Here is a 115343-nt window from a genome sequence, read left to right as displayed (position 1 = left end):
TTAACCCAAGGAAAAAGACACTGCATCACACGCATAAAAAATGCCCCGTATCGATTGATACGGGGCATTTCCATTTGTAGATCAAGCCCGCTTGTGGCGGGTCATGAAGCGGCTTAAGCCAGCGCTTCTTCGCGCTTGCCCAGCAGACGGTCGCAAACCACGGCAACCACCAGGGTCATGACCGAGGGCACCAGCCACGCCAGGCCCTGCTCGCTCAGCGGCAGGTGAGCCAGTTGAGCCGGCATCCAGTCGGCCAGACCGGCGCCCTTGAGAGCGTCGATCATGCCGAAAATGAACGACACCAGCATCACCGGACCGACGATGCGACCCTGCTCATGCCAGAAGTCCTTGCAGAAGCTCAGGGCCACCAGGGCGATGCACGGCGGGTAGATGGCGGTCAGTACCGGAATCGAGAACGCAATCAGCTTGGTGAGGCCCAGGTTGGACACCAGCAGGGAGAACGCGGCCAGGATGATCACCAGCGTCTTGTAGGACAGTGGCAGCACACGGCTGAAGTATTCGGCACAGGCGCAGGTCAGACCGACCGCAGTCACCAGGCAGGCCAGGGAGATCAGCACCGCGAGGAAACCGCTACCGAGCGAACCGAAGGTGTGCTGCACGTAGGCGTGCAATACCGCCGCGCCGTTGGTGGCACCGGCGGCCACTTCATGGCTGCCCGAGCCGAGACGGAACAGGCTGACGTAAACCAGCGCCAGACCTACACCAGCAATCAGCCCGGCGATGATCGCGTAACGGGTGATCAACACCGGCGATTCCACGCCACGGGAGCGGATCGCATTGACGATGACAATGCCGAATACCAGCGCACCCAGGGTATCCATGGTCAGGTAACCATTGATGAAGCCCTGGGAGAACGGTGCCGCCACATATTCAGGGGTAGCCACGCCAATGTTACCGGCCGGCAACGCGAACGCTGCTATACCGAGAACGGCCAGGGCGATGATCTTCAGCGGTGCGAGGAATCGTCCTACGGTGTCCAGCAGACGGCCCGGATAGAGCGAGATGAAGAACACCAGCAGGAAGTACACCGAGCTATAGAGAAACAGCGCCAGCGGGCTCTCGCCGGTCAGCGGCGCCAGACCTACTTCGAACGACACGGTCGCGGTGCGCGGTGTCGCGAACAACGGGCCGACAGCGAGGTAGCACGCGGCTGCCAGCAGGCCACCCGCGATTTTACCGATCGGGCTGCTCAAGGCATCCATTGCACCGCCGACCTTGGCCAAGGCGACCACGGTGATCACCGGCAGACCGACTGCGGTGATCAGAAAACCCAGCGCCGCCATCCAGACATTAGGCCCGGACTGCAAACCGACGATAGGCGGGAAGATGATGTTGCCAGCCCCGACGAACAGGGCAAATGTCATGAAGCCCAGTGCCAGGATGTCCTGGCCTTTCAACACTTTCATTAAGGAAATACCACACTACTGAATCGGAATTTAGAGAGGGATTTCCCTTATGGGTGAGGGAAATGCTGTCGATCCGTATAGGACTGACCCGTTTAGCGCGCCGCAGCCTTGTGGGCCGCAAACGCAAAATGGCGGCTAGCCTACCGAATTTGCCCGCCAAACGCACTATTACGGGGCGAACTATCCGATACGCGACATTTCAGTGTCGTGTTTACATATCTAATTTTCACAACCTCCCTCGCTACAAAAAGCGCTGCGAATATCTCAAACCCCGGAAATGACAAAGGCCACCCGAAGGTGGCCTTTGTTTGGTGGAGCGTCAGTTAAGCGCGAGGCTTACTTGACGGCCCAACCGGTCAGCTCGGCCAGGGCCTTGCCGATGTCTGCCAGCGAACGCACGGTTTTAACGCCTGCGTCTTGCAGAGCAGCGAATTTCTCGTCTGCAGTGCCTTTGCCGCCAGAGATGATTGCGCCAGCATGGCCCATGCGCTTGCCCGGAGGAGCAGTCACACCAGCGATGTAGGAAACAACCGGCTTGGTCACGTGTGCCTTGATGTAGGCAGCCGCTTCTTCTTCAGCCGAACCGCCGATCTCGCCGATCATCACGATCGCTTCGGTCTTCGGGTCTTCCTGGAACAGCTTCAGGATGTCGATGAAGTTCGAACCCGGGATCGGGTCACCACCGATGCCGACGCAAGTCGACTGACCGAAACCGGCGTCAGTAGTCTGCTTCACAGCTTCGTAGGTCAGGGTGCCGGAACGGGAAACGATACCGACCTTGCCTGGCAAGTGAATGTGACCTGGCATGATGCCGATCTTGCATTCGCCTGGAGTGATCACGCCTGGGCAGTTAGGACCGATCAGGACTACGCCCAGCTCGTCGCACTTGACCTTGGCATCCAGCATGTCCAGGGTAGGAATGCCTTCAGTGATGCAAACGATCAGCTTGATGCCGCCGAAGGCTGCTTCCAGGATGGAGTCCTTGCAGAAAGGAGCTGGAACGTAGATCACGCTGGCGGTGGCGCCAGTAGCAGCTACAGCGTCTTTCACGGTGTTGAACACTGGCAGGCCCAGGTGCTCGGTGCCGCCTTTGCCTGGAGTTACGCCGCCAACCATCTTGGTGCCGTACTCGATGGCTTGCTGGGTGTGGAAACTACCTTGCGAACCGGTAATACCCTGGCAGATAACTTTGGTGTCTTTATTGATCAGGACGCTCATTATTTGCCCTCCGCAGCTTTGACAACTTGTTGAGCAGCGTCGGTCAGGCTGGTAGCAGCGATGATGTTCAAACCGCTTTCTGCCAGTACTTTAGCGCCCAGCTCAGCGTTGTTGCCTTCAAGGCGAACAACAACCGGGATTTTCACGCCGACTTCTTTCACAGCGCCGATGATGCCTTCGGCAATCATGTCGCAACGAACGATGCCGCCGAAGATGTTGACCAGTACTGCAGCGACGTTAGTGTCGGACAGGATGATCTTGAACGCTTCGGTTACGCGTTCTTTGGTAGCACCGCCGCCCACGTCGAGGAAGTTGGCTGGTTTGCCGCCATGCAGGTTGACGATGTCCATGGTACCCATGGCCAGGCCAGCACCGTTGACCATGCAACCGATGTTGCCTTCCAGTGCTACGTAGTTCAGTTCGAACTTGGCAGCGTGCGCTTCGCGCGGATCGTCTTGCGACGGATCGTGGAAAGTCTTCAGCTTAGGCTGACGGTACATGGCGTTGGCGTCGATGTTGATCTTGGCATCGAGGCAGTGCAGATCGCCGTCAGCCTTGATCACCAGCGGGTTCACTTCCAGCAGAGCCAGGTCGTGATCCTTGAACAGCTTGGCCAGACCTACGAAGATCTTGGCGAACTGAGCAACTTGCTTGCCTTCCAGACCCAGCTGGAATGCCAGCTCGCGACCCTGGAATGGCTGAGCGCCAACCAGTGGATCGATAGTGGCTTTCAGAATTTTTTCTGGAGTGTCGTGAGCAATTTTCTCGATGTCCACGCCACCTTCGGTGGAAGCCATGAACACGATGCGACGGCTCGAACGGTCAACGACAGCGCCCAGGTACAGCTCTTTAGCGATATCAGTGCACGATTCAACCAGGATTTTGGTGACTGGCTGACCATTGGCGTCAGTCTGGTAAGTCACCAGACGCTTGCCCAGCCACTGCTGTGCGAATGCTTTAGCGTCTTCTTTGCTGCGAACCAGCTTTACGCCGCCCGCTTTACCGCGACCACCGGCGTGAACCTGGGCTTTGACAACCCATTCGCTGCCGCCGATTTTGTCGCAAGCTTCTGCTGCTGCTTCCGGGGTGTCTACCGCGTAACCGGTGGATACTGGCAGGCCGTACTCAGCGAACAGCTGCTTACCCTGATACTCGTGAAGATTCATGCTTATTACCGTCTTCGTTAGGTACTGCGCATTCGGTGCTGCACTCATTCAAGTGCCGCACCACCTGTGACTGCTGCTTGCGTAACCTTTCCGGGTACCCGGTGCAGCTACGCAAGACTGCGTCCAGCGGACATTCCGCGGTGAGTCTTGCTCGCAAGGCTCACGACGGGCCGTACCGCCGTGGTTTCTTATTATCCGCTTAGCGTTTCTTGCGGTTGGCGATGTGGATGGCGCCGCCATTCACTGCCAACGCTGCTTCGTGCAAGGCTTCAGACAGGGTCGGATGGGAGAAAACCATCATGCCCAGGTCTTCAGCGCTGGTGCCGAATTCCATGCCGATCGCGCCCTGCTGAACCAGTTCTGCGGCGCTCGGGCCAATCACGTGGACGCCCAATACGCGGTCAGTCTTGGCATCAGCGATGACCTTGACGAAACCACCGGTATCGTTGGCGGCCATGGCACGGCCAGAGGCTGCGAACGGGAAGGTGCCGACGTTAACTTCTACGCCTTCAGCTTTCAAGGCCTGCTCGGTTTTACCGACCCACGCGATTTCCGGGTGAGTATAAATAACCGAAGGGATCAGGTCATAGTTCATCTGGGCTTTATGGCCCTTGATGCGCTCGACAACCATGATGCCCTCTTCCGAGGCTTTGTGAGCCAGCATCATGCCGCGAACCACGTCACCGATGGCGTAAACGCCCGGTACGGTGGTGGCGCAGTGATCGTCAACGTGCACGAAACCGCGCTCGTCCAGGGTCACGCCGCAATCGGCAGCCAGCAGATCAGTGGTCACCGGACGGCGACCAACGGCTACGATCAGCTTGTCGAAAGTGATGTTCTGTTCGCCGTTGGCATCGGTGTAGTTCACAACGACTTCGTCGCCGTTCACTTTGGAACCGGTCACGCGAGCGCCCAGCTTGATGTCCAGACCCTGTTTGGTCAGGGTTTTCAGCGCTTCCTTGGAAACAGCGGTGTCCGCTGCCATCAGGAAGGTATCCAGTGCTTCGAGAACGGTGACTTCAGCGCCCAGACGGGACCATACCGAACCCAGTTCCAGACCGATAACACCAGCGCCGATTACACCCAGGCGTTTTGGTACGGATTGGAATTCCAGAGCGCCAGTCGAATCGACGATCACATTCTGGTCGACCGGAGCCGGTGGAATGTCGATCGGACGCGAGCCCGGAGCCAGGATGACGTTTTCGGCTTCGATGACTTCAACCGAACCGTCAGGCTTGGTGACTTCGACTTTCTTGCCAGCCAGCAGTTTGCCGTGGCCCTGGATCGAAGTGACGCCGTTAGCCTTGAACAGCGTTGCAACGCCGGAGGTCAGGCCTTTGACGATGTTGGCTTTACGGCCGACCATTGCTGGCACGTCCATGGTCACGCCAGCGTGGTTGATACCGTGGATCGCGAAGCCGTCTTGCGCTTCGTGAAACTTCCAGGAGCTGTCCAGCAGCGCCTTGGATGGAATGCAGCCGACGTTCAGGCAAGTACCGCCGAGGGCCAGTTTGCCTTCCTTGTCGGTGTATTTCTCGATGCAGGCAGTGGTGAGGCCCAGTTGCGCTGCTTTAATGGCAGCCACGTAGCCGCCAGGACCCGCGCCAATCACTACCACGTCGAATTTCTGAGTCATGTGTCATTCCTTCTCGAATCAAACCGGACGGCCCCTTTTGAGGACCGTCGTGGGACGAAGCTGGTCATTACAGAAGGGCCGTCCATCATTGAACGGCCCGTGCAACGAAATCAGATATCCAGCAGCAAACGAGCCGGGTCTTCCAGCAGGTTCTTGATGGTCACCAGGAAGGTCACAGCTTCTTTGCCATCGATCAGACGGTGATCGTAGGACAGCGCCAGGTACATCATCGGACGGATAACGACTTGACCGTTGATCGCCATAGGGCGCTGGATGATGTTGTGCATACCCAGAATCGCAGCCTGCGGCGGGTTGACGATCGGAGTCGACATCATCGAACCGAAAGTACCGCCGTTGGTGATGGTGAACGTGCCGCCGGTCATTTCTTCCATCGACAGTTTGCCGTCACGGGCTTTCTTGCCGAAGGTAGCGATGCCGCCTTCGATTTCAGCCAGGCTCATCAGTTCGGCGTTACGCAGAACCGGTACAACCAGACCGCGGTCGCTGGAAACAGCCACACCAACGTCGGCGTAGCCGTGGTAAACGATGTCGGCACCGTCGATCGACGCGTTGACAGCCGGGAAGCGTTTCAGCGCTTCGGTAGCCGCTTTCACGAAGAACGACATGAAGCCCAGGCGTACGCCGTTGTGGGACTTCTCGAACAGGTCCTTGTACTTCGAACGCAGGGCCATGACTTCGGTCATGTCGACTTCGTTGAAAGTGGTCAGCATGGCCATGTTCGATTGAGCTTCAACCAGACGCTCGGCAACCTTGGCACGCAGACGGGTCATCGGAACGCGTTTTTCTACGCGGTCGCCAGCAGCGAATACCGGAGCCGAAGCAGCCGGTGCAGCAGCCTTGGCAGGTGCAGCAGCCGGAGCGGCTTTCTTGGCGGCAACAGCTGCTACCACGTCTTCCTTGGTCACACGACCGCCTTTGCCAGTACCGGCAACGGAAGCGATGTTGATGCCGTTTTCTTCAGCCAGCTTGCGAGCAGCCGGTGCAGCAACAGGATCGTCTTCGCCCGCTTCGGCAGGAGCAGCGGCAGCAGCGGCAGGTGCAGCAGCGGCTGGAGCGGCGGCAGCACCGCCCTCACCGATGGAGCCCAGAACTTCGTCGGACAGAACGGTGTCGCCTTCGTTCTTGACGATCGCGCCCAGCACGCCATCAGCAGTGGCCAGAACTTCCAGTACGACTTTGTCGGTTTCGATGTCGACGATCAGTTCGTCACGCTTGACGGCGTCGCCCGGTTTTTTGTGCCAGGTGGCAACGGTGCCATCGGCAACCGATTCCGGGAAAGTGGGGGCTTTGATTTCGATAGCCATTATCTGTGGGTCCTTAAATTCGGTTTCAGGTGCGCGAAGGCGTTAAACAGTGAAAGCATCTTGCAGCAGTTGTTCCTGCTGCTCGGCGTGCATCGAAGCGTAACCGCAAGCAGGTGCGGCAGACGCCTCACGACCAGCGTATTCCAGGACCAGGCCTTGTTTATGGTTGGTCAGGCTGCGACGCATGTGATGCTGGCTGCTGTACCAGGCGCCCTGGTTCATCGGCTCTTCCTGGCACCAAACCACGTTTTCGAGGTTGGTGTAAGGGGCGAGCGCCTCCATCAGGTCGTCCTCAGGGAACGGATACAGCTGCTCGATACGCACGATGGCGATGTCTTCACGACCTTCGGCACGGCGTTTTTCCAGCAGGTCATAGTAGACCTTGCCGCTGCACAGGATCATGCGAGTGACCTTTTTCGGGTCAAGCGCATCGATTTCCGGGATCACGGTCTGGAACGAACCTTCGGCCAGATCTTCCAGGGTCGAGATGGCCAGCTTGTGACGCAGCAACGACTTCGGAGTCAGGACTACCAATGGTTTGCGCAGCGGGCGAATCACCTGACGACGCAGCAAGTGGTAGATCTGGGCCGGCGTAGTCGGCACGGCTACCTGAATGTTGTGCTCGGCGCACAGCTGCAGGTAACGCTCCAGACGAGCCGAGGAGTGCTCCGGACCCTGACCTTCATAACCGTGCGGCAACAGCATGGTCAGACCGCAGAGACGGCCCCACTTGTGCTCGCCACTGGTGATGAACTGGTCGATAACCACCTGGGCACCGTTGGCGAAGTCGCCGAACTGGGCTTCCCAGATAACCAGAGCGTTTGGCTCGGTGGTCGAATAACCGTATTCGAACGCCAGAACCGCTTCTTCGGACAGGAACGAATCGTACAGGTCGAAACGTGGCTGACCCTTGTACAGGTTTTGCAGCGGGATATAGGTACCCGCGTCTTTCTGGTTGTGCAAGACAGCGTGACGGTGCGAGAACGTACCGCGACCGATGTCCTGACCCGTCATGCGAATCGGGTGACCTTCGAACGCCAGGGTCGCGTACGCCATGGTTTCGGCGTAACCCCAGTTGATCGGCAGGCCGCCGGCTTGCATCTTCTGACGGTCTTCGTAGATTTTCGAGACCTGGCGCTGAACCACGAAGCCTTCCGGAATCTCCAGCAGCTTGGCGGACAGTTCCTGCAAGGTTTTCAGATCGAAGCGAGTATCGTGACGCGCGGTCCAGGCGTGGCCCAGATACGGACGCCAGTCCACGAACAACTCTTTGTTCGGCTCTTTGACCAGGCTTTTTACTACGTGCAGACCGTTGTCCAGCGCGTTGCGGTATTCGTCGACTTTCGCCTGAACACGCTCAGCGTCCAGCACCCCACTCTGGGTCAGACGATCGGCATACAGCTCACGGGTGGTGCGCTGCTTGGTGATCTGCTGATACATCAGAGGCTGGGTACCGCTTGGCTCGTCAGCCTCGTTGTGGCCGCGACGACGGTAGCAGACCAGATCGATCACCACGTCACGCTTGAACTGCATGCGGTAGTCGATGGCCAACTGGGTCACGAACAACACGGCTTCCGGATCATCACCATTCACATGGAGGATCGGCGCCTGGATCATCTTCGCAACGTCGGTCGCGTACTCGGTGGAGCGCGAGTCCAGCGGGTTGCTGATGGTGAAGCCGACCTGGTTGTTGATCACGATGTGCACGGTGCCGCCGGTCTTGAAACCGCGGGTCTGCGACATCTGGAAGGTTTCCATGACCACGCCTTGACCGGCGAATGCCGCGTCACCGTGGATGGAGATCGGCAGAACCTTTTCACCGGTAGGATCGTTACGACGATCCTGACGGGCACGGACCGAACCTTCGACCACTGGAGAAACGATTTCCAGGTGAGACGGGTTGAAAGCCATGGCCAGGTGAACTTCACCGCCGGTGGTCATGACGTTGGACGAGAAGCCCTGGTGATATTTAACGTCACCGGAACCCAGCTCGACCTTCTTCTTGCCTTCGAACTCGTCGAACAACTCGCGCGGGTTCTTGCCAAAGGTGTTGACCAGCACGTTCAGACGACCACGGTGGGCCATGCCGATGACGATTTCCTTGGTGCCGTAGGAGCCGGAACGCTGGATCAGTTCATCGAGCATCGGAATCAGGCTCTCGCCGCCTTCCAGACCGAAACGCTTGGTACCCGGATACTTGGTCCCAAGGTATTTTTCAAGACCTTCGCCGGCAGTGACGCGCTCGAGCAGGTGACTCTTGATGTCGGCGGAGTACGTCGGACGGCCGCGCACGCTTTCCAGACGCTGCTGGAACCACTGGCGCTGCTCGGAATCGGTGATGTGCGTAAATTCAGCGCCGATGGTGCGGCAATATGTCTGCTGCAACGCTTCGTGAATTTCGCGTAGGCTCGCCTCCTCTTTGCCGATGAACAGGTCGCCGGCACGGAAGGTCGTATCAAGATCGGCATTGGTCAAGCCGTAATGATTGATTGACAGGTCTGCAGGTGCAGGACGCTGCCACAGCCCCAGCGGGTCAAGCTGGGCTGCCTGGTGGCCACGCATACGGTAGGCCTGGATCAATCGCAGCACTTCAACTTGCTTCTTCTCGTGCTCACTGCTCACGCTGCCGGCGGAAACCGGTTGGGCGCGGCGCTGGTTCTTTGCCAGCAAGACGAAATGATCGCGAATTGTGGAGTGCGAAACATCGGTGGCAGTGTTGCCATCAGCAGGCAACTTCTGGAAGTAGGTGCGCCACTCTTCTGGCACAGCGTTAGGGTCGTGCAGGTAGAGCTCGTAGAGCTCTTCCACATAGGCAGCGTTACTACCGGAAAGGTAGGCGCTGTTCCACATGCGCTGCATCACGCTTTCTTGCATGCTTGGTCACCCTCGGTTAGGGGAACACCACCGGCGTCGACACCGAGCAAACTTGCAGAAGTCCGAATGCAGCGACTAAAACAAGCCACTTAGGATCACGCTGATAGTCCGGGTACCAGCCCGGATGCCCCTGCTTGTCTCATTTCTTCAAAATAAGAGCCGCAGCCTTATGGGCTGCTGCTCAGGTTAAAACTACGGCGCCGGTTGAAGCCTGCGCCGTAGCATCTACGGGTACAGCGGTTCTACGGGTACAGCAGCTGAATCACACGCCGCTTTGCAGCAGCATGTTACGGATGTGACCGATGGCCTTAGTCGGGTTCAGGCCTTTCGGACAAACGTTGACGCAGTTCATGATGCCCCGGCAGCGGAATACGCTGAACGGGTCATCCAGCGAAGCCAGACGCTCGGACGTCTTGGTGTCGCGGCTGTCTGCCAGGAAGCGGTACGCTTGCAGCAGGGCAGCCGGGCCCAGGAACTTGTCCGGGTTCCACCAGAAGGACGGGCACGAAGTCGAGCAGCAAGCGCACAGGATGCACTCGTACAGACCGTCGAGTTTTTCACGCTCTTCAGGGGACTGCAGACGCTCGATGGCCGGAGCCGGCGTGTCGTTCTGCAGGTATGGCTTAACCTTTTCGTATTGCTTGTAGAAGATGCTCATATCGACGACCAAGTCACGGATAACCGGCAAACCTGGCAGAGGACGAACGATCAGCTTGTTACCTTTTACGACGGCAGACAGCGGCGTGATGCACGCCAGACCGTTTTTGCCGTTGATGTTCATGCCGTCGGAACCGCAAACACCTTCACGGCAAGAGCGACGATAGGAGAAACCCTCGTCCTGCTCTTTGATCAGGGCCAGCACGTCCAGCACCATCAGGTCTTTACCACCGGTATCAACCTGGAATTCCTGCATGAACGGCGCAGCGTCCTGATCAGGGTTGTAACGATAAACACTGACTTGCAACATGGCGGCCACCCTTAATAAGTCCGAATCTTAGGTTCAAAAGTCGGAACAGTCTTCGGCGAGAAGTTCACTGCACGCTTGGCAACGCGCTTCTCACCCGGGAAGTACAGGGTGTGGCACAGCCAGTTTTCGTCGTCACGATCTTCAAAGTCTTCACGGGCGTGAGCACCGCGGGACTCTTTACGTACTTCTGCAGCAATGGCGGTAGCTTCGGCCACTTCCAGCAGGTTCTGCAGCTCCAGCGCTTCGATACGCGCGGTGTTGAACGCCTGGCTCTTGTCGTTGATCTTGACGTTGGCGATACGGCCACGCAGATCAGCCAGTTGAGCAATACCCTTCTGCATGTATTCGCCAGTACGGAATACACCGAAGTAGTTCTGCATGCAGCTTTGCAGCTCGCGACGCAGGGTTGCCACGTCTTCACCATCGGTACGCTCGTTCAGAGCGGACAGACGCGACAGGGCCGCATTGATGTCGGCGTCGGTGGCGTCGTCGTATTCGATACCGTCGGTCAGCGCTTTTTCCAGGTGCAGACCGGCCGCACGACCGAAAACCACCAGGTCGAGCAACGAGTTGCCGCCCAGACGGTTGGCACCGTGAACCGATACGCAAGCCACTTCACCAACCGCGAACAGGCCAGGAATGATGGTGTCTTTGCCTTCGGCGTCCTGAGTGATCGCCTGGCCATGAATGTTGGTGGCAACGCCGCCCATCATATAGTGGCAAGTCGGAACAACCGGAACCGGAGCGACGACCGGGTCAACGTGCGCGAAAGTCTTGGACAGTTCGCAGATGCCTGGCAGACGGCTGTGCAGCACTTCCTCGCCCAGGTGGTCGAGCTTGAGCATTACGTGGTCGCCATTCGGACCGCAACCGTTGCCGGCGATGATTTCCTTAACCATCGAACGGGCAACCACGTCACGACCGGCAAGGTCTTTGGCGTTCGGAGCATAACGCTCCATGAAACGCTCGCCGTGCTTGTTGATCAGGTAACCACCTTCACCACGGCAACCTTCGGTTACCAGTACACCGGCGCCGGCGATGCCGGTCGGGTGGAACTGCCACATTTCGATGTCTTGTACCGGTACGCCGGCACGCAGCGCCATGCCAACGCCGTCACCGGTGTTGATCAGGGCGTTGGTGGTCGAAGCGTAGATACGACCTGCACCGCCGGTGGCCAGTACGGTGGCCTTGGCACGGATGTAGGTGGTTTCACCGGTTTCGATGCAGATCGCGATCACACCGACGAACTCGCCTTGACCGTTCTTTACCAGATCGACAGCGTAGTATTCGTTCAGGAACGTGGTGCCGGCTTTCAGGTTGCCCTGATAAAGGGTGTGCAGCAGCGCGTGACCGGTACGGTCGGACGCCGCGCAGGTACGTGCAGCCTGGCCGCCCTTGCCGTAGTCCTTGGACTGACCGCCGAACGGACGCTGGTAGATGCGACCGGTTTCGGTACGGGAGAACGGCAGGCCCATGTGGTCCAGTTCAAAAACTGCGGCCGGACCTTCCTGACACATGTATTCGATAGCGTCCTGGTCACCGATGTAGTCGGAACCCTTGACGGTATCGTACATGTGCCAGCGCCAGTCATCGTTCGGATCCGCAGATGCAATGGCGCAAGTGATGCCGCCCTGGGCCGATACGGTGTGCGAACGAGTCGGGAAAACCTTGGTGATCACGGCAGTCTTGTGACCGCCTTGTGCCAGTTGCAGCGCTGCGCGCATGCCGGCACCGCCGCCACCAATAATGATGGCGTCGAAAGAAATCGTTGGAATGTTAGCCATGGATCAGATACCCCAGAGAATCTGCACACCCCAGACGAAGTAAGCGAACATCGCAACGCCGCATACCGCCTGGAAAAGGAAACGTACTGCAGTCGCGGACTTGCCCAGCGCCATCGGCGTCAGGTAGTCGGTCGCGATGGTCCACATGCCGACCCAGGCGTGAGCGCCCAGGGCCACAAGGGCCAGCAGACTGAAGATACGCATCCCGTTGTGGGCGAACAGGCCATGCCATTGGGCGTAGCCAATGCCAGGATTCGCAGCGAGGTATCCGATCAGGAAAATGAAATAAGCCGCGAGAACAACCGCAGACACACGTTGCGCCATCCAGTCATAGAGGCCCGAACGCGAAAGGTTCGTAACGCTGGTTACCATATCCAAACTCCTGCCAGAACGATCAACACCACGGAAACGGCGATGATAATTTTCGAGCCCAGGCGGCCGCCTTCCAGCGTCTCACCGATGCCCATGTCCATGATCAAGTGGCGCACACCGGCTACCAGGTGATACAGAAGAGCGGACAGGAGGCCCCATGCTACGAACTTGGCCAGCGGGCTGGTCAAGCATGCCTTCACCTCGGCAAAACCTTCCTCGGAACCCAGAGACTTGCCCAATGCATAAAGCATGAAGCCAAGGCCCAGGAAGAGGATGATGCCGGAAACACGGTGAAGAAACGACGTAACGCCGGTGATGGGGAGTTTGATGGTCCTTAGGTCTAGGTTTACAGGTCGTTGGCTTTTCACGGCTTTTTTTTCACACTGAAGAGCCCCTAACAATCAGGGCAAAGTTGTTGGGGAGTGCACTGGTCAGGTAACCACCACCCAGGGATGCGACCCCCAATAAAGCAGGCCCAAAAGCCCCTGGCGGTCGGTGGCCGAGTATAGACAGTTAGGCTACTAATGACAACGCGTTCACCTTCCCCTAATAGCGGATTGCACAAGTGACATAAAAGGCGTAAACGGCAGACAATTTCGAGAAAAAAGTGCGGTTAAAGCCTTCTGGAGCAAGACTTTAGGCAAATTGACATTCGAATTTATCTCACTATAGTGGTGCGGGCCCTGCGTGGGGGGTCTGTCTGATGATTTCAAGCATAAATAGGAGGCCACATGGCTGACAAAAAAGCGCAGTTGATCATCGAGGGCGCAGCCCCCGTCGAGCTGCCCATTTTAACCGGCACCGTTGGTCCCGATGTTATCGACGTTCGGGGCCTGACGGCCACGGGCCGTTTCACCTTTGACCCTGGTTTCATGTCGACCGCCTCTTGCGAGTCGAAGATCACCTACATCGACGGCGACAACGGTATTCTGCTGCACCGCGGCTACCCGATCGAACAGCTGGCTGAAAAGTCGGACTATCTGGAAACCTGCTACCTGCTGCTCAACGGCGAACTGCCGACCGCAGAACAGAAGGCCCAGTTCGTCGGCACCGTGAAGAACCACACCATGGTCCACGAGCAGTTGAAGACCTTCTTCAACGGCTTCCGTCGCGACGCCCACCCGATGGCCGTCATGTGCGGTGTAGTTGGCGCCCTCTCGGCGTTCTACCACGACTCCCTCGACATCAATAACCCGCAGCATCGCGAAATTTCCGCGATCCGCCTGGTTGCCAAGATGCCGACCCTGGCTGCAATGGTTTACAAGTACTCCATGGGCCAACCCATGATGTACCCGCGCAACGACCTGTCGTACGCGGAAAACTTCCTGCACATGATGTTCAACACCCCGTGCGAGATCAAACCGATCAGCCCGGTACTCGCCAAGGCCATGGACCGGATCTTCATCCTCCATGCCGACCACGAACAGAACGCATCGACCTCCACCGTACGTCTGGCAGGTTCCTCGGGTGCCAACCCGTTCGCCTGTATCGCCGCCGGTATCGCTGCACTGTGGGGCCCTGCCCACGGCGGTGCGAACGAAGCCGTGTTGACCATGCTCGATGAAATTGGCGATGTCTCGAACATCGACAAGTACATCGCCAAGGCCAAAGATAAGAACGATCCGTTCAAACTGATGGGCTTCGGTCACCGGGTTTACAAAAACCGCGACCCACGCGCTACCGTCATGAAGCAGACCTGCGACGAAGTATTGAAGGAACTGGGCATCACCAACGATCCGCAACTCGAACTGGCCATGCGCCTGGAAGAGATCGCCCTGACCGACCCGTACTTCATCGAACGCTCGCTGTACCCGAACGTCGACTTCTACTCGGGGATCATCCTCAAGGCGATCGGCATTCCAACCAGTATGTTCACCGTGATCTTCGCCCTGGCGCGGACTGTCGGCTGGATCTCCCACTGGAAAGAAATGCTCTCCAGCCCGTACAAGATCGGCCGTCCGCGCCAGCTGTACACCGGCTACGAGTCGCGTGACATCACCCCGCTTGAAGACCGCAAATAAGACCTGTCTTGCGATAACGTCTTAAGCTGTACCGGGAACGGCCTCTATGTAGATAGAGGCCGTTTTTGTTTGTGCTCTTTGGTTGTGTATATATCCGTTTCTTCGGTAACGGCGGCTCGGCCTCCGGGAAACGTGCAGACAGATCAAAAGCCAAAGCAACGGCAAGATCAAAAGATCGCAGCTTTCGGCAGTTCCTACGGGAGGAATATATCCCCACGTCCGATCAGGCCGGCCGGTCGGCCGCCTCGCTTTGGCTTTTGCATATAGCCTTCGCGGGCAAGCCTCGCCCCTACAAAGGGCGATAACCGCCCATAAAAGCCCAATAAAAATGCCCCGATCTCTCGACCGGGGCATTCGTGTCAGCGCAGCTTATATATAAGAAGCCTTAGTGCGAAACCGCCCCACTCGCCCCCAACCCCGTCTGCGAACGGACAAACTGCGGGAAGAACAGCGCCCGCTCATTGTCAGCCGCAGCAGATTTGTCAGTGATCGAGAAGAACCAGATCCCGATAAAGGCAATGATCATCGAGAACAGCGCCGGGTATTCATACGGGAAGATCGCCTTCTCGTGACCCATGATCTGCACCCAGATGGTTGGCCCCAGCACCATCAAGCCAACCGCACTGACCAGCCCCAACCAACCGCCGATCATCGCACCGCGAGTCGTCAGTTTCTTCCAGTACATGGAAAGCAGCAGCACCGGGAAGTTGCAGCTCGCCGCAATGGAGAACGCCAGGCCCACCATGAACGCGATGTTCTGCTTCTCGAACAGAATGCCCAGGCCGATCGCCAGCACCGCCAGGGCGATGGTGGTGATTTTCGAGACGCGGATTTCGTCCTTCTCGTTGGCCTTGCCCTTCTTGATCACGCTGGCATACAGGTCATGGGACACTGCCGAGGCACCGGCCAGGGTCAGGCCGGCCACCACCGCCAGAATGGTCGCGAACGCCACCGCCGAGATGAAGCCCAGGAACACACTGCCACCCACCGCGTTGGCCAAATGCACCGCCGCCATGTTGTTGCCGCCCAACAGCGCGCCTGCCGCATCTTTAAAGGCCGGGTTGGTGCTGACCAGCAGGATCGCGCCGAAGCCGATGATAAAGGTCAGGATGTAGAAGTAACCAATGAAGCCGGTCGCATACAGCACGCTTTTACGCGCTTCTTTCGCGTCACTCACGGTGAAGAAGCGCATCAGGATGTGCGGCAGGCCAGCGGTACCGAACATCAGTGCCAGGCCGAGGGAGAACGCCGAGATCGGGTCTTTCACCAGGCCGCCCGGGCTCATGATTGCTTCACCTTTAGCGTGAACCTTGATCGCCTCGGAGAACAGCGTGTTGAAGTCGAAGTTGACGTGTTTCATCACCATCAGCGCCATGAACGAGGCACCGGACAGCAACAGCACTGCCTTGATGATCTGCACCCAAGTGGTCGCCAGCATGCCGCCGAACAGCACGTACAGGCACATCAGGATACCGACCAGGATCACCGCAACGTGGTAGTCCAGGCCGAACAGCAGCTGAATCAGCTTGCCGGCACCGACCATTTGCGCGATCAGGTAGAACGCCACCACCACCAGCGAACCGCACGCCGACAGCGAGCGGATCTGGGTTTGCCCCAGGCGATAGGACGCCACGTCGGCAAAGGTGTACTTGCCCAGGTTACGCAGGCGTTCGGCGATCAGGAACAGAATGATCGGCCAGCCCACCAGGAAGCCGATCGAGTAGATCAGGCCGTCGTAGCCGGAGGTGAACACCAGGGCGGAGATACCCAGGAAGGACGCCGCGGACATGTAGTCACCGGCAATCGCCAGACCGTTCTGGAAACCGGTGATCTTGCCACCCGCCGCATAGTAGTCGGCGGCCGATTTGTTGCGCTTGGACGCCCAATAGGTGATGCACAAGGTTGCCCCGACGAACACCACGAACATCATGATCGCGGATACGTTGAGCGGTTGTTTCTGCACTGCACCTGTCAGGGCCTCAGCCGCCCAGGCGCCCGGTGCAAAGGCTGCGATGCTCAAGAGAGCGATTAGACGCCGGATCATTGCTGAGCCTCCTTGAGAATCGCATTGTTCAAGTCGTCGAATTCGCCGTTGGCGCGTCGTACGTAGATGCCAGTCAGGACAAAGGCCGAAACAATCAGCCCGACACCGATCGGAATGCCCCAGGTAATCGAAGACTCGGGGCTGATTTTTGCGCCCAGAATATGCGGCCCGTAAGCAATCAAAAGGATGAATCCTGAGTACAGCCCAAGCATGATCGCTGAAAGAATCCAGGCGAATCGTTCTCTCTTGCTAACCAGCTCCTTGAAGCGCGGGCTGTTTTGAATCGAGAGGTAAATGCTGTCGTTCATTGTTTTTATCCTCGCAGCACAGATTTTAGTTGGAACGTTATCCACTCTATGCGGCTGCCGGAGAGGTTCCAGACGACCTTAGTATTAGAACGACATGACGGTTTCTCCCCCGCCGAATTCCCACAGAAAGCAAAAAGCCCCTTGGCATTTAAGCCAAGGGGCCTTGAGAGGTGCTGACCAGACGCTTCAGCTCAAATCATTTGGTCCATTCGGCAACGCGATCCGGGTGTTTAGCCACCCAGTCTTTCGCTGCGGCTTCAGGCTTGGCACCGTCCTGAATCGCCAACATGACCTGGCCGATTTCGTCTTTCGACGCCCACTGGAAGTTCTTCAGGAACTTCGCGACTTCAGGCGCTTTGGTTGCCAGTTCTTTACTGCCGATGCTGTTCACGGTTTCAGCTGCGCCGTAAACGCCTTTCGGGTCTTCCAGGAAGCGCAGTTTCCACTTGGCGAACATCCAGTGCGGCACCCAACCGGTGACGGCAATGGATTCGTTTTTCTTCTCGGCACGGGTCAGCTCGGCAATCATGCCGGCGCCGGAACTGGCCTTGAGGGTGTAATTGTCCAGACCGTAATCCTTGATGGCCTGATCGGTCTTGAGCATCACGCCTGAACCGGCGTCGATGCCGACGATACGGCCCTTGAAGCTCTCGTCGGTTTTCAGGTCCGCAATCGACTTGGCCTTGACGTACTCCGGCACGATCAGACCGATTTTCGCATCCTTGAAGTTCGGGCCGTAGTCGACGACCTGATCCTTGTTCTTCGCCCAGTATTCGCCGTGAGTCACAGGCAGCCACGCCGACAGCATGGCGTCGAGTTTGCCGGTGGCCACACCTTGCCACATGATCCCGGTGGCAACCGCTTGCAGTTTCACGTCATAACCGAGTTTCTGTTTGATCACTTCAGCAGCCACGTTGGTCGTGGCGACGCTGTCCGACCAGCCGTCCACATAACCGATCGTTACTGCCTTGCCTTCAGCGCTGGCTACGGTAGAACTGATTGCCAGCACCAAAGCGGCACCTGCGCCCAAGAGTCGTCGCATCTTCATCGTTACTTCCCCGAAAGTGCTGCACTCGACGGATGCCGAGTCGCTCAACGTATTTTTATGGTGCACAGCGCCCCCATCACGCCGACCGCAAACTCGCTCGATTATCAGTGGAGTACTGACGTGTCGATCATCAACCTGACGCCAACAGTGACCTGCTCTGCCAGCGACCTCAAGGCATCGAGAAACGACATCAGAAGGCCATTAATCGCGACCGCTAAAAATGCATAGGCCATCCCGCCTGAACTTTGCATGTCAAAACCAAGCAGCCCACCAAGCGTAGGCCAAATGCAGGTAACATGCCCGGCTTTGCTCCCAGACGGCCTGAACATGCCCGCGACATCACGCTTTCCTTTTTTGGCTTATCTTTTCGCTTGCCTGCTGGGGCTGTTTGCCCTCGGCGGCTTCTGGTACGGCCTCGGCAAACCGGTGATCCTGCCGGACGTGGTCAGCGCAACGCACAAGCTGCAATGCGCCTCCTACACCCCGTTCGACAAGGACCAATCGCCATTCGACGTGCCGTTCAAACTGCGCCCCGAGCGCATGGACGCCGACCTCGCGCTGCTGGCGACCCGTTTCGAATGCATCCGCACCTATTCCATGACCGGCCTCCAGGATCTGCCCGACCTGGCGCGCAAGCACGGCTTGAAGCTGATGATCGGCGCCTGGGTCAACAGCAACCCGGTGGACACCGCCAAGGAAGTCGACTTGCTGATCGCCTCGGCCAATGCCAACCCGGATGTGGTGACCTCGGTCATCGTCGGCAACGAAGCCCTGCTGCGCAAGGAAGTCACCGGCGCGCAACTGGCAACGCTGATCAATAAAGTCAAAAGCCGGATCAAGCAACCAGTGACCTACGCCGACGTCTGGGAGTTCTGGCTCAAACACCCGGAAGTCGCCCCGGCAGTGGATTTCCTGACCATCCATTTATTGCCGTACTGGGAAGACGATCCGTCGAACATCGATGCTGCGCTGCAACATGTGGCAGAAGTGCGCCAGGTGTTCGGCAACAAGTTCGCGCCCAAGGACGTGATGATTGGCGAAACCGGCTGGCCGAGCGAAGGTCGTCAGCGCGAAACGGCGCTGCCGAGCCGGGTCAATGAAGCCAAGTTCATCCGCAGCTTTGTGATCATGGCCGAGCAGCAAGGCTGGCATTACAACCTGATCGAGGCGTTCGACCAGCCCTGGAAACGCGCCAGCGAAGGTGCGGTGGGCGGTTATTGGGGACTGTTCGATGCCGATCGCCAGGACAAGGGCGTGCTCGCCGGGCCGGTCTCGAACGTGCCGTACTGGTCGCAATGGCTGGCGGTGGGTGGCTTGATCTTCATCGGCACGCTGATCCTCGGCGGTCGGGTTCGCAGCACCCGCGCAGCGTTGGTGCTGCCACTGCTCGGTGCCCTTGCGGCCTGTTCGATTGGCGCCTGGGGCGACCTGGCTCGCGTCACCACCCGCTTTGCCAGTGAATGGTTGTGGGTAGCGTTGCTGACGGGGTTGAACCTGTTGGTGCTGGCCCATGCCGCGCTGACCTTGAGCGCCCGCACCGGTTGGCGTGGACGCGCCTTCAATGCACTCGAACGTCGAGCCGGCTGGTGGCTGGCAGCGACAGGTTTTGCCGCGGCGGTGATGATGCTGGAACTGGTGTTTGACCCGCGTTATCGCAGCTTCCCGAGTGTCGCCTTCATCCTGCCGGCGCTGGTGTACCTGTGCCGGCCGGTGAGCGTGCCTCGTCGGGAAATCGCCGTGCTGACCTTCATCATCGGCGCCGGCATTGCGCCGCAGCTGTTTCGTGAAGGTCTGCAGAATCAGCAGGCTTGGGGCTGGGCGCTGGTGAGTGTGTTGATGGTCGCGGCGTTGTGGCGCAGCTTGCGGGTTCGCAAAGGGTAATCAACACAGCAAGATCAAAAGATCGCAGCCTGCGGCAGCTCCTACAGGGAAACGCATATCCCCGTGTAGGAGCTGCCGCAGGCTGCGATCTTTTTTATGCCCGAACCAGACGCAAAGCAGCAATCACCACCGCAAACACCGCCAACGTGGTGGTGTACAACGCCAGCGCCGGAAACCCGAGCACCAGCGCCAGTACCGCCAGCCACCACCCTGCCCGCCCCGGCAGCACAAAACCGGTCACGGCTGCCGCCACTGCCGCCCAGCCCAACACCTTGAAATGAATCATCAAACCCAGGTTCGAGCGCACCAGGCATTCCCAGCGACTGGCCTCGTCAACGCAGATGCCGACCCATTGAGCATCCTCCATGAAGCCATAACGCGCGCCATAACTGGCGGCCAGCCACAATGGCAGAAGAACGAGCAGCAGAATCACGGGCAGACGGCGGGACATGAAGCACTCCAATAAACGAAATCGGCCGCCAGCTTAATCCCCCGCCCGTGGTAAGCAAATAACATCAATTAACTGTTCATGAAATAACGGCAAAGTGTATCGTCCCGCTACCGTTGCTCCGAAATCAGGCCTGTTTGCGGCCGATGCATGGCACTTTGGCCCAAATCCGATGGTCATAGCCTGCGAACTTCATTTGGCACCTTCCTCTAAGGGATCTAGTCATGCTCCGTTCCTTGCGCTTCGTCGCCCTGTTTGGCGGCTTGCTTTTAAGTGCGTCCGTACTGGCGGCCGATATTGACGCCGCCAGTTATGGCTACCCCCTGACCAACCCGTTCGAGGCGACCATCGCCACGACACCGCCCGACTTGCGCCCGGAATTGCCGCTGGATGAAGACATCAATCAGTCGGACCGCAGTGTCACGATGCGCCCGGAGCGTGAGTTCAATCTGCCGGACAACTTCTGGCCGGTGAAAAAACTCACCTATCGCATCGCCACGCAGGATCATGCCGCACCGTTGATCTTCCTGATCTCCGGCACCGGTGCACGCTATGACAGCACCCTCAACGAATACCTGAAAAAGCTCTATTACAAGGCCGGCTATCACGTGGTGCAGCTGTCGTCGCCCACCAGCTTCGACTTCATGAGCGCCGCCTCGCGCTTCGCCACCCCGGGCGTAACCAAGGAAGATGCCGAAGACATGTACCGGGTGATGCAGGCCGTGCGGGCGCAAAACCCGAAGCTGCCGGTCACCGATTATTTCCTGACCGGTTATAGCCTCGGCGCCCTGGATGCGGCTTTTGTTGCACACCTGGATGAAACCCGTCGCAGCTTCAACTTCAAAAAAGTCTTGCTGCTCAACCCGCCGGTCAACCTTTACACCTCGGTCACCAACCTGGACAAGCTGGTACAGACCGAGGTCAAGGGCATCAACAACACCACCACTTTCTATGAGCTGGTACTGGGGAAACTGACCCGCTACTTCCAGCAAAAGGGCTACATCGACCTCAACGACGCCCTGCTCTACGACTTCCAGCAGTCCAAGCAACACCTGAGCAACGAGCAGATGGCGATGCTGATCGGCACTTCGTTCCGTTTCTCGGCGGCGGACATCGCCTTTACCTCGGACCTGATCAACCGTCGCGGCCTGATCACGCCACCGAAATTCCCGATCACCGAAGGCACAACCCTCACGCCGTTCCTTAAGCGCGCGCTGCAGTGCGACTTCGACTGCTACATCACCGAGCAGGTCATCCCGATGTGGCGCGCCCGCACCGATGGTGGCAGCCTGCTGCAACTGATCGATCAGGTCAGCCTGTATGCACTGAAGGACTACCTGCACGACAGCCCGAAAATCGCCGTCATGCACAACGCCGACGACGTGATCCTCGGCCCTGGCGACCTGGGCTTTCTGCGCCGCACCTTTGGCGACCGTTTGACTGTTTATCCATTGGGCGGCCATTGCGGCAACCTCAACTATCGCGTCAACAGCGACGCCATGCTGGAGTTTTTCCGTGGCTAAATACTTCCTGCTGATCGCAGCGTTACTCTGTGCAGGCGTCGCCAATGCCGACAACAGCAAAGCCAACGCCCCAGTGGTGATCGATAAAGACGGCTTCAAGGAACCGCTGAGCAAACTCAAATTCAACCCGGGGCTGGACCAGCGCGAGTTCGAACGCTCATCGCTCAACGCACTGAACGTCTATGACCCGCTGGAAGAGTGGAACCGCCGCGTCTACCACTTCAACTACCGGTTCGACGAATGGGTGTTCCTGCCCGTGGTCAACGGCTATCGCTACGTCACCCCAAGTTTCCTGCGCACCGGCGTCAGCAACTTCTTCAACAACCTCGGTGATGTGCCGAACCTTTTGAACAGCCTGCTGCAATTCAAGGGGCAGCGCTCGCTGGACACCACCGCTCGCCTGCTGCTCAACACCACCATCGGTGTCGCCGGCCTGTGGGATCCGGCCACCGCCATGGGCCTGCCGCGCCGCAATGAAGACTTCGGCCAGACCCTGGGCTTCTACGGCGTACCGGGCGGCGCCTACCTGGTGCTGCCAATCCTCGGCCCGTCGAACCTGCGTGACACCGCAGGCCTGGCGGTCGACTACACCGGCGAATCGGCGATCAATTTCCTGAACGTGTCCGAAGTCAGTTCCAACCACCCGGAAATCTGGGTACTGCGCGGCATCGACAAGCGCTATCAGAACGGCTTCCGCTACGGGCAGATGAACACACCGTTCGAGTATGAAAAAGTGCGTTACGTGTATACCGAGGCGCGCAAGCTGCAGATCGCCGAGTAACTTCGTCGACAACAAAAAAAGGCCATTCGATTTGCGTCGAATGGCCTTTTTCATGCGCGGCGTATCAAACACCACCAATCACTGTAGGAGCGAGGCTTGCCCGCGAAGAACGATAACGCGGTCATTCAGTTCAACCGACGCGCTCCATTCGCGGGCAAGCCTCGCTCCTACGGGACTGACCAGGTTTCAGGCTTTCACTGTCTTCCAAACCCTGCTGACAGCCATTACCCCAATCAGCACCGCCGCCCCTGCCACAATCCCGGCCACTGCATTGAGCAACGTCGGCACGATAAACCCGGCCCCACCAGACGCTGCGGTGACACTTTCGATCCAGTGATGCACCACCGGCACGCCATGGGTCAGAATCCCGCCGCCGACCAGAAACATCGCCGCCGTGCCGATCACCGACAGACTTTTCATCATGTACGGCGCCGCGCGCAGAATCCCGTCGCCGATGCTTTTAGCCATCTGGCCCGGCTTCTGGGTCAGCCACAGGCCAAGGTCGTCGAGCTTGACGATGCCGGCCACCAGGCCATAGACGCCGATAGTCATGACGATGGCGATGCCCGAGAGCACGATCACTTGCTGGGTCAGTGAAGCGTCAGCCACCGTGCCTAACGTGATGGCGATGATTTCCGCTGACAAAATGAAATCGGTACGAATCGCCCCTTTGATCTTGTCCTTCTCGAACGCCACCAGATCGACTGCCGGGTTGGCCACGGCCTCGACCAGCTCTGCGTGTTCAGCCTGATCTTCGGCTTTGCTGTGCAGGAATTTGTGGGCGAGTTTTTCGAAGCCTTCGAAGCACAGGTAAGCGCCACCGACCATCAGCAACGGTGTGACCAGCCACGGAATGAACGCACTGATGGCCAACGCCGACGGCACCAGGATCAGCTTGTTGAGAAACGAGCCCTTGGCGACTGCCCATACCACCGGGATTTCCCGTTCCGCACGCACGCCGGAAACCTGCTGGGCGTTGAGCGCCAGATCGTCGCCCAGTACACCGGCGGTCTTCTTCGCGGCCATTTTGGTCATCAACGCTACATCGTCCAGTACGGTGGCGATGTCGTCGATCAGCACCAGCAAACTGCTTCCTGCCATGAATCGGGTTTCCTTCTTGAATGAATGGTGCGCAGCATAACGCGACCCGAGGCCACACGGGGCATTCTTGAGCGCCGCGCGAGGCCGGTGCTACCATGCGCAACCGCCAGAACAGGCAAGGAACCCCTTGGTTTATGAGCACTATCCGCGAGCGCAACAAAGAACTGATCCTGCGTGCCGCCAGTGAAGAATTTGCCGACAAGGGCTTCGCTGCGACCAAAACCAGTGACATCGCGGCCAAGGCCGGGCTGCCCAAGCCTAACGTCTACTACTACTTCAAATCCAAGGAAAACCTCTACCGCGAGGTCCTGGAAAGCATCATCGAGCCTATCCTGCAAGCCTCGACGCCGTTCAACGCCGACGGCGTGCCCAGCGAAGTGCTCAGTGGCTACATCCGCTCGAAAATCCGCATCTCCCGCGACCTGCCCTTCGCTTCCAAGGTGTTTGCCAGCGAAATCATGCACGGCGCCCCGCATTTGAGCCCCGACCTGGTCGAGCAGCTCAACGGCCAGGCCAGGCACAACATCGACTGCATCCAGACCTGGATCGACCGCGGCCAGATCGCCCCGATCGACCCCAACCACCTGATGTTCAGCATCTGGGCCGCGACCCAGACCTACGCCGATTTCGACTGGCAGATTTCTGCAGTGACCGGCAAGGCCAAGCTGGATGAGGCCGACTATGAAGCGGCGGCGCAGACAATTATCCGGTTGGTGCTCAAGGGATGTGAGCCGGACTGATAGCGGCCCAGGATCAATGCCGACTCGGCAGTCCATGAAAACTGCCGGTCGGGATTGCATGTTTGCGCCCTCTAAACCTTCGGCAGCGGATTCAACGCCACGGCTGCCCTGGGTTTTCTGAAGAAGATCCAGTAGACAATCGTGAGGATCAGCAGGAAAGGCACACCGAATACCAAGGTCATTTTGAAGGCATCGGTGAAGTAGGTGGTGATCATCACCGCGCCCATCAGCAGCAGCCCCAACAGCGTGGTGTACGGGAACAGGCGCATGCGAAAGGACAGTTTCCGTTCACCGTTGCGCTCGTGGTAGCGACGGAAACAGTAGTGGGTCAGGAAGATCATGAACCAGGTGAAGATCGCGCCGAACATCGAGATCGCCATCATCAAGGTGAAGGAGCTTTCCGGGTACAGCACATTGAGCAACGTTGCCAGGGCAATGCCGGAACTCGACAGCAACAAGGCATTCAGCGGGATTCCGGTCTTGCTCAACACCCCCATGGACTTGGGTGCATAACCGCCGCGGGACAGGCTGAACATCATGCGGGTGGTGATGTAGAGCTGACTGTTCATCGCCGACAACGCCGCAATCAGGATCACGAAATTCATCACGCCGGTTGCGCCGGGAATGCCGATGGTCTGCATGACGGTGACGAACGGGCTCTGCGCTTGACCGGCCTGGACCCACGGCACAATCGCCAGCATCAGGGCCAGGGTCAGCAGGTAGAACACCACCAGCCGCACGATGGTCGCACGAAAAGCCTTCTTCACCGCCCGCTCCGGGTCCTGCGCCTCGCCGGCGGCCACTGCGATCATTTCCACGCTCAGATAGCTGAAGATCGAGACGATCACCGCAATCCACATGCCTTGCAGACCATTGGGAAAGAAGCCGCCGTGGGCGGTGTAATTGTGCACGCCGTAATCCGCGTTGCCGGAACCGAACACCACATACACCGCGAGGATGATGAAGCCGACAATCGCACCGATCTTGATGGTCGAGAACCAGTACTCGAAGGTGCCGAAGGTTTTCACGCTGATGGCGTTGAGCACGATCAGCATGCTCGAGAACGAAACAATCCAGATCCATTCCGGTACGTTGGCGAACCAGTACTTCATGTACATCGCCACCGCCGTCACTTCCGTGCCCACTGCCAGCACAATCGCCGCCCAATAGGCATAGCGCACCAGGAACCCGGCCAATGGGCTGACATAGAATTCGGCATAGGCGCCGAACGAGCCGGAGGTCGAATGGGCCACCGTCATTTCCGCCAGACAGCCCATCAACAGCAGGGTGATGATCGCGCCAATCGCATAGCTGAGCAGCACGCTCGGCCCGGCATAACCAATGGCGTAGGCACTGCCCATGAACAGCCCGGTGCCAATCGCACCGCCAATGGCGATCATGCTCATCTGACCCGAGGTGAGCTGGCGCCTGAGGCCCTGCTCACGCTTGGAGATGTTTTCAAAACCGGCGTTATCGGTCATTTTTCTTTCCTCTGAATATTGTCTTTCTTGAAGAGAGCAAATCGTTTGGGTTGCCGGTGGGGATCATCCACGGATCAGAAAATATTCAGCGGATACTCGACGATCACCCGGACTTCGTTGTTGTCGGTGGTGTCCGCCCGGGCCACCTGGGCGGTGGAACGCACACTGGCCTGACGCACACGTATCGACAGGTCCTTGGCCTTGCCCTCCTGCACCACGTAGCGCGCTTCAAGGTCGCGTTCCCAGCGCTTGCCGTCACTGCCGTAACGTCCATAGGCACCATTGGGGCCGCCGTCGTAGTGGCTGTCGTCGATATGGTCACCGCTCACATAGCGCGACATGAAGCTCAGGCCCGGCACGCCAAAGGGCGCCATGTCCAGGTCATAACGCAGCTGCCAGGAACGCTCATTGGGCGCGTTGAAGTCGAGGATCTGTACCGAGTTGGCAAGGAATACCGAGGTGCCCGGCTGCTGATCGAAGCCGAGATAATCGAACGGTTCATCGCCATCGACCCGTTGGTAGGCCAGGGTCAAGCGGTGCGCGCCCACCTTGTACGCGGCGGCCAGCGACCAGGTAGTGTTGTCGATCTTGCCGGCCAGGCGTTGGCCATAGTCGTTGGTGCGATAGAGGTTGAAATCCAGGTTCAGCGACTGGTTTCCGCTCAGGGCATAGCTGTAGTTGGCGTTGGCGTAGTGCTGCCGCCAGATATCAGCGAACTGCGAACCGTACAGGCTGACGCTCAATTGATCGCTCAGGGCATAACTGCCGCCCAGATAATCGACGCTACGGGTTTCCACCCCGGCATACAGCGCCTTGAGGGCGCCATCGTCGTTGGTCGACGCACTGTCATTGCCCGAGGTGAAGTGCCCGGCATCGAGTTGCAGTCCTTTCAACTCGTTGCTGGTCAGCTGGAAACCATTGGCGTAGGTGGTGAACAGGCGCGCCGAGCCGGTGCCGAACACCGGGTTGAGCGGTGTCAGATTGCCGTATTTGAGTTCGGTCTTCGAGATCCGCGCCTTGAGCGCGCCACCCGCTTCGGAATACTCATCCTCGGCGCGTCCATCGGAACCGACCGGCAACAAACCGGTGCCGGTACGCCCCCTGCCGCTGTCGAGCTTGAGACCCAACTGCGCGTAGGCGTCGACTCCGAAACCCACTGTGCCCTGGGTATAGCCGGAACGATAATCGAGCATAAGTCCGTGGGCCCACTCCTCCCGATAGTTCTGGCCGCCCGGGTTGTTGAGGTTGTTGCGGTAGAAATAGAAATTGCGATGGGTCAGGGTCAGGCTGCTGTCTTCAACGAATCCATTGTCGGGTGCGGCATGGGCCACTTGGCCGAGACAGCTGGTAATGGCGAGCGGCAAGGCGGGCCAAAGGGACAATTTCATTCTGCGTGTTCCTTATTATTGTGTTTTCACAGAAGTGCTTATCGGAGGCGACCGAAGCCCTGCTGCCGGGAAATTCGCGGCAGCAGGACAAAGGCTCGGGGGGTATCAGGTGACGCTGTGGCGGATCTGGAATTGTTCTTGCGACCAGGTTTTCTGATCAAGTATTTCGCCGAGGATCTGCACCGCATCCCAGACCTCGGTGAAGCGGGTGTACAGCGGGGTGAAGCCGAACCGCATGATCCGCGGCTCGCGGTAGTCGCCGATCACGCCACGGGCGATCAAGGCCTGGATCACCGCATAACCTTGGGGATGTTCGAAACTGACATGGCTGCCACGCTTGGCGTGTTCGCGTGGAGTGACCAGGGTCAGCTCGTGAGCGGCGCAGCGCTGCTCGACCAACTGGATGAACAGGTCCGTCAGCGCCAGGGACTTGCTGCGCAGGCTGGCCATGTCGGTCTGGGCGAAGACATCCAGACCACACTCGATCATCGCCAATGAAGTGATGGGCTGGGTGCCGCACAAATAGCGGGCGATTCCGCTGCTCGGCTGGTAATGCGACTCCATGGCGAACTGCCGCGAATGACCGAACCAGCCGGACAGCGGTTGCGCCACCAGATCGCACAACTCAGGGGAAACCCAGACGAAAGCTTGCGAGCCCGGACCGCCATTGAGGTACTTGTAGGTGCAACCGATGGCGTAGTCGGCGCGCGCCTGATGCAGGTCGACCGGCACCGCCCCGGCGGAATGCGCCAGGTCCCAGATGGCCAGCGCGCCGCATTCATGGGTCAGCGCGGTCAGGGCCTGCATGTCGTGCATGTAGCCGGTCTTGTAGTTGACGTGGGTGAGCATGACCACCGCGGTGTCCTGGTCAATCGCTTGCGCCAGCTCTTGCGGGCTGTCGACCAGACGCAGGCTGTAGCCCTGCTGCAGCATGTCCGCCAGACCTTCGGCGATATACAGGTCAGTCGGAAAGTTGCTGGTCTCGCTGACGATCACCCGCCGCGTCGGTGCCCGCGTGGCCTGCACGCGCAGGGCGGCGCTGAGTACCTTGAACAGGTTGATCGAGGTGGTGTCGGTCACCACCACTTCGCCGTCACCGGCGCCAATCAGCCCCGACAGTCGATTGCCCAGACGCTCAGGCAAATCGCGCCAGCCAGCGCTGTTCCAACTGCGGATCAGGCCATTGCCCCATTCATCGGCGATCACTGCCTGAGCACGCGCCAGCGCTGCGACCGGGCGCGCGCCGAGGGAGTTGCCGTCGAGATAGATCACCCCTTCGGGGAGCGCAAACTGCTGACGCAGAGGGGCCAGAGCGTCCTGCGCATCAAGCGTCAGACAATCGTTTCTTGTAGTCATTGGGTGTCCTGCTTTTTGAAAGAAGTGCCGTCCGGGCAGATCGCAATAGTCGGGTGTGGGTGTCGTGTTTCAGGCGTTATTTGCGCCTTCACGATGAGGAAATAATGAACGAAGCTTTAGAGAATTTTCGTGCAAAGTAAGCAGCCATCTAGTATTTATCTCGTAGAAAATTCGAATCCAACGCCAAATATCGAGGATTTATTCTAGCCATGACTCTCGACCCGACAGACCTGCGGATCCTGCATCTCTTGCAACGAGATGGCCGTATCAGCAACCACGAAATGGCAGAGAAGGTCGCACTGTCGCCGTCGGCCTGTTTGCGCCGTTTACGCTTGCTGGAAAGTGAAGGAATCATCACTGGCTATCGCGCGATGCTGAACGCAGAGAAGCTGGGAGTCGAACTGGAAGCCATCGTCCATGTGTCATTGCGACAGGACGTCGAGGACTGGCACGAGACCTTCATCAAGAAGGTCCAGTTGTGGCCGGAAGTGGTCACCGCCTACGTGATTACCGGGGCGAGCAACTATGTGCTGCGGGTCCAGGCGCGCAACGTCAAACACTTCTCCGACTTCATCGTCAACCAACTGAACCGCACGGCGGGGGTGACTGATATCCGCTCGGAAATCGTGTTGCAGAAAATCAAGGAGCGGGAGACGTTGCTTGATTTGGTGGTGCGTAAGTGAGCGCCAGTTAATGGATATCGATGATCAGGTGATCAATTGTGGCGAGGGAGCTTGCTCCCGCTGGAGCGCGAAGCGGTCCTGAAATTCGCAACCGAGGTTTGTCAGAGATCCCCCATCCGCAGGCTTTAGGGCTGCTTCGCAGCCCAGCGGGAGCAAGCTCCCTCGCCACAAATAGAGCTTCATCAGGCTGCTGTCGCAGATCTGATTCAATTCTGGACACCGGGATATTCAGCCCCCGCGCATGCGCCGGGCTTCGTTACGCTGCAAGGTCGTGCTGGGGGACTCGTCGAACAACTTGCGGTATTCGGCGGAAAAACGTCCCAAATGCGTAAAGCCCCAGCCCATGGCAATCGCAGAAATATTGCGCGCCGAGCCGTGTTCGAGGATTTCCTGGCGCACAGCGTTCAACCGGTACTTTTTCAGGTAGACCATCGGCGACAGGGCGAAGTACTTCTTGAACGCCTCGCACAGCTTGAAACGCGAGACCCCGGCCGCGACCTCGATATCCTCCAGGTGCAAGGCTTCGCGAGCATTGTCGTGAATGTATTGCTTGGCCCTGATCAGGTAGTGCGGCAGTTTCACGCCGAGCACGTTGCGCAATTCTTCGGAGTAGTTGTTCGGCTGGGCGAGGATCAAGCCTTTGATCAATGAGCTTTCGATGTCCCGAGTGAAGACCACCTGTTCGTACAGTTCATTGCTGCGTTCCAGCTCCGCGATGAAATAACGCGCCATGCGCCACCACGAGGCCGACGCGCCGTCCACCGCATCCATCACCGGCTCGAAACGCAGCGGCGTATCCAACGGTCGCTGCAGCATGCCCTCCAGCGACTCGCTCATGGCGACGCGGGTGATCACCACCTGAACTTTGCGGCAGTCGCCGGAGATCGCCAGCATCTGGTTCTCGTTCGGGGAAATGATCACCCCTTGATCGCGGTTGGATTTCGACACGCTGCCATTCTTGCTCAGCTCCTGCTCGCCCACCAAAGGCAAACTCAGGCTGTAACTGCTGAAGTGCTCGGCGTCTTCGATATCGATGGTGACATCGGTGCCGTACGAGAGCGTGCCCAGGGTCGTGGCCATCGACTTGAACACATTGGCGCTGTGATGAAAGCGGATCCGCTCGGGCGTCGAAGTCTGGAGGCGGTGCGGCCCGCAGATACCAGACATCCAGCTCCTTGCACCCTCGAGGTCATAGTGATCGATACGAATGTCGCGAAACTGCGGATCAGCGTTGCTACTCATCACGGCGCACCCACGGCAAAGGCTATTGAACTATCGGCAAGGCCCGATCCTTGGCCATACGCATCCGGTAAAAACCGAAGATGATCAACACCCACACCGGTATGGCGAAGACTGAAGCGCGTATCCCTGGAATCATCAGCATGACGCAGACGATCATGGCCATGAAGGCCAGGCACAGGTAATTACTGTAAGGGAACCAGAACGCCTTGAAGCCCGGCACGATACCTCGCTGGCCCATGATTTTGCGAAATTTCAGGTGCGTCAGGCTGATCATCGCCCAGTTGATCATCAGCGATGCGACCACCAGTGCAAAGAGCAACTCAAGCGCTTGATGCGGGGCGAGGTAGTTAACCAGCACGGACAGCATGGTGATCAACGCAGATACGCCCAGCGCCAGTAGAGGCACGCCCTGCTTGTTCAGTTTCATCAGCGCCTTGGGTGCGTCGCCCTGTTCGGCCAGGCCATAGAGCATGCGGCTGTTGCAGTAGACGCCACTGTTATAGACAGAGAGCGCTGCGGTGAGCACCACGAAATTGAGGATGTGCGCTGCGGTGTCGCTGCCGATCAAGGAGAAGATCTGCACGAACGGGCTGCCGCTATAGGCATCGCCCGAAGCGCCCAGTGTCTGTAGCAGTTGATCCCACGGATACAGCGACAACAACACGGTGAGTGCGCCGACGTAGAAGATCAGCACGCGATAAACCACCTGGTTGATCGCCTTGGGAATCACCTTACCCGGCTCGCTGGCTTCAGCGGCGGTGATGCCGACCAGTTCCAGGCCGCCGAAGGAGAACATGATGAACGCCATGGACATCAGCAACCCAGTGGTGCCGTTGGGAAAGAAGCCGCCGTGACTCCACAGATTGCTGACCGAGGCCTGCGGGCCGCCCGTTCCGCTGAACAACATGTAGCAGCCCAGGACGATCATGCCAATGATCGCGACGACCTTGATGATTGCGAACCAGAACTCCATTTCGCCGAAGACTTTGACGTTCATCATATTGATCAAATTGACCAGGACGAAGAACACTGCCGCGCTGACCCAGGAGGGGACTTCCGGCCACCAGAACTGCACGTACTTGCCGACAGCCGTCAACTCGGCCATGCCCACCAGCACATACAGCACCCAGTAGTTCCAGCCGGACAGAAAGCCGGCATAGCCGCCCCAGTACTTGTGGGCAAAATGACTGAAGGAGCCGGCCACCGGTTCCTCGACAATCATCTCGCCCAGCTGGCGCATGATCAGAAAGGCGATGAAGCCGGCAATCGCATAGCCGAGGATCATCGACGGCCCGGCCGATTTGAGTACTCCGGCAGAGCCGAGAAACAACCCGGTCCCTATCGCTCCGCCCAATGCGATCAGCTGAATATGACGATTTTTCAGCCCTCGCTTGAGCTCGCCTTGCCTCAAGATTTCATCCGCCATCTGGTTACCTTTTAATTGTTATGGTCAGGCATGGTTTGAATGCGTCAATTTACTCAATTGCCGCTCGGTTTAAGCGTTCAAACATCATTCTCGGTAAATTAAAGAGTTGAGCGCACTCGCCACAACTCCGGGAACAACACGGTATCGAGCATCTTGCGCAGATAACCGACACCTTCTGTGCCACCGGTCCCTGGTTGAAAGCCGATGATCCGCTCGACCGTGGTCACATGCCGGAAGCGCCATTGACGGAACGAGTCCTCAAGGTCGATGAGTTTCTCCGCCAGCTGATAGAGATCCCAATAACGCGAAGGGTCAGTGTAGACCTCGCGCCAGGCGGCTTCGACCGACGCGTCATGCGCCGTCGGACTGCTCGGATCGCGCTCGAAACGCTGTGGGTCGATGGTCAAGCCTGCGCTGGCCATCAAGCGAATCGCCTCGTCATACAGCGACGGTGTGGCGATCGCCTTTTCAAGCGCCTGCAACAGTTCCGGCCGATGCGCGTGGGGGCGCAACAGGGTCGCGCTTTTGTTGCCCAGAATGAATTCGATCTCGCGGTACTGGAACGACTGAAAGCCCGATGACTGCCCCAGAAACGGCCGTATCGCGTGGTACTCGGTGGGTGTCATGGTGGCCAGCACCGTCCAGGCATGCACCAGTTGATCAAAAATCCGCGAGACCCGCGCCAGCATCTTGAACGCGGGCGGCAACTCTCCCTGTCGAATGTGTTCACGAGCGGCTTTGAGCTCGTGCAGCATCAGCTTCATCCACAGCTCTGACGTCTGATGCTGGATGATGAACAGCATCTCGTTATGGTCCGGAGATAACGGGTGCTGTGCGCTGAGAATGCGCCCCAGATCCAGGTAGTCGCCGTAGCTCATGGAGTCGGAAAAATTCAGCTCGGCGTTATGCCATTCTTCCGTCTGGTTTGCAGGTGAATAGGGGCATTGGCTCATTGAGTCGGCTCCTCAAGTTGCGGTTTATTCAGTGGACGCAAAATTGCCCTGACCGGACTGGCGTCCAGATGGGCAAAACGCAGCGGCAGCGCGATCAATTCATAGTCCCCTTCCGGGACGTCATCGAGCACGATGCCCTCGAGGATGGCCATGCCATGTCGGGCTACGGCATTGTGCGAATCCATGGTTTTGGATTGCTGAGGGTCCAGCGACGGCGTATCGATACCGATCAAGCGCACACCGAGGTTCGCCAGCAGGTCGACGGTTTCTTTGGCGACGGCGGTGAAATCCGGATCCCAGGCGCTCAATGGCGCTTGTTGCCAGGTGCGCAGCAGCACCCGTTCAGGCAGGTCTTGCAAGCGACCTTCAAGCTGCTCGGGGTGTACCAGCCGGCCGCTATTCAGGCAATGCAGCACACGGCAAGGCCCCATATAGACATCGAGCGACACATCGCCAATGGCCACTCCATCAGCGCTGTAATGCAGCGGCGCGTCGACATGGGCCCCCGTGTGAGGCGACAGGGTGATACGCCCGACATTCACCGGACACTCGGGTCCGAACGTCCAAACGCGCTCTTCCTGGAAAGGTGTGTCACCCGGCCAGGTAGGTGTAGCGGTGCTCAGAGGCGGGCTGATATCCCACCACGACAGTGTTGTTTTCATTGTAAAGCTCTCGGCCTGTTCCGAGAGAATGATACGAGTGATACCTATGAATTTTCTTGCGAAAATATTCGGCAACAGCCAAATGTTTCGCACAAAATTCTAAAAATCCGGAATTTACCGGATGGAAATTTCAACGGAGAAAGCAGGCAGCTAAAAAGCTGTTTTCGTCCGCAAGGCACTTTCGCGAGCAAGCTCGCGAAAGCGGTAAATCAGGCGCCGAAGATCAACCAGCCACCCCCGCATCCGCCTTCAACCCCTGCCCCTCGATCGCGCGGATCGCACATTGCTCATCGACATCTGACAGATCACCGCTGATGCCCACCGCTCCCAACACAGTCCCGTCCTGATCCCGAACCAACACGCCGCCGGGTACCGGGACGACGCTGCCCTGCCCCAGACTATTCAGCGCGGCGAAGAAGGCCGGGCGTTGTTGGGCGTCCTGTGCCAGCAGGCGTGAGCCCTTGCCCAGGGCAATCGCGCCCCAGGCCTTGCCGATGGCGATCTGCGGACGCAGCAGGCTGGCGCCGTCTTCCCGTTGCAGCGTTATCAGGTGCCCGCCGGCATCCAGTACTGCAACGGTCAATGGCGCGGCAGAGATCGCCCGCCCCGCGGTGATGGCCTGATCGGCCAGGTTGACTGCGACTTTCAAGGTTAAAGCGCTCATGGTGCCGTCCTCATTTTGTTATAGGGAAAGCCGTTGGATTGCTTTGTGTTGCGCAATCCGATGCAACAAATAGAACACAATGAATTATTTTTTTGTATACAATAATTTTCGAAAAGCGCGACATGCGACGAAAAGCCACAGTTATTTGGGCTTCCGACGAATGAAACAGCCGCTTGAGAAAATGGATTGACCTGCGCCGTCCGCCGTGAATACACTCTGCGCAAAGCCACTTGTATACAATTACAAAACGTAAGAGGCACAAAACCATGAGCAAAATGAGAGCAATCGAAGCCGCCGTTCTGGTGATGCGCCGCGAAGGGGTCGATACCGCTTTTGGCATCCCGGGCGCCGCGATCAACCCGCTGTACTCCGCCTTGCAGAAGGTCGGTGGCATCGATCACGTCCTCGCTCGCCACGTTGAAGGCGCCTCGCACATGGCCGAGGGTTACACCCGCACCAAGGCCGGCAACATCGGCGTGTGCATCGGCACATCGGGACCTGCCGGTACTGACATGGTCACCGGGCTCTACAGCGCTTCGGCCGACTCGATCCCGATCCTGTGCATCACCGGGCAAGCACCGCGGGCCCGTATGCACAAGGAAGACTTCCAGGCCGTCGACATCACCAGCATAGTCAAGCCGGTCACCAAGTGGGCGACCACGGTTCTGGAGCCGGGCCAGGTGCCTTACGCGTTCCAGAAAGCCTTCTATGAGATGCGTTCCGGCCGTCCGGGCCCGGTGCTGATCGACCTGCCGTTCGACGTGCAGATGGCCGAAATCGAATTCGACATCGACGCCTACCAGCCGCTGCCATTGGCCAAGCCGAGCGCGACCCGCGTGCAGGTGGAAAAAGCCCTGGCCATGCTCGACCAGGCTGAACGCCCATTGCTGGTGGCCGGTGGCGGCATCATCAATGCCGACGCCAGCGAGTTGCTGGTGGAGTTCGCCGAGCTGACCGGTATTCCGGTCATCCCGACCCTGATGGGCTGGGGCACCATCCCGGACGATCACCCGCTGATGGTCGGCATGGTCGGCCTGCAAACCTCGCACCGTTATGGCAACGCCACGATGCTGAAGTCCGACGTGGTGCTGGGTGTCGGTAACCGCTGGGCCAACCGTCACACCGGTTCGGTCGACGTTTACACCGAAGGCCGCAAATTCATTCACGTCGACATCGAACCGACCCAGATCGGCCGCGTGTTCACCCCGGACCTGGGCATCGTGTCCGACGCCGCTGCCGCGTTGACCGTGTTCATCGAAGTCGCTCGCGAGTGGCAAGCCGCCGGCAAACTGAAAAACCGCAGCGCCTGGCTGCAAGACTGTCAGCAGCGCAAAGCCAGCCTGCAGCGCAAGACTCACTTCGACAACGTGCCGGTCAAGCCGCAGCGCGTTTACGAAGAGATGAACCAGGTGTTCGGCAAGGACACCTGCTACGTCAGCACCATCGGTCTGTCGCAGATTGCCGGCGCGCAGTTCCTGCACGTCTACAAACCGCGTCACTGGATCAACTGCGGCCAGGCCGGCCCGTTGGGCTGGACCATTCCGGCCGCGCTCGGCGTGGTCAAGGCCGATCCGACCCGCAAGGTGGTGGCGCTCTCGGGCGACTACGACTTCCAGTTCATGATCGAAGAACTGGCGGTGGGCGCGCAGTTCAAGCTGCCGTACATCCACGTCGTGGTGAACAACTCGTACCTGGGGCTGATCCGTCAGGCGCAGCGCGGTTTCGACATGGACTACTGCGTGCAGCTGTCCTTCGACAACCTCAACGCTCCAGAGCTCAACGGCTACGGTGTCGACCATGTCGCGGTCGCCGAAGGCCTGGGTTGCAAGGCCCTGCGGGTATTCGAACCGGGCCAGATCCAGCCTGCCCTGCGCAAGGCTCAGGAGATGATCGAAGAGTTCAAGGTGCCGGTAATCGTCGAGATCATTCTGGAGCGCGTGACCAACATTTCCATGGGCACCGAAATCAACGCCGTCAACGAATTCGAAGACCTGGCGCTGGTCGGCAACGATGCGCCAACGGCGATTTCGCTGCTCGATTAACTGCTGATCGTTCCCCTGTGGGAGCCGGCTTGCTGGCGATGGCGATGTGTCAATCACATCAATGTCGATTGATACACCTCCATCGCCAGCAAGCCGGCTCCCACAGGAGGCCTCACACATATACGGGAGACCACCATGCCGCGTTTCGCAGCCAACCTGTCCATGCTGTTCACCGAGCAGGATTTTCTTGCCCGTTTCGACGCTGCCGCCAAGGCCGGCTTCAGTGGTGTCGAATACCTGTTCCCCTATGACTTCAGCTCTGCCGAAATCAAGGCCAGGCTCGATGCCAACGGTCTGACCCAGGTGCTGTTCAACCTGCCGGCCGGTGACTGGGCCAAGGGCGAACGCGGTATCGCGTGCCTGCCGGATCGGGTCGAAGAGTTCCGCGCCGGTGTCGATCTGGCCATTGCCTACGCCCAAGTGCTGGGCAACACCCAGGTCAACTGCCTGGCCGGTATTCGTCCACAAGGCGTCGACGAGGCCACCGTGGAAAAAACCTTCGTCGCCAACCTCAAGTACGCGGCCGACAAGCTGCAAGCGGCGGGCATCAAACTGGTGATGGAAGCGATCAACACCCGCGACACTCCGGGCTTCTACCTGAACAACACGGCGCAAGCCCTGTCGATTCGCGAACAGGTCGGCAGCGCCAACCTGTTCCTGCAATACGACATCTATCACATGCAAATCATGGAGGGCGACCTGGCCCGCACCATGGCCGCGCACCTGGACGAGATCAACCACGTGCAATTGGCAGACAACCCAGGGCGCAACGAACCGGGCACAGGTGAAATCAACTACCGCTTCCTGTTCGAACATCTGGACCGCATCGGTTATCAGGGTTGGGTCGGCTGTGAATACAAGCCGCTGACCACGACTGAAGCGGGCCTGGGCTGGTTGAAAACCCATAACGCTGTTTGATCCGGCACCGTGTCATCGTTCTTCGCGGGCAAGTCGGATCGCCGCACCGCTCGCTCCTACAGGGGCCTGGGTTGTCTGTAGGAGCGAGGCTTGCCCGCGAAGGCGTCCTCGCTGCCACCCCACGAATTTTGCGAATAGAGCAATAAAAACAAGAGGATTTTCTCATGGCTAAAATCGGATTTATCGGCACCGGCATCATGGGCCACCCAATGGCGTTGAACCTGCAGAAAGCCGGTCACAGCCTGTTCCTGTCGGCGCACCACGACGCCGCCCCTGCCGATCTGCTGGCTGCTGGCGCCGTTGCGCTGGCCAACCCGAAAGAAGTCGCCCAGGAAGCCGAATTCATCATCGTCATGGTGCCGGATACCCCGCAGGTCGATGACGTGCTGTTCCGCGCCGACGGTGTTGCGGCGGGTGTCAGCAAGGGCAAAGTCGTGATCGACATGAGCTCGATCTCGCCGACCGCCACCAAAACCTTCGCCGCCAAAATCAACGAGAAAGGCGCGCAATACCTCGACGCACCGGTTTCCGGCGGTGAAGTCGGCGCCAAGGCTGCGACCCTGAGCATCATGGTCGGTGGTGAGGCCGATGCCTTCGAACGCGCCCTGCCGCTGTTCCAGGCCATGGGCAAGAACATCACCCTGGTCGGTGGCAACGGCGACGGGCAAACCGCGAAAGTGGCGAACCAGATCATCGTCGCGCTGAACATCCAGGCCGTGGCCGAAGCGCTGCTGTTCGCCTCGAAAAACGGTGCCGACCCAGCGAAAGTGCGTGAAGCGCTGATGGGTGGTTTCGCCTCGTCGAAGATCCTGGAAGTTCACGGCGAGCGCATGATCAAGGGCACCTTCGACCCGGGCTTCCGCATCAGCCTGCACCAGAAGGACCTGAACCTGGCCCTGGCCGGTGCGCGCGAGCTGAACATCAACCTGCCGAACACCGCCAATACCCAACAGGTGTTCAGCACCTGTGCGGCCATCGGTGGCAGCAACTGGGATCACTCGGCGCTGATCAAGGGCCTGGAACACATGGCGAATTTCTCGATTCGCGACAAGAAGTAAGCCCTGCCCCAAACCGCATCAAACCTGCAGGAGCGAGCCTGTGGCGAGGGGGCTTGCCCCCGTTTGAGTGCGTAGCACTCACAAGATCTTCAGTGCATCACAGATTTTGGGGCTGCTTCGCAACCCAACGGGGCGGTGCGGCGTTCCGACAAGCCCCCTCGCCACAGAGTCGCTCCCACAGGGTCCGCGACAAACCCAATAACAAGAATTCCGGGAGCCCGCCATGTCGGTCAATCCGCAACAATTGCTGCGCGAGCTGTTTGCCACAGCCGTCGACGCGGCCCATCCGCAGCATGTCCTTGAAGCCCATTTGCCAACCGACCGCAGCGGTCGGGTGATCGTCATCGGCGCCGGTAAAGCCGCCGCAGCCATGGCCCAGGTGGTCGAACGCTGCTGGCAGGGTGAAGTGTCTGGCCTGGTGGTGACCCGCTACGGCCACGGTGCCCCGTGCGAAAAAATCGAAGTGGTCGAAGCCGCGCACCCGGTGCCGGATGCTGCCGGTCTGGCCGTCGCGAAACGGGTTCTGGAACTGGTCAGCGACCTGAGCGAAGACGACCGCGTGATCTTCCTGCTCTCGGGCGGTGGCTCTGCCCTGCTCGCCTTGCCCGCCGCCGGCATCACCCTCGCCGACAAGCAATCGATCAACAAAGCGCTGCTCAAATCCGGCGCGACCATTGGCGAGATGAACTGCGTGCGCAAGCACCTCTCGGCGATCAAGGGTGGGCGTCTGGGCAAAGCCTGCTGGCCCGCCACGGTTTACACCTATGCGATTTCCGATGTGCCGGGCGACCTCGCCACCGTCATCGCCTCCGGCCCCACCGTGGCCGACCCGAGCACCTCGGCTGAAGCGTTGGCGATCCTCAAGCGTTATGCCATCGAAGTCCCGGCCTCGGTGCGCACCTGGCTGCAAAGTCCCGAGTCGGAGACGGTCAAACCTGGCGATCCGAGCCTGGCCCGCAGTCATTTCCAATTGATCGCCCGCCCACAGCAGTCACTGGAAGCGGCGGCGGTGAAAGCCCGTCAGGCGGGTTTCAGCCCGTTGATTCTCGGCGACCTGGAAGGTGAATCCCGGGAAGTGGCGAAGGTCCACGCCGGCATTGCGCGGCAGATCGTCCAGCACGGCCAGCCGCTGGCGGCGCCGTGCGTGATTCTGTCCGGCGGCGAAACCACCGTCACCGTGCGCGGCAATGGCCGTGGCGGGCGCAACGCCGAATTCCTGTTGAGCCTGACCGACAGCCTCAAAGGCCTGCCCGGCGTCTACGCCCTGGCCGGTGACACCGACGGCATCGACGGCTCCGAAGACAACGCCGGCGCCATCATGACTCCGGACAGCTATGCCCGTGCCGCCGCCCTCGGCCTCACTGCCTGCGATGAGCTGGACAATAACAATGGCTATGGCTACTTCGCGGCGCTCGATGCACTGATCGTCACCGAGCCGACCCGTACCAACGTCAACGACTTCCGCGCCATTCTGATTCTCGAGAGCCCTAAACATGACGCCTGACAAGAAGGTCAAAATCCTCGCCACCCTCGGCCCGGCCACCGACGGGATCGACGATATCCGTGAACTGGTGCGCGCCGGGGTCAATATCTTTCGCCTGAACTTCAGCCACGGCGATCACGCCGACCATGCGCAGCGCTATCAGTGGATTCGTGAAGTCGAGCGCCAGCTGAATTATCCGCTGGGGATTCTGATGGACCTGCAAGGTCCGAAACTGCGGGTCGGCAAATTCGCCCAGGGCAAAGTGCAGCTGTATCGCGGCCAGGCGCTGCGCCTGGATCTGGATGCAACGCCGGGGGACGAGCGCCGGGTCAACCTGCCCCACCCGGAAATCATCGCCGCGCTGGAGCCCGGCATGGACCTGCTGCTGGATGACGGTAAGTTGCGTCTGCGAGTGGTGACCAAGTACGCCGACGCCATCGACACCACGGTGCTCAACGGCGGCGAGCTGTCGGACCGCAAAGGCGTCAACGTGCCGCAAGCGGTGCTCGACCTGAGCCCGCTGACCGCCAAGGACCGCCGTGATTTGAGCTTCGGTCTGGAGCTGGGGGTGGACTGGGTCGCGCTGTCGTTCGTGCAACGCCCGGAAGACATCCGCGAAGCCCGCGCGCTGATCGGCGACAAAGCGTTCTTGATGGCCAAGATCGAGAAGCCATCGGCCGTGACTCAGCTGCGGGAAATCGCTGAATTGAGCGATGCGATCATGGTCGCTCGCGGTGATCTGGGCGTGGAAGTGCCGGCCGAAAGCGTGCCGCAGATTCAGAAAAACATCATCGGCACCTGCCGCCAACTCGGCAAACCGGTGGTGGTGGCGACGCAGATGCTGGAGTCGATGCGCTTCTCCCCGGCCCCGACCCGCGCCGAAGTCACCGACGTCGCCAACGCGGTGGCCGAAGGCGCGGATGCGGTGATGCTGTCGGCGGAAACCGCGTCTGGCGAGTACCCGCTGGAAGCCGTGCAGATGATGAGCAAGATCATCCGCCAGGTGGAAAACGGCCCGGATTATCAGACCCAACTGGACGTGAGCCGGCCAAAAGCCGAGGCCACGGTGTCGGACGCGATCAGTTGCGCGATCCGCCGCATCAGCAACGTGCTGCCGGTGGCGGTGCTGGTGAACTACAGCGAGTCCGGCACTTCGAGCCTGCGGGCCGCACGGGAGCGGCCGACGGTGCCGATCCTCAACCTGACGCCAAACCTGCAAACCGCCCGGCGATTGACGGTGGCGTGGGGCGTGCACTCGGTGGTCAACGATCGACTGCGACAGGTGGATGAAGTGTGCTCGACGGCGCTGGAAATCGCCCAGGCTCAGGGGATGGCTCAGCGCGGGGATACGCTGCTGATTACCGCGGGCGTGCCCTTTGGGCAGCCGGGGTCAACCAATTCGTTGCGCATCGAGACATTGCTCTAAAGAACTCCCCCTGTAAGAGCTACCCCGGTAAGAACTACCCCTGTGGCGAGGGAGCTCGCTCCCGCTCGGCTGCGAAGCAGTCGTCGCTTTGGCATGACGGTTTCAACAGAAAGACCGCATTGCTGATTTCAGGGCTGCTCCGCAGCCCAGCGGGAGCAAGCTCCCTCGCCACAGGTTTGTGCAAGACCCTGGATTTTCCTCTGCCCTAGACCCCACCCATGCCTGCCAACCACTTCAACACCCACTGCCCCGACTGGGCGACCGCCCTGCTTAACGGCTTCAGCCAGATCTTTCTCCAGCGCCATCCGCTGAGCGGGCTGTTGTGTCTGTTAGCGATTCTTTTCACCGCGCCCGCTCTGCTCGGCGGTGCGCTGCTGGGCGGTGTCGCCGGGTTGCTTACCGCGCAACGTCGCGGGTATGCCAAGGCGGATCGTCAGGCCGGGCTGTTCAGTTACAACGGTATTTTGCTCGGCCTGCTGCTGAGCCTGTATTTCCCATGGTCAGCACTGTTGCCACCGCTGATCATCGCCTGCGGCGGCCTGAGTGCGATGTTCACTCAGCAATGGCTCAAAGGTGCTCGCGATCATCGATGTCTACCGGCGTACACCGCACCCTTCGTTGGGTTGAGCTGGTTATTGCTCGGCTTTGCCGCACCACAGCAACCCGCGCCGCTGATCGAACTGAACACCCTCAACCTGCTCGCTGCCGAATTGAAAGGCCTGGGGCAAGTCATGTTTCTCGGCCATCCCCTGGCCGGCGCGCTGATTGCCGCCGGATTACTGATCGCCGATCGCCACGCCTTTGTCTGGGCGCTGCTGGGCTCCGCTGCCGGCCTCGGATTTGCCCTTCTGCATGGCGAAACTTCAAATGCCTTGCAGGGTTTGAGCGGTTACAACGCGGTACTCGCCGCCCTCGCCTTCAGCCCGCAACGCCGCCAACCCTGGCTGCCGCTGCTCGGCATTCTGCTCGCGGTATTGCTCACGCCGGGGTTCGCCGCACTGGGCCTGGCAACGCTGACCGCGCCGTTCATTCTTGCCTGCTGGCTGATTCGCGCTGGCATTCGGGTGTTGCGTCAGTCCGCCATGGACAGCGCACCTTGCGCTAGCGGGGAGAATCACCCTAGGCTGCGCTGATTCTCGATTCAGGCGTTATCCATGGACAGCAGCAAAAACTGGCGTGAAGAGCTTTACGTCATGATCTTCCAGACCGACACCCGGGCCGGTCGGCGCTTCGACAGCATCTTGTTGTTGATCATCCTCGCCAGCCTGGTGATCGTGGTTCTGGACAGTATCGACAGCGTTCACCAGAACTACGCCGACGTGCTGGCGTACATCGAATGGGGCTTCACCGTCATTTTCGTCATCGAATACGGCCTGCGCCTGTATTGCTCGCCCAAGCCGCTGCGCTACGCGTTCAGCTTCTATGGACTGGTGGATTTGCTCGCGATCGTGCCGGGTATCCTCGCGCTGTATTACAGCGATGCGCAGTACCTGCTGATCATCCGGATCATACGAATGCTGCGGATTTTCCGCGTCCTCAAGCTCAGCCCGTATCTGAAACAAGCCAACTATTTGATGTCGGCGTTGCGCGGCAGCAAGCAGAAAATCGTCGTATTTCTGCTCAGCGTCAGCACCCTGGTGACGGTGTTCGGCACCTTGATGTACGTGATCGAAGGCCCGGAGCACGGCTTCACCAGCATCCCCAAAGGGATCTATTGGGCTATCGTGACGCTGACCACCGTGGGTTTTGGCGACATCGTGCCCAAGACGCCGCTGGGCCAGGTGATTTCATCCCTGGTGATGATCACCGGTTACTCGATCATCGCTGTGCCGACGGGGATCTTTACCGCGGAACTGGCCAACGCCATGCGCGGTGATCAACTGCAACACGATTGCCCGGTCTGCAAGAAAAACAGCCACGAGCACAGCGCGGCGTTCTGCTCTCGTTGTGGCAATGCGTTGTTCAAGAAAATGGAATAAGCAAAGTGTTTTTTAATCTTTAAGCGACTATGCGAGTCCGGCTATAGTCGCTGGCAAATTGCCAATAATCTCCATCGAACACGTTTGATAAAACAAGGAATGCGCAGTGAAAAAACTCTTTGGCGCCTCACTTCTGGCCGCTGGCCTGGCCTTGAGCAGCCTGGCTCAGGCCGCACCGACCCTGCTTAACGTTTCCTACGACGTGATGCGAGATTTCTACAAGGACTACAACGCTGCCTTCCAGAAACACTGGCAAGCCGAGCACAACGAAAACATCACGCTGCAGATGTCCTTCGGCGGCTCCAGCAAACAGGCGCGCTCGGTGATCGATGGCCTGCCGGCTGACGTCATCACCATGAACATGGCCACCGACATCAACGCCCTGGCGGACAACGGCAAACTGGTCCCGGACAACTGGGTCACACGCCTGCCGAACAACAGCGCGCCGTTCACTTCGGCCACCGTATTCATCGTGCGCAAAGGTAACCCGAAAGCCCTGAAAGACTGGCCGGACCTGCTCAAGGACGGCGTGCAGGTGATCGTCCCCAACCCGAAAACCTCGGGCAACGGCCGCTACACCTACCTCTCGGCCTGGGGCTATGTGCTGAAAAATGGCGGTGACGAAAACAAGGCAAAAGCCTTCGTCGGCAAACTGTTCAAACAAGCGCCGGTGCTGGATACCGGTGGCCGCGCCGCCACGACTACGTTCATGACCAACCAGATCGGCGACGTGCTGGTGACCTTCGAAAACGAAGCGGAAATGATTGCTCGCGAGTTTGGTCGTGATCAGTTCGAAGTGATTTACCCAAGTGTTTCCGCCGAAGCCGAGCCGCCGGTGTCGGTGGTCGACAAAACCGTCGACAAGAAAGGCACTCGCGCGGCGGCCGAGGAGTATCTGAAATACCTGTGGTCGCCGGAAGGTCAGGAAATTGCGGCTGCCAACTACCTGCGTCCGCGTGACCCGGCGGTGCTGGCGAAATACACCGATCGCTTCCCGAAAGTGGATTTCCTGTCGGTGGAGAAGACCTTTGGTGACTGGCGCACCGTGCAGAAGACTCACTTCAATGATGGTGGGGTTTTCGACCAGATTTACAACGGCCAGTAATCACTGAGTTCAATGAAAGAGGCGACCTGTGAAGGTCGCCTTTTTTGTGGGATACCGTTACATCGGCGGCGTCACACCGTCCTTGCCGGCCGAGATGGATTGAGCGGTCAATGTCCCGTCGGCACTCTGGGTCACAAACGTCACGATCTTCACCCCCACCTTCAACAAGCTGCGATCCCCCGGCACCAGATTGACGATCGGCACATCCTCCGGCACCAGAATCGTCTGTTGGCCGCCCTTGTAATTGACGGTCAGAACCCGGCCGTTGCTGACCACCAGATCGCCTACGCTGCCATTGGTCATGCTGCTGCCCTTGACCAGATCAAAAGGCCGATGGCCGTCGCCGCTGCCGGCCAGTTCCGGCGGGAAGACGTGGACTTCCAGCGCCTTGAGCGTGCCATCCTCCTGCGGCACGGCAGCCGAGCCGATGTAGCTGCCGGGCTTGATGTCTTCGATATTGGCCAGGGTGACAGCGCGGATTTTGGTGTCCTTGGTCAGGTGGATCAGCACGTTTTCGCCGCTGTTGACATGGACCTTCATGACGTCGGCGCTGATGCCGGTGATCTCGCCGCGCACGCCAATGCGCATTCCCGGCGGCACATCGGCGGCCTGGGCAAGACCTGCCGTGAACAAACTGATCAAGGTAACAACGCAAGCGCCGCGAATCAGGTGACGGAACATCGCATTCATATCGAAGTACCTTCCGGTTTATGGAGCGCAGGAGAACATAAGCACGCTATCGAAGAGGATGTCAGTGAATGTATCATCGGATCCCACTGTTTGGACGCATGGTTCATCGCCAGACAGCGCATACCGGCGTTACTCATTCCGCAAAAGAATGATTACTATCAATCCAAACCCTCTTCCGCCGCTCTAGCCAGCCGATTAGCCTCTGCGCATTCCTTCTTGTTCAGCGAGCCATGTTATGAATCCAGCGACTCAGGCGCCCCACGGTGCCGCGACAATGACCCGGGGCATGGTGCTGCTTTTCGCCTTCTGCTGCGGCGCGATCGTCGCCAACATCTACTACGCCCAGCCGATCATCGGCCTGATCGCGCCGGACATCGGCCTGACCGACACCATGGCCAGCCTGATCGTTTCGCTGACGCAGATTGGTTATGCGCTGGGCCTGTTCTTCCTGGTACCGCTGGGTGATCTGCTGGAGAACCGTCGCTTGATGATCATCACCACCGTGGTGGCGATTGCCAGTTTGCTGGGCGCGGCGTTCACCGATCAGCCGAACGTGTTTCTGCTGATTTCGTTGCTGGTGGGTTTCAGCTCGGTGTCGGTACAGATCCTGATTCCGCTGGCCGCCCACCTGACGCCGGAAGCGTCGCGCGGCCGCGTGGTTGGCGGGATCATGGGCGGTCTGCTGCTGGGGATTCTGCTGGCCCGGCCGGTGTCCAGCGTAGTGGCCGACCACTTCGGCTGGCGCGCTATGTTCGTCATTGCCGCAGTTTTGATGGCTGCAATCAGCATCGTACTGGCCCTGACGGTGCCCAAGCGCCAGCCTGATCACAGCGCCTCTTATGGCCAGTTACTGGGCTCGCTCTGGACGCTGCTGCGCCAGCAACCGGTGTTGCGTCAACGGGCGTTTTATCAGGGTTGCATGTTCGCTACGTTCAGCCTGTTCTGGACCGCCGTGCCGCTGGAACTGGCGCGCAATCATGGCTTGTCGCAAACCCAGATCGCGATCTTCGCCCTGGTCGGAGCCATCGGCGCGATTGCCGCACCCATCGCTGGTCGACTGGCCGATGCCGGCCACACCCGCCTCGCCTCGCTGCTGGCGATGCTGTTCGCCAGCCTGAGCTTCCTGCCGGCCTTCATCCACCCGGCCTACAGCGTCATCGGCCTGGCCGTGACCGGCGTGGTACTGGATTTCTGCGTGCAAATGAACATGGTCCTCGGCCAGCGTGCGGTCTACACCCTCGACGCCAAGAGCCGCGGCCGTCTGAATGCGCTGTACATGACCAGCATCTTCATCGGCGGCGCGTTCGGCTCATCAGTGGCCAGTGCGGTGTACGAACACGGTGGCTGGTTGTGGATCGTGATTGTCGGCAGCGTGTTTCCGCTGCTGGCGTTGTTGCGGTTTTTGAGTGCTTCGGAGAAGCCGGCACTGGCGACGGCGTAACAACGTTAGAAACATCGTGAACAAACGTAAGTCCCTGTGTGAGCGGGCTTGTCCGCGAAAGCGTCAGGAAGCACTAACGCGACTGCATAAGGAGCTGAAAAGCCGGTCGTTTCGTTTATTGCGATTTTCGTTTGATTCGAATAGCCTTCCAATATCGATTATTCAGAATATTGGAAAGCATCATGTCACCAGTTATCCATCCCCCCCTTAACCTGCCCATGGAGCGTGAGGTCCAGGCCGCTATCGAAGGTCAGCGCGCCTTGGCTGCCTACCTCGCCACCCAATTCGAAACTCAGCATATCCAGATTTTCGATGAGCAGAATGAAGCACACAGCGTCGAACTTCCCACCTCAGCGCTTCGGTTGCTTGTCGACATCCTGGCAGAGCTCGCTGCAGGCAACGCCGTCAAAGTGGTCCCGGTACACGCTGAACTGACCACCCAGGAAGCGGCGGACTTGCTCAATGTCTCACGCCCGCACCTGATCAAACTGCTGGAGTCCGGTGAGTTGTCCTACCACAAAACCGGCAAGCACCGACGTGTGCGCTTTACCGATTTGATGGACTATAAAACCCAGCGCGACATAGCCAGCGAGCAAGCAATGACGCTTCTCGCCGAGCAGGCACAAGCGTTAAGGACAGGATACGAGTGAGGCACTCCCCTTTTACCGCTGTATATGACGCATGTGTTTTGTACCCCGCCCCCTTGAGAGATTTTTTGATGTGGCTCGCGCTCTCCGGGCGTTTCAGGGCGCGATGGTCACTGGAGATACATAACGAATGGAAGCGCAATCTACTGAAGAACCGCCCGGACCTGACAACAGAGCAGTTGGATCGCACGTCCGACTTGATGGATCAGGCCATACCTGATGCTTGCGTCTACGGTTACGAAAGGCTGATCGAAGGGCTAACACTGCCTGACGTCGATGACCGACATGTTCTGGCTGCCGCTATACGCTGCAATGCCAGTGTCATTGTGACCTTTAATCAGAAAGGTTTTCCTGACGAAACACTGGGACCTTTTGGCATCGAGGCCCAGCATCCTGACGAGTTCGTCGATAACCTCTTCGATCTGGACCCGGCAGCAGTTGTTGCGGCAGCACAACGACAACGCAAACAGCTAAAGACGCCGCCGATGGATGTCAGCACTTATCTCGAACTGCTGTTACGCCTGGGCCTGACTCGGTCGAGCAAGGCGTTGACCCACTATCAGGCCATTCTTTAATCGCCTTTCATAAATGCCAGAAAGCAAAACGGCGATCCTCAGATCGCCGTTTCCATTTACTGCCCGAACTGTCTGCCCAACCCACCCGGCACTCCATGGATATCCGTCTCTTCCCACGGCCCGTTAGGGCTGATCGAGCGGCTCCAGCCGTTGTCCCAGCGGTAGTAGGTGCGCTGGCGATAGAAGGTGTTGGTTTGATTGTCGAGGACGTAAACACCGAGTTTCGCATCCCAATGGCTGTTGCCCCCCGGTGGCGGGGCGAAGCTGGCGGAGGTGCGTTGCACCGGCTTCGATGGTTTGCTCGGCGTGACCGGTTTGCTCGGTGTGGTCGGTTTGGTGCTCGGCTGCGAGGGCGGAATCGGCGGCAGCCGTTCGGGCTCGTGCTCCTGGACCGCACAAGCGCTTAGCCCCAAAACCATCATGCTGAGGAGAGTGATACGAGCGAAGGCGGTCATGGTGGCGTTTCCTGTTATTTATCCGGGCTGTCGATGGTCAGTTTTTGTGGCGCGCTGGTGCTGGTGGCCAAAGGTTGGCTACGACCGATCCATTCGCCGGCAGTCGGTTGGCCGGCGCGGGAGATGCGCGCAACCAGTTGGACTTCGGGGAAGTTCGACAGTTTCAACTGGGGCATCATTGCATCCGCATCGCCCAGCTCGACGGTCGCTGGCAGGTCGGCAACGGTCAGACGCTTGGCCGCCAATGGTGCGGGCGGGCCTGCGGTGGCGCGGGCGAAGATGAACACGCTGTCGCCGGGCTGGACCTTGGCTTTCAAGTCCGGTGCAAGATCGACACGCACCTTGAGCAGTGCTGCAACCTTTACTGCCGGCGCCTGAACCTGAGCCACCTTGCCACCGCTGGCTTCAAGCTTCTCGGCGGCCTTGGCGATACCGCCTTGCAGTGCGACACGGGATTGGTCATCCGGCGGCAGTTGCACCAACAGACGATTCCAGTAGTCGATAGCTTCCTGGTAACGCTCGCCTTCGAAGGCCGCGATGCCCAGCAGACCGAGGCTGGTGACCTCCTTCGGATCGGCTTTCAGTGCTTCGTCAGTCAGGGCCTGGACCTTGCCCGACCACTTCTTGCCATCGGCGAAGTATTGGGCCTGAGCCCACTGCCCGAGCAGTTCCGGCTGGCGACCGGCCAGGTTCACGGTGCGTTCGAAGATCTTCGCCGCATCGCCAGGGCGGTCCTGAGCCATGTAAGTGCGGCCAAGGAAATACAGGCCTTCGGCCGAATCCGGTTGGGCCGCAACCGCACGCTCCAGGCGACGGGTCATGTCTTCCATCGACTGCGGCGCCTGGGCGAACTCGCGGGTCAGCTCGACTTTGTCGCTGGCACCGAAATGCAGGTACAGCCCAAGGCCCAGCACAGGCACCAGAATTGCCGCCAGCAATGGCAATGGCTTGCCCAGGCGCGACACTCGCGGTGCCTCGACGCCTTCGGTGTCGGCAAGCAGTTCACGGGCGGCTTCGGCTCGGCCGGCATTCATTTGCTCGGCGTTGAGTACGCCTTCTTCCTGCTGAGTCTGCAACTCAGCCACGCGCTCCTGATACAGCGCGACGTTAAGCGCCGTACGATCCTCTTCAAGCTGGGCGCGACGACCGCGCAGAACGGGGATCAGCAAAAAACTCAGGGCTACCAGAAGCAGCAGGCCTGCAGCGAGCCAGAAATCAATCATGCTTGGTTTTATCCAACAGGTGGTCGAGGCGCTCGCGCTCATCAAAAGAAAGCGTGTCCGGGCTGTCAGCGCGTTGCACGCGACGACGGCGGACGATCACGGCGATGATCACAAAACCGCCCAGCAGCAGGCCGGCCGGGCCGAACCAGAGCAATGCGGTCTTGGCATTCAGAGCAGGTTTATAGCGGACGAAATCACCGTAGCGGTCGACCATGAAGTCGATGATCTGCTGGTTGTCCTTGCCCTCGCCGAGCATGCGGAAAATCTCTTTGCGCAGGTCGGCGGCGATCGGTGCGTTGGAATCGGCAATGTCCTGATTCTGGCACTTTGGGCAACGCAGCTCTTTGGTCAGCTCGCGAAAACGCTCGCGATCGCCCTCTTTGGCGAACTCATAGGTATCGATGGCGGCGTGGGCCACGCCAGCCATGCTCAACCCCAGAACGGCGGCGGCAATCCAGCGCTTCATGGCTTGGCCTCGTCGACCAGCGCCTGATACTTGGCCGCCAGTTTTTCGCGCCAGACCTGTTCGTCGATCACCCCGACGAATTTGTCGCGGATGATGCCCTTGGCGTCGATGAAGAAGGTTTCCGGTGCGCCATACACGCCGAGGTTCAGGCCCAGGGTGCCTTCATCGTCACGGACGTCCAGTTGATACGGGTTGTGGAACTCGGCCAGCCACTTCAAGGCGTCTGCATTGGTGTCCTTGTAGTTGATGCCGTAGATCACCACGCCCTTCTCGGCCAGTTTGTTCAACACCGGGTGCTCGACCCGGCAGGAAATGCACCAGGTGCCCCAGACGTTGACCAGCGCCGGTTTACCCAGAATGTCCGCTTTGGTCAGGGTTTTGTCGCCCTGCACCGAGAGCAGGGAAAACTCCGGGAACGGCTTGCCGATCATCGCCGAGGGCAACTCGGCCGGGTTCAGGTACAGCCCCCGATACAGAAAAACAGCAACCACCAGAAAAATCGCCAGCGGCAACAGCATCAACCAACGTCTCATGCGGTGGCTCCCGTCATGCCGAGCGCTTCACGCACACGACTTTTTACCTTGACCCGATAACGGCGATCCAGCGCCGCCAGCAACCCGCCTACACCTGTGAGCAGCCCACCGAACCAGATCCAGCGCACGAACGGTTTGACGTGCACGCGAACCGCCCAGGCGCCCTCGCCCAACGGCTCGCCCAGTGCGACGTACAGGTCACGGGTGAAACCGGCGTCGATCCCGGCCTCGGTCATCATCGAGTTCTGCACCGTGTACAGGCGTTTTTCCGGGTGCAGCACGCTGACTTCCTTACCGTCGCGGATCACCCGTACGGTGCCCTTGTCGGACGTGAAGTTCGGGCCTTCGAAGTGCTTGGCGCCTTCGAACACAAACTGGTAACCGGCCAGGCTCATGGACTCACCCGGTGCCAGGCGCAGATCACGCTCGGCACTGTTCTGGCTCGACAACACGACACCCAGCGCGCACACGGCAATGCCCAAATGCGCGAGTTGCATGCCCCAATAACTGCGGGTCAGGGTCGGCAGTCCTTTGATCAAGCCTTTGTGGCGAGTCTTGTCGAAAATGTCCCGCACACCGGCCAGCAACACCCAGGCAGCCAACATGAAGGTTGCCAGCACCGCCCAGTTGAAATCGCCGTAAGCAACACCCGCCACGACGGCCAGCGCGGCGCTGCCGAGTAATACCGGGGTCAGCATGCTCACCAGCCATTTGACCGGGGTGTCTTTCCAGCGCACCACCACACCGACCGCCATCACTATCATCAGGATCGCCATCAACGGAATGAACAGCGCGTTGAAGTACGGCGGGCCGACCGACAGCTTGGCACCAGTCATCGCGTCAAGGATCAGCGGATACAGGGTGCCCAGCAGAATCATCGAAGCAGCCACCACCAGCACCAGGTTGTTGCCCAGAAGCAGGGTTTCCCGGGACCAGAGGTTGAAGCCGACATGGCTCTTGACCACCGGCGCGCGCAGGGCGAACAGCGTCAATGAACCACCGACCACAAACAGCAGGAAGACCAGAATGAACACACCACGCTCAGGGTCGGAGGCAAAGGCGTGAACCGAGGTCAGCACGCCGGAACGCACCAGGAAGGTCCCGAGCAGGCTCAACGAGAATGCGGCGATGGCCAACAGCACGGTCCAGCTCTTGAACACGCCACGTTTTTCCGTGACCGCCAACGAGTGAATCAGCGCCGTGCCCACCAGCCAAGGCATGAAGGACGCGTTTTCCACCGGGTCCCAGAACCACCAGCCGCCCCAGCCGAGTTCGTAGTAGGCCCACCAGGAACCCAACGTGATACCGATGCCAAGGAAGGCCCAGGCGACGATGGTCCACGGACGGGACCAGCGCGCCCACGCCGCATCGAGACGACCGCCCAACAGCGCGGCGATGGCGAAGGCGAAGGCCACGGAGAAGCCGACGTAACCCATGTACAGCATCGGCGGATGAACGATCAGGCCGATGTCTTGCAGCAGAGGATTAAGATCGCGCCCGTCCGCCGGCATCTGCGGCAGGATCCGGGCGAACGGGTTGGACGTCAGGATCAGGAACAGCAGGAAACCCGTGCTGATCATGCCCATCACCGCCAGCACCCGGGCCAGCATCACTTGCGGCAACTGTCGGGAGAACACCGACACCGCGAAGGTCCAGCCGCCGAGAATCAACGCCCACAGCAGCAACGACCCTTCGTGAGCGCCCCACACGGCGCTGAACTTGTAGTACCACGGCAGCGCGCTGTTGGAGTTGCTGGCCACGTAGGCGACGGAGAAGTCGTCCGTCATGAACGCATAGGTCAGGCAACCGAAGGCGAACAGCAAAAACGCGAACTGCCCCCACGCGGCCGGCTGGGCCAGGCTCATCCACAAACGGTCGCCGCGCCAGGCACCGAGCAACGGCACCACGGCCTGCACCAACGCAAAACACAACGCCAGGATCATGGCCAGATGGCCGAGTTCGGGGATGAACAGCCCCGAGCTGTAAAGTGCGGAAGTCATCCGTTAGCCCTCCTTGGCTGGCGTAGGTGCCGACTGACCACTGTCTTTCAACGCCTTGGTCACTTCCGGCGGCATGTACTTCTCGTCGTGCTTGGCCAGCACTTCGTCGGCCACCACCACGCCATCAGCGTTGAGCTTGCCGAGGGCAACGATGCCCTGCCCTTCGCGGAACAGGTCCGGGAGGATGCCGCGATAGCTGATGGTCACGGATTTGTTGAAGTCGGTGACGATGAATTTCACGTCCAGGGAATCGCCGGAACGTTGCAGCGAGCCTTTTTCGACCATGCCGCCCGCACGGATGCGCGTGTCTTGCGGCGCTTCGCCATTGGCGATCTGGGTCGGGGTGTAAAACAGATTGATGTTCTGCCGCAGGGCGCTCAGGGCCAAGCCGACGGCAGCGCCGACACCGACCAGGATCGCGAGAATGATGACAAGACGCTTTTTACGCAGCGGATTCACTGGCCGTTCTCCCGGCGCAAACGACGCGCCTCTTGTTGCAGATACCGCTTGCGGGCCAGGATCGGCGCCGCCACGTTGAGGGCCAGCACCGCCAGGCAAATGCCATAGGCTGACCAGACATACAGGCCGTGATGGCCCATGGCGAGAAAGTCGCCGAATGAAGCGAAACTCATCGAGCGGCCTCCAGACTGTTCTGCACTTCGGATTTCACCCAGCTCGCCCGGGCTTCGCGCTTGAGCACTTCAAGGCGCATGCGCAGCAACAGCACCGCGCCGAAGAAACAGTAGAAACCCAGCACCGTCAGCAGCAGTGGCAGCCACATCTCGGCAGGCATCGCCGGTTTTTCGGTGAGGGTGAACGTCGCGCCCTGGTGCAGGGTGTTCCACCACTCCACCGAGTATTTGATGATCGGGATGTTGATCACGCCGACAATCGCCAGCACCGCGCAGGCCTTGGCCGCGCTGTCACGATTGCTGATGGCGTTGCCCAGCGCAATAAGACCGAAGTACAGAAACAGCAGAATCAACATGGACGTAAGTCGCGCATCCCAGACCCACCACGAACCCCAGGTCGGTTTGCCCCAGATCGCTCCGGTAACCAGCGCCACGGCGGTCATCCAGGCACCGATCGGGGCGGCGCATTGCAGGGCGACATCGGCCAGTTTCATTTTCCACACCAGCCCGACAACGCCGCACACGGCCAGCATCACGTAGATCGACTGCGCCAGCATGGCGGCGGGAACGTGGATATAGATGATTCGAAAGCTGTTGCCTTGCTGGTAGTCCGGCGGTGCGAAGGCCAGGCCCCAGACCACGCCGACGCTAATCAGCAGCAACGCCGCGACGCTCAGCCAGGGCAGCAATTTGCCACTGATGCCGTAAAACCATTTGGGCGAGCCGAGCTTATGAAACCAGGTCCAGTTCATTGCTGTTTCCATCACGGTTGCTGTTCGTTATCACGAAACAGCCAAAGGGTCTTTACTGGTTAAATTTTAACCAGACCTCATTATTCGCCGACACTGATCTTCAGGCCAGCAGCTATTGCAAAAGGTGCCAGGGTTATCGCCAGGGCGGTCAGGCTACCAAGCCACAAGAGATAACCGGTCGCCGGCATGCCCTGCAATGCCGCCTGCAAGGCGCCACTGCCGAGAATCAACACCGGGATATACAGCGGCAGAATCAGCAGCGCCAGCAACAGGCCACCACGCTTCAATCCTACCGTCAGCGCCGCGCCCACCGCACCGAGCAGGCTCAACACCGGTGTACCGAGCAATAAAGAAAGCAGCAACACCGGCAGACAAGCGGCAGGCAAACCGAGCATCAGCGCCAGCAATGGCGCGAGCAAAACCAGTGCCAGGCCGGAAAAGGCCCAGTGTGCCAGCACCTTGGCCAGCACCAGAAGAGGCAGGGGGTGCGACGAAAGGACCCACTGTTCAAGGGATCCATCTTCGAAATCACTGCGGAAGAGCCCGTCCAGCGAGAGTAAAACCGATAAAAGCGCCGCCACCCAGACCAGCCCCGGAGACAAGGTTTGCAACAATTGAGTCTCGGGACCAACCGCCAGCGGGAACAAGGAGACGACGATGGCGAAAAATACCAACGGGTTCGCCAATTCGGCGGGACGGCGGAACAGCAAACGAGCCTCACGGGCGACCAACAGGCCGAAAACACTCATACGGCCCAATTCCCCAAATCAATGTCGCGATAACCGGCCGGCATCCGGCTCAGCGTGTGGTGAGTGGTCAGCACCACCATGCCGCCGCGCTCGCAGTGCGCGGCCAGGTGTTCTTCGAGTTGCGCCACGCCTTGTTTGTCGAGCGCGGTGAATGGCTCGTCGAGGATCCACAGCGGCGGGCTGTCCAGGTACAACCGCGCCAACGCCACACGACGTTGCTGGCCGGCAGACAGGGTGTGACAGGGAACATCCTCGAAACCGCGCAGCCCCACCGCCGCCAGTGCTTGCCAGATCGCCTCATGGGAGGCCGGTTGATGCAAGGCGCAGAGCCAGCTGAGGTTTTCTTCGGGGGTCAGCAGGTCCTTGATGCCAGCGGCATGGCCGATCCACAGCAGGTTGCGCGCCAGTTCGCTGCGTTGTTCGCTCAGTGGCTGGCCGTTGAGCAACACTTGACCGGCGGTCGGGTGCATCAAGCCACAAAGCAGACGTAACAGGCTGGTCTTGCCACTGCCGTTGGGGCCGCTGATCTGTAACATTTCGCCACTGGCCAGTCGCAATTCGAGATTTTCGAAAAGCAGCCGAAGGTCTCGCTCACAGGCAAGGGCAACGGTTTGCAGGACAGGACTGGTCAAGGGTTCACGGGCCTTATGCGGTTCAAGTCGGCTCTGGCGCGGCCGTTAAAGAGATGCAGCATAGATGCTATGACGGCTTGTTCTAGAGAGCTGCGTCAATCAATTGCAAAGTTTTCGCCACTCAGCGAAAGACGGGCGGCATTATACATGGCGTTCCCTACTCTCAAGAGTGCAATTTCCTCAGGTTGTGTCCGCGTATGACAGGCGAAATGAACATCCTCCCGCTCCCGCCAACCAACCCGGCGACTTCGCGTCCATTGGTGATCAGCAGCGAGTTGCTCAATCTGCTGACGCCGATGGAGGGCCTGATCACGGCCGGTCAGACCGCCAAGGCTGAAGTGCTGTCACTCAAGCAGGCGGATCAGACCTTTCAACTGTTGCTCAAGGTCACTCTCGACAGCGGCCGCCAGACCACTGTCCAGGCCACCAGCACTCAGCCTTTGCCCCAGGGCGCCAGCCTGACGGTTACCCAACCGTCGGCGGGCAATCTGGCAGTCACGGTGCAACAGGCCATCGCCTCCAGCGTCGCCACCCTTACCCGTATCGACACGGCGCAACTGCCGGTCGGCACCCTGCTGCAAGGCAAAGTGCTGACCTCTCAGGTGATGCCGCAGGTGCCGGGCCAGCCGACGGTGTTTCGCTCGATGGTGAGCCTGCTCAACACCGCGCTGAGCGGCAGCACGCTGAGCATCGACAGCCCGACGCCGCTGCGCATCGGCAGCTTGCTGAGCGCCTTGGTGCAGGACACCCAGACACTCAAATTCGTGCCGCTGAGCAGCCGTCAGGAACAGTTGGCGGTGACGCAACAATTGGTCAGCCAGCAAAGTCGCCAGGGTTCTCTGGATGGCTTGATCAAGGTCCTGCAAAACCTGCCGCCGTCGGATCAAACCTCCAGCGACCTGCGCGCTGCCGTGGACAAATTGCTCGCCGGCCTGCCGGACGTCCAACAATTGAGTACGCCCAAAGGCCTGGCCCAGGCGCTGGCCAACAGTGGCCTGTTCCTCGAAGCCAAATTGCTGACCGGACAAAACCCGACGCTGGTGCCAGACATGAAAGGCGACCTGCTCAAGCTGATCGCCCAACTGACGCCGGGCCTGCCGGCCAACACCAATCTCAACGCAATCATCGCCGCCAACACCCTGGCCCAGGCCATGCCGAGTTTTGTGCGCAATGCCCTCGGCATGCTCGGGCAAGTCAGTGCCAAACCGTCGCCGACCAGCTTCCCACTGCCCGAGCGCCTGTTGCAAAGCGCGGAAGGCGAAGATGATCTCGAGCACCTGCTGCGCCTGGCTGCGGCGGCGGTTTCACGTTTGCAAAGTCATCAGCTGTCGAGCCTTGAGCAGACTGGCGTCACCAGTGACGGGCGGTTGATGAGCACCTGGCAACTGGAAATCCCCATGCGCAACCTGCAGGACATCGTGCCGTTGCAGGTCAAATTCCAGCGCGAAGAAGCCCCCGAAAAAGAACAACCGCGCGAACGCCGCGACGAACGCGAACCCAAGCAACCGCTATGGCGCGTCGAGCTGGCATTCGACATGGAACCGTTGGGGCCGTTGCAGATTCAGGCCCAACTGATCAAAGGCAGCCTCTCCAGTCAGCTGTGGGCCGAACGGCCGTACACTGCGAGCCTGATCGAAAGCAATCTGGCCGCGCTGCGCCAGCGCCTGCTGGATTCGGGGCTGAACGTCGGCGATCTGGATTGCCACCTCGGCACACCGCCACAAGGCCCTCAAACCCGTCTCGAACAACGCTGGGTCGACGAAACCGCATGAACGAATCCACCGCACCGCGCCAGGCCATCGCCCTCAAATACGACGGCAGCCACGCCCCTACCCTTACGGCCAAAGGTGACGAAGAACTGGCTGAAGAAATTCTACGGATTGCCCGTGACTACGAAGTGCCGATTTACGAGAACGCCGAACTGGTGAAACTGCTGGCGCGGATGGAATTGGGCGAGAGTATTCCCGAGGAGTTGTACCGCACGATTGCCGAGATCATTGCGTTTGCCTGGAATCTGAAAGGCAAGTTTCCGGCGGGGCATGATCCGCATGCGGTGACGGTGGAGAAGGACGTCACCGAGCGCGGGGATGATTATTGAATCTTTGTTGAATGTAAAAAGATCGCAGCCCCGTTTCACTCGACAGCTCCTACAGGGCGTACACCATCCCAATGTAGGAGCTGTCGAGTGAAACGAGGCTGCGATCTTTTGCTCTTCTCAGTTTCTATGCAACTTGCTCATCAACTCCGCCTCAGCCTGGGTCAAGCCGCAAGACTGAGTCAGCTCATCGACGCTGGCCCCCATCCCCACCAGGCGCGCGGCCTGGGCGAATGAAAGGCTCGACGGATCACGCTGCTCCAACTGCGCCAGCTTGTCCGGCAACGGCCCGACCACCGCGCGCAGTTCGTGCAGGTCTTCACCCATGCGCACGTTGCCGTTCTGGTAGTCGTCGACGCGCTTGGCCAGGTCCTTGATGCGCTGATCGCGCAGCGCATCGCCCTGAGCCTGTTGTGCGGCGACCTGCCTTTGAGCGCGGATGTACGCCAGGAACATCGCCAGCGTGCCCGCCCACAAAAGGAACAGGACAATCACAGCCACCTCAAGAATCAATCAGATACTCTCCAGTTCCGACCATTCTTCTTCGCTCATCATCTTGTCCAGCTCGACCAGGATCAGCAGTTCATTGTTCTTGTTGCACACGCCTTGAATGAACTTGGCGGACTCTTCGTTACCGACGTTCGGTGCGGTCTCGATTTCCGACTGACGCAGATAAACCACTTCAGCCACGCTGTCGACCATGATCCCGACCACTTGCTTGTCGGCTTCGATGATGACGATGCGGGTGTTGTCACTGACGTCGACCGTGCCCAGGCCGAAACGCTGACGGGTGTCGATCACGGTGACCACGTTGCCGCGCAGGTTGATGATACCCAGCACGTAGCTCGGGGCACCCGGTACCGGAGCGATTTCGGTGTAGCGCAGGACTTCCTGAACGCGCATCACGTTAATGCCGTAGGTTTCATTGTCCAGCTTGAAGGTGACCCATTGCAGGATCGGATCTTCGGAACCTTTTGCCGCCGTCGCCTTGTCATTCATACCCTGACCCCTCGAAAAACCGCCCTAGCGGTGTGTATTCAGTGCACCGGCACTTGAATGCCGATGCGTGTTTTTTATGTCGGTTTGTGGTTCGGCTTACTGCCGCCCATGTGCTTCGCCCCGCCGCTGGCGATCAATTCGGCCAGTGCGGCGACATCGAGCAAAGCGCACATGTGTTCAATCACCGTGCCGGCGAGCCATGGCCGCTGCCCCCGGTGACTTCTCCATTTGATTTCATTCGGGTCCAGGCGCAACGAGCGGCTGACCTGATGCACCGCCAGCCCCCACTCATAGCCCTGAACTGAAATAACGTATTGCAGGCCCTGGCGGAAATCGTCGCGGTAGCGGTCCGGCATGACCCAGCGTGCGGTATCCAGCACCTTCAGGTTGCCGGCCTGGCTTGGCAGGATCCCGAGGAACCATTCCGGCTGACCGAACAACGGCGTCAGCTCGTGGCCGGCCAGGGAATAAATCGAACCCAGGCACACCAGCGGCACCGCGAGGGTCAACCCGGCGACATCGAACAACAGGCATTCGAACGGCTCGGCCGCCCAGGCCGGACGATCGTCATTTTCCACCGGAGGCGGCGTGTTGCTCGGCGGCAGATGAACTTCCACCACCGGCGGCACCAACGCTTGCAGCAACGGCGCAATCGTCGACACGGACGCCAGAATCGGTGCCGGCGCTTCGATCACGGCCACCGGTGCCTTCGCCACTGGCGCAACAACGGGGGCCGCGACCACTGCCGGCTTCTGCGCATCGCGCGCCTGCTCTTCGAGCACCGCCGCCTGGAACTCGTCCAGCGCAGCTTCAGCCTCGACAACCTCGGGCAGCGCCTCGACTTCAGGCAACAGCTCTTCGGTCGCGTCCTGCAGCAAGCCATCCAGATAAGACTGAAGGGCCAATTGCGGGCGCGAGGTGATCTTCACCGGCCGGGTCATGCGAATACCATCGTAGGAATCAGGCTCATCTCAAGCCACCTGCGGAACAAGTTGCTGGGCCAACAGATGCTTGAGCAGTGCGCGGTAGGCGAGAACGCCGCGACTCTTGCCATCGAATTGCGACGGCGTCAGTCCTGCCCGGCTCGCGTCACGCAAGCGGGTGTCGATCGGGATGTAGCCTTGCCAGATTTCTTCCGGGTACTTGTCGCGCAGCACGCGCAGAGTGCCAAGCGAAGCCTGGGTGCGGCGGTCGAACAGGGTCGGCACGATGTTGAACGGCAACGCCAGTTTGCGCGAGCGGTTGATCATCGCCAGCGTGTTGACCATGCGTTCCAGGCCTTTGACCGCCAGGTGCTCGGTCTGCACCGGAATCACCAACTGCTGGCTGGCCGCCAAGGCATTGACCATCAGCACGCCGAGCAACGGCGGGCTGTCGATCACGGCGTAATCGAAGTCTTGCCACAACTGCGCCAGACTCTTGGCGATCACCAGGCCCAAACCGCTCTGGCCCGGCGACTGGCGCTCAAGGGTGGCCAGCGCGGTGCTCGATGGCAACAGGGAAATGCGTTCGTCGCTGGTGGGCATCAACAACTGACCGGGCAAGCCTTGCGGCACGTTGCCCTTGTGCAGAAACAGGTCGTAGCTGCTGTGCTCCAGGCTGTCGGGGTCGTAACCGAAGTAGCTGGTCATGGAGCCGTGGGGGTCGAGATCGACCACAACCACGCGCTTGCCCGCCTCCGCCAGTAAACCGGCTAAAGCAATGGAGGAAGTGGTTTTACCGACACCACCCTTTTGATTGGCAACTGCCCAGACTCTCATTCGGATTGTTCCTCCCGGTCGAAAACGTCGACCGAGAAATAGCTCAACGTATTAATGCGGGTGACGGAGAATTGACGGCACTCTCGCGTCCCGGCGACTTGACCGGGGTCGGTGCAGTTTGTGTGCCAGCCCGCTTCAATGCGGCATCCGGTTGTGCATGAGCCGTTCCGGTACCGGTGAGGCTACGGCGTACATCAAGATTGCGTGACACCACCAGCACCACCCGACGGTTGCGCGCACGGCCTTCGGCGGTGGCGTTGTTGGCCACTGGCTGGAATTCGCCATAACCCACCGATGCCAGGCGACCAGGGTTCACGCCCTGCATCGCCAGCATCCGCACGATGCTCGCCGAACGGGCCGAGGACAGTTCCCAGTTGGTTGGGTATTGCGCGGTGCGGATCGGTTGATCGTCGGTGAAACCTTCGACGTGGATCGGGTTGTCGAACGGCCGGAGGATCGCAGCGACCTTGTCGATGATGTTGAACGCAATGTCGCTGGGCATGGCGTCGCCGCTGCCGAACAACAGGCTGGAATTGAGTTCGATCTCGACCCACAACTCGTTGCCGCGCACGGTCATCTGGTTGGAACTGATCAAGTCGCCGAACGCCGCGCTGATGTCATCGGCGATGCTTTTGAGTGGATCGTTGGCGGCCTGGGCGATGCCGGCGTCGATCTGCTCGCTGTCCTTGACCAATGGCTTGGCCGGGGTCACGGTCTTCGGTCGCTCTTCGCCGATGGGTATCGGCTTGAGGGCGCGGTCAGAGTCGGTAAACACCCCGATCAACGCCTCGGAAATGATCTTGTACTTGCCTTCGTTGATCGACGAGATCGAGTACATCACCACGAAGAACGCGAACAGCAAGGTGATGAAGTCGGCGTAGGAAACCAGCCAACGTTCATGGTTCACATGTTCTTCATGTTGCCTGCGACGAGCCATGATCCATTTCCCCCATCAATCCATGAAGCCCTGAAGCTTCAACTCAATAGAGCGAGGGTTTTCACCTTCGGCGATCGACAGGATCCCTTCCAGCAACATTTCGCGATAGCGCGACTGCCGTAACGCGATGGACTTGAGCTTGGCGGCAATCGGCAACAGCACCAGGTTGGCACTGGCCACGCCGTAGATGGTAGCGACGAAGGCGACGGCGATGCCACTGCCCAGTTGCGATGGGTCGCCCAGGTTGCCCATGACGTGAATCAGGCCCATCACCGCACCGATGATACCGATGGTCGGCGCGTAGCCGCCCATGCTTTCAAAGACTTTGGCGGCTTCGATGTCGCGGCTTTCCTGGGTGTAGAAATCCACTTCCAGAATGCTGCGGATCGCTTCCGGCTCGGCACCGTCGACCAGCAATTGCAGGCCTTTACGCGAGTAGCTGTCAGGTTCGGCGTCGGCCACCCCTTCCAGCCCGAGCAAACCTTCCTTGCGAGCGGTCAGACTCCAGTTCACCACGCGATCAATGCCGCCGGCCAGGTCCACGCGAGGCGGAAACAGAATCCAGGCGAGAATCTGGATGGCACGCTTGAAGGCACTCATCGGCGATTGCAGCAGCGCGGCACCGATGGTGCCACCGAGTACGATCAACGCCGCCGGGCCGTTGGCCAGTGCGCCGAGGTGACCGCCTTCAAGGTAGTTGCCGCCGATGATGGCGACGAACGCCATGATGATCCCGATAAGGCTGAGCACATCCATCAGATGCAAGCCTCAACCAGGTGCCGACCGATGTCGTCGAGGCTGTACACCGCGTCCGCGAGTTCGGCTTTGACGATGGCCATTGGCATGCCGTAGATCACACAACTGGCTTCATCCTGGGCCCAGATCGCACTGCCACCCTGCTTGAGCAGACGCGCGCCTTCGCGACCGTCGGCGCCCATGCCGGTCAGTACCACCGCCAGAACTTTGTCGCCGTAGGACTTGGCCGCGGAACCGAAGGTAATGTCCACGCACGGCTTGTAGTTCAGACGCTCGTCGCCCGGCAGGATTTTCACCGCGCCACGGCCATCGATCATCATCTGCTTGCCACCGGGTGCGAGCAGCGCCAGGCCCGGACGCAGGATGTCGCCATCCTCGGCTTCCTTGACACTGATGCGGCACAGCTTGTCCAGGCGCTCGGCGAAGGCCTTGGTGAAGGCTGCCGGCATGTGCTGGATCAACACGATGGGTGCCGGGAAGTTGGCCGGCAACTGTGTCAGAACCCGTTGCAGCGCAACCGGGCCACCGGTGGAGGTACCGATGGCGACCAATTTGTAGGCTTTGCGTTTCGGCGCGGGAGATGACGGAGCCGCTGCATGGGGGCGCGCCGCAATCGGTGCCGGTGCCGGACGCGCAGGCGCGCTGCTGCCGTAGCTGCCGACGCTCGAAGGCGCAGGCGTCGGGGCTGGCGCAGCGACCGGTGCCGGAGGGGTGTAGGCGCTGACACGACGGTTACTGCGCGAGATGCTGAGAATCTTCTCGCACAGCAGTTGCTTGACCTTCTCCGGGTTACGGGAGATGTCTTCGAAATTCTTCGGCAGGAAGTCCACCGCGCCGGCGTCCAGCGCATCGAGGGTGACCCGGGCGCCTTCGTGGGTCAGCGAGGAGAACATCAACACCGGGGTTGGGCAGCGCTGCATGATGTGCCGCACCGCCGTGATGCCATCCATCATTGGCATCTCGTAGTCCATGGTGATCACGTCTGGCTTGAGGGCCAGGGCCTGATCGATCGCCTCTTTTCCGTTGGTCGCCGTACCGACGACCTGGATGTTTGAATCCGCTGCAAGAATTTCCGAGACGCGGCGGCGGAAAAACCCCGAATCGTCCACCACCAGGACTTTGACTACCATAAACACTCCGTTAGACGGGGCGAGGCTCTGGCGCCCCGCTCCCCCAGAATCAAATACGCCGTGCGGCGTAACGCTTGAGCATGCTCGGAACATCGAGAATCAGAGCAATGCGGCCGTCACCGGTGATGGTGGCACCGGACATGCCCGGGGTTCCCTGGAGCATTTTGCCCAATGGCTTGATGACCACTTCTTCCTGGCCCACCAACTGATCGACGACGAAGCCGATCCGTTGAGTGCCCACCGAAAGGATCACCACATGGCCCTCGCGCTGCTCTTCGTGAGCGGCGGAGCTGACCAGCCAGCGCTTGAGGTAGAACAAGGGCAGCGCCTTGTCCCGCACGATCACCACTTCCTGGCCGTCCACCACGTTGGTGCGCGACAGGTCGAGGTGGAAGATCTCGTTGACGTTCACCAGCGGGAACGCGAACGCCTGGTTGCCGAGCATGACCATCAGCGTCGGCATGATCGCCAGGGTCAACGGGACCTTGATGACGATCTTCGAGCCTTTGCCCTTGGTCGAGTAGATATTGATGGTGCCGTTGAGCTGGGCGATCTTGGTTTTCACCACGTCCATGCCCACGCCACGACCGGACACGTCGGAGATCTCGGTCTTGGTCGAGAAGCCCGGCGCGAAGATCAGGTTGAAGCAATCGGACTCGCTGAGACGGTCCGCCGCATCCTTGTCCATCAAACCTTTTTTCACGGCGATACCGCGCAAAACGTCAGCGTCCATGCCCTTGCCGTCATCGGAGATGGACAGCAGGATGTGGTCGCCTTCCTGTTCAGCGGACAGAATCACTTTGCCGCTGCGAGGCTTGCCCATCGCTTCGCGATCAGCCGGCTCTTCGATACCGTGGTCGACCGAGTTGCGCACCAAGTGGACCAACGGGTCGGCCAGGGCCTCGACGAGGTTCTTGTCGAGGTCGGTTTCTTCGCCGACCAGTTCCAGGTTGATCTCTTTCTTGAGCTGGCGAGCCAGGTCGCGAACCAGACGCGGGAAGCGCCCGAAGACTTTCTTGATTGGTTGCATCCGGGTCTTCATGACCGCGGTTTGCAGGTCGGCCGTGACCACGTCGAGGTTCGACACGGCCTTGGACATGGCTTCGTCGCCGCTGTTGAGGCCCAGACGAACCAGGCGGTTACGAACCAGTACCAGCTCGCCGACCATGTTCATGATTTCGTCGAGACGCGCGGTGTCGACCCGCACGGTGGTCTCGGCTTCGCTGGTTGGCTTTTCCGCGGGCGGCGCGGCCGGGGCACGAGCAGGAGCCGGCGCTGCGGCGGCAGCAGGCTTCGGTGCTTCTGCTTTGGGCTCGGGGGCTTTTGGCTCGGGTGCCTTGGCCACAGGTGCTGGTGCCTTGGCAACCGGAGTCGCTACCGAAGCAACAGCAGACGCAGTGCCCACTTCAGTGAACTTGCCCTTGCCATGCAATTCGTCGAGCAGCGATTCGAATTCATGATCGGAGATCAGATCGCTACCGGCCGCAGCGGCGGTTGGCGCAGCCGGGGCTGGCGCCGAAGCGATTGCCGATTCCAGCGCATCGACCGCAAAGTTGCCTTTGCCGTGCAACTGGTCGAGCAGTGCTTCGAACTCGTCGTCGGTGATGTCGGAGCTGTCGCCGGCGGCTTTCGGAGCAGCCGGAGCAGCAGGCGCAGCGGCTACTGCATCGGCGGCGAACTGGCCTTTGCCGTGCAATTGATCGAGCAACGACTCGAACTCGGCATCGGTGATTTCGTCACTAGCGGCTGCATCGGCGGCAGGCTGCGAAACAGGCTGCGCAGCCGCTACGGGCGCCTCGGCCTGGGCCTTGACGGCGTTCAGCGAGTCCAGCAGTTGTTCGAATTCGTTATCGGTAATGTCGCCCGATTCGCTTTCGGCGACCGGTGCTTCAACCACTTCAGCGACCGGCGCCGGTGCAGCTTCCATTTGCGGCTCGGCCAGACGGGCCAGCGCCGCGAGTAATTCAGGCGTGGCAGCCGTGATCGGGCTGCGTTCGCGGACTTCGCTGAACATGCTGTTCACCGCGTCCAGCGCTTCGAGAACCACGTCCATCAGTTCCGAGTCGACGCGACGCTCACCCTTGCGCAGGATGTCGAACACGTTCTCGGCGATGTGACAGCACTCCACCAGCTCGTTGAGCTGGAGGAAGCCGGCGCCCCCTTTTACAGTGTGAAAACCGCGAAAAATTGCATTGAGCAAGTCCGCATCATCAGGTCGGCTTTCCAGCTCGACCAGCTGCTCGGACAGTTGCTCTAGAATCTCGCCGGCCTCAACCAGGAAATCCTGAAGGATCTCTTCATCGGCGCCGAAGCTCATTAAGGGGGTGCTCCTACAGGTCTAAAAACCCAGAAAACTAAAATCCAAGACTGGATAACAAATCGTCCACATCGTCCTGACCGGACACAACGTCTTCTCTTTTATCGGCATGAATCTGCGGACCTTCACCCTGAGAGAGATGTTTTTGTGGATCTTTTTCAGCAAGCATCGCCTCACGGTCGTGTTCGATACCCGCAAAGCGGTCTACGTGACTGGCCATGAGCACGAGCTTGAGCAGATTGCTTTCAACTTCGGTGACCAATTGGGTCACACGCTTGATCACCTGACCGGTGAGGTCCTGGTAATCCTGGGCCAGCAGAATGTCGTTGAGGTTGCTCGACACGACGCGGTTGTCTTCACTGCTGCGTGTCAGGAAACCATCGACCCGCCGGGCCAGTTCGCGGAACTCTTCAGCCCCGACTTCGCGACGCATGAACCGTCCCCAATCCGTGCTCAGCGCCTGGGCTTCATCGCTCAGGCTGTTGATCAGCGGCGTGGCGTTTTCCACCAGGTCCATGGTGCGGTTGGCCGCGGCCTCGGTCAGCTTGACCACATAGGACAGGCGCTCGGTGGCATCCGTGATCTGAGACACTTCCTCGGCTTGCGGCATGTGCGGGTCAATCTGGAAATTGACGATCGCGCTATGCAGCTCGCGGGTGAGCTTGCCCACTTCCTGATACAGGCCGCGGTCACGGGTCTGGTTGAGCTCATGGATCAGTTGCACAGCGTCGCCAAACTTGCCTTTTTCAAGGCTGTCGACCAGTTCGACCGCGTGTTTTTTCAGGGTCGACTCAAAATCGCCCTGTGAAGATTCGTTATGCTCCATAGCTCCCCCGTGCGCAGTACATCAGCCGATGCGTTCGAAAATCTTCTCGATTTTTTCTTTCAACGCCTGGGCTGTGAAGGGTTTGACCACATAGCCGTTAACACCGGCCTGGGCCGCTTCGATGATTTGCTCGCGCTTGGCTTCGGCGGTCACCATCAGCACCGGCAGGTGCTTGAGCCTTTCATCGGCGCGCACCGCACGAAGCAGGTCGATGCCGGTCATACCGGGCATGTTCCAGTCGGTAACCAGAAAATCGAAGTTACCGCTTTGCAGCATCGGCAACCCGGTCAGCCCGTCATCGGCTTCGGCGGTGTTGGTGAACCCAAGGTCACGCAACAGGTTTTTTATGATCCGCCGCATCGTTGAGAAGTCATCAACGATGAGGATTTTCATGTTCTTGTCCAATTCGACCTCCAAGCAGTCTTAAACGCGCCCAGCACCTGGACGCGCCATTTCAATCAATCCGGCAAAGCACTCAATGACTGTCTGGAGCACAACAGATCGAGACCGGTACGGTTCAACACCACACCAGCTCCATTCGCAGTGTCCCCACACTGCCTTCAGCGCGCTCGCCACTCCCCCAAACGCCCCCGCAAACGGGCCGCGCACTGGCTGTGTAACTGGCTGACCCGCGACTCGCTGACCCCCAGGACCTCACCGATTTCCTTGAGATTCAACTCTTCGTCGTAGTACAGCGCCAACACCAGTCGCTCACGCTCCGGCAAATTGGCAATCGCGTCCGCCAGCGCCGCCTGGAAGCGTTCATCTTCCAGATCGCGTGACGGCTCGAGATGAGCACTCGCGCCATCCTCATGCAGCCCTTCGTGTTCGCCGTCCTGCAACAGATCGTCGAAACTGAATAACCGGCTGCCCAGGGTGTCGTTCAAAATCCCGTAATAATCGTCGAGACTCAATTGGAGTTCGGCCGCAACTTCGTGATCTTTAGCGTCACGGCCGGTTTTAGCTTCAATCGAGCGAATCGCGTCGCTGACCATGCGGGTATTGCGGTGGACCGAACGTGGCGCCCAGTCCCCCTTGCGCACTTCATCGAGCATCGCGCCGCGGATTCGAATGCCCGCGTACGTCTCGAAACTCGCGCCTTTGCTGGCGTCGTATTTGGTTGATACTTCAAGCAGGCCGATCATCCCGGCCTGGATCAGGTCTTCGACCTGGACACTGGCCGGCAGACGCGCCAGCAAGTGGTAGGCAATGCGTTTGACCAGTGGCGCGTAACGCTCGATCAGCTCGTACTGCGCGTCACGTGCCGACTGCTTGTAGAGGTTGTAACCGCTGGCTGTCATAGCACGGGTCCTGCAGTTTGTTGCACGAGGCGCTCGACGAAAAACTCCAGATGTCCACGAGGGTTGGCCGGCAGTGGCCAGGTATCGACTTTCTGCGCAATGGCCTTGAACGCCAGGGCGCACTTGGAACGCGGAAAGGCTTCATACACCGCGCGTTGCTTCTGCACGGCCTTGCGTACGCTTTCGTCGTAAGGCACTGCGCCGACGTATTGTAAGGCGACGTCGAGGAAGCGATCCGTGACCTTGGTCAACTTGGCGAACAGGTTGCGGCCTTCCTGCGGGCTCTGCGCCATGTTGGCCAGGACGCGGAAGCGGTTCATGCCGTAGTCGCGGTTAAGCAGTTTGATCAGCGCGTAGGCGTCGGTGATCGAGGTCGGTTCGTCGCACACCACCAGCAAGACTTCCTGCGCGGCGCGCACGAAGCTGACTACCGAGTCACCAATGCCCGCAGCGGTGTCGATCACCAATACGTCGAGGTTGTCGCCGATATCACTGAACGCCTGGATCAGGCCGGCATGCTGGGCCGGGCTCAGATGAACCATGCTCTGGGTGCCGGAGGCGGCCGGGACGATGCGGATACCGCCAGGCCCTTGCAACAGCACGTCGCGCAGCTCACAGCGGCCTTCGATCACGTCGGCCAGCGTGCGTTTGGGTGTCAGTCCCAACAGAACGTCGACGTTCGCCAGCCCCAGATCGGCATCCAGCAGCATGACGCGCCGGCCGAGCTCAGCTAGAGCCAGGGACAAGTTCACTGACACGTTAGTCTTCCCGACGCCACCTTTGCCGCCGGTCACCGCGATCACCTGTACGGGATGCATGCTGCCCATGTTATTTCTTTACCTTGTCTTACTTAGACGGAGGCCACATTACTGGCTGCGCGTTCACCATCGGAACAATGCATGGCAGACCATCGATGTAGGTACAAAAAATGTTCATTAACACCTCAGCCAACCTGCTTGGTCGGGCTGTGGTAAATATCAGCGAACATGTCAGCCATGGCTTCTTCGCTGGGTTCTTCCTGCATTTGTACGCTAACGGCGCGGCTGACCAACTGATGACGACGTGGCAGATGCAAATCATCCGGAATCCGTGGACCATCGGTCAGGTAAGCCACCGGCAACTCATGACTGATCGCCAGGCTCAACACCTCGCCCAGACTTGCCGTTTCATCCAGTTTAGTCAGGATGCAGCCGGCGAGGCCGCAGCGTTTGTAACTGTGATAAGCGGCAGTTAGAACCTGTTTCTGGCTGGTGGTTGCCAGGACCAGATAATTTTTTGATTTGATGCCGCGCCCGGCCAGGCTTTCGAGCTGCATCCGCAGTGCCGGATCGCTGGCCTGAAGGCCGGCGGTATCGATCAGCACCACGCGTTTGCGCAGCAAGGGCTCCAGCGCCTGCACCAGGGATTGACCTGGATCGACGTGGGTCACCGACACGTTAAGGATCCGGCCCAGCGTCTTGAGCTGTTCCTGGGCACCAATGCGATAGCTGTCCATGCTCACCAGCGCGATGTTCTGCGCGCCGTACTTGAGCACGTAACGGGCCGCGAGCTTGGCCAGTGTGGTGGTCTTGCCCATGCCGGCGGGTCCGACCATGGCAATCACCCCACCCTCTTCCAGCGGCTCGATTTCCGGGGTAGCGATCATCCGCGCCAGGTGCGCGAGCAGCATGCGCCAGGCCTGACGAGGCTCTTCAATGTCGGTAATCAGTGCCAGCAGATCGCGCGACAACGGGCCGGACAGGCCGATGCGTTGCAGGCGACGCCAGAGGTTGGCCTGGGCCGGACGGCTGCCTTGCAGCTGATTCCAGGCCAGCGAGCCAAGCTGCACTTCCATCAGTTCACGCAGGCTGTTGAGCTCGAAACGCATCGAATCGAATGCGCGCGGATCGACACCGGTCGCCGCAGCAGGCGCGGGGGCCGGACGCCGAGGTTCGGCGAGCGCCGGTTCGATCAGCGGTTCGGCAGCGGTCAACGGCAGGCCGGCGAACAACTGGCGATTGGTGGTCTTGTCGCTCTCGCCATCGCCGCGCAGGCTCAGTTCGGCCTGGGCGGTGACGATCCGCGACTGGGTCTTGCGCAGCTCATCCTCGAGTTCCATGTTCGGAACACGCGGGGCCAGCGCCGACAATTTGTAATCCAGGGCAGCCGTCAGCTCGACACCGCCGGCGATCCGGCGATTGCCAATGATGGCGGCATCAGCGCCCAGCTCATCACGAACCAGTTTCATGGCCTGACGCATATCGGCGGCGAAAAAACGCTTAACTTGCATAAACCACTACCTCAGCCGTTGGGCCCTACTGTCGCAACGATGGTCACTTGCTTGTTGTCAGGAATTTCCTGGTAAGCCAACACGTGCAAACCCGGCACTGCCAGCCGACCGAATCGCGAGAGCATCGCGCGAACCGGACCGGCCACCAGCAGAATCACCGGCTGACCTTGCATTTCCTGACGCTGCGCCGCATCGATCAACGAGCGTTGCAGTTTTTCCGCCATGCTTGGCTCCAGCAGAACGCCCTCTTCCGAGCCTTGTCCTGCCTTCTGAAGACTATTGAGCAATATTTGTTCCAACCTTGGTTCCAAGGTGATCACAGGCAGCTCCGACTCAGTGCCTACAATGCTTTGCACGATTGCACGGGATACGCCGACGCGCACTGCGGCCACCAAAGCGGCGGTATCTTGACTCTTGGCGGCGTTGTTCGCGATGGCTTCGGCGATGCTGCGGATGTCCCGCACCGGCACCTGTTCGGCCAGCAACGCCTGCAAGACTTTGAGCAGTTGCGACAGCGAAACCACCCCCGGCACCAACTCTTCGGCCAGTTTCGGTGAGCTTTTGGCCAGCAATTGCATGAGTTGCTGGACTTCTTCGTGGCCGATCAGTTCGCTGGAGTGCTTGTACAGAATCTGGTTCAAGTGGGTCGCCACCACCGTACTGGCATCGACCACGGTGTAACCGAGGGATTGCGCCTGGGCACGCTGGCTGATTTCGATCCACACCGCTTCCAGGCCAAAAGCCGGATCTTTGGCGGTGATGCCATTGAGCGTGCCGTAGACCTGACCCGGGTTGATCGCCAGTTCGCGCTCCGGGTAAATCTCCGCTTCAGCCAGGATCACGCCCATCAGGGTCAGGCGATAGGCGCTAGGCGCCAGGTCGAGGTTGTCACGGATATGCACAGTCGGCATCAGGAAGCCCAGGTCCTGGGAGAGCTTTTTACGCACACCCTTGATCCGCGCCAGCAACTGCCCACCCTGGTTGCGATCCACCAGCGGAATCAGGCGGTAGCCCACTTCCAGGCCAATCATGTCGATCGGCGTCACGTCATCCCAGCCAAGCTCCTTGGTTTCCTGAGCCCGGGCCGGTGACGGCAGCAACTCCTGCTGACGCTTGACCTCTTGCAGGGCCTGAACCTTGACCGCGTTCTGCTTCTTCCAGAACAGGTAAGCGCCACCGGCCGCCAGGGCTGCCATGGACAGAAAGGAGACGTGTGGCATGCCGGGCACCAGGCCCATCACCGCCATCAAGCCTGCGGCCACCGCCAAGGCTTTCGGCGAGGCGAACATCTGACGATTGATTTGTTTACCCATGTCTTCCGAGCCGGAAGCACGGGTCACCATGATCGCGGCGGCGGTCGACAACAGCAGTGATGGCAATTGCGCCACCAAACCGTCACCGATGGTCAACAGCGCATAAACCTTGCCGGCATCACCAAAGCTCATGCCGTGCTGGAAGATACCCACCGCCATGCCGCCGATCAGGTTGATGAACAGAATCAGCAGACCGGCGATGGCATCACCGCGCACGAATTTGCTGGCACCGTCCATGGAACCGTAGAACTCGGCCTCCTGGGCGACTTCCATCCGGCGCAGTTTCGCCTGGTTCTGATCGATCAGGCCGGCGTTCAAGTCGGCGTCGATCGCCATCTGTTTACCGGGCATCGCGTCGAGGGTGAAACGCGCGCTCACCTCGGAAATCCGCCCGGCGCCCTTGGTTACCACGACGAAGTTGATGATCATCAAAATCGCGAAGACCACGATACCGACCACGTAGTTACCGCCGATCACCACTTCACCGAAGGCCTGGATCACCTTACCGGCGGCGGCATGGCCGTCCTGACCGTGGAGCATCACCACCCGCGTGGAGGCCACGTTCAGCGCCAGTCGCAGCAATGTCGCCACCAGCAGAATGGTCGGGAACACCGCAAAATCCAGCGGCCGCAAGGCGTACACGCAGACCAGCAACACGACGATGGACAAGGCAATGTTGAAGGTGAAAAACACGTCCAGCAGGAACGGCGGCACCGGCAACATCATCATGGCCAGCATGACCAGCAGCAACAGCGGCACGCCCAGATTGCCCCGACTGAGGTCGGCGACGTTTGTGCGGGCACTGTTGATTAACTGAGAGCGATCCACCGGTTTTCCCCGTTCCTTTAAAGCAAACTTTTGACGCCTGAAGCAGGCGCAGGGCGGCTATTGCAAGAAGCCTTCCAACTTTTGCCAAGGAGGGAAATAGATAGATTTGTTGAGCCCGGGGTAGCAGCTGCCGAGCTGCGCGAGGCTGCGTTCGGCTGCGCAGCAGTCGCAAATCCTGTGCGAGGACTGCGTCCTCGAACGCAGCCTCGCAAGCTCGGCAGCTGCTACGAACAAGGTGGATCAGAGGCGGGACATGACATCGCTCAAGTTCACTGCCCCACCATTCGTCCAAAGACCTGCACAGCCGTAAGTTTTGATAGTAGCCAAAACGGCCTTATGGGTATTGGATGGTGATCATCAGCGTTGGTAATACCAAGCGCCGGAGCAGCGATCATGCCCAAGAAAGCGGTCAAGTCATTCAACGACGCCAAAGGCTTCGATCTGGTTGCGCCCAAGCAACAGGACGACAGGAAGAAACAGGAAAACAGTATCGCGAAAGAGCCCGGCAATGAAAAAGCCAATAGGCGGCATCAGCGCCCGTAGGCGCTGTCGAAGGCGGCGATCTTTTTGATTTCAGAACCGTAGACCCAGTCAGGAATCGCGCCGCAGATCCGGCGGAATCGGCAAATCATCCTTCAACGGATCCGGACGTTTGCCCTTGCCCGCGCGGTACTGGCGGATCTGATAGACGTACGCCAATACCTGAGCCACCGCCAGATACAGCCCGCCTGGAATTTCCTGATCCAGTTCCGTGGAGTAGTAAATCGAACGCGCCAGGGCGGGCGATTCGAGTAACTGCACTTGGTTGGCCACGGCGATTTCGCGGATCTTCAAGGCCAGGAAGTCGCTACCCTTGGCGATCAGCATCGGCGCACCACCCTTCTCCGGATCGTACTTGAGCGCCACGGCGTAGTGGGTCGGGTTGGTGATGACCACATCGGCGTCGGGGATCGCGGCCATCATTCGCCGCTGCGACATCTCGCGCTGCAACTGGCGAATGCGCTGTTTGACCTCCGGCCGCCCCTCCTGATCCTTGTGCTCGTCACGCACTTCCTGCTTGGTCATCAGCAGCTTATTGTGGCTTTCCCAGAGCTGCACCGGCACGTCGACCGCCGCGATGATGATCAGCCCGCAAGCCATCCACAACGTGCTCCAGCCGACCACTTGCAGGCTGTGAATGATCGCCATGTCCAACGGCTCATGAGCGATGCGCAGCAGATCGTCGATGTCCGACGACAAGACCGCCAACGCCACGAACAACACGATGAAAAACTTCGCCAGAGCCTTGAGCAGCTCCACCAGCGCCTTGACCGAGAACATTCGTTTCAGCCCTGCGGCGGGATTCATGCGACTGAACTTGGGCGCCATGGAGCCAGCCGCAAACAGCCAGCCCCCCAGGGAAATCGGGCCGATCAGCGCGGCCAGCAGCAAGGTGATCATCACCGGCTGAATCGCGAACAAGGCGATCTGTCCCGAATGCAGCAGATAAGTCGCCATGGAGCGCTGATCCAGAATCACCTCTCGCGAGAGCGAGAAGTTCATGCGCATCAGCTCCATCAAATCCTGGGCCAGGGCGCCACCAAAAATCAGCAGCCCACCGGCGCCGGCGAGCATGACCGCCAGGGTGTTGAGCTCCTTGGAGCGCGCAATCTCACCCTTCTCACGGGAGTCCTTTTTGCGTTTCTCCGTGGGGTCTTCTGTTTTGTCCTGACCGCTTTCGCTCTCAGCCATGACTCAGCGCGCCTGTGCCAGTTCGCGTAACAACTGCAAGGCCTCGGCGGCCAGCGGTTGATACTGATTGAGAATGTCCGCCAGGCCGACCCAGACGATGAACAGTCCAAGTACCAGGGTCAGCGGGAAACCGATCGAGAAGATGTTCAGCTGCGGCGCCGCCCGGGTCATCACGCCAAACGCAATGTTGACCACCAGCAACGCGGTGATCGCCGGCAGCACCAGCAACAGCGCCGCACCAAACACCCAACCAAGCTTGCCGGCCAGCTCCCAGAAATGATTGACCATCAACCCGCCACCGACCGGCAGCGTGGTGAAGCTTTCAGTGAGGACTTCGAACACCACCAAGTGGCCGTTCATCGACATGAACAACAGCGTCACCAGCATGGTGAAAAACTGCCCGATCACCGCCACTGACACGCCGTTCGTAGGGTCGACCATCGAAGCGAAGCCCATGCCCATCTGGATCGCGACAATTTGCCCGGCGACCACGAACGCCTGGAAGAACAGTTGCAAGGAGAAACCGAGAACCGCACCGATGATGATCTGCTCGGCAATCAGCAGCATCGCACTCAAGTCCAGCGCGTTGACCGCGGGCATGGGCGGCAGACCCGGTGCGATGACCACAGTGATCGCCAGCGCGAAGTACAAACGCACGCGTTTGGGCACCAGCGTCGTGCCGAAAATCGGCATGACCATCAGCAACGAGCCGATGCGAAACAGCGGCAACATGAACGTCGCCACCCAGGTGCTGATCTGGGTATCGGTCAGTTGCAGCAGCGACATGGCTTAACCGATGACCTGAGGAATGCTGTGGTACAGCTGAAGAATGTATTCCATGAAAGTCTGCACCAGCCACGGGCCGGCAACGATCAGCGTCACCAGCATCACCAACAGACGCGGCAGGAAGCTCAGGGTCTGTTCGTTGATCTGCGTGGCCGCCTGGAACATCGCCACCAACAGCCCCACCAGCAAGCTCGGAATCACCAGCACGGCGACCATCATGGTGGTCAGCCACAGCGCTTCGCGAAAGATGTCCACGGCAACTTCGGGCGTCATGGTGAAACACCGCCGAAGCTGCTGGCCAACGTGCCGATGATCAACGCCCAGCCATCCACCAGCACGAACAGCATGATTTTGAACGGCAGGGAAATGATCAGTGGCGAGAGCATCATCATACCCATCGCCATCAGCACACTGGCCACCACCAGGTCGATGATCAGGAACGGAATGAAGATCATGAAGCCAATCTGGAACGCGGTTTTCAGTTCCGAGGTCACGAACGCCGGCACCAGAATCGTCAGCGGCGCCTGATCCGGCGTAGCAATATCAGTGCGCTTGGACAGGCGCATGAACAGCTCCAGATCGCTGCTGCGAGTCTGGGCCAGCATGAAGTCCTTGATCGGCACCTGAGCCTTGGCGACAGCATCCTGAGCGGTGAGTTTCTCCGCCAGATACGGCTGCAAGGCATCCTGATTCACCCGATCGAACACCGGCGCCATGATAAACATGGTGAGGAACAGCGCCATGCCGGTGAGGATCTGGTTCGACGGTGTCTGCTGCAAGCCCAGGGCCTGACGCAGGATCGAGAACACGATGATGATCCGGGTAAAACTGGTCATCAGCATGACGAACGCCGGGATGAAACTCAGCGCCGTCATGATCAGCAGGATTTGCAGGCTGACCGAGTATTCCTGGGCGCCATTGGCATTGGTGCCCAGGGTGATCGCCGGGATCGACAACGGATCGGCGGCGAACGCCAGTGGCGCAGCCAGCATCAGGGCCAGCGTCAAGACGATGCGTAACGCACCCATTACTTCTTATCCTTCTGATCCTTGCCAAGCATCTCCAACAGACGCTGGGCAAACTCCGGAGTCGCTTTCTCGGTTGCGCCCGGCACTTGTACCGGCTCCTTGAGCACATGCAACGCGGTGATGGTGCCGGGGCTCAGGCCGAGCAGAATCTGTTCGTTGCCGACCTGTACCAGCATCAAGCGGTCACGGGGGCCGAGGGCTCGGGAACCGATCAACTCGATCACTTGCCCCTTGCCCGCCGGGCCGGCCTGCTGAACCCGGCGCAGCAGCCAGGCGAGGAAGAAGATCAACCCCAACACCAGCAGCAAGCCGAACACCAATTGCGTCAATTGCCCGGCCACACCACTGCTGACAGCTGGCGCGGCGGCCGCTGTCGCAGCAGTCGTCACCGACTCGGCCGCCAGCACGCTGGATGGCAAGGCCAACAGAACCGCAAGAACCTTGTTCACTCAGCGCAGCTTCTTGATGCGTTCGCTTGGGCTGATCACGTCGGTCAGGCGGATGCCGAACTTTTCGTTGACCACTACCACTTCGCCGTGGGCGATGAGCGTGCCGTTGACCAGCACGTCCAGCGGCTCGCCGGCCAGGCGATCGAGCTCGATCACCGAACCCTGGTTGAGTTGCAGCAGGTTGCGGATGTTGATGTCGGTGCTGCCGACTTCCATGGAAATCGACACCGGGATATCAAGGATCACGTCCAGGTTCGGACCGTCCAGCGTCACTGGATCGTTGTTCTTCGGCACGCTGCCGAACTCTTCCATCGGCAGACGGTTGGAGCCCGACGTACCGGCATCGGCCGCCAGCAGCGCATCAATGTCAGCCTGCCCGGCGTCACCGGTCTCTTCCAGGGCCGCAGCCCATTCGTCGGCCAGTGCCTGGTCGTCCTGGGCGTTCATATCGTCGTTCATCATTTGTCCTCGGCGGGCAACAATTCAGTTAAATGCGTAGGGGGGGTACGAGCGCCGGTCAGCGGCGCTCGATCGGCTCGATCACTTGCAACGCGAGGTTGCCTTTGTGCGAGCCCATCTTGACCTTGAAGGCCGGCACGCCGTTGGCGCGCATGATCATTTCTTCCGGCATCTCGACCGGGATCACGTCGCCGGGCTGCATGTGCAGGATGTCGCGAAGGCGCAGCTGGCGGCGGGCAACGGTGGCACCGATCGGTACGTCGACGTCCAGCACGTCCTGGCGCAAGGCGTTGATCCAGCGCTCGTCCTGATCGTCGAGGTCCGACTGGAAGCCGGCATCGAGCATCTCGCGCACCGGCTCGATCATCGAGTACGGCATGGTCACGTGCAGGTCGCCGCCACCGCCATCGAGTTCGATGTGGAACGTCGACACCACAATGGCTTCGCTCGGCCCGACGATGTTGGCCATGGCCGGGTTCACTTCCGAGTTGATGTACTCGAAGTTCACTTCCATGATCGCCTGCCAGGCTTCCTTCAAATCGACGAAAGCCTGTTCCAGCACCATGCGCACCACACGCAGTTCGGTGGGAGTGAATTCACGCCCTTCGATCTTCGCGTGACGGCCGTCGCCGCCGAAGAAGTTGTCCACCAGCTTGAACACCAGTTTGGCGTCGAGGATGAACAGCGCGGTGCCGCGCAGCGGTTTAATCTTGACCAGGTTGAGGCTGGTCGGCACGTACAGCGAGTGCACGTATTCACCGAACTTCATCACCTGCACGCCACCCACGGCAACGTCCGCCGAGCGGCGCAGCATGTTGAACATGCTGATGCGGGTGTAGCGGGCGAAACGCTCGTTGATCATTTCCAGCGTCGGCATGCGTCCACGGACGATGCGATCCTGGCTGGTCAGGTCGTAGCTTTTGACACTGCCGGGTTCGGCAGCGTTATCGGTCTGTACCAGACCATCGTCGACGCCATGCAACAGCGCATCGATCTCATCCTGGGACAGCAGGTCCTGCACGGCCATGTCGTGTTCCTACTGCAGTACGAAATTAGTGAAAAGCAACTGTTCGATCACCACTTTGCCCAGCTCTTTCTGCGCCACTTCCTGAACGCTGGCCGTGGCTTTCTGACGCAACATCTCCTGGCCGACCGGGGTCGCCAGCGTGGCGAAATCCTGACCGGAAAACAGCATGACCAGGTTATTGCGGATCACTGGCATGTGGACTTTGAGCGCCTCCAGATCAGCCTGATTACGCCCCTGCATGGTGATGCTCACCTGCATGTAGCGCTGACGGCCGTTCTGGGTGTAGTTGGCCACGAAGGCTGGAGCCATTGGCTCGAAGATCGCCGGCTGCTTGCCGACCACAGCGGTTTCAGTCGCGGCGGCAGGCTTGCTCTGGGCGCCGTGCATGAAGAACCAGGTCGCCCCCACGGACAAGCCGATCGCGAGCAGCAGGGCCACGACGATCACAATGATCAGCTTGATTTTGCCTTTGGTTGCGGGGTCTTTTACTACTGCTTCACTCTTCGCCATGCCAATAATCCGTCACTATTCGGGTTTTCACAGTCGCACGGCAAGGCAAGAGCAAGTGTTATGCCAGAAGTGTCTGGGGCTATGTGGAGGCGGCAGGCAGGCAACGAAAATCAAAAGATCGCAGCCTTCGGCAGCTCCTGCATTTGGATGGTGTACACCCGTAGATACAAGGAGCTGCCGAAGGCTGCGATCTTTTGAGGGGGCGTCCTGATTTATCAGGCGTAATAATCGACCGCGCTGGTGCCGATCACGCTGGTGGTGTTGGCGGCCACATCAGCGACCGTCGCAGGAAGCTCTTCATCCATCGAATCGAGGCGACCGCCACTGGCATTGGTGCGCCCGCCCTGCCCCTGTTGAGCCTGTTCCTGTTCCTGCCCCTGGCCCTGGCCCTGCCAGCCACGGGACTGATCGGAAACGTTGACGTCGACCTGGCCCATGCCCTGCTGCGCGAACATGTCTCGCAGGCGATGCATTTGCCCGTCGAGTGCTTCGCGAACGCTTGGGTGAGCGCTCATGAAGGTCACTTGGGTCTGCTGATCCGGAACCATGTTCACCCGAATATCGAGGCGTCCCAGTTCGGCCGGTTGCAACTGGATATCCGCCGCCTTGAGATTGGCGCTGGACAGGTACATGACCCGGTTGACCACCTCTTCGGTCCAACCGCTCTGATGCATGGCGATCGGTTGGTTCACCGGCAATGCATTGGCAGTCTTGGGTGTTGCCGCTTGGGTCAGAGCCGCCAGACGATTGGCGAAGTCATCGACACGGGTGTCGCTGCTGGCGGACTTGAGATCCTTGAGGCCGTCATCGATCAGGCCACTGAACGCCTTCTCGCCGCCCTGGCTGGTGCTGTCCTGATCAGCCTGCACGTCGAGCATGCTCGCCATGCCTGCAGCAAAGTTCTGTGCCGAGGTCAGCTCGCCGTCGACGTGAGCCTGAGTCGGCGCCGCTTTTGGCTGAGCCTGGCTGGCGGCCGAAACGTGCCCGCTCTGCTCCAACGCCATACGCACGGCCGGCAGCGCATCAAGAGGATCGGCTTCGGGATCGAAATCAGGATCGGTGGTCGCAGCGGCCGGCGTCGCTGTTGCGGTAACGGCGGCCGCGACGGGTGCTTGTACGGTTGACTGCACAGCGGCGACAACCGGTGGGGTTTCCGGTACAGGGGCTGGCAGCACCGGCTGCACCACTTGCATCAACGCCGGATCGAGGGCTGGATCGAGGGCTGGATCGACAGGCGCGGTATCGACTACCGGCGTCGTCGGCTCAGCGGTATCCGGCGCGTCATCGCTGGCGGTCTTGTCATCGGCCTGCGCCGGTTTATCGGCGGGCAAGGATTTGCCGCTATCGGCAACCGTCGGTTCCTGGGCGGCAGACGAGTCGTTGCCCACGTCCTTTTTGCCAGTGTTGTCCGAGGCTTTGTCACGTACAGGTTTAGCCGATCCGTCCGCCGTAGCCGAAGGCTTGTTCTGGGCTTGATTGGCGTAGACCTCAGCGAAGCTGGACGCCTTGTCCCCGGGCTCAACCGTCGACGCCGGTGTATTGGCGGACGCGGCTTGAGTCTTGGCCGCAGCAGCGGCCTGAATAAGAATGTTGGGGGTAACGGGCATGGAACGGTCTCCGCTGCACTGGGATCGTAGGTACAGTTGAGTGAGTTGACTGCAAGGGTCGAGCCAGCTTTGTTCGCTGGCCGCCAAAAGCGCTGGATGGTTGTCTTATTCAGCCAGGGAACGTTGGCGCTCTGCCTCAAAAAGCGGTCGAACAATCGCGAATTCGCCGTCGATCTCTCCAACCAGCGCTTCTATGCCTTCGAGTTTTTTCTCTTTGGCTCGCTGCTCCAGCTCATGGCACAGCTCAGCCAACCGAGTCGCGCCCATGTTGCTGCTGCTGCCCTTGAAACTGTGCGCCGTGGCACCTAACCGATCGGCATCGTCAGCCTTGCGCAGCAAGCTCAATCGCTCTTCGGAATCGCTGAGAAAGGTATCGAGCAATTCTGGATACCCATCCTCCATAACTTCTTGCAACGCGCTCAGCACGTCACGATCCAGATGTGTGTTGTCCACTTGTTCACTCCTTTGATCAAGAATGCCCGGGATTATGCCTGAGCCTCCCAGAAAAACTCCACGCGAGCACTGCGCCCATTATCGGACCAGCTCGCATGATGACTCAACTGTCGGATCAAACTGACTCCACGTCCCGACAAACGGACATCATCGACGGGACGCTCCATCACCCGCACCACATCGAAGCCCTTGCCACTGTCTTCGACTCGAACAGTCAGGCAACCACCTTCGCCTTTGGGCGTCACCTGCAAATGTACCCGCACATAGCCGTCCTGCAATTCGTCCAGGCGCGCACTGCGCTGCTGATAATAACGCGCAAAACCCGAAGCATCGCGCTTGAGACTCGAATCCAGACCTAGCACGCCATGCTCCAGGGCGTTGGAGTAAAGCTCTGCCAGCACACTGTAGAGCGCACCACTTTGAGCGCGCAGGCCGTGCACCTCAAACAGCAATTGCAACAGGTACGGCAGCGGGTTGAAGCGTTTGAGGGTGGCGGCGCGAAATTCGAAACTCACCGACCAGTCCAGCGGGCAGGACTGACCGCTGTCGGAATATACCGGTGCTGGCGGGCTCAGTTGCGCCGCATCCAACAGGCTGACCTCAACCATGCTCACGTCATCGCGAGCCTCGCCGCGAAAGTCCCGCAGAGCCTGCTCGATTTCTTCGAACAGCGCATCGGGCTGACGATTGGCTGCAAACACCTGCTCCAATCGCTCTACGCCAAATAACTGCTCATTGGCATCGCAAGTATCGATCACTCCATCAGACAACAGGAACACCCGATCCCCGACAGCCATCGGGAACACCTCGGTGCGGTCATCGAAGGTTTGCGGGCTCAGCACACCCAGCGGCAAGTGCCGTGCCGTGAGCGCTGTACGCTCGCCGCTGGTGGCGTTGTGCAAATAGCCGTCCGGCATCCCGCCGTTCCAGACCTCCACCGACCCTCGCTGAAAGCTCAGGCGCAGCAGGGTCGCGCAGCAGAACATGTCGACCGGCAGGATACGTTTGAGTTTGGCGTTCATCTCGCGCAGGGTTTCGGACAAGCCATAACCCTTGGCGGTCATGCCATAGAAAACTTCGGCCAACGGCATGGCACCGACAGCGGCCGGCAAACCATGGCCGGTGAAATCACCGAGTAACACATGCATGTCGCCGACCGGGGTAAACGCGGCCAGCAACAGATCGCCGTTGAACAGCGCATAGGGCGATTGCAGATAACGGATGTTCGGCGCATTCAGGCAACCGGAGTGGGCCACCTTGTCGAACACGGCTTTGGCCACTCGCTGCTCGTTGAGCAGGTAATCATGGTGCCTGGCGATCAGGTCGCGCTGCTCCAGCACCGTGGCCTGCAAACGCCGCAGGCGGTCCATTGCCTTGATCTTGGCCGCGAGGATCACCTGGTTGTAAGGCTTTGCCAGAAAGTCGTCGCCCCCGGCCTCCAGACAACGAGCCAGGGCTTCGCTTTCGGTCAGCGACGTCAGAAAGATGATCGGCACCAGGGTTTCGCCGGCCAGCGCCTTGATCTGCTGCGCAGCCTCGAAGCCATCCATCACCGGCATCATGGCGTCCATCAGCACCAGGTGCGGCCGCTGCGAGCGAAACGCCTCGACCGCCTCGGCGCCATTACTGGCTGTCAGCACTTCATGACCCTGACGACGGACGATAGTCGACAGCAGCATACGATCGGCCGCACTGTCTTCGGCGATCAGAATCGTCAGCGGCTCGAGCGGCTGCATGACAGTCAACTGATGTCGAACAGCTTGTCGAAGTTGGAGATGGCGAGGATTTTCTTCACATCGCTACTGCTGTTGACGACACGAATATCGGAGTTGTCGCCACCGGCGTGATCGCGCAGCAAAAGCAACATGCCCAGCGCCGAACTGTCGAGATACGTGGCGTCCTTCAGATCTACGACGATGGACTCGGGTTTCTGGTTGAGTCGCTCGTAGGACTCACGAAACTCCTGATGACGACCGAAATCGAATCGCCCCTTAACCGAAATCGTCAACTTTTGCCCATCCGGGGATACTTCTGTAACGACTGACATTTCACGGCTTCCTTGTCATTGGCGAACGTACGTGTACAAGGTTTAGCACTTGCCGGGGGCTGGGGCAAGGTCAAAAGATCGCAGCCTTCGACAGCGTCTCCGGAATCAGGTTTGCATGCACCCGTGCAGGTGCTGCCGCAGGCTGCAATCCTTTGAAACCAACACTCAATACGAATCCTGACGCGGCAACCGCTGGGACAATTCATCCAGCAACTTCTGCTCGCGCTTGTCTTCCAGTTGCCGTGCCTCATCCATGTAGCGCTGAACCAGTTTGCGCAAGCCTTCGACCCGGGCAAATGCCTGTTGCCAGGCTTCTCGGGCCTTGTTCAGGTTGTTTTGATGCCAGTTCAGGCTCTGGCGCTGCTGGTCGATGGCCGTGCCCAATTGCGCGAGAAAACCCTGATAGCCCAGCAGCCACTGACCCGAAACGCCGCCGCTGCCGCGCACGATCCATTGCTCCTGGTAGTCGAGACGGAAGGCTTCGAGGTCGGCGAGTTTGCTTTCCGCCAAACGAACCTGGCCCTGGAAGTGCCCCAGGCGCTGGACGGCGGTTTTCTCCGCCTTTTCAGCCATTTCCACCACGGGCGCCAAACGTGTTGCGCGACTCGGGGCCATGACCGGTTAACCGCCCGGCGCTGGCGCAAAGACCGACGCGAGATGGTTTTCGCTGGCGCCCATGCTGATGTTATCGTTCAAGCCCTGACGCAGGTACAGGGTCATGGCCGGTTGCAGATTGATCGCGGTGTCGGTTTCCCGGTCCCCACCGGGCACATACGCGCCAACGCTGATCAGGTCGCGGCTCTGCTGATAGCGCGACCAGTATTGCTTGAACATCTGTGCGTGGTTCAAGTGCTTGATGCCGACCACCGATGGCATGACCCGACTGATAGACGCTTCGATGTCGATAGCCGGGTAATGCCCTTCCTCCGCCAGACGCCGGGACAGCACGATGTGCCCGTCGAGCACACCCCGCGCCGAGTCGGCGATCGGGTCCTGTTGGTCATCGCCTTCAGACAATACCGTGTAGAACGCGGTGATCGAGCCACCGCCCTTTTCGGCGTTACCGGCCCGCTCCACCAGTTTCGGCAACTTGGCAAACACCGACGGCGGATAGCCCTTGGTCGCCGGCGGTTCGCCGATGGCCAGGGCGATTTCCCGCTGGGCCTGAGCGAAACGGGTCAGGGAATCCATCAGCAACAGGACATTCTTGCCCTTGTCGCGGAAATACTCGGCGATCCGCGTGCAGTACATGGCCGCGCGCAAACGCATCAGCGGCGCATCGTCCGCCGGCGAAGCCACCACCACCGAACGCTTGAGCCCTTCTTCACCGAGGATGTGCTCGATGAACTCTTTAACTTCTCGACCCCGCTCACCGATCAGCCCGACCACGATAATGTCGGCCTCGGTGAAACGGGTCATCATGCCCAACAACACACTCTTGCCGACGCCGGTACCGGCGAACAGCCCGAGGCGCTGACCGCGACCGACCGTCAACAAACCGTTGATGCAGCGAATGCCCACGTCAAGCGGCTGGCTGATCGGGTCACGCTTGAGCGGGTTGATGGTCGGGCCGTCCATTGGCACCCAGTCTTCAGCCTTCATCCCGCCCTTGCCATCCAGCGCACGACCGGCGCCATCGAGTACCCGCCCGAGCATGCTCATGCCCATCGGCAAGCGACCGTTGTCCGCCAGAGGAACCACCCGTGCGCCTGGCGCAATGCCGGCGACGCTGCCGACCGGCATCAGAAACACTTTGCTGCCGGAGAAGCCCATGACTTCGGCTTCGACCTGCACCGGGTGATAGCTGTCATCGTTGATGACCATGCAGCGGCTGCCCATGGCGGCGCGCAAGCCTTCGGCTTCGAGGGTCAGGCCGACCATACGCAACAGGCGACCTTCGAGGATCGGCGCGCCAGCCAGCTCCGTGGCCTCGGCGTAGCTGCCGAGGCGCTTGGCGAAGCTGGTGCGATCAAGTCGCATCGGGATGGTCCAGTTCCGGTTCGACCGGGGTGACGGCAGGCTTCTTGTCGATCGGCAATTCCAGGCTGAGGTCCGGCGCGGCCGGGTGCAACGCCTGATCGTGCAATTGGTCGAACAGCTTGGCCATGACCTGGGTCACACGGGTTTCGATGGTCGCATCGATACGGCTGTGTTCGGTCTCGACCCGGCAACCGCCCGGCAACAAGGACTCGTCCTCGACGATGCGCCAGGTTTCCTCATGGCGCTCGCGCAGGGCTTTGACCTGTTCGAAATCCTGCGGGTTGACGTACAACCGCACATTGCCCACGCCCAGTGGCAAGAGCTTGAGCGCTTCACGCATGACGTGTTCGATCTGCGTCGAGTCGATGGCCAGCTCGCGCTGAATAACCTGTTTGGTGATGTGCTGTACAAGGTCGACCAGCGACTTTTCGATCTGGGTGTCCTGCTCGGCAATGGGCTCGAACAGGTTGGCCATCAACTGTTCCAGGTGCGCGATCTTGGCCGTCAGGGCCACTTCGGCTTCCTGACGGACCTTGAGCGTGGTGCTATGGAAACCTTCTTTCTCGCCAACCGCGAAGCCTTCGTTGTAGGCCTCCTGGCGAATGCTTTCGAGCTCTTCGAGGGTCAGTGGCTGGACTTCCTCCAGCGGCACTTCTTCCATTTCCGGCGGTTCGGGTTCCGGTTCCGGCTCGGGTTCCGGCACAAACGGGTCGAAGCTGGGCAGCGCCCAGACATCGAAACCTGCGACGTTCTTGCCACGGATCAGGTCGGTCTGGGACTCATCATGTTTGGACGACATAGTGACCTTAGATCATCTCTTCGCCGCCCTTCCCGCCGAGAACGATTTCTCCGGCTTCGGCCATACGGCGGGCAATGGTGAGGATTTCTTTCTGCGCCGTTTCCACGTCGCTGACACGCACCGGGCCTTTGGCCTCGAGGTCGTCGCGCAACAGTTCGGCCGCTCGTTTGGACATGTTCTTGAAGATCTTTTCCTTGACGCCTTCGTCCGAGCCTTTGAGGGCCAGCACCAGGACGTCCGAGGACACCTCGCGCAACAGCGCCTGAATACCGCGGTCGTCGACATCGGACAGGTTGTTGAACACGAACATGAGGTCTTCGATCTGACCGGACAGGTCTTCGTCGACTTCGCGGATCGAGTCCATCAACTGACCTTCGATCGAGCTGTCGAGGAAGTTCATGATGTCTGCCGCGCGCTTGATGCCACCCAGGGTGGTGCGCGAGGCATTCGAGTTGCCGGAGAACTGCTTCTCGAGAATCTGGTTGAGCTCTTTCAGGGCCGCCGGCTGCACGGTGTTCAGCGAAGACACCCGCAGGATGATGTCCAGCCGCACCTTATGGTCGAAGTTGCCCAGCACTTCACCGGCCTGGTCCGGATCAAGGTACGCCACTACGATCGCCTGGATCTGCGGGTGCTCGTAGCGGATCACGTCGGCGACGGCGCGCGGTTCCATCCACTTCAGACTGTCGAGGCCACTGGTGTTGCCGCCCAGCAGGATCCGGTCGATCAGGCCGTTGGCCTTGTCTTCGCCCAAGGCCTGGGTGAGCATTTTGCGCACGTAGTCATCGGAGCCGACGCCCAGGCTGGTCTGGTCGCCGACGATGTCGACGAACTCGCTCATGACCTGTTCGACCTGCTCGCGGTGCACGTTACCCATCTGGGCCATGGCCACGCCCACACGCTGGACCTCTTTGGGCCCCATGTGGCGCAGCACTTGTGCGGCATCCGTAGAACCCAGGGACAGCAGCAGGATCGCGGCTTTATCAACCCGGGACAGTTTGGCGACAGCGGCTCGGTTATCACTCATCTGCGTTAATCCACTCTTTCACGACCTGGGCCACGCGACCCGGATCTTCTGCCACCAGACTCTTGATTGCATTCAACTGTGCGTCATAGCCTTCGCTCGGGCTCGGCAGCAGGATGCTGGTCGGGCCACCGAGGCTGACGCGGTCGTTGGCCAGTTCGCCGTCCAGGCCGCCCATGCCACCGAGTTCCACGTCGCTGCCAAAGGCCGCGAGTTGCTTGTCTTTGCCCCCGCCGGTGATGTTCTTGAGCACCGGACGCAACACACCGAACACCAGCACCAGGATGAACAACACCCCCAGCACTTGCTTGACGATGTCCCAGAACCACGGCTGGGAGTAGAACGGAATCTCGGCGATCACTTCACCGCGCTCAGCAGAGAACGGCATGTTGATCACGCTGACGCTGTCGCCACGGCTGGCGTCGAAACCGACCGCGTCCTGCACCAGGCGAGTGAAGCGCGCCAATTCATCGGCGCTCCACGGCGCACGGGTGGTTTCGCCATTGGCTGCGTTGACCTTGACCTGATCGTCCACCACCACCGACACCGACAGGCGATTCAAACGGCCCTGCTGTTGTTTGGTGTGGCTGATGGAACGGTCGAGCTCGAAGTTCTTGGTGGATTGTTGACGCTTGTCGGCCGGGTACGGCGCCAGCATCGGCTGACCAGTGGCCGGGTCCATGATCTGCTGACCGTTGGCATCAAGCAGTGGCTGGCCTGGCTGCACCATGCCGGCCGACGCAGTGGCGCCACCAGTGGTTTGCGGCGCCGAGGCAGGCGACGGCGGCTGGTTGCTCAAGGCACCCGGCACACCTTGCGGGCCATTGCTGGCGGTACGTTGTTCGTTGACCGACTGCTCGCTGCGCAACGCCGGTTGATCCGGGTTGAACTGCTCGGAAGTCGATTCGACGGCGCTGAAATCCACATCGGCCGAGACTTCGGCTTTATAGCGGTCGTTGCCCAGCACCGGTTGCAGGATGTTATGCACGCGCTGAGTCAGCATGCTTTCCATGCGACGGCTGTAATCGAACTGCTTGCCGGCCATGGTCAGCTCAGAGTTTTCCGCCTGATCCGACAGCAGGTTGCCCTTCTGGTCGACAACGGTGATCTGCGATTTGCTCAGTTCGGGAACGCTGGTCGCCACCAGATTGATGATGGCGACGACCTGGCCTGGCTCCAGCGAGCGACCGGAATACAGTTCAACCAGAACCGAAGCGCTTGGCTTGCGCTCGTCACGCACGAACACCGAACTTTTCGGAATCGCCAGGTGCACGCGGGCACCCTTGACGTTGTTCAGGCTGGAAATGGTCCGGGCCAGTTCGCCTTCGAGGCCGCGACGATAGCGGGTCGCCTCCATGAACTGACTGGTACCCAGCCCCTGCTCCTTGTCGAGAATCTCGAAACCGATATTGCCGTCGCTGGGAGTGACACCAGCGGCCGCGAGCTTGAGCCGCGCACGGGACAGGTCATCGGCCTTGACCAGCAAGGCACCGGAATTCGGTTCGACGGTATAGGGAATGTCGGCGGCGGCCAGGGTTTCCATGACCTGTTTGGCGTCCATGCCGGCAAGGCTGCCGTATAGAGGCCGGTAGTCCGGCTGCTGGGACCACAACACCACGGCAAAACCAATCGCCACGCTCGCAGCCAGGCCGACCAACAGGCCCACCTGACGCAACATGGTCATCTCGGAGAGGTTTTCCAGGAAAGACAACCCGAACAGCGGCGGTTTGCCGTCTATTGGAGTGGCCTTGGCCGGAACATTATCGGCGATTGCTTCTGCCATGACTCAATCTCGTCCTTAAACCGGCATCTGCATGATGTCTTGGTAAGCCTGAACCAGCTTGTTACGCACTTGGGTCAGTGCCTGAAAAGACACGCTGGCCTTCTGTGAGGAAATCATCACGTCCGTCAGGTCGACGCCGCTTTTACCGATCTCGAAGGCACTGGCCAACTGATTGGACGCCTGCTGGGTGTCGTTCACTTTATTGACGGCCTGACCGAGCATGTCGGCAAAGCTGCTGCCACCCACTTCAGGGACTGCGGCAGTCGATTTCGGCGCAGACATGGCATCCATTTGCATGGCGCGCATATCCAGCATCAACCGGTTGAATTCAATACCTTGGCTCATGGTCTGCTCTCTTTGGCTACTCGCAATTTTTTGACACTCACTCGGCGAGTAGTGAGGTGTTAGCAACAAGGGTGCCAGCTCCGTGGCCGCTCTAAACAAAAGCTCTCCTGTGCTTTTGTTTGCCGACCGTTACGTGGCGAACAAATACGCTTCCACATCCATTCCGGCATCGCGCATCTGCGCCAGCTTGTAGCGCAAGGTGCGCGGGCTGATGCCCAGTCGCTCGGCGGCTTCTTTGCGGCGGCCGCGCTCGGCGCGCAAGGTGTCGATGATCATTTGGAACTCACGGCGCCGCAGGTCATCGCCGAGGGCGCCCGCCGATTCGACTTCGACTTCCACTGCTCGTGCAGGCGCCGGCGCCAATGCTGGCAATGGCGCACACGCCACGGGCCCGGCCAGACAAAAATCCTGCGGCTGGATCAAACCGCCCTGCTGCAGAATCAAGGCCCGCTGGATCGCGTTATCCAGTTCACGCACGTTGCCCGGCCACGGATAGCCGATCAGGCAGGCCTGCGCCTCGGGCGAAAGCTTTGCCGCGGCATGCTTCATTTTATTGACGTGTTTGGCCAGCAGGCGCTCGGCCAGCGGCAGGATGTCGGCGGTGCGTTCACGTAGCGGACGCCAGGCCAACGGGAACACCGACAGGCGATAGTAAAGATCTTCGCGGAAACGCCCCGCCGCCACTTCACCGGCCAGGTCACGGTTAGTGGTAGCGACCACTCGAATATCCAGCGTGATCGGCTTGCGTGCGCCGACTCGTTCGACTTCGCGCTCCTGCAATACGCGCAGTAACTTGGCCTGCAGGCCGAGGGGCATTTCAGAAATTTCATCGAGCAGGATCGTCCCGCCATCGGCCTGCTCGAACTTGCCGGCCTGCGCCGCGATGGCGCCGGTGAACGAACCTTTTTCGTGACCGAACAAAGTGGCTTCAAGCATGTTGTCCGGGATAGCTGCGCAGTTGATCGCAATGAATGGCTGACTGGCGCGATGGGAGTGCTGATGGATGTAACGCGCCAGCACTTCCTTGCCGGTCCCGGACTCACCGGAGATCAACACCGTGGAATCACTGCGCGCCACGCGCGCGGCCAATTCCAGCAATTGCGCACTGGCCGGCTCGAACGCCACAGGCCCCTCGCTCTCGGTCGCCCCGAGATTGCCCAAGGCGTGACGCGCCACCAGGTCGAGCAAGGCTTTGGGCTCGAACGGCTTGACCAGGTAATCCGCCGCGCCTTGACGCATGGCGTCGACCGCACGTTCGACCGCACCGTGAGCGGTCATCAACAACACCGGCAGTTGCGGCTGACGAGCCCGCAGCAATCCAAGCAGCTGATGACCGTCCATGCCCGGCATGTTGACGTCACTGACCACCAGGCTAAATGCCTCGGCGCCAACCGCAGCCAGCGCCTCTTCCGCCGAACCGACCGCCTTGTAAGCGTGTCCGGCAAGCACCAGCGTATCGGCCAGTGCTTCCCGTAGCGCGCGATCGTCCTCGACCAGTAAAACCTTGATGGTCATATCCTTCACTTCACTCCCTGAGCGCTGGACTGCTCACCCGCGAAAAGCGGCAGGATCACCTGCGCGCAAGTGCCGCGACCCGGCCGCGAACGCAACTGCAATTCTCCCTGATGAGCACGGGCCACTGCCTTGACCACGGTCAGCCCCAGACCGGTGCCGGTGGTTTTGGTGGTGAAAAACGGCTCGCCCAAACGTGCCAATACCTTCGTGTCGATACCACTGCCGCTGTCGCTGACCGATACGCGCAGGTTGTTGTCGCGGGTATACAGATGAACTTTCAAACGGACGTCGCCGGCGCTGGCCTGAATGGCGTTTTCGATCAGATTGAGGATCGCTCCGACCAGCGTATCGCGATTGCACAGCAACTCACCGGCATGACTGTCGCATTGCCAGCGCACCGGCAGATCCTGAACAAGAGTCAGCGCCGCCGCTTGCAGCGACTGCATCAGCATTTTTGGAGTAACACGATCGGTCAACGGCAGCTCACCGCGAGCGAACACCAGCATGTCGCGCACTTGGTGTTCCAGCTCATGCAGTCGCTCTTTCAGGCGGCCGGCAAAACGCTGCTGCGTGGCGACCGGTAGTTCCTGCTCAGTCAAATGACTGGCATAGAGCAACGCGGCGGACAACGGCGTACGAATCTGATGGGCCAACGAGGCGACCATGCGACCGAGCGACGACAGGCGCTCATGGCGGGCCAGTTGATCTTGCAGATGACGGGTTTCAGTCAGATCGTTGAGCAACACCAACTGACCGGGTTCGGCATCCAGCGAGCGGGTAGCGATCGACAGGCGCCGACCGTCCTTGAGGGAGATTTCGTGACCGTCGTCTTCGCGCGGCGCAAAGCATCGCGCAATGACCTGGCGCCACAACTCGCCTTCGAGGGGTAAGCCGAGCAGCTCACACGCAGCGGGATTGGCTTCACGCACGATGCCTTGGGCGTCGATGACGATGACGCCGCCGGGCAATAGATCGAGGAGGTTTTGCAGCCGGTTGGCCAGACGCTCTTTTTCCGCCAACTCCTGCATGCGCTGGGCGCTGACCACCGCCAGCTCACCTTTGAGCTCGGTGACCCGGGCTTCGAGCATGCTGTAGGAATCGGTCAATTGGCTCGACATCTGGTTGAACAGCGCAAACGCCTGCTCAAGGCCAAGCCGGCTTGCCTGCTCTACGGACGACGGTTGCCCCGAAACATCAGGGACAGGAGACATCTGGGCGGCTTGGGGCATTGTGCTCTCTCGCGTGGTGACCGTCAGTTAAACGGAACGTTGCGAGGGACGTAGCAATACCCGTGCCTAAAAAAAACTGCCTATAAATGAAGGGGTTGAAAAACAGGCGTCAATCATCCGCCTGTTCATCACCATCTCGACGACTCATGCCGTACTTGCGCATCTTCTCCACCAGGGTCGTGCGACGAATACGCAGCCGTTCGGCCGCCCGCGCCACAATGCCGTTGGCGTCATCCAGCGCCTGCTGAATCAACCCTTGCTCCAGACCGCCGAGGTAGTCTTTCAGGTCCAGGCCTTCCGGCGGCAGCAGCGCATTGGCGGTGAAGTCCGGGGTATGACCGTTGATGGCCACCCGCTCTTCGAGATCACTGCGCAGGCTGTCGACCAACTGCTCGTCTTCGTCATCGACGTAGCGGAATTTCTTCGGCAACTCGACCACGCCGATCACCCCGTACGGGTGCATGATCGCCATGCGCTCCACCAGGTTGGCCAGCTCGCGAACGTTGCCCGGCCAGCCGTGACGGCACAGCGACATGATCGCCGCCGAGTTGAACCGGATCGACCCGCGCTTCTCGTGCTCCATGCGCGAGATCAACTCGTTCATCAGCAACGGGATGTCTTCGACGCGCTCACGCAACGGCGCCATCTCGATCGGGAACACGTTCAGGCGATAGTAGAGGTCTTCGCGGAACGTGCCGATCTCGATCATGCTTTCGAGATTCTTGTGGGTTGCCGCGATGATCCGCACATCGACGCTTTGGGTCTTGTTGCTGCCCACGCGCTCGAACGTGCGCTCCTGCAAGACGCGCAACAGCTTGACCTGCATCGGCAACGGCATGTCGCCAATTTCGTCGAGGAACAGCGTACCGCCGTTGGCCAGCTCGAAACGCCCGGCACGGCTGGTGATCGCCCCGGTGAAGGCACCCTTCTCGTGACCGAACAATTCGCTTTCCAGCAACTCGGCCGGAATCGCCCCGCAGTTGACCGGAACGAACGGCGCTTCACGACGCTTGGAGTGGTAGTGCAGATTGCGCGCGACCACTTCCTTGCCAGTGCCGGACTCACCGAGGATCAGCACGCTGGCGTCGGTGTCGGCGACTTGCTGCATCATCTGACGGACGTGTTGAATCGCCCGGCTGGTGCCGACAAGGCTGCGGAAAAGATTCGGTTCACGGTGACGACCGCGCTCACGGGCCTGGTCATACATCTCGCGATAGACCTGGGCACGGTGCAACGAATCGAGCAGTTTGCTGTAGCTGGGCGGCATTTCGAGCGTCGAAAGCACTCGGCGACGCTGGTCTTCCGGCAAGTCAATGGAAGAATTATCGCCCATTAACAAAACTGGAAGGAACTCATCCCAGGTTGAGAGTGTCTTTAACAGGCCCAAAAGTGCACCAGGAGCATTTACCGTCCCGATGAGGACACAGATTACTTCACGACTTGATGACAGAGAGCCGACCGCCTGCTGCCAGTCATGGCTGCCACAGGGTAAATTTTCTTCGCCGAGAAAATTTAAAATCACCGCCAAATCGCGGCGGCGGACGCTATCGTCATCAATCAGCAGAATTTTGGTTTCACGCCACATGCAATAGCAACTTCCCTAGTCAACTCAATGCCCAAAATGAGGGGCAAGCTAGACGCTTGCAGACACGTTGTGCCTGTAGACGCCTGAAATCTGGAACCAGCCACTAGTTAAGTCAAAAAACCGTGCACAGTCAAATTTATGGCGCACTATGTTTGGATTAACTGAGGGTTAATTAACCAAACAGATGGTAAACCTTTGCCGCGTTCTGTGCTTGGTGGATCTGCGACATCTCGTCGACTATCGCTTGTCGCTCCCCCGTCGCCGCTTCCAGGAGCTGTTTATACACCCCCAGCAACTCCTCCAGGTTTTCGCGCAACGCGGCCTCGTCCACCGAAGCTTCACTCAAGACGTCTTCCATGCAGGAACGGCAAGCCAGGTCCAATTCACCGATGGCTTCCCAGTTACGCTCGGCCAATGCCTCGACCAGGGCGTCCCGGGTTTGTTCGATTCGCTGCAATACAAGACTCATGGTGATCTCCTTAAAACTGGGGAGCAGGTGCGCCAATAGCATCCCAACCGTCTTTCACCGTGCGAAGCAAATCGGCAACTTCGTCGAGGATTTTCGGATCGGTCTTGAGGTTGGCTTCTGCCAGGCGTTTCATCATGTAAGCATAGAGATTGTCCAACTCACCAACGGACTCCGCCTGCTTCTCCAGGTCCAATCCCTCTCGCAAACCACCGATAATGCCGATGGCCTTGCCGATTAGAACACCCTTGCTGGCGACATCCTTGCGCTCCATGGCGCCTTTAGCCTGAGCGATGCGATCCAGACCGCCTTCCATAAGCATTTGCACCAGACGATGAGGGCTGGCCTCGGAAGTCTGGGCTTGCGCGCCAATCTTCTGGTACTGCCGAAGGGCTAACATCGGGTTCATGCTGTACCTCATCTAAACTCTGTGATTCGTATAATCAGGCTATCGACATAGCGTCAAAAATCTTTAGCCCGAAACTAAAAAAGCCCGACAAGCGGAATCCGCTGCCGGGCTTTTGGCGTTTATGCGCTATGAAGCGTTTTTCTGCGCATTCATCGCGTCGAACATCGAAGTGATATTGCTCGCCGTTGCCTTCAGCTTGCCGACAAGGGTATCCATGTCGTTGTACTTTTTGGTCAGCACCGCCGTCAGCGTCTCGACCCGACGATCCAGGGCTGCCTGCTGGTTGGCCAGATTGCTCTTGGCCTTGGACAGGTTGCTCGAACGGGTGTCGAGGATCCCCTCACTGCCAGTGATCGTGTAAGGGGTGATGGCATCGTTCATGCGCGTGAGCAGCCCCTTGGCGGCATCGCCAGTCGCCGTCGGATCGCCCAGGAACAGCTTCTGAACCTCACCACCGAGCTTCTGGGTGTCCATCGCATTGGTGAACTTGGCGCTATCGAAATCCAGCGCACCGGTTTTCTGATTGGTGGTGATACCCAATTGCGACAGAACAGTGAGCTTGTCGCCAGCACCGGTAGTCACCAACGGTGAACGAATCGATGCCATGATACCGCGCGCCAATGGGTCACCGGTCAGTGCAGCAGCAACGGTCAGCTTGCCGTCTGCATCCAGGGATGGCTTGGTCAACGTATTTACACTGGTCACAACCTGGTTATAAGCGTCGACGAAAGCTTGAATGGACTTTTTCAGACCATCACTGTTCGGACCGACCGTCACCGTCGTGGTTACATCACCACCGGCGACCAGATTGAGGGTCAAGCCAGAAACAGCCGAGTCAACCTTGTTGCTTTTGCTGGTCAGCGCGAGCCCGTCCACGGTGAAATTGGCGTCCTTCGCGAAATCGCCGATAGCACCAGCCGAAGTCGCTGTCGGTGTTGCGCCCATTTGCTGGCCGGCATTGATTTCCAGACCCGCAATACCGCTGAGGGTGATATCGGAACCGGCACCGGTCGCCGTGGAACCCATCACCAGACGCGAGCCAAACGAGTCAGTCACGATGTTGGCACTGAAGCCATTCGCGCCCTGCTGGGTGTTGATCGCATCGCGAACCGATTGCAACGTCGCGCCCGCCGGAATGGTGACAGAACTGGATACGCCGTTTTGCGTGATATTGAGCGTGCCGCTCGCAATGGCACTGCTGGCGCCGCCGGCAAAGGCTGCGGTGGCCACTTTGGACGAGGTCGCAAGGTTAGAGACCTTGACCACGTAAGAGCCGTTGACGGCGGTGTTGCTGGCCACAGCGGTCAATACTTTCGCGTCGGCGGAAGTGGCGTTGTAGCCGAGGAATTGCGGAGCCTGCGTATCTTGCAGCTTCTTGATCGCAGCCTGGAAGTTCGCCAGGACACTTTTGAGAGTACCAATACCGGAAATCTGCGCAGTGTTGGTGGTCGTCTGACGATCGATCTGATTCTGCTTGGCCGCCTTGTCGGCGTTGACCAGAGCCTTGACGATATCACCGGTATTAATACCGGAACCTAAGCCCGTGCCCGGTAGAATTGGACTTGCCATGTGGAACTCCCTTCAGTGTGTCGCCGGCCTTTTGACCACTACAACGCCCAAAAGAACATAGCAACAAAATTCGTGCCAGTTGTCAGACTTTGGCGCTGAACAACAGGCTGCTTGCATCATTCAAACTGTTCGCCAGCTTAAGGACTTCTTCGTTGGGGATTTGACGAACCACCTCACCGGAGTCACTGGCAATCACTTTGACCACAACTTTGCCTGAAGGCTCATCAATCGAGAACTCCAGGTTGCGCTTGACCGACTGAACGAACTTTTCGATTTCCTGGACGGCCATCTTCAGTTTTTCCTGCTCGGTCTGGTCTTTTTTACCTTCTTCCTTGACGGCAACCGCTGGCGCAGTTTCCGCTCGAGGCTTTTCCGCAGGCTTGTCGGCAACAGTCGTCGCCTGCTGGGCCGCAGGATAAGACAAGTTCAGCTTGACGCTCATATCCATGTCCACCACCTCTTAAATTAAAAAGCGAGAGAGCGCGACAAGCGCACTCCCCCGCCAAAACTCATCGGCTATTACTGAAGCAGTTTCAGTACAGCGGATGGCAGTTGGTTGGCTTGAGCCAGAACTGCGGTGGAAGCTTGTTGCAGAGTTTGTTGCTTGGTCAGCTGTGCAGTTTCAGCAGCGAAGTCGGTATCTTGTACGCGGCTCAGTGCAGCACTGGCGTTTTCGTTGATGTTTTGCAGGTTGGAAATGGTGGTCGAGAAACGGTTTTGAGCAGCACCCAGGTCAGCGCGAGTGGCGTTGATGTTTGCCAGAGCAGCGTCGATAGCCGAGATAGAAGCATCAACAGAGCTGTGGTTAGCAGTGTTGGAAACGCCGGAAATGGTGGTACCGGTCATGCCCAGGGCGCTGGCGTCGAAGCTGGTCGACAGGGTCAGAGTGATCTGGTTGTCGGAAGTAGTGTTCGAACCTACCTGGAACTGCATTGCACCAGCAGTACCGTCGATCAGCGCCTTACCGTTCAGGTTGGTCGACTGAGCGATACGGGTCAGTTCAGCGATCGACTGTTGGTATTCTTTGTCCAGAGCGGTACGGTCAGCAGTACCGTTGGAGTCGTTGCGCGATTGCACGGCGATTTCACGCATACGCTGCAGAATGTTGGTCGATTCTTGCAGAGCGCCTTCAGCGGTCTGAGCGATCGAAACACCGTCGTTGGCGTTTTTGATAGCCATGGTCTGACCACGGATCTGCGAAGTCATACGGGTAGCGATCTGCAGGCCGGCGGCGTCGTCTTTGGCGCTGTTGATTTTCAGGCCGGAGGACAGGCGGGTCATCGAAGTCGACAGTGCGTCGGACGCACGGTTCAGGTTCTTCTGAACACTCAGGGAAGTAGTGTTAGTGTTTACTGTTAAAGCCATGACGAATTCCTCGTTGGTTGGGTACTGCGGCTTCCGGCCCTGGCAACCGCCCGGTATGGCCTAGAGAACCTTCGTAATAGTTATCGTCGCCAATGCAGGTTGCTTGAGGGGATTTTTGAAATTTTTTGCCATCACCCTGCCACCCCCTGTAAAACCGAGGCTTAGCGACGATCCAACCACCAAAAAATGACGCCAGAGAACTGCCACAACCCTTTCTTACAGCCCCGCTCCCGCTGATCTGCCACGGCATTACGCAGAATTGACAGCCACCAGCAAATCGACCAGTTCGTATTCAAGGTAATCCGCCAGCGCCAGCCAGTCCTGTCGTTCCTGACTATCCAGCATACCTGTCAGTAATGCCGTCCACCGGGCCGCGATCTGGCTCTCGGCCCCGCCGACCCGCGACTGCACCTGCTCCGCCACCTCGACCATGACCAGCGCCGCCTCGACATCCCTTCCCAGGCGAAACAACGCTGAACATTGCCGGGCCTGATCAACGAGTAGCACTTCGCTCATCGACTGAACTCCGGATGAAATGTCGTGCCGGCAATCATGGCCCCGGCTCGACTGCTGTTGTAGAAGACGACATGTGGATTCGCAGCGATATAGCGCTCCAGCTCACACAGGTAGCTGCGGAAATTGAGCTGGGTCTTGACCCGCTGCCCATGCCCATCCAACACCCAATGACGAGCCGCGCCCAATTGCGGACCAAGGTCACCGTCATTCCAGCCGGCATGGGTCTTGTTGTTGGGGAACGCGAAGTCAGCCCCGAACAGCGTGATCTGACTGGCGCCCATTTTCACCGCCAGGTCCACCGCCGGATGAATCACGCTGCCGCCTGCAAACAGCCCTGCCCGTGGGAGCAGCTCGCGCAGAACCCGAAAAATCGGACTTGCCGAGTAAGCGACATAGCGTTTGCCTTGCCAGGCCTGCAAGACCGCAGGAGCCACCAGCGGCATGTAGACCAGCGTGATGTTTGCGCTGTCCTCGGGCGGCAGATGGCGCTGCGAGATACGCTGATCGATCGTGACGACCACATCCGGCTTGATACCGCTCTCGATCAGCGGCCTATAAGCGGTATCGACACAAACGAACAGTGGTCGCGGGGTCTGGCCGCGAATTGATCGCAAGGTCACGAAGTGCTGTTCCAGGCTCGGCCCGGTGGCGATGACAAACATCGGCTGGCCAGCGTGTGCTGCGAACAATTGTGCGGCGTCACTATCGACGCGGATCTGTTCGACACTTTCCAGCAGGCGCGTCGCTATTTCCGGATTGTCCGGATCGAACTCACGGTTGTTGAACGTCAGATGGGTTTCGCTGATCAAGCGGTCGCGGATCTTCGCGTTGAAGTCATCGGCCAGCACCAGCTCCGAAGGCAGGGCAAAGAACGGCAGACAAATCTCAGCCAAATCACCGGCGTAGTGCAGCTCGACCCGCGAATCGCTGAGCCATGGCTGCTGATCGAGCAATTGCAGCACCAGCGCAAACACTGCGCCGCTAAGGATATGAACATGCAGCCGAATCAGCCCCGAACGCTGCAGCAGCTCCAGTTGCAGATCACCCAGCCCCGTGCCGTAAACGTGCAACACCGGACTGTCGACCGGCAGGCTTGCGGCTTGAAGCTGCGCTTCGCGGGTACGGTCATGGCGACTGGTCAACTGAATGCCGTTGATGCTCAGGGTCGAGCCGAGCCCTTCCACCAGATCGGCCTGCAACGGGCCCGGATCTTCAGACAGCAGACGCTCAGCCACGGCCGGCCAGCGACGCTGAATGAGTTCGGCGTTGGGTTGAAAAAACTCGCTCATGGCGCCTCGCTGTGATTCGGGCAAAAAAATAGCGCTCAAGGTTACACCTTGAGCGCTTTTTTTGTGTCCGGCTTTTAGAAGATCAAGGGCGATAGATGATCGCCGAACCCCAGGACAAACCAACACCAAAACCGCTGAGTGCCACACGCTTCCACTTGGAATCGAGCACGTGTTTTTCCAGCAGCAATGGAATGCTCGACGACACGGTGTTACCGGTCTCGACCATGTCCTTGAGGAACTTCTCGGGCTCGCCTTCGAAGCGTCGCGCCACGGCATCGACAATCGCCGCACTGCCCTGGTGAATGCAGAAGGCATCGATATCGTCGGCCGTCAGACCCGAGTCGCCCAGCAGCTCGTGCAAATGCGCAGGGACTTTGAGCAGCGCGAAGTTGAAGACCTGACGGCCATTCATGAAGAACACCCCGTCGGTGACCTTCAGGTGCGGCGCACCGGAACCGTCGGTGCCGAACTTGGCCTTGCCCAACTGCCATGGAGCGTCTTCGCCCATCCAGGTGGCGGTGGCGGCATCGCCGAACAACATGGTGGTGTTGCGGTCTTCCGGGTCGACGATCTTCGAATACGGATCGGCGGTCACCAGCAAGCCATTCTTCAGGCCTGCGGCTTCCATAAAGCCCTTGATGGCGTAGATGCCGTAGACGTAACCGGAGCAGCCCAGGGAGATATCGAACGCGGCCACGGTCGTCGGCAGGCCCAGCTTGTCCTGAACGATGGCGGCGGTGTGCGGCAGGCCTTCTTCGTCGCCGTTCTGGGTCACGACGATCAGCACGTCGATGGCTTCACGCTTCAATTCAGGGTTGTTGGCGAACAGCGCGTTGACTGCTTCGACACACAGGTCCGAGGTTTCTTGCCCGGCGTCTTTGCGCGGCAGGAAAGCCGAACCGATCTTGCCCAGGATGAACTCTTCATCCTTCTCGAATTTTGCACCTTGTGCGTAATTGTCCACGCCGGCTACAGGAACGTAGCTCGCAATGCTCTTTATGCCAATCATTACGGCTTCCCAATAATAAACAGCCCAATACCACCGCTCGCAAGGAATCGAGGGGCGCCGACAAACAACGAATAACGTCGCCCTCAACGAGGTGACAGCGGGAAGAGTAAAAGGCCATCACTGAGCCAAAAGCAGGCCAGGCGCCCTCTTCCCTATTTATACAATACAGTGAAGATGCGCGTAATGACTCGCAGGTCACGCTATTTTGCCGAATCAGCCCCACAAGCGGTTATTCGACCAGCGACCAGTCCAGCGGCGTTCCGCGCTTGATGGCCTGGCGGGCACGGCGGCCCAGAAGGGTTTCAGCGTGTTTCGGGGCCAGCCCCAGGCCCGGACGGATGGCCCGCAGATTGGCGGCGGTAAATGGCTCTCCGGCGATCATGTCCTGGGTGACATACAGCGACCGGCGGTACACCAGGGACTTGCGCTCGGCGTCAGTCACGCCGTAATGCACCTGGCCCATGGCCTGCCAGGCGCGCTCGGTTTCGACCACCAGGCTGGCGAGTTCGGCCGGTTCCAGCGAGAAACTGGCATCCACGCCTCCGGCGGCACGGTCGAGGGTGAAGTGTTTTTCCACCACCGTCGCCCCCAGCGCTACGGCGGCGACAGACACCCCGACACCCATCGAATGGTCGGACAAACCGACTTCACAACCAAACAACTCACGCAGATGAGGAATCGTGCGCACGTTGCTGTTGGCGGGCGTCGCCGGGTAAGTGCTGGTGCACTTGAGCAACACCAGATCCTTGCAACCGGCCTCACGGGCGGCACGCACGGTTTCATCGAGCTCGGCGATGCTGGCCATGCCGGTGGAAATGATCAGCGGCTTGCCGGTGGCCGCAACCCGACGAATCAACGGCAGATCAGTGTTCTCGAAGCTGGCGATCTTGTAGGCCGGCACATCGAGTCTTTCGAGGAAGTCCACCGCGGTGTCATCGAACGGTGTGGAAAACGCCAGCATGCCCAGCTCTTTGGCCCGGGCGAAAATCGGCGCGTGCCATTCCCACGGCGTGTGGGCCTTTTCGTACAGCGCATACAGCGAAGAACCGGCCCACAAGCTGTTGGGGTCCTTGATGAAGAACTCGCCTTCGGACAAGTCCAGGGTCATGGTCTCGGCGGTGTAGGTTTGCAGCTTCAAGGCATGGGCGCCGGCCTTGGCCGCGGCTTCGACGATTTTTATCGCCATGTCCAGCGACTGGTTATGGTTGCCGCTCATCTCGGCAATGATGAACGGCGGCGCATCGGCACCGATCGAGCGATTACCGATCTTGAAACTGGTCATTGTTCTGGATCCTTCAACACGCGCGTGAACGCGCAAGCACTCTGAGTAAAACCACCCTCGCGGAAAACCTTCAGCGATGGCTGATTGGCCGGCAGCACCTGAGCGGTGATGGCCTCAAGTTGTGGCCAATGCGCCGTGACGAACGCTTCGCCCCGCGCCAGCAGCGCCCTGCCCCAGCCCAGGCCGAATCGGCCTTCGAACAGATAGATCGAGACCTCGGCCCGAGTACCGTCAAGGTCATAGCGCAGCATACCGACCGGGCCGTCATCCGCCTCGGCAATCAACAGCAGTCGCTGAGGGTTGTTCAGGCTCGCGGCCAACCAGACCTGATGCCGCTGCCAATCGATGGCGTGGGTGTCCAGCGACCAGCGCCGTACTGCCTCGGCATTACGTCCCTCGAACAACAATTGCGCATCGTCCGGATCGGCTCGACGCACCTGCAGTACCGCTCCCGCCAGTGCTGCCGCCACCCGCTGCGCGCCACGGCCATCGACCAACTGCCGTGAGCGTTCGGCCATACTTTGACGAAAACCTTGATTGCCTACGACAAAACCGATGGCTTGGCGCAACTGCTCGACGCTGACATGCTCGCGGTTGCCCAGGAACACATGAGCGCCCGAGGTCGCCATCACCTCGCCGTTGGCCTGCTGATTATTCGAGACCGCAATGCAAATCGTCGGCAGCCCCATGGCCGCCCGCTCCCAACTGGTGCCGCCACCGGCACCGATAAACAGGTCAGCCTCGGTCATCAGCCGATAGAAATCGCTGACAAAACTGTGCAGGCGCCAGTTCGGACGATACGCCGCCAGCGCCTGCATCTGCTCCCAGGCCGGGTTGTTGGCCCCCGCCACGAAATCGACCTCCAGCTCATGAAGGTCCGCCAGCGCCAACATCGCGTGGTGGGTCTGCATGGCCGCATCGAAGCCGCCGAAGTTCACCAATACTCGCCTGGCCCGAGGCTTGATCTCGACCGCCGGGCAGCAGAACTCATCGCGCAACATCGCAAAACGTGGACCGAGCAAGGTCTGGCAGTCGGGCGTCAGCAGCGAGGCATAAGCCTCTGGGGTGCCCGACAGATTTTGATTGAGCAGCAGATCGACGCGGTACTGCCGAGTGGCCAGGTCATCCACCGCGGCGATCCGTGATGCCCAGCGACGGGCCGCAGTCTGCCAGTGATGATCGAGGCCATAGTGGTCGACGATGATCCAGTCGAAAGCCGGATGGCGTTCCAGGGCTTGCGCCAGCGCGGCGATGTCCGCCTGCCAGGGCAGCATCGATTCGATGGCCTGCTGCGGATCTTCATCGGGGTAGCGTGCCGGCAGCGCGAAGGTCTCGAAGCCCTCGCTTGCCAGGCTGTCCAGTCGATGCCCCGGCAGCAGGCGACAGGCGAAGGCAACGTGCGTGCCCTGCTTGCGCAACACCCTGGCCAGGGTCAGACAGCGGGCGATATGGCCGCTGCCAATGGTTGGCGACGCGTCAGCGCGGATCAGTATCCTCATTGCAACTCACCACCAGCCTTCAATGCGGCGTAAAGGTATTCGGCGCGTTTCCAGTCTTCAAGGGTGTCGATGTCCTGTACCAGGTAGCGCGGCAGAATCACCGGCAGGCTCGCTGGCGAGAACAGTGCATCACCACGCAACCAGGCCTCGCTGCGTCCCCAGTAGAACTGGCCGGCGTCTTGAAAGGCTTCGGGCAAGTCCTGGGAGCGGGTGTCACGAAACTCCGGATAGAGCGAGGTCAGGGCGCCCTGCGCGTCGAGGGTCAAGGCCCGCTGCACCGGAAAACCAAAACCGGTGACTGAAAACGCGAAAGACTTGTCCGGGTGCTGCACCAGCAACTCATGCCCCTGACGCAGATAACGCGCTTGCAACAACGGCGCCGTCGCATAGATGCAGCAGGCATGGTCGAACGGTGGCAATTGATTCAAGGCATGCACAATCACTGCCGCAGTCCCGGTGAAATCGTCAGCCAGTGCCGAAGGCCGCATGAACGGCACCTGAGCGCCATTGGCTCGTGCGACGTCGGCGATTTCCTCATCGTCGGTACTGACGATCACCTGGTCGAACAGGCGCGACTCCAACGCCGTGCGAATCGAACGGACGATCATCGGCACGCCGTCGAACGGCTTGAGGTTCTTGCGCGGGATTCGCTTGCTGCCACCACGGGCCGGAATGATCGCAACACAGCTCAAGAGTCACTACTCCTCAAGGATCAGCCGTCGCAATTGCTCGACCACATAGTCCTGTTGTTCATCGCTCAGCAGAGGAAACAGCGGCAGGCTGATGGCCTCGGCGTAATAACGTTCGGCCTGGGGGAAATCACCCTCGGCAAAACCCAGGTCGCGATAGTACGGCTGCAAGTGCACGGGAATATAGTGCAGATTCACCCCGACACCGGCCGCTCGCAAGCCTTCGAACACCTGTCGATGACTGAGGTTGATCCGCTCCGTCTGCAAGCGCACCACGTACAGATGCCACGCCGATTCGGCTTCAGGCTGCGCGCTGGGCAAGGTCAGCGGCAAGTACGCCAGCAACCGGTCATAACGCGCCGCCAGTTCGCGTCGACGCTCGATAAAGCCATCGAGCTTGTTCAGCTGTGACAGACCGAGTGCCGCTTGCAGATCGGTGATCCGGTAATTGAAGCCCAGCTCCACTTGCTGGTAGTACCAGGGGCCGTGGCTGGGTTCGGTCATCTGCTCGGGGTCACGGGTCATGCCGTGGCTGCGCAGACGTTGCAAGCGTTCGGCCAGTTCCGGGCGATTGGTCAGCACCATGCCGCCTTCGGCACTGGTGATGATCTTCACCGGGTGGAAACTGAACACGGTCATTGCCGCGAATTCACCGCAACCCACCGGGCGCCCGGCATAGGACGCGCCGACCGCGTGGGAGGCATCCTCGATCACCGTGAAACCGTAACGCTCGGCCAGTTCGGCGATCATGCGCATATCGCAGCTCTGCCCGGAGAACGCTACCGCCACCAGCACTTTCGGCAGCTTGCCGTCGCGCTCGGCGATTTCCAACTTCGACGCCAAGGCGTAGGCATCGAGGTTCCAGGTCAGCGGGTCAATGTCGACAAAATCGACGTCGGCGCCGCAGTAGCGACCGCAGTTGGCCGAGGCCAGAAAGGTATTCGGCGTGGTCCATAACCGATCGCCCGGCCCCAGGCCCGCGGCGAGACAGGCAATGTGCAACGCCGCCGTGGCATTGCACACCGCCACCGCGAAATCGGCCTGGCACCGCTCGGCCATCGCCTGTTCGAAACGCTCGATGGTCGGCCCTTGGGTCAGCCAGTCAGACTGCAACACGGCGACCACCGCATCGATGTCGGCCTGATCGAGGCTTTGCCGACCGTAGGGAATCATGCCGACAGTTCCGCGTGCAGGTCGGCGATCTGGCCGACCGACAGGAAGTGCGGGTTGGTATCGGAACGGTACTCGAAATCTTCGCCCACCGGCCGGCCCTGCTCGCCCAGTTTGTCCACGGCAAAATCCACGTCGACGCTGGTGAAACGGATCGACGGCTGAATGGTGTAGTGATCGTCGAACTCCAGGGTCATGCGCGCGTCGTCCAACGGCACCATCAGCTCATGGAGTTTTTCCCCCGGACGAATGCCGACGTGTTTGTGCGGCAAATGTTCAGCCATGCCCTGCGCCAGGTCGACGATGCGAATCGACGGGATCTTCGGCACAAATACTTCACCACCGTGCATGCGGGCGAAGCTGTCGAGCACAAACTTCACGCCGTGATCGAGGGTGATCCAGAACCGCGTCATGCGCTCATCGGTGATCGGCAGCTCTTTGGCGCCCTCGGCAATCAGCTTGCTGAAGAACGGCACCACCGAACCCCGCGAGCCGGCGACGTTGCCATAGCGCACCACGGCAAACCGGGTTTGTTGCTCGCCGGCAATGTTGTTGGCAGCCACGAACAATTTATCCGACAGCAGCTTGGTCGCGCCGTACAAGTTGATCGGGCTGGCAGCCTTGTCGGTGGACAGCGCGACAACTTTTTTCACGCCGTTGTCGATGGCCGCGGCAATGATGTTTTCCGCGCCGTTGACGTTGGTGCGGATGCATTCGGTGGGGTTGTATTCCGCCGCTGGCACTTGCTTCAGCGCCGCGGCGTGCACCACATAATCGATACCGCGCATGGCCTGACGCAAACGGTCGGCGTCGCGCACATCACCGATGAAGTAACGCATGCACGGCGCGTTGAACGTCTGCTGCATCTCGTACTGCTTAAGCTCATCGCGGGAAAACACCACCACACGCTTGGGCTGGTATTGCTCCAGCAAGCGGCGGATGAAGTTGCGTCCGAACGAACCGGTGCCGCCAGAGATGAAAATCGATTTACCGTTGAACATGCCTTGAGTCCTTTTACCTGTCAGCCAGGCTTATGCGAGCAACTGCGCCCAGTTCACACTGGTCGGTTCGCCGAGAGTAAAGCCCTTGCCGGTCAAGGCCAGGTTCTGGTTGTAGGCTGGATCCTGTTCGAAACGCGATTGCCACTTGTCGCGCAGGGCGGCTACCGCCTGCGGGTGATCCGGCAATGAGCCGGGGTGGGCGATTTGCACTTGCGGCGTCCATACGGTCAGCAACCCGGCATCGGCGACTTTCAGGCACAAGTCGACATCGGCATACGCTTGCTCGAAATGCTCTTCATCCAGCCCGCCCAGTGCATCGAACACCTCTTTGCGCACCATCAGGCAAGCGTCGGAAACTGCCGAATAATTCTGCTCGACCAACAGTCGATGCATAGGACCCGGTGCGTCTTTTTTCGCGCCGACGAACGCAGAGGCCACGCCGTCCCCCAGCCCCAGAATCAAACCGGCGCCGGTCACGCTGCCCTCGCGATCAACCAGCTTGGCCCCCACCACCCCCACTTCCGGCCGCTGAGCCTGGTTGAGCAAAGCTTCGATCCAATTGGCATTGACCACCTCGGCGTCTGCCGCGAGCAGTATCAAGTACTCACCCTGTGCCTGCGCGGCGGCCTGGTTGAGCAGTGCCGACGGGCTCACGCGCTGCTCGTTCTTGATCAGGCGAATCCGCCCGCGACCGTTTTGCTCCAGACTGTCGAGCCACGTCAGCAGATCGGCTGACTGGCTGTGGTTGTCGGCGATGATAATTTCGTTGTTCTGATAGCGCGTACGCTGCAATACGCTCACCAGGCAGCGCTGCAATGGCTCCTGATCGCCTTCGCTGCGGACGATGATCGACACCTTCGGACGCTGGGCATGCCGGTAGTCGATCCGCAAGCCACCAAATGCCTCGGCACTGACCTGCGCCTGATAACCACGGGTTGCCAGGTGGCGTACCAGGGTCTGACGTTGGTGCTCATTCGGCGCCAACTCCACCGCCGGGGTGATCAGCAATGGCTCGGCCAAATGCGCCAGCCCTGCCAACCCGCCAGCTTCGATCAGGCGCAGCAGCAGGTCGAATTCCAGTGCATCGCTGAACTCGCGGGCATAACCACCGACATCCACCAGCACTTCGCGTCGGATCAGCCAATGCCGGGCGGTCAACGTCGGCAGACTTTGCAGCAGGTCGAGGTTGAAGGCCGGGCGGAAAACCTCGGTCAATGTGCCGTTACTACGGCGATGAATCTCATCCATCGCCACCGCACGGCAACCTTCCGCGTCCTGCAACTCAAGGCTGGCGCGCAGGAAGCCGGCAGCGGTGAACTCATCGCCGGCCTCGGCCAACAGCAGCCAGTCCGAGGTTGAGCGCTGGGCAATCTGGTTCAGTTTATCGACGTAGTTGCTTGCGCTGACCTTTACAAAATGCACGGTATTTTGTTCGGTGGTGACGTCAGGCAAATCACCGGTGGTGAAGACCACCACCTTGAAGGCGCGGAAAGCGCTTTCCATCAGACTGTCAAAGGTGACCTGCAACTTGTCCATGTCGGCTTCAAGATCCAGCAACAGAATGCCAAACTGAGGCCCGCCCTCATTGGCCGCCAGGTGTTGATTGATTTTCCGTACCGCGGTGTCGTTCGGCTGGCGTGCCTGCAACCAGTTCAACAGCCGGCCGGAGGGCATGCTGCCCAGCAACTCACGGCTGTCGTAGGTCGGTAGGCTGCCGAGGCGGGCAATCCAGTCCGTCAATATTTTCGCATCGGCGCTCTCGCCCATGTCCAGCAGTTGCTGCACCAGTTTTTGCACGACCTGACGGTTGAAGGCGCCCAACTGCACGGCATGCAGCAAACGAGTCTGGATGGTCTCGGGCGTGTCGTTGGAATAAGTGCGCTGCAACGTATGCTGCTGAAGTAATGCACCCTCCATTTCTTCCAGCTGCAAGCGGCCGGCCGGCATCGCATGGAGCAGGAATTCGCACTCGGTCAGTTGATCAAAAAACGCCTGGTTGTAAAACGGCATCTCGACATATTGCTGGGTGCCGAATGCGCGTTTCGGGCCAATGGTGGGATCTTTCCAGTAGGACTCGAAGATCGGCTCGATAGTCAATGCATTGCGCGTGGCCAGGCTGTCGGCCAGCGCCTGGAAACTTTGCAGGGCGAACTCTGCGGTCTGCTTCTGGTTCAGGTCACTGATGTCGGTCGGCAGCGTGGCGAGGAAACCGGCAAAGCGCTCACGCTCGGCGACCGAACGGGCGTCTTTGAAACTCAGGACGTGAATGATTTCGGTATTGTGATCCGAACGGCCGTAGTTGACCTCCCGCACCACATAAGGCATTGGCAGAATCCGCGCCTTGGCCCGCGCGAGCATGTAATACACATGGCCGATTTCCTGCCACTCGAAAATCGTGCCCTCCGGCATGGCCGCATACCAGTCCTGCAACAGCGAGGTGCGGTGCACCGCATAGAACGGCGGAATGTACTGGCCCATGTAGTCGAGCACACGATCCTGCGCGCGCTCGGCGTTGTAATCCTCTTTTACCTTCTTGTCGCGACGGTAGTACTGCACATAGTTGGAGTGCGTCAGGTACATCAGGCAGTAGCCGTGGCACATGCCGTAATCAGGGTTGGCCTCGAGGAAGTTCACCGATTCGGTCAGTGCATCGTGCAGCAGGAAGTCATCGTCGGAAGCCAACACCATGTACGGCGTGGTGACCTGGCTGACGCCATACCCGAGCTTTTGCTGAAACCCCGTGTAGGTGAACTGCGGCAAATGACGATAGTCGACCGACGGAAAGTCGGTTGCGATGCGCTCATCGCCCTGCACGGACGAATCCAGCACCAGCACCTTGGCGGAGTAACGGCTGTAGTACTGCAAGGCGCGTCGCAGGAACGCCCTGCGGTTGTGGGTGATAACCACCACCGTGAACAGCTCGTTCAGCGGTGTCACGTTGGTTTGAGTGCTGCTTTGAACCTGCATTTTCCTATCCCCACAACCGGCCGATCGCCAAGTACCTGAAGCTGTTTTTGATTAACGAACGCGACGCAGATAGCCGTCCGGCGCCACGGTGATCAGCAGTTTGTTTTGCATCTGCTGGTCGATCTCGAAGTCCTTGTTCTCTTCCAGGTACTTCCACACCGCAGTTTTCGGGTTATCGCCCGGGCCCCATGGACGATCCGGGAAGAAATCGGCTGGCATGTCTTCGACCACGGTGTCCATGACCACGCAGTAGCTGTCCACCGACACCAGTGGTGCGTACAGGCGCAGTTCTTCCAGCACGTGATCGTGGGTGTGGTTGGAATCGAGCACCAGAATGACTTTCTTGCCTTCAGCGGCAGCACGCACTTGGGCGGCGATGGCCGGGTCGATGCTCGAACCTTCGATCATCGAGATGCGCTTGCTCATCGGGTGACTCTCGATGGCTTCACGGTTGTGTGCACGGATATCGAGGTCGATGCCCAGCACTTCGCCGTGGCCTTGCAGCTCCAGCAAGGAGGCGTAGTAAATGATCGAGCCGCCGTGGGCGATGCCGCATTCGATCACCAGGTCCGGTTTGACCTGCCAGATGATTTCCTGCATCGCCATCATGTCTTGTGGCAGCTGGATGATCGGACGGCCCATCCACGAGAAGTGGTAGCTGTACTTGTGCTTGGCCGATTCGTTGAAGAAATCCCGGGCCAGGCCGGTGAGTTTCTGGTCGTCACCCTGCTGGGCGATCTGTTCCCGGCATTCGGCTTCGAAGGCTTTATTGATGGTGTTGTCGGTCATTTTAGAATCTCAATAGTCACTGGAACGAAGCGCTGTCGACGGCGTGATAGACGTAGCGTCCACCGGTCATCCGCTTGATTTCTTCGAGGTAGTTGGAGTTCATCACAAACAGGTTGGCGCCTTCGGGCAAGGCATCCATGGCCTCTTGCGGCGAAGACACCCGCACGCCACTCAGGGGCAGATAACGCCCCTGTTTGGCCGGGTTGATATCCACCACGCGATCCACCGCCACACCCGCGCGTTGCAGGAACAACGAATAAATCACGCCTTTGGACGAGGCACCCCAGATCGCCGAACCTTGCTCGGGCGCCGCTTGAATGATCTGCACCGCGCGCTCGAGGCTGCTGGTGAAACCGTCCGGCAATGCCAGGCGCGGCACCGGTTGGTCCGGTGTCAGGCGCAGCGTGGCCAGGTCGGCGACGATGTACAGGTATTGGCCACCGAACAGGTGACCGGCCTCGTGCACGGTGCCGAACATCCGGCGCAGGTCATCGAGGCGGAAATAATTGACGTGCTCGTAGAACAGGTCGAACCAGGCGCGGTGCTCAAGAATCCAGTCGAAGCACGGCACTTCGATGTAGATCTGCCCGCCCTGATTGGCCTCGGCCATCTCGGCGAGAAAACTCACCGGGTCCTGGATATGTTCCAGCACATGCCGCAGCACGATAGCGTCCGCCGACAGCCCCAGGCCGCGAGTGAACGGCGCCTTGATCACGTCGGCGTTGTCGCCTTCGTAGGCCGGGTCGATACCGGTGATGGCGTAGCCCAGGCCTTTGAGCAGTTCAAGAAAGTAGCCTTTGCCGCAGCCGACTTCGATCAGTTCCTGCCCCTTGAAGTGGCGGGCAATGATCCCTTCGACATCGCTCAGGTGCTTCTGGAACTGGCCGGAATGCGCCTGCTCGTTCTGATAGTCGGCGTCGTAGCTGAGCTTGTCGGCGTCGAAGGCCTGATTGAAGATCAACCCGCTCGTCTCGTCCTGCACCAACAGCATGTCGGCGCTGGCCGATGCCCTGGCCGACTCCGGGTCGGCAAAGGTACGGTTCTGCAACACCGGCAGGTCGGCGACCCGATACAACTCATGCCTCATGCTCTGCTCCCAGTAGCTGTTGCAAACGGTCCGCCACGCCCCAGAACGCCATCGGTTCATGGGTCGGGTATGGGTAATGGCCCAGGTTCAAACGGATCGACGCGCCACGCTCACACAACCGCTGCTCGACCAGCGCCCTGACCGATACCGGCTGGCCGCTGGAGCAATTGATCACGCCATCGAACTCACGCTGTTGCAGGATCGCGGCGAGGTAATCGGCAGCCGTGTCGATCGCCAGGTAATCGCGCAACTGCTCGCCGGCCGACATGTTGAAGCTGTCGTCCCCGGCCTCGATTGCCCGGTCCAGTGCCGCCAGCAAACTGTTGGGGTTCTGCCCTTCCCCGTGCAGGTAGAACAGCCGCGCCCATTGCAGGGTGAAGGGCTGTTGGCGCTGCAGGTTTTCGAGGAACAGACGCAAGGTGTTCTTGGCCAGCCCGTAAGGGTTACTCGGCCGCGCCTCGGTCTGCTCGCTGAGCGGCCCGCTCTGCAGGCCGTATTCGAAACAGGTGCCGGTGACCAGCACCTGCGACACACCCGCCTCGACCGCACCTTTGATGAACCGGTAATCGGCCATCAGGTTGTGTTCGAAGTGAAACAGCGCCTGATAATTCGGCAACCCCGGCCAGGCGAGATGTGCCAAGGCATCGACGCCATCGGTCAGCGCGGCAAAGTCCAGGTCGGTGGCATGAACATCCGCGGCCACGAATTCCACGGCGTTGATCCACGGCAATTGCGCGGCGGTCTCGGCGTTACGCGCCACGGCCCGCACCTCGCAGCCACGGGCGAGTAAAGCCGCGACCAGATGTCGGCCGACGAACCCGGTGGCACCGGTGACCAGCACCTTCACAGTACGGTCAACTCAGGCACGGCGATCACGAAACGGCCGTCCCACTGACGCACCTGCGCCAGCTGCTGACTGACTTCGTGCAGCAAATTCCATGGCAATACCAGAACGTAATCCGGCTTTTCCAGATCGATCTGCGCCGGCGAAACGATCGGAATGCGACTGCCCGGCAAGTACTTGCCCTGCTTGTGCGGGTTGGCATCGGCCACCCAGGCCAACAGGTCCGGTTTGACCCCGGCGTAGTTGAGCAAGGTGTTGCCCTTGGCTGCCGCACCATAACCGACCACGCGCTTGCCGTCGGCCTTGGCTTGCAGCAGGAAACGCAGCAGTTCGTGCTTGATGCCCTCGGCCGCTGGCGCCAGGGTCGCGTAGTACTCGGGGGTTTTCACTCCCGCTGCCAGCTCGGCCTGCAACTGCTGTTGAACGGCTGGCTGCACCTCACGGCGAACACCGTCGGCCCGCTGGACGAACACCCGCAACGAACCGCCATGGGTCGACAACTGGCTGACATCGAACACTTCCAGGCCATTGCGCTCGCACAAGGTCTGCACGGCGGTCAGGGACAGGTAGGAATAGTGCTCGTGATACAGCGTGTCGAATTGCTGCCCGGCCATCAGCGTCAGCAGTTGCGGAAATTCGAACGTCGCCACACCGGTCGGCTTGAGCAAGGTGGAGAACCCACCGAGAAAATCATTAATGTCCGGCACATGCGCCAACACGTTGTTGGCGGCCATCAGGTCGGCGGCCCAGCCTTCGCTTTTCAGCTGCGCGGCGGTGTCGCGACCGAAGAACAGTTCGCGAATCTCCAGGCCTTTTTCCCGCGCCGCTTGCGCGGTGCTGCGGGTTGGTTCAACGCCCAGGCAGGGGATGCCGCGCCCGGCAACGTACTGCAACAGGTAACCGTCGTTGGCGGCGATTTCCACCACGCGACTGTCGGCAGTCAGGCCGAAGCGTTCGACCATCTCGGCGACATAGCGCTCGGCATGGGCCAGCCAGGTGCTGGAGAACGAACTGAAATACGCATACTCGGCGTCGAACAGACTGTCGGCGCTGGTGTAATCCTCGGTCTGCACCAGCCAGCACTGCTGACACACCGCGACCTTCAATGGCACCCATTGCTCGGCTTGTTCCAGGCGATCGGCGTGCACATAGGCGTTGGATGGCGGCGAGGTGCCGAGATCGATCAGCGGCAAGGCCAGAGGAGTACCGCAACCACGGCAGTTCATAGACGCACTCCAGCGAAGTGTTCATCGAGCAAGGGATGGCTGGAATCCCTGGCCGACAGATTATTGACAGGCAACGGCCAGGCAATCGCCAGCCGTGGATCGTTCACCGACAACCCGCCCTCGTACGCAGGCGTGTAATCAGCGCTGTGCAGGTAGAGCAATTCGGCGTCATCGGTCAGCGTCTGGAAGCCGTGGGCGAACCCGGACGGGATCAGCAAGCTGCGACCGTCACCGGCCTTCAGGTGCTCGGCGTGCCAGTGCAGAAAGGTTTCGGAATCGGGGCGCAAGTCCACCGCCACATCCCAGACTTCGCCGCGCAGGCAGGTAATCAACTTGGCTTCCGGCGCATTGGAATTTTGATAATGCAGACCGCGCACACTGCCCCGCGCACGGGTGCAGGAGTGGTTGATCTGGCGGATATGAAACGGCTGGCCGAAAGCGCTCAGGCTGCCTTCGCAAAACAGCCGGGCGAAATGCCCACGATCATCTTCGAAGCGTTTGTGCTGCACGCTGAACAGACCGGCCAGCGGCAAGGCTTTCAACAGAAACTCGCTCACAACGCGCCTCGGTACAGGTTCAACTGGTTCAGGGTGACTTCACGCATGTCATCACCGTTCTGCCACGCCAGATGCCAATCGAGGGTCTGGGTCAGGCACTGCTGCAACGACCAGCGCGGTTGCCAGGCCAACCGTTGACGGGCGCGACTGCTGTCCAGGCGCAACAGGCCGGCTTCGTGCAAATCACTCGGCTCGATGCGCAATCCGCGTGCTTGCGGCCAGCGGCTGGCAAGCAACTCGACCACTTCGCCGACGCTGCACATGTCCGCTTCGCTCGGACCGAAGTTCCACGCGCCGGCAAACTGTGGGCCTTGTTCGTAGAGACCGGCAGCCAATTGCAGGTAACCTGCCAAAGGCTCAAGAGCGTGCTGCCATGGGCGCACGGCCTGCGGGTAGCGCAGGGTCACTGGCTGGTCGGCCGACCAGGCCTTGAGCACATCGGGAATCAGGCGTTCCGGCGCAAAGTCACCGCCGCCCAGCACATTGCCAGCACGGGCGGTGGCCAACGCCAAGCCATGCTCGGCGTACTTGTCGGCCGGGAAAAACGATGCGGCATAAGACTGCGCCAACAATTCGCAGCAAGCCTTGCTGCTGCTGTAAGGATCGTGACCGCCCAGGGCTTCGTCTTCGCGGTACGGCCACAGCCATTCCTTGTTGGCGTAGACCTTGTCGGTGGTCACTAACACACAGGCACGCACGCCGCCGACCTGGCGGATCGCTTCGAGCAGATTGAGCGTGCCCATGACGTTACTGGAATAGGTGCCGAGCGGATCGCGATAGCCTTCGCGCACCAGCGGTTGGGCCGCCAGGTGCAGGACGATTTGCGGCTGGGTTTCGACGATCAGTTCCAGCAAGGCGCCCAGATCACGCAGATCACCACGCTGATCGTTGATGCCCTCGTGTACCCGCGCCAGTTCGAACAGGCTCGGCTCGGTGGACGGATCGAGCGAAAACCCGCTGACCTCGGCCCCGAGGCTTTGCAGCCACAACGTCAACCAGCTGCCCTTGAAACCGGTGTGGCCGGTCAGCAGCACCCGTTTGCCACGCCAGAACTCCGGACTCAGGCCCATTGCTTCCATGGGGCCTCCCCGCTCTGCCACAGCGCTTCGAGGTGGTTCTTGTCGCGCAGGGTGTCCATCGGGTGCCAGAAGCCTTCGTGTTCGAAAGCCTTCAACTGTTCGTCCTGGGCCAGCCGGGTCAACGGCTCGGCTTCCCAAGTGGTCTCGTCACCGCCGATGTACGACAGCACTTTCGGCGACAGCACGAAGAACCCGCCATTGATCCAGCCACCATCGCCACGGGGTTTCTCGGTGAAACCGAGCACCTGATCGCCGTGACGCTCCAGGGCGCCGTAACGGCCCGGCGGTTGTACGGCGGTGACGGTCGCCAGACGACCGTGGGCGCTGTGGTAGTCCACCAGTTGACGGATATTGATATCGGAGACGCCATCGCCATAGGTGAAGCAGAACGCCTCTTCGTCCTTGAGGTAACGACCGGCACGCAGCAAGCGGCCACCGGTCATGGTTTCCTCGCCGGTGTCGATGAGAGTGACGCTCCACGGCTCGCTGTAGTTCTGGTGCACGTCCATGCGGTTGTTGCGCATGTCGAAGGTGACGTCGGAGGTGTGCAGGAAGTAGTTGGCGAAGAAGTCCTTGATCGCATAGCCCTTGTAGCCAAGGCAGATCACGAAGTCATGAATCCCGTGGGCGGAGTACTGTTTCATGATGTGCCAAAGAATTGGCTTGCCGCCGATCTCGATCATCGGCTTGGGCTTGAGGTGCGACTCTTCGCTGATGCGCGTGCCCAGGCCACCCGCCAGAATTACTGCCTTCATCGTCTCCCCTCTTGTTCTTCACAGAGCTCGGCCAAGCTATTTCAAGCTTTTGCGGGCTGTCTGGCTAAAACGCTCTGCCGTGTCAGGCGCTGGCGTACCGGCCGCAAGCGCTCGTTTTATGGCGATTTGAGGGGGACTTGCAGGAAACGCGCCAGCTCTTTCAGGTCGGGGGACAGCACTTGAATCAGCGACAGAGGGTAATTAGCAGCTATGCGGACCCAATAAAAAGGGGAACCGGGTCAATCACAACCAGATTCCCCAATTACTTCAAAGAAGACCTTCAACTCCATTACGAGTGAAGATCCAAAACCTCAACCAAACAAATCGAACGCGTCACCATTGGCGGTCTTGAAATGCTCAATGGTAGTGAAGCCTGCGTACCAGTCCTGCAGTTTCACACCATGGTCGGGCACAGCGCCTTGAGTATCAAAGCGATCGTAGAGATAGAGATCATTGTCAACTCGCATGAGCTGCAAGTCGGCTGCGGAGTTGACATTGTTCAATATCAGCGTGTCATTGATGCTTGTTCCGTCATCGCGGATAGTCACCAACTTACTGGTATTAACGGTATAGGTATCATCGCCCTCTCCACCGTTGGCAAAGCCTCCAGACTTCATGTTCCAGGCGAATTCACCCTTCACGTTCAGGGTCAACTTGTCATTGCCGACGCCGCCGAGCAACACGAAGTTGTCACCGGTGCCGCTCAAAATATCGTCGCCGTCACCGCCATCGGCCGTGCCGCTGACCACCGTGAGGCTATCGTTGCCAGCTTCGCCAAAAGCCATGGTTCCACGATCATCGGCAGCACTGGTGATGACATCGCCACCATTGCCGCCATACAGCATGTCGGCCTGAGGCCCGCTTGCTACACCGCCAAGGGAGAATGGCCCGATCTGGGAGTACAAACCGCCGTAGATGGTATCGCCACCGTCGCCGCCATAAACCAGATCATTGCCCAGACCACCCTCAAGGTAGTTCCCGACCGCATCACCGGTCAGCGTGTCGTCGAAGTGGCTGCCCACTACGCGTTCGATGTTGAGCAAGACGTCGCCTTGCGCATCGCCACCCTGAGTGACCCCGGTCTGTAGGTTGATATTCACGGCAGTTGCGCTGTTGATGTACCAGGCGCTGTCCAGCCCTTCACGCCCATCGATCCGGTCGGCACCGGCGCCACCGATGAAAATGTCGCTGCCAGTGGATCCCGACAGCGTGTCGTCAAAACTGCTGCCCTGGAAAATCTCGATCCCGGTGAAGGTATCGCCAGCGGCATCGCCCGCATTGACATTGGTTTTCAAATCTATTGTCACGGCAGTGGTGGATTGTTCATAGCTGACCAGGTCCTGACCGGCTGCGCCGTCCAACCCCATGGCAGTGGTGCCACCGATGAAGATGTCGTTGAGCGCGGTCCCACGGAGGGTTTCGATATCGACGTAAGTATCGCCAGCCGCGATACCGGAGTGGATGCCTGTCATCAAGTTAAGGGTCACCGCCACGGTGCTGTCGGTGTAGCCGACAGTGTCCATACCGGCGCCGCCGAAGAACTGGTCTGCACCGCCGCCACC

General features: G+C 59.7%; 111 protein-coding genes. 20 read left to right on the top strand and 91 right to left on the bottom strand.

Annotation, left to right across the window (positions count from 1 at the left end; translation table 11 throughout):
- Nucleotides 1-113 precede the first annotated feature (113 nt).
- From brnQ to sdhC, 10 genes are all read right to left on the bottom strand, one after another.
- Nucleotides 114-1427 (bottom strand): branched-chain amino acid transport system II carrier protein, encoded by a 1314-nt coding sequence (brnQ, locus tag AC07VO_RS19840; protein ID WP_086945840.1) that lies wholly within the window; start codon nucleotides 1425-1427, stop codon nucleotides 114-116.
- Between the two features lie 336 nt (nucleotides 1428-1763).
- Nucleotides 1764-2645 (bottom strand): succinate--CoA ligase subunit alpha, encoded by an 882-nt coding sequence (gene sucD / locus AC07VO_RS19835; protein ID WP_007919877.1) that lies wholly within the window; start codon nucleotides 2643-2645, stop codon nucleotides 1764-1766.
- Nucleotides 2645-3811 carry an ADP-forming succinate--CoA ligase subunit beta gene (gene sucC / locus AC07VO_RS19830; RefSeq protein ID WP_007919879.1) on the bottom strand — a complete coding sequence of 389 codons (1167 nt, stop codon included), beginning with the start codon at nucleotides 3809-3811 and terminating at the stop codon, nucleotides 2645-2647. Before sucC ends, sucD begins: the two co-directional genes overlap by 1 nt.
- Nucleotides 3812-4010: 199 nt before the next feature.
- Entirely contained in the window at nucleotides 4011-5447 is a 1437-nt protein-coding gene (gene lpdA, locus AC07VO_RS19825; protein WP_018925110.1) for a dihydrolipoyl dehydrogenase, read from the bottom strand.
- Between the two features lie 110 nt (nucleotides 5448-5557).
- Nucleotides 5558-6772 carry a 2-oxoglutarate dehydrogenase complex dihydrolipoyllysine-residue succinyltransferase gene (gene odhB / locus AC07VO_RS19820; protein ID WP_018925109.1) on the bottom strand — a complete coding sequence of 405 codons (1215 nt, stop codon included), beginning with the start codon at nucleotides 6770-6772 and terminating at the stop codon, nucleotides 5558-5560.
- Nucleotides 6773-6814: 42 nt separating this feature from the next.
- On the bottom strand, nucleotides 6815-9646 hold the full coding sequence (locus AC07VO_RS19815) for a 2-oxoglutarate dehydrogenase E1 component (protein ID WP_018925108.1): 2832 nt from the start codon (nucleotides 9644-9646) through the stop codon (nucleotides 6815-6817).
- Between the two features lie 262 nt (nucleotides 9647-9908).
- On the bottom strand, nucleotides 9909-10613 hold the full coding sequence (locus AC07VO_RS19810) for a succinate dehydrogenase iron-sulfur subunit (protein ID WP_018925107.1): 705 nt from the start codon (nucleotides 10611-10613) through the stop codon (nucleotides 9909-9911).
- An 11-nt stretch (nucleotides 10614-10624) separates the two neighbouring features.
- A complete protein-coding gene (gene sdhA, locus AC07VO_RS19805; RefSeq protein WP_018925106.1) occupies nucleotides 10625-12397 on the bottom strand; it encodes a succinate dehydrogenase flavoprotein subunit in 1773 nt (590 codons plus the stop codon).
- 3 nt (nucleotides 12398-12400) lie between these two features.
- Complete coding sequence (sdhD, locus tag AC07VO_RS19800) at nucleotides 12401-12769, bottom strand: succinate dehydrogenase, hydrophobic membrane anchor protein (protein WP_003210573.1); 369 nt, start codon at nucleotides 12767-12769, stop codon at nucleotides 12401-12403.
- Entirely contained in the window at nucleotides 12763-13137 is a 375-nt protein-coding gene (sdhC, locus tag AC07VO_RS19795) for a succinate dehydrogenase, cytochrome b556 subunit (RefSeq protein ID WP_015096190.1), read from the bottom strand. Before sdhC ends, sdhD begins: the two co-directional genes overlap by 7 nt.
- A 363-nt stretch (nucleotides 13138-13500) precedes the next feature.
- Here sdhC and gltA point away from each other — a divergent pair, with 363 nt between their 5' ends.
- On the top strand, nucleotides 13501-14790 hold the full coding sequence (gene gltA / locus AC07VO_RS19790; protein WP_018925105.1) for a citrate synthase: 1290 nt from the start codon (nucleotides 13501-13503) through the stop codon (nucleotides 14788-14790).
- Between the two features lie 385 nt (nucleotides 14791-15175).
- On the opposite strand, the gene AC07VO_RS19785 is transcribed toward gltA, so the two are convergent.
- From AC07VO_RS19785 to AC07VO_RS19775, 3 genes are all read right to left on the bottom strand, one after another.
- Nucleotides 15176-16834 carry a cation acetate symporter gene (locus tag AC07VO_RS19785; RefSeq protein ID WP_018925104.1) on the bottom strand — a complete coding sequence of 553 codons (1659 nt, stop codon included), beginning with the start codon at nucleotides 16832-16834 and terminating at the stop codon, nucleotides 15176-15178.
- On the bottom strand, nucleotides 16831-17142 hold the full coding sequence (locus tag AC07VO_RS19780; protein ID WP_007939152.1) for a DUF485 domain-containing protein: 312 nt from the start codon (nucleotides 17140-17142) through the stop codon (nucleotides 16831-16833). The genes AC07VO_RS19785 and AC07VO_RS19780 overlap by 4 nt, the downstream gene beginning before the upstream one ends.
- A gap of 196 nt (nucleotides 17143-17338) precedes the next feature.
- A complete protein-coding gene (locus AC07VO_RS19775) occupies nucleotides 17339-18190 on the bottom strand; it encodes a glycine betaine ABC transporter substrate-binding protein (RefSeq protein ID WP_018925103.1) in 852 nt (283 codons plus the stop codon).
- Between the two features lie 285 nt (nucleotides 18191-18475).
- Between AC07VO_RS19775 and AC07VO_RS19770 the strand changes: the two genes are divergently transcribed.
- Complete coding sequence (locus AC07VO_RS19770) at nucleotides 18476-20071, top strand: glycoside hydrolase family 17 protein (protein WP_086945841.1); 1596 nt, start codon at nucleotides 18476-18478, stop codon at nucleotides 20069-20071.
- Nucleotides 20072-20165: 94 nt separating this feature from the next.
- Here the strand turns inward: AC07VO_RS19770 and AC07VO_RS19765 are convergent, their stop codons facing one another.
- Nucleotides 20166-20522 carry a hypothetical protein gene (locus AC07VO_RS19765; protein ID WP_018925100.1) on the bottom strand — a complete coding sequence of 119 codons (357 nt, stop codon included), beginning with the start codon at nucleotides 20520-20522 and terminating at the stop codon, nucleotides 20166-20168.
- A 221-nt stretch (nucleotides 20523-20743) separates the two neighbouring features.
- Here AC07VO_RS19765 and AC07VO_RS19760 point away from each other — a divergent pair, with 221 nt between their 5' ends.
- Together AC07VO_RS19760 and AC07VO_RS19755 are read left to right on the top strand one after the other, a co-directional pair.
- Complete coding sequence (locus AC07VO_RS19760; RefSeq protein WP_018925099.1) at nucleotides 20744-22042, top strand: serine protein kinase PrkA; 1299 nt, start codon at nucleotides 20744-20746, stop codon at nucleotides 22040-22042.
- Nucleotides 22035-22823 (top strand): MlaA family lipoprotein, encoded by a 789-nt coding sequence (locus tag AC07VO_RS19755; protein WP_086945842.1) that lies wholly within the window; start codon nucleotides 22035-22037, stop codon nucleotides 22821-22823. Before AC07VO_RS19760 ends, AC07VO_RS19755 begins: the two co-directional genes overlap by 8 nt.
- Before the next feature lie 186 nt (nucleotides 22824-23009).
- On the opposite strand, the gene AC07VO_RS19750 is transcribed toward AC07VO_RS19755, so the two are convergent.
- Nucleotides 23010-23924: a DUF808 domain-containing protein gene (locus AC07VO_RS19750; protein WP_086945843.1), complete on the bottom strand. Its 915-nt coding sequence runs from the start codon at nucleotides 23922-23924 to the stop codon at nucleotides 23010-23012.
- 134 nt (nucleotides 23925-24058) lie between these two features.
- Between AC07VO_RS19750 and AC07VO_RS19745 the strand changes: the two genes are divergently transcribed.
- Complete coding sequence (locus AC07VO_RS19745; protein ID WP_007939160.1) at nucleotides 24059-24664, top strand: TetR/AcrR family transcriptional regulator; 606 nt, start codon at nucleotides 24059-24061, stop codon at nucleotides 24662-24664.
- A gap of 71 nt (nucleotides 24665-24735) precedes the next feature.
- Here the strand turns inward: AC07VO_RS19745 and AC07VO_RS19740 are convergent, their stop codons facing one another.
- The 3 genes from AC07VO_RS19740 to kynU form a co-directional block, all read right to left on the bottom strand.
- Complete coding sequence (locus AC07VO_RS19740) at nucleotides 24736-26145, bottom strand: amino acid permease (RefSeq protein WP_019579615.1); 1410 nt, start codon at nucleotides 26143-26145, stop codon at nucleotides 24736-24738.
- A 74-nt stretch (nucleotides 26146-26219) separates the two neighbouring features.
- Nucleotides 26220-27533 (bottom strand): OprD family porin, encoded by a 1314-nt coding sequence (locus AC07VO_RS19735; RefSeq protein ID WP_086945844.1) that lies wholly within the window; start codon nucleotides 27531-27533, stop codon nucleotides 26220-26222.
- Between the two features lie 105 nt (nucleotides 27534-27638).
- Nucleotides 27639-28889: a kynureninase gene (gene kynU / locus AC07VO_RS19730; protein WP_495007663.1), complete on the bottom strand. Its 1251-nt coding sequence runs from the start codon at nucleotides 28887-28889 to the stop codon at nucleotides 27639-27641.
- 209 nt (nucleotides 28890-29098) lie between these two features.
- Here kynU and AC07VO_RS19725 point away from each other — a divergent pair, with 209 nt between their 5' ends.
- On the top strand, nucleotides 29099-29572 hold the full coding sequence (locus tag AC07VO_RS19725) for an Lrp/AsnC family transcriptional regulator (RefSeq protein WP_007939165.1): 474 nt from the start codon (nucleotides 29099-29101) through the stop codon (nucleotides 29570-29572).
- 228 nt (nucleotides 29573-29800) lie between these two features.
- Here AC07VO_RS19725 and AC07VO_RS19720 read toward each other — a convergent pair whose 3' ends face one another.
- The 5 genes from AC07VO_RS19720 to AC07VO_RS19700 all read right to left on the bottom strand — a co-directional run bounded on the left by AC07VO_RS19720 (nucleotide 29801) and on the right by AC07VO_RS19700 (nucleotide 34519).
- Complete coding sequence (locus tag AC07VO_RS19720) at nucleotides 29801-30814, bottom strand: AraC family transcriptional regulator (RefSeq protein WP_081625693.1); 1014 nt, start codon at nucleotides 30812-30814, stop codon at nucleotides 29801-29803.
- Between the two features lie 22 nt (nucleotides 30815-30836).
- Nucleotides 30837-32240: an amino acid permease gene (locus AC07VO_RS19715; protein WP_086945846.1), complete on the bottom strand. Its 1404-nt coding sequence runs from the start codon at nucleotides 32238-32240 to the stop codon at nucleotides 30837-30839.
- A 98-nt stretch (nucleotides 32241-32338) separates the two neighbouring features.
- A complete protein-coding gene (gene kynA / locus AC07VO_RS19710; protein ID WP_086945847.1) occupies nucleotides 32339-33193 on the bottom strand; it encodes a tryptophan 2,3-dioxygenase in 855 nt (284 codons plus the stop codon).
- A complete protein-coding gene (kynB, locus tag AC07VO_RS19705) occupies nucleotides 33190-33855 on the bottom strand; it encodes an arylformamidase (protein WP_026286331.1) in 666 nt (221 codons plus the stop codon). Before kynB ends, kynA begins: the two co-directional genes overlap by 4 nt.
- Before the next feature lie 223 nt (nucleotides 33856-34078).
- Nucleotides 34079-34519 carry a GlcG/HbpS family heme-binding protein gene (locus AC07VO_RS19700; protein WP_007939170.1) on the bottom strand — a complete coding sequence of 147 codons (441 nt, stop codon included), beginning with the start codon at nucleotides 34517-34519 and terminating at the stop codon, nucleotides 34079-34081.
- Nucleotides 34520-34785: 266 nt separating this feature from the next.
- Between AC07VO_RS19700 and gcl the strand changes: the two genes are divergently transcribed.
- The 8 genes from gcl (at nucleotide 34786) to AC07VO_RS19660 (ending at nucleotide 44530) form a co-directional block, all read left to right on the top strand.
- Nucleotides 34786-36561 carry a glyoxylate carboligase gene (gene gcl, locus AC07VO_RS19695; protein ID WP_018925088.1) on the top strand — a complete coding sequence of 592 codons (1776 nt, stop codon included), beginning with the start codon at nucleotides 34786-34788 and terminating at the stop codon, nucleotides 36559-36561.
- Between the two features lie 135 nt (nucleotides 36562-36696).
- Nucleotides 36697-37479, top strand: a complete 783-nt coding sequence (gene hyi, locus AC07VO_RS19690) for a hydroxypyruvate isomerase (protein ID WP_086945848.1) — start codon at nucleotides 36697-36699, stop codon at nucleotides 37477-37479.
- Between the two features lie 164 nt (nucleotides 37480-37643).
- Nucleotides 37644-38537: a 2-hydroxy-3-oxopropionate reductase gene (locus AC07VO_RS19685; RefSeq protein ID WP_018925086.1), complete on the top strand. Its 894-nt coding sequence runs from the start codon at nucleotides 37644-37646 to the stop codon at nucleotides 38535-38537.
- Between the two features lie 223 nt (nucleotides 38538-38760).
- Complete coding sequence (locus AC07VO_RS19680) at nucleotides 38761-40041, top strand: glycerate kinase type-2 family protein (RefSeq protein WP_086945849.1); 1281 nt, start codon at nucleotides 38761-38763, stop codon at nucleotides 40039-40041.
- Nucleotides 40031-41446 carry a pyruvate kinase gene (pyk, locus tag AC07VO_RS19675; RefSeq protein ID WP_019648133.1) on the top strand — a complete coding sequence of 472 codons (1416 nt, stop codon included), beginning with the start codon at nucleotides 40031-40033 and terminating at the stop codon, nucleotides 41444-41446. The genes AC07VO_RS19680 and pyk overlap by 11 nt, the downstream gene beginning before the upstream one ends.
- 218 nt (nucleotides 41447-41664) lie before the next feature.
- Nucleotides 41665-42579: an urea transporter gene (locus AC07VO_RS19670; protein WP_086945850.1), complete on the top strand. Its 915-nt coding sequence runs from the start codon at nucleotides 41665-41667 to the stop codon at nucleotides 42577-42579.
- A gap of 21 nt (nucleotides 42580-42600) precedes the next feature.
- Entirely contained in the window at nucleotides 42601-43425 is an 825-nt protein-coding gene (locus AC07VO_RS19665; protein WP_064619420.1) for an ion transporter, read from the top strand.
- A gap of 106 nt (nucleotides 43426-43531) precedes the next feature.
- Nucleotides 43532-44530 (top strand): sulfate ABC transporter substrate-binding protein, encoded by a 999-nt coding sequence (locus AC07VO_RS19660; RefSeq protein WP_086945851.1) that lies wholly within the window; start codon nucleotides 43532-43534, stop codon nucleotides 44528-44530.
- Nucleotides 44531-44587: 57 nt separating this feature from the next.
- Here AC07VO_RS19660 and AC07VO_RS19655 read toward each other — a convergent pair whose 3' ends face one another.
- A complete protein-coding gene (locus tag AC07VO_RS19655) occupies nucleotides 44588-45220 on the bottom strand; it encodes a hypothetical protein (RefSeq protein ID WP_086945852.1) in 633 nt (210 codons plus the stop codon).
- A 235-nt stretch (nucleotides 45221-45455) separates the two neighbouring features.
- Here AC07VO_RS19655 and AC07VO_RS19650 point away from each other — a divergent pair, with 235 nt between their 5' ends.
- The 3 genes from AC07VO_RS19650 (at nucleotide 45456) to AC07VO_RS19640 (ending at nucleotide 47883) form a co-directional block, all read left to right on the top strand.
- Nucleotides 45456-46661: an MFS transporter gene (locus AC07VO_RS19650; RefSeq protein WP_064619428.1), complete on the top strand. Its 1206-nt coding sequence runs from the start codon at nucleotides 45456-45458 to the stop codon at nucleotides 46659-46661.
- Between the two features lie 182 nt (nucleotides 46662-46843).
- Nucleotides 46844-47311: a helix-turn-helix domain-containing protein gene (locus AC07VO_RS19645; RefSeq protein WP_018925078.1), complete on the top strand. Its 468-nt coding sequence runs from the start codon at nucleotides 46844-46846 to the stop codon at nucleotides 47309-47311.
- Entirely contained in the window at nucleotides 47308-47883 is a 576-nt protein-coding gene (locus tag AC07VO_RS19640; RefSeq protein ID WP_086945854.1) for a PIN domain-containing protein, read from the top strand. Before AC07VO_RS19645 ends, AC07VO_RS19640 begins: the two co-directional genes overlap by 4 nt.
- A gap of 56 nt (nucleotides 47884-47939) precedes the next feature.
- Here the strand turns inward: AC07VO_RS19640 and AC07VO_RS19635 are convergent, their stop codons facing one another.
- The 10 genes from AC07VO_RS19635 to ccmA all read right to left on the bottom strand — a co-directional run bounded on the left by AC07VO_RS19635 (nucleotide 47940) and on the right by ccmA (nucleotide 55325).
- On the bottom strand, nucleotides 47940-48338 hold the full coding sequence (locus AC07VO_RS19635; protein ID WP_086945855.1) for a hypothetical protein: 399 nt from the start codon (nucleotides 48336-48338) through the stop codon (nucleotides 47940-47942).
- Between the two features lie 14 nt (nucleotides 48339-48352).
- On the bottom strand, nucleotides 48353-49561 hold the full coding sequence (ccmI, locus tag AC07VO_RS19630; protein ID WP_086945856.1) for a c-type cytochrome biogenesis protein CcmI: 1209 nt from the start codon (nucleotides 49559-49561) through the stop codon (nucleotides 48353-48355).
- The gene (locus AC07VO_RS19625; RefSeq protein ID WP_018925074.1) at nucleotides 49554-50027 is read right to left on the bottom strand and encodes a cytochrome c-type biogenesis protein; all 474 of its coding nucleotides are present in this window, start codon (nucleotides 50025-50027) and stop codon (nucleotides 49554-49556) included. The genes ccmI and AC07VO_RS19625 overlap by 8 nt, the downstream gene beginning before the upstream one ends.
- Nucleotides 50024-50560, bottom strand: a complete 537-nt coding sequence (locus tag AC07VO_RS19620; RefSeq protein ID WP_018925073.1) for a DsbE family thiol:disulfide interchange protein — start codon at nucleotides 50558-50560, stop codon at nucleotides 50024-50026. Before AC07VO_RS19620 ends, AC07VO_RS19625 begins: the two co-directional genes overlap by 4 nt.
- Complete coding sequence (locus AC07VO_RS19615; protein WP_018925072.1) at nucleotides 50557-52560, bottom strand: heme lyase CcmF/NrfE family subunit; 2004 nt, start codon at nucleotides 52558-52560, stop codon at nucleotides 50557-50559. Before AC07VO_RS19615 ends, AC07VO_RS19620 begins: the two co-directional genes overlap by 4 nt.
- 3 nt (nucleotides 52561-52563) lie before the next feature.
- Nucleotides 52564-53019, bottom strand: a complete 456-nt coding sequence (ccmE, locus tag AC07VO_RS19610) for a cytochrome c maturation protein CcmE (protein ID WP_086945857.1) — start codon at nucleotides 53017-53019, stop codon at nucleotides 52564-52566.
- Nucleotides 53016-53192: a heme exporter protein CcmD gene (gene ccmD, locus AC07VO_RS19605; RefSeq protein ID WP_007939192.1), complete on the bottom strand. Its 177-nt coding sequence runs from the start codon at nucleotides 53190-53192 to the stop codon at nucleotides 53016-53018. The genes ccmE and ccmD overlap by 4 nt, the downstream gene beginning before the upstream one ends.
- The gene (locus tag AC07VO_RS19600; RefSeq protein ID WP_007939194.1) at nucleotides 53189-53944 is read right to left on the bottom strand and encodes a heme ABC transporter permease; all 756 of its coding nucleotides are present in this window, start codon (nucleotides 53942-53944) and stop codon (nucleotides 53189-53191) included. Before AC07VO_RS19600 ends, ccmD begins: the two co-directional genes overlap by 4 nt.
- Nucleotides 53945-54024: 80 nt before the next feature.
- Complete coding sequence (ccmB, locus tag AC07VO_RS19595; protein ID WP_007939195.1) at nucleotides 54025-54693, bottom strand: heme exporter protein CcmB; 669 nt, start codon at nucleotides 54691-54693, stop codon at nucleotides 54025-54027.
- A complete protein-coding gene (ccmA, locus tag AC07VO_RS19590; protein ID WP_028940002.1) occupies nucleotides 54690-55325 on the bottom strand; it encodes a cytochrome c biogenesis heme-transporting ATPase CcmA in 636 nt (211 codons plus the stop codon). The genes ccmB and ccmA overlap by 4 nt, the downstream gene beginning before the upstream one ends.
- A gap of 197 nt (nucleotides 55326-55522) precedes the next feature.
- On the opposite strand from ccmA, the gene fliK reads away from it, so the two are divergent.
- Together fliK and AC07VO_RS19580 are read left to right on the top strand one after the other, a co-directional pair.
- Nucleotides 55523-57097, top strand: a complete 1575-nt coding sequence (fliK, locus tag AC07VO_RS19585; RefSeq protein WP_086945858.1) for a flagellar hook-length control protein FliK — start codon at nucleotides 55523-55525, stop codon at nucleotides 57095-57097.
- Nucleotides 57094-57423 (top strand): EscU/YscU/HrcU family type III secretion system export apparatus switch protein, encoded by a 330-nt coding sequence (locus AC07VO_RS19580; protein ID WP_018925069.1) that lies wholly within the window; start codon nucleotides 57094-57096, stop codon nucleotides 57421-57423. Before fliK ends, AC07VO_RS19580 begins: the two co-directional genes overlap by 4 nt.
- Nucleotides 57424-57540: 117 nt before the next feature.
- Here the strand turns inward: AC07VO_RS19580 and AC07VO_RS19575 are convergent, their stop codons facing one another.
- The 14 genes from AC07VO_RS19575 to flhA all read right to left on the bottom strand — a co-directional run bounded on the left by AC07VO_RS19575 (nucleotide 57541) and on the right by flhA (nucleotide 71856).
- A complete protein-coding gene (locus AC07VO_RS19575) occupies nucleotides 57541-57933 on the bottom strand; it encodes a DUF2802 domain-containing protein (protein ID WP_018925068.1) in 393 nt (130 codons plus the stop codon).
- Nucleotides 57934-58419: a chemotaxis protein CheW gene (locus tag AC07VO_RS19570; RefSeq protein ID WP_007938663.1), complete on the bottom strand. Its 486-nt coding sequence runs from the start codon at nucleotides 58417-58419 to the stop codon at nucleotides 57934-57936.
- Between the two features lie 74 nt (nucleotides 58420-58493).
- Nucleotides 58494-59360, bottom strand: coding sequence for a CheW domain-containing protein (locus tag AC07VO_RS19565; protein ID WP_064619453.1), 867 nt, complete (start codon nucleotides 59358-59360; stop codon nucleotides 58494-58496).
- 30 nt (nucleotides 59361-59390) lie between these two features.
- A complete protein-coding gene (locus tag AC07VO_RS19560; protein WP_018925066.1) occupies nucleotides 59391-60179 on the bottom strand; it encodes a ParA family protein in 789 nt (262 codons plus the stop codon).
- Nucleotides 60180-60222: 43 nt separating this feature from the next.
- Nucleotides 60223-61116: a flagellar motor protein MotD gene (gene motD, locus AC07VO_RS19555; RefSeq protein ID WP_018925065.1), complete on the bottom strand. Its 894-nt coding sequence runs from the start codon at nucleotides 61114-61116 to the stop codon at nucleotides 60223-60225.
- A gap of 15 nt (nucleotides 61117-61131) precedes the next feature.
- Nucleotides 61132-61872, bottom strand: a complete 741-nt coding sequence (locus tag AC07VO_RS19550) for a flagellar motor protein (protein WP_018925064.1) — start codon at nucleotides 61870-61872, stop codon at nucleotides 61132-61134.
- Entirely contained in the window at nucleotides 61872-63002 is a 1131-nt protein-coding gene (locus tag AC07VO_RS19545; protein ID WP_018925063.1) for a protein-glutamate methylesterase/protein-glutamine glutaminase, read from the bottom strand. The genes AC07VO_RS19550 and AC07VO_RS19545 overlap by 1 nt, the downstream gene beginning before the upstream one ends.
- A gap of 49 nt (nucleotides 63003-63051) precedes the next feature.
- Complete coding sequence (locus AC07VO_RS19540) at nucleotides 63052-65319, bottom strand: chemotaxis protein CheA (protein WP_086945859.1); 2268 nt, start codon at nucleotides 65317-65319, stop codon at nucleotides 63052-63054.
- 37 nt (nucleotides 65320-65356) lie between these two features.
- Entirely contained in the window at nucleotides 65357-66145 is a 789-nt protein-coding gene (locus AC07VO_RS19535) for a protein phosphatase CheZ (protein ID WP_018925061.1), read from the bottom strand.
- 21 nt (nucleotides 66146-66166) lie between these two features.
- Complete coding sequence (locus AC07VO_RS19530) at nucleotides 66167-66538, bottom strand: chemotaxis response regulator CheY (protein WP_167331167.1); 372 nt, start codon at nucleotides 66536-66538, stop codon at nucleotides 66167-66169.
- A gap of 167 nt (nucleotides 66539-66705) precedes the next feature.
- Nucleotides 66706-67446, bottom strand: a complete 741-nt coding sequence (gene fliA / locus AC07VO_RS19525) for an RNA polymerase sigma factor FliA (protein WP_018925059.1) — start codon at nucleotides 67444-67446, stop codon at nucleotides 66706-66708.
- Entirely contained in the window at nucleotides 67443-68273 is an 831-nt protein-coding gene (gene fleN, locus AC07VO_RS19520) for a flagellar synthesis regulator FleN (RefSeq protein WP_003222917.1), read from the bottom strand. The genes fliA and fleN overlap by 4 nt, the downstream gene beginning before the upstream one ends.
- Nucleotides 68274-68389: 116 nt before the next feature.
- Nucleotides 68390-69715 (bottom strand): flagellar biosynthesis GTPase FlhF, encoded by a 1326-nt coding sequence (gene flhF / locus AC07VO_RS19515; protein WP_064619461.1) that lies wholly within the window; start codon nucleotides 69713-69715, stop codon nucleotides 68390-68392.
- 11 nt (nucleotides 69716-69726) lie between these two features.
- Nucleotides 69727-71856: a flagellar biosynthesis protein FlhA gene (gene flhA, locus AC07VO_RS19510; protein WP_007938653.1), complete on the bottom strand. Its 2130-nt coding sequence runs from the start codon at nucleotides 71854-71856 to the stop codon at nucleotides 69727-69729.
- Nucleotides 71857-72249: 393 nt separating this feature from the next.
- On the opposite strand from flhA, the gene AC07VO_RS19505 reads away from it, so the two are divergent.
- Complete coding sequence (locus AC07VO_RS19505) at nucleotides 72250-72399, top strand: hypothetical protein (RefSeq protein ID WP_019648112.1); 150 nt, start codon at nucleotides 72250-72252, stop codon at nucleotides 72397-72399.
- 48 nt (nucleotides 72400-72447) lie between these two features.
- On the opposite strand, the gene flhB is transcribed toward AC07VO_RS19505, so the two are convergent.
- The 43 genes from flhB to AC07VO_RS19290 all read right to left on the bottom strand — a co-directional run.
- Nucleotides 72448-73587 carry a flagellar biosynthesis protein FlhB gene (flhB, locus tag AC07VO_RS19500; RefSeq protein ID WP_086945860.1) on the bottom strand — a complete coding sequence of 380 codons (1140 nt, stop codon included), beginning with the start codon at nucleotides 73585-73587 and terminating at the stop codon, nucleotides 72448-72450.
- A gap of 3 nt (nucleotides 73588-73590) precedes the next feature.
- Entirely contained in the window at nucleotides 73591-74373 is a 783-nt protein-coding gene (fliR, locus tag AC07VO_RS19495) for a flagellar biosynthetic protein FliR (RefSeq protein ID WP_495007662.1), read from the bottom strand.
- Nucleotides 74374-74376: 3 nt separating this feature from the next.
- Nucleotides 74377-74646, bottom strand: a complete 270-nt coding sequence (gene fliQ / locus AC07VO_RS19490; protein WP_007938648.1) for a flagellar biosynthesis protein FliQ — start codon at nucleotides 74644-74646, stop codon at nucleotides 74377-74379.
- On the bottom strand, nucleotides 74643-75401 hold the full coding sequence (gene fliP, locus AC07VO_RS19485) for a flagellar type III secretion system pore protein FliP (RefSeq protein ID WP_007938646.1): 759 nt from the start codon (nucleotides 75399-75401) through the stop codon (nucleotides 74643-74645). The genes fliQ and fliP overlap by 4 nt, the downstream gene beginning before the upstream one ends.
- Nucleotides 75401-75850: a flagellar biosynthetic protein FliO gene (fliO, locus tag AC07VO_RS19480; protein WP_018925053.1), complete on the bottom strand. Its 450-nt coding sequence runs from the start codon at nucleotides 75848-75850 to the stop codon at nucleotides 75401-75403. The genes fliP and fliO overlap by 1 nt, the downstream gene beginning before the upstream one ends.
- Complete coding sequence (gene fliN, locus AC07VO_RS19475) at nucleotides 75851-76309, bottom strand: flagellar motor switch protein FliN (RefSeq protein ID WP_007938642.1); 459 nt, start codon at nucleotides 76307-76309, stop codon at nucleotides 75851-75853. It lies immediately after the preceding gene.
- Between the two features lie 58 nt (nucleotides 76310-76367).
- Nucleotides 76368-77336 carry a flagellar motor switch protein FliM gene (fliM, locus tag AC07VO_RS19470; protein WP_007938639.1) on the bottom strand — a complete coding sequence of 323 codons (969 nt, stop codon included), beginning with the start codon at nucleotides 77334-77336 and terminating at the stop codon, nucleotides 76368-76370.
- A gap of 9 nt (nucleotides 77337-77345) precedes the next feature.
- On the bottom strand, nucleotides 77346-77846 hold the full coding sequence (fliL, locus tag AC07VO_RS19465) for a flagellar basal body-associated protein FliL (protein WP_064619464.1): 501 nt from the start codon (nucleotides 77844-77846) through the stop codon (nucleotides 77346-77348).
- 215 nt (nucleotides 77847-78061) lie between these two features.
- Nucleotides 78062-79453, bottom strand: a complete 1392-nt coding sequence (locus tag AC07VO_RS19460; protein WP_086945862.1) for a flagellar hook-length control protein FliK — start codon at nucleotides 79451-79453, stop codon at nucleotides 78062-78064.
- 105 nt (nucleotides 79454-79558) lie between these two features.
- A complete protein-coding gene (locus AC07VO_RS19455; RefSeq protein WP_018925049.1) occupies nucleotides 79559-79906 on the bottom strand; it encodes an Hpt domain-containing protein in 348 nt (115 codons plus the stop codon).
- A gap of 32 nt (nucleotides 79907-79938) precedes the next feature.
- Entirely contained in the window at nucleotides 79939-81642 is a 1704-nt protein-coding gene (locus tag AC07VO_RS19450; RefSeq protein WP_064619470.1) for an ATP-binding SpoIIE family protein phosphatase, read from the bottom strand.
- Between the two features lie 5 nt (nucleotides 81643-81647).
- The gene (locus AC07VO_RS19445) at nucleotides 81648-81953 is read right to left on the bottom strand and encodes an STAS domain-containing protein (RefSeq protein ID WP_018925047.1); all 306 of its coding nucleotides are present in this window, start codon (nucleotides 81951-81953) and stop codon (nucleotides 81648-81650) included.
- A gap of 165 nt (nucleotides 81954-82118) precedes the next feature.
- Entirely contained in the window at nucleotides 82119-82568 is a 450-nt protein-coding gene (gene fliJ / locus AC07VO_RS19440) for a flagellar export protein FliJ (protein ID WP_026345699.1), read from the bottom strand.
- Between the two features lie 6 nt (nucleotides 82569-82574).
- Entirely contained in the window at nucleotides 82575-83933 is a 1359-nt protein-coding gene (fliI, locus tag AC07VO_RS19435; protein WP_086945863.1) for a flagellar protein export ATPase FliI, read from the bottom strand.
- Nucleotides 83923-84732, bottom strand: a complete 810-nt coding sequence (fliH, locus tag AC07VO_RS19430) for a flagellar assembly protein FliH (protein ID WP_086945864.1) — start codon at nucleotides 84730-84732, stop codon at nucleotides 83923-83925. The genes fliI and fliH overlap by 11 nt, the downstream gene beginning before the upstream one ends.
- A 7-nt stretch (nucleotides 84733-84739) precedes the next feature.
- Complete coding sequence (fliG, locus tag AC07VO_RS19425) at nucleotides 84740-85759, bottom strand: flagellar motor switch protein FliG (RefSeq protein WP_003184041.1); 1020 nt, start codon at nucleotides 85757-85759, stop codon at nucleotides 84740-84742.
- Nucleotides 85752-87539 carry a flagellar basal-body MS-ring/collar protein FliF gene (gene fliF / locus AC07VO_RS19420; protein ID WP_086945865.1) on the bottom strand — a complete coding sequence of 596 codons (1788 nt, stop codon included), beginning with the start codon at nucleotides 87537-87539 and terminating at the stop codon, nucleotides 85752-85754. The genes fliG and fliF overlap by 8 nt, the downstream gene beginning before the upstream one ends.
- 15 nt (nucleotides 87540-87554) lie before the next feature.
- A complete protein-coding gene (fliE, locus tag AC07VO_RS19415; protein WP_018925042.1) occupies nucleotides 87555-87884 on the bottom strand; it encodes a flagellar hook-basal body complex protein FliE in 330 nt (109 codons plus the stop codon).
- Nucleotides 87885-88013: 129 nt separating this feature from the next.
- Nucleotides 88014-89399: a sigma-54-dependent transcriptional regulator gene (locus AC07VO_RS19410; RefSeq protein ID WP_086945866.1), complete on the bottom strand. Its 1386-nt coding sequence runs from the start codon at nucleotides 89397-89399 to the stop codon at nucleotides 88014-88016.
- A 5-nt stretch (nucleotides 89400-89404) separates the two neighbouring features.
- Nucleotides 89405-90610, bottom strand: coding sequence for a sensor histidine kinase (locus AC07VO_RS19405; RefSeq protein WP_173861127.1), 1206 nt, complete (start codon nucleotides 90608-90610; stop codon nucleotides 89405-89407).
- Nucleotides 90611-90737: 127 nt separating this feature from the next.
- The gene (locus AC07VO_RS19400; protein ID WP_026345697.1) at nucleotides 90738-92213 is read right to left on the bottom strand and encodes a sigma-54 dependent transcriptional regulator; all 1476 of its coding nucleotides are present in this window, start codon (nucleotides 92211-92213) and stop codon (nucleotides 90738-90740) included.
- 172 nt (nucleotides 92214-92385) lie between these two features.
- Complete coding sequence (gene fliT / locus AC07VO_RS19395; RefSeq protein WP_086945868.1) at nucleotides 92386-92682, bottom strand: flagellar protein FliT; 297 nt, start codon at nucleotides 92680-92682, stop codon at nucleotides 92386-92388.
- A gap of 10 nt (nucleotides 92683-92692) precedes the next feature.
- Complete coding sequence (gene fliS, locus AC07VO_RS19390; RefSeq protein ID WP_064619487.1) at nucleotides 92693-93088, bottom strand: flagellar export chaperone FliS; 396 nt, start codon at nucleotides 93086-93088, stop codon at nucleotides 92693-92695.
- 126 nt (nucleotides 93089-93214) lie between these two features.
- Nucleotides 93215-94657 (bottom strand): flagellar filament capping protein FliD, encoded by a 1443-nt coding sequence (gene fliD, locus AC07VO_RS19385; RefSeq protein WP_064619490.1) that lies wholly within the window; start codon nucleotides 94655-94657, stop codon nucleotides 93215-93217.
- An 82-nt stretch (nucleotides 94658-94739) separates the two neighbouring features.
- Entirely contained in the window at nucleotides 94740-95105 is a 366-nt protein-coding gene (locus AC07VO_RS19380) for a flagellar protein FlaG (protein ID WP_086945869.1), read from the bottom strand.
- Between the two features lie 71 nt (nucleotides 95106-95176).
- A complete protein-coding gene (locus tag AC07VO_RS19375; RefSeq protein ID WP_086945870.1) occupies nucleotides 95177-96022 on the bottom strand; it encodes a flagellin domain-containing protein in 846 nt (281 codons plus the stop codon).
- A 249-nt stretch (nucleotides 96023-96271) separates the two neighbouring features.
- A complete protein-coding gene (locus AC07VO_RS19370; RefSeq protein WP_086945871.1) occupies nucleotides 96272-96538 on the bottom strand; it encodes a hypothetical protein in 267 nt (88 codons plus the stop codon).
- Nucleotides 96535-97827 (bottom strand): motility associated factor glycosyltransferase family protein, encoded by a 1293-nt coding sequence (locus tag AC07VO_RS19365; protein ID WP_086945872.1) that lies wholly within the window; start codon nucleotides 97825-97827, stop codon nucleotides 96535-96537. Before AC07VO_RS19365 ends, AC07VO_RS19370 begins: the two co-directional genes overlap by 4 nt.
- Before the next feature lie 82 nt (nucleotides 97828-97909).
- On the bottom strand, nucleotides 97910-98836 hold the full coding sequence (locus tag AC07VO_RS19360) for a ketoacyl-ACP synthase III (RefSeq protein ID WP_018925031.1): 927 nt from the start codon (nucleotides 98834-98836) through the stop codon (nucleotides 97910-97912).
- 229 nt (nucleotides 98837-99065) lie between these two features.
- Complete coding sequence (gene pseI / locus AC07VO_RS19355; protein ID WP_086945873.1) at nucleotides 99066-100118, bottom strand: pseudaminic acid synthase; 1053 nt, start codon at nucleotides 100116-100118, stop codon at nucleotides 99066-99068.
- A complete protein-coding gene (gene pseG / locus AC07VO_RS19350; protein WP_086945874.1) occupies nucleotides 100115-101617 on the bottom strand; it encodes a UDP-2,4-diacetamido-2,4,6-trideoxy-beta-L-altropyranose hydrolase in 1503 nt (500 codons plus the stop codon). The genes pseI and pseG overlap by 4 nt, the downstream gene beginning before the upstream one ends.
- Complete coding sequence (gene pseF / locus AC07VO_RS19345) at nucleotides 101614-102309, bottom strand: pseudaminic acid cytidylyltransferase (protein WP_064619514.1); 696 nt, start codon at nucleotides 102307-102309, stop codon at nucleotides 101614-101616. Before pseF ends, pseG begins: the two co-directional genes overlap by 4 nt.
- 6 nt (nucleotides 102310-102315) lie before the next feature.
- Complete coding sequence (pseC, locus tag AC07VO_RS19340) at nucleotides 102316-103479, bottom strand: UDP-4-amino-4,6-dideoxy-N-acetyl-beta-L-altrosamine transaminase (RefSeq protein WP_086945875.1); 1164 nt, start codon at nucleotides 103477-103479, stop codon at nucleotides 102316-102318.
- On the bottom strand, nucleotides 103476-104477 hold the full coding sequence (gene pseB / locus AC07VO_RS19335; RefSeq protein ID WP_019579558.1) for a UDP-N-acetylglucosamine 4,6-dehydratase (inverting): 1002 nt from the start codon (nucleotides 104475-104477) through the stop codon (nucleotides 103476-103478). The genes pseC and pseB overlap by 4 nt, the downstream gene beginning before the upstream one ends.
- Nucleotides 104478-104507: 30 nt before the next feature.
- Entirely contained in the window at nucleotides 104508-107444 is a 2937-nt protein-coding gene (locus tag AC07VO_RS19330) for a glycosyltransferase family 2 protein (RefSeq protein ID WP_086945876.1), read from the bottom strand.
- A gap of 51 nt (nucleotides 107445-107495) precedes the next feature.
- Nucleotides 107496-108233 (bottom strand): cephalosporin hydroxylase family protein, encoded by a 738-nt coding sequence (locus AC07VO_RS19325; RefSeq protein WP_064619523.1) that lies wholly within the window; start codon nucleotides 108231-108233, stop codon nucleotides 107496-107498.
- 16 nt (nucleotides 108234-108249) lie between these two features.
- Complete coding sequence (locus tag AC07VO_RS19320) at nucleotides 108250-109320, bottom strand: class I SAM-dependent methyltransferase (RefSeq protein ID WP_086945877.1); 1071 nt, start codon at nucleotides 109318-109320, stop codon at nucleotides 108250-108252.
- Nucleotides 109310-110167, bottom strand: coding sequence for an NAD-dependent epimerase/dehydratase family protein (locus AC07VO_RS19315; RefSeq protein ID WP_086945878.1), 858 nt, complete (start codon nucleotides 110165-110167; stop codon nucleotides 109310-109312). Before AC07VO_RS19315 ends, AC07VO_RS19320 begins: the two co-directional genes overlap by 11 nt.
- Nucleotides 110164-111390, bottom strand: coding sequence for a class I SAM-dependent methyltransferase (locus tag AC07VO_RS19310; RefSeq protein ID WP_086945879.1), 1227 nt, complete (start codon nucleotides 111388-111390; stop codon nucleotides 110164-110166). Before AC07VO_RS19310 ends, AC07VO_RS19315 begins: the two co-directional genes overlap by 4 nt.
- Entirely contained in the window at nucleotides 111387-111947 is a 561-nt protein-coding gene (locus AC07VO_RS19305; RefSeq protein ID WP_018925020.1) for a dTDP-4-dehydrorhamnose 3,5-epimerase family protein, read from the bottom strand. The genes AC07VO_RS19310 and AC07VO_RS19305 overlap by 4 nt, the downstream gene beginning before the upstream one ends.
- Nucleotides 111944-113026, bottom strand: a complete 1083-nt coding sequence (rfbG, locus tag AC07VO_RS19300; RefSeq protein WP_026286325.1) for a CDP-glucose 4,6-dehydratase — start codon at nucleotides 113024-113026, stop codon at nucleotides 111944-111946. The genes AC07VO_RS19305 and rfbG overlap by 4 nt, the downstream gene beginning before the upstream one ends.
- The gene (gene rfbF / locus AC07VO_RS19295; RefSeq protein WP_019579550.1) at nucleotides 113008-113781 is read right to left on the bottom strand and encodes a glucose-1-phosphate cytidylyltransferase; all 774 of its coding nucleotides are present in this window, start codon (nucleotides 113779-113781) and stop codon (nucleotides 113008-113010) included. The genes rfbG and rfbF overlap by 19 nt, the downstream gene beginning before the upstream one ends.
- Nucleotides 113782-114092: 311 nt before the next feature.
- Nucleotides 114093-115343 (bottom strand): calcium-binding protein (locus AC07VO_RS19290; protein ID WP_495007661.1); only part of this gene is annotated, 1251 nt, incomplete at its 5' end.

The sequence above is a fragment of the Pseudomonas sp. GW821-FHT03E01 genome, from assembly GCF_059420765.1.
The sequence above is the reverse complement of the archived record's forward strand: the minus strand, read 5'-3'. Positions and strand labels throughout refer to the sequence as shown.

Coding starts and splice junctions, on each gene's coding strand:
- brnQ (WP_086945840.1), bottom strand. CDS start 1,427: ATGAAAGTGTTGAAAGGCCAGGACATCCTGGCACTGGGCTTCATGACA.
- sucD (WP_007919877.1), bottom strand. CDS start 2,645: ATGAGCGTCCTGATCAATAAAGACACCAAAGTTATCTGCCAGGGTATT.
- sucC (WP_007919879.1), bottom strand. CDS start 3,811: ATGAATCTTCACGAGTATCAGGGTAAGCAGCTGTTCGCTGAGTACGGC.
- lpdA (WP_018925110.1), bottom strand. CDS start 5,447: ATGACTCAGAAATTCGACGTGGTAGTGATTGGCGCGGGTCCTGGCGGC.
- odhB (WP_018925109.1), bottom strand. CDS start 6,772: ATGGCTATCGAAATCAAAGCCCCCACTTTCCCGGAATCGGTTGCCGAT.
- AC07VO_RS19815 (WP_018925108.1), bottom strand. CDS start 9,646: ATGCAAGAAAGCGTGATGCAGCGCATGTGGAACAGCGCCTACCTTTCC.
- AC07VO_RS19810 (WP_018925107.1), bottom strand. CDS start 10,613: ATGTTGCAAGTCAGTGTTTATCGTTACAACCCTGATCAGGACGCTGCG.
- sdhA (WP_018925106.1), bottom strand. CDS start 12,397: ATGGCTAACATTCCAACGATTTCTTTCGACGCCATCATTATTGGTGGC.
- sdhD (WP_003210573.1), bottom strand. CDS start 12,769: ATGGTAACCAGCGTTACGAACCTTTCGCGTTCGGGCCTCTATGACTGG.
- gltA (WP_018925105.1), top strand. CDS start 13,501: ATGGCTGACAAAAAAGCGCAGTTGATCATCGAGGGCGCAGCCCCCGTC.
- AC07VO_RS19785 (WP_018925104.1), bottom strand. CDS start 16,834: ATGATCCGGCGTCTAATCGCTCTCTTGAGCATCGCAGCCTTTGCACCG.
- AC07VO_RS19780 (WP_007939152.1), bottom strand. CDS start 17,142: ATGAACGACAGCATTTACCTCTCGATTCAAAACAGCCCGCGCTTCAAG.
- AC07VO_RS19775 (WP_018925103.1), bottom strand. CDS start 18,190: ATGAAGATGCGACGACTCTTGGGCGCAGGTGCCGCTTTGGTGCTGGCA.
- AC07VO_RS19770 (WP_086945841.1), top strand. CDS start 18,476: ATGCAGGTAACATGCCCGGCTTTGCTCCCAGACGGCCTGAACATGCCC.
- AC07VO_RS19765 (WP_018925100.1), bottom strand. CDS start 20,522: ATGTCCCGCCGTCTGCCCGTGATTCTGCTGCTCGTTCTTCTGCCATTG.
- AC07VO_RS19760 (WP_018925099.1), top strand. CDS start 20,744: ATGCTCCGTTCCTTGCGCTTCGTCGCCCTGTTTGGCGGCTTGCTTTTA.
- AC07VO_RS19750 (WP_086945843.1), bottom strand. CDS start 23,924: ATGGCAGGAAGCAGTTTGCTGGTGCTGATCGACGACATCGCCACCGTA.
- AC07VO_RS19745 (WP_007939160.1), top strand. CDS start 24,059: ATGAGCACTATCCGCGAGCGCAACAAAGAACTGATCCTGCGTGCCGCC.
- AC07VO_RS19740 (WP_019579615.1), bottom strand. CDS start 26,145: ATGACCGATAACGCCGGTTTTGAAAACATCTCCAAGCGTGAGCAGGGC.
- AC07VO_RS19735 (WP_086945844.1), bottom strand. CDS start 27,533: ATGAAATTGTCCCTTTGGCCCGCCTTGCCGCTCGCCATTACCAGCTGT.
- kynU (WP_495007663.1), bottom strand. CDS start 28,889: ATGACTACAAGAAACGATTGTCTGACGCTTGATGCGCAGGACGCTCTG.
- AC07VO_RS19725 (WP_007939165.1), top strand. CDS start 29,099: ATGACTCTCGACCCGACAGACCTGCGGATCCTGCATCTCTTGCAACGA.
- AC07VO_RS19720 (WP_081625693.1), bottom strand. CDS start 30,814: ATGAGTAGCAACGCTGATCCGCAGTTTCGCGACATTCGTATCGATCAC.
- AC07VO_RS19715 (WP_086945846.1), bottom strand. CDS start 32,240: ATGGCGGATGAAATCTTGAGGCAAGGCGAGCTCAAGCGAGGGCTGAAA.
- kynA (WP_086945847.1), bottom strand. CDS start 33,193: ATGAGCCAATGCCCCTATTCACCTGCAAACCAGACGGAAGAATGGCAT.
- kynB (WP_026286331.1), bottom strand. CDS start 33,855: ATGAAAACAACACTGTCGTGGTGGGATATCAGCCCGCCTCTGAGCACC.
- AC07VO_RS19700 (WP_007939170.1), bottom strand. CDS start 34,519: ATGAGCGCTTTAACCTTGAAAGTCGCAGTCAACCTGGCCGATCAGGCC.
- gcl (WP_018925088.1), top strand. CDS start 34,786: ATGAGCAAAATGAGAGCAATCGAAGCCGCCGTTCTGGTGATGCGCCGC.
- hyi (WP_086945848.1), top strand. CDS start 36,697: ATGCCGCGTTTCGCAGCCAACCTGTCCATGCTGTTCACCGAGCAGGAT.
- AC07VO_RS19685 (WP_018925086.1), top strand. CDS start 37,644: ATGGCTAAAATCGGATTTATCGGCACCGGCATCATGGGCCACCCAATG.
- AC07VO_RS19680 (WP_086945849.1), top strand. CDS start 38,761: ATGTCGGTCAATCCGCAACAATTGCTGCGCGAGCTGTTTGCCACAGCC.
- pyk (WP_019648133.1), top strand. CDS start 40,031: ATGACGCCTGACAAGAAGGTCAAAATCCTCGCCACCCTCGGCCCGGCC.
- AC07VO_RS19670 (WP_086945850.1), top strand. CDS start 41,665: ATGCCTGCCAACCACTTCAACACCCACTGCCCCGACTGGGCGACCGCC.
- AC07VO_RS19665 (WP_064619420.1), top strand. CDS start 42,601: ATGGACAGCAGCAAAAACTGGCGTGAAGAGCTTTACGTCATGATCTTC.
- AC07VO_RS19655 (WP_086945852.1), bottom strand. CDS start 45,220: ATGAATGCGATGTTCCGTCACCTGATTCGCGGCGCTTGCGTTGTTACC.
- AC07VO_RS19650 (WP_064619428.1), top strand. CDS start 45,456: ATGAATCCAGCGACTCAGGCGCCCCACGGTGCCGCGACAATGACCCGG.
- AC07VO_RS19645 (WP_018925078.1), top strand. CDS start 46,844: ATGTCACCAGTTATCCATCCCCCCCTTAACCTGCCCATGGAGCGTGAG.
- AC07VO_RS19635 (WP_086945855.1), bottom strand. CDS start 48,338: ATGACCGCCTTCGCTCGTATCACTCTCCTCAGCATGATGGTTTTGGGG.
- ccmI (WP_086945856.1), bottom strand. CDS start 49,561: ATGATTGATTTCTGGCTCGCTGCAGGCCTGCTGCTTCTGGTAGCCCTG.
- AC07VO_RS19625 (WP_018925074.1), bottom strand. CDS start 50,027: ATGAAGCGCTGGATTGCCGCCGCCGTTCTGGGGTTGAGCATGGCTGGC.
- AC07VO_RS19620 (WP_018925073.1), bottom strand. CDS start 50,560: ATGAGACGTTGGTTGATGCTGTTGCCGCTGGCGATTTTTCTGGTGGTT.
- AC07VO_RS19615 (WP_018925072.1), bottom strand. CDS start 52,560: ATGACTTCCGCACTTTACAGCTCGGGGCTGTTCATCCCCGAACTCGGC.
- ccmD (WP_007939192.1), bottom strand. CDS start 53,192: ATGAGTTTCGCTTCATTCGGCGACTTTCTCGCCATGGGCCATCACGGC.
- AC07VO_RS19600 (WP_007939194.1), bottom strand. CDS start 53,944: ATGAACTGGACCTGGTTTCATAAGCTCGGCTCGCCCAAATGGTTTTAC.
- ccmB (WP_007939195.1), bottom strand. CDS start 54,693: ATGAGTGTTTTCGGCCTGTTGGTCGCCCGTGAGGCTCGTTTGCTGTTC.
- fliK (WP_086945858.1), top strand. CDS start 55,523: ATGACAGGCGAAATGAACATCCTCCCGCTCCCGCCAACCAACCCGGCG.
- AC07VO_RS19580 (WP_018925069.1), top strand. CDS start 57,094: ATGAACGAATCCACCGCACCGCGCCAGGCCATCGCCCTCAAATACGAC.
- AC07VO_RS19570 (WP_007938663.1), bottom strand. CDS start 58,419: ATGAATGACAAGGCGACGGCGGCAAAAGGTTCCGAAGATCCGATCCTG.
- AC07VO_RS19565 (WP_064619453.1), bottom strand. CDS start 59,360: ATGACCCGGCCGGTGAAGATCACCTCGCGCCCGCAATTGGCCCTTCAG.
- AC07VO_RS19560 (WP_018925066.1), bottom strand. CDS start 60,179: ATGAGAGTCTGGGCAGTTGCCAATCAAAAGGGTGGTGTCGGTAAAACC.
- motD (WP_018925065.1), bottom strand. CDS start 61,116: ATGGCTCGTCGCAGGCAACATGAAGAACATGTGAACCATGAACGTTGG.
- AC07VO_RS19550 (WP_018925064.1), bottom strand. CDS start 61,872: ATGGATGTGCTCAGCCTTATCGGGATCATCATGGCGTTCGTCGCCATC.
- AC07VO_RS19545 (WP_018925063.1), bottom strand. CDS start 63,002: ATGGTAGTCAAAGTCCTGGTGGTGGACGATTCGGGGTTTTTCCGCCGC.
- AC07VO_RS19540 (WP_086945859.1), bottom strand. CDS start 65,319: ATGAGCTTCGGCGCCGATGAAGAGATCCTTCAGGATTTCCTGGTTGAG.
- AC07VO_RS19535 (WP_018925061.1), bottom strand. CDS start 66,145: ATGGAGCATAACGAATCTTCACAGGGCGATTTTGAGTCGACCCTGAAA.
- AC07VO_RS19530 (WP_167331167.1), bottom strand. CDS start 66,538: ATGAAAATCCTCATCGTTGATGACTTCTCAACGATGCGGCGGATCATA.
- fliA (WP_018925059.1), bottom strand. CDS start 67,446: ATGACAGCCAGCGGTTACAACCTCTACAAGCAGTCGGCACGTGACGCG.
- fleN (WP_003222917.1), bottom strand. CDS start 68,273: ATGGGCAGCATGCATCCCGTACAGGTGATCGCGGTGACCGGCGGCAAA.
- flhF (WP_064619461.1), bottom strand. CDS start 69,715: ATGCAAGTTAAGCGTTTTTTCGCCGCCGATATGCGTCAGGCCATGAAA.
- AC07VO_RS19505 (WP_019648112.1), top strand. CDS start 72,250: ATGCCCAAGAAAGCGGTCAAGTCATTCAACGACGCCAAAGGCTTCGAT.
- flhB (WP_086945860.1), bottom strand. CDS start 73,587: ATGGCTGAGAGCGAAAGCGGTCAGGACAAAACAGAAGACCCCACGGAG.
- fliR (WP_495007662.1), bottom strand. CDS start 74,373: ATGTCGCTGCTGCAACTGACCGATACCCAGATCAGCACCTGGGTGGCG.
- fliQ (WP_007938648.1), bottom strand. CDS start 74,646: ATGACGCCCGAAGTTGCCGTGGACATCTTTCGCGAAGCGCTGTGGCTG.
- fliP (WP_007938646.1), bottom strand. CDS start 75,401: ATGGGTGCGTTACGCATCGTCTTGACGCTGGCCCTGATGCTGGCTGCG.
- fliN (WP_007938642.1), bottom strand. CDS start 76,309: ATGAACGACGATATGAACGCCCAGGACGACCAGGCACTGGCCGACGAA.
- fliM (WP_007938639.1), bottom strand. CDS start 77,336: ATGGCCGTGCAGGACCTGCTGTCCCAGGATGAGATCGATGCGCTGTTG.
- fliL (WP_064619464.1), bottom strand. CDS start 77,846: ATGGCGAAGAGTGAAGCAGTAGTAAAAGACCCCGCAACCAAAGGCAAA.
- AC07VO_RS19460 (WP_086945862.1), bottom strand. CDS start 79,453: ATGCCCGTTACCCCCAACATTCTTATTCAGGCCGCTGCTGCGGCCAAG.
- AC07VO_RS19450 (WP_064619470.1), bottom strand. CDS start 81,642: ATGCAGCCGCTCGAGCCGCTGACGATTCTGATCGCCGAAGACAGTGCG.
- AC07VO_RS19445 (WP_018925047.1), bottom strand. CDS start 81,953: ATGTCAGTCGTTACAGAAGTATCCCCGGATGGGCAAAAGTTGACGATT.
- fliJ (WP_026345699.1), bottom strand. CDS start 82,568: ATGGCCCCGAGTCGCGCAACACGTTTGGCGCCCGTGGTGGAAATGGCT.
- fliI (WP_086945863.1), bottom strand. CDS start 83,933: ATGCGACTTGATCGCACCAGCTTCGCCAAGCGCCTCGGCAGCTACGCC.
- fliH (WP_086945864.1), bottom strand. CDS start 84,732: ATGTCGTCCAAACATGATGAGTCCCAGACCGACCTGATCCGTGGCAAG.
- fliG (WP_003184041.1), bottom strand. CDS start 85,759: ATGAGTGATAACCGAGCCGCTGTCGCCAAACTGTCCCGGGTTGATAAA.
- fliF (WP_086945865.1), bottom strand. CDS start 87,539: ATGGCAGAAGCAATCGCCGATAATGTTCCGGCCAAGGCCACTCCAATA.
- fliE (WP_018925042.1), bottom strand. CDS start 87,884: ATGAGCCAAGGTATTGAATTCAACCGGTTGATGCTGGATATGCGCGCC.
- AC07VO_RS19410 (WP_086945866.1), bottom strand. CDS start 89,399: ATGACCATCAAGGTTTTACTGGTCGAGGACGATCGCGCGCTACGGGAA.
- AC07VO_RS19405 (WP_173861127.1), bottom strand. CDS start 90,610: ATGTCTCCTGTCCCTGATGTTTCGGGGCAACCGTCGTCCGTAGAGCAG.
- AC07VO_RS19400 (WP_026345697.1), bottom strand. CDS start 92,213: ATGTGGCGTGAAACCAAAATTCTGCTGATTGATGACGATAGCGTCCGC.
- fliT (WP_086945868.1), bottom strand. CDS start 92,682: ATGAGTCTTGTATTGCAGCGAATCGAACAAACCCGGGACGCCCTGGTC.
- fliS (WP_064619487.1), bottom strand. CDS start 93,088: ATGAACCCGATGTTAGCCCTTCGGCAGTACCAGAAGATTGGCGCGCAA.
- fliD (WP_064619490.1), bottom strand. CDS start 94,657: ATGGCAAGTCCAATTCTACCGGGCACGGGCTTAGGTTCCGGTATTAAT.
- AC07VO_RS19380 (WP_086945869.1), bottom strand. CDS start 95,105: ATGGATATGAGCGTCAAGCTGAACTTGTCTTATCCTGCGGCCCAGCAG.
- AC07VO_RS19375 (WP_086945870.1), bottom strand. CDS start 96,022: ATGGCTTTAACAGTAAACACTAACACTACTTCCCTGAGTGTTCAGAAG.
- AC07VO_RS19370 (WP_086945871.1), bottom strand. CDS start 96,538: ATGAGCGAAGTGCTACTCGTTGATCAGGCCCGGCAATGTTCAGCGTTG.
- AC07VO_RS19365 (WP_086945872.1), bottom strand. CDS start 97,827: ATGAGCGAGTTTTTTCAACCCAACGCCGAACTCATTCAGCGTCGCTGG.
- AC07VO_RS19360 (WP_018925031.1), bottom strand. CDS start 98,836: ATGATTGGCATAAAGAGCATTGCGAGCTACGTTCCTGTAGCCGGCGTG.
- pseI (WP_086945873.1), bottom strand. CDS start 100,118: ATGACCAGTTTCAAGATCGGTAATCGCTCGATCGGTGCCGATGCGCCG.
- pseG (WP_086945874.1), bottom strand. CDS start 101,617: ATGAGGATACTGATCCGCGCTGACGCGTCGCCAACCATTGGCAGCGGC.
- pseC (WP_086945875.1), bottom strand. CDS start 103,479: ATGATTCCCTACGGTCGGCAAAGCCTCGATCAGGCCGACATCGATGCG.
- pseB (WP_019579558.1), bottom strand. CDS start 104,477: ATGTTCAACGGTAAATCGATTTTCATCTCTGGCGGCACCGGTTCGTTC.
- AC07VO_RS19330 (WP_086945876.1), bottom strand. CDS start 107,444: ATGCAGGTTCAAAGCAGCACTCAAACCAACGTGACACCGCTGAACGAG.
- AC07VO_RS19325 (WP_064619523.1), bottom strand. CDS start 108,233: ATGACCGACAACACCATCAATAAAGCCTTCGAAGCCGAATGCCGGGAA.
- AC07VO_RS19320 (WP_086945877.1), bottom strand. CDS start 109,320: ATGAGGCATGAGTTGTATCGGGTCGCCGACCTGCCGGTGTTGCAGAAC.
- AC07VO_RS19310 (WP_086945879.1), bottom strand. CDS start 111,390: ATGAACTGCCGTGGTTGCGGTACTCCTCTGGCCTTGCCGCTGATCGAT.
- rfbG (WP_026286325.1), bottom strand. CDS start 113,026: ATGGAAGCAATGGGCCTGAGTCCGGAGTTCTGGCGTGGCAAACGGGTG.
- rfbF (WP_019579550.1), bottom strand. CDS start 113,781: ATGAAGGCAGTAATTCTGGCGGGTGGCCTGGGCACGCGCATCAGCGAA.